Below are 115,343 nucleotides of genomic sequence, written 5' to 3'. Positions count from 1 at the left end.
CGGCATCAAGGCCGGCTCGGTGACCACCGGCACCAGCGCGTTTCAGTTTATTCCCATCGATCAAATCGAACGTGTGGAAATTACTCGCGGCCCGCAATCCAGCCTTTATGGTTCGGAAGCGATTGGCGGGGTGATTCAGATATTTACCCGTAAAGGCGGCAACAGCGAACGGCCGCACATCGCACTGGAAACCGGCGGCGGCTCTTACGACACGTATAATGGCTCGGCGGCCGTCAGCGGCAAATGGGGTAAGGCTTGGTATAGCTTGGGGGCCGCTCAATTGGGTAGCCAGGGTATCAATGCTTTGAGCGGTGTCAGCGTCGCGAGTGGCTATAATCCGGACCGCGACGGCTATAACAACACCAGTTTGAATGCCAAAACCGGTTACCGGTTCGACAATGGTACCGAGCTGGAGGCGTTTTTCCTGCGGGCCGAAGGTGAAACCGAGATAGACAACTCCATCAGTAGCACCACTGAGTTTGTCAATCAGACGCTGGGGGCGACCGCCAGCGCTAATTTCAGTGATATGTGGCGGTCCACATTACGCATAGGACAAAGCGTGGACGATGCCGATCAATTTCGGCATAACGGTCGATTTACCAGTCGTTTCAACACCACGCGCTGGAATGCGAGCTGGTTGAATGAATTGGCCTTGCATAAGGATCACCAATTAACGCTGGGCACCGACTACCGTTTTGATGAAATCGACAGCACCACGCGTTACGCGGAAACGTCCCGCTACGATGTAGGCGCATTTGCCGAGCTGCATAGCCGCGTTTTCGATAAGCATTTTTTGAATGCTTCTTTGCGTTGGGACGAAAACCAGGCTTTCGGCGACAGCGTCACCGGCAATTTTGGCTGGCGGTTTAATTGGGATTACGGTCTCAGCGCTTTTGCCAGTTTCGGCAATGCCTTCAAGGCCCCGACTTTCAATCAGTTATACTTCCCCGGCTTCGGTAACCCTGGTTTGCGGCCGGAAAAATCCACCAGTTTCGAAGCCGGTTTTGCCGGACGTCACGATTGTGCAAATTGGGAACTGCGCGCTTATCACACCAATATCGAGGATTTGATTGTATTCAGTGGTACGCCATCCACTGCCAGAAATATCGGCAAGGCGCAAATAGACGGCATAGAAGCGGAAGTGTCCACGCAAATTTTCGGCTGGAACAATAAGTTGAGCATGAACCTGATGACGCCCAAAGATAGACAGACCAATTTGCGTCTGCCGCGTCGGGTGACGGAAAGCTTATCCTATGATGTCTCGCGTTCGTTTGGCGACGTTGATATTGGCGCCTCCGTGCTGGCTCAGGGCGAACGTTTCGATAATAGTACCAATACCGTGCGGTTGGGCAGCTTCATGACCGCCGATCTGCGCACCGCTTATCGCATCGACAAAAATTGGATGTTAAGCGCCAAACTGAATAATATGTTCGACAAACGCTATCAAACGGTTAACACCTATAACAGCTTCGGTAGAAATTTCTATTTTTCGATCCATTACAATTACTAAACCTTTTCTGGAGAACCCTATGAATCTGAATCAAACCCTGGCTGTCAAACCCGGCGCGGTAGCGCTGATGGCGTTGATGGCTGCCACCCGCTTTCACCATTTCGGTACGCCGTTTGCGTTGCCGGACGCTTCGCTGGCGGTGTTTTTTTTCGCCGGCTTATGGCTAGGCGGTCGCTATTTGTTCGCCTTTTTGCTAGCTGAAGCGGTGCTCATTGATTATTTGGCGATCACTAAACTCGGCGTCAGCGATTTTTGCGTGTCAAAGGCTTACGGGTTTCTGGTGTTTTCTTATGGCGCAATGTGGCTGGGTGGCAAATGGTGCCGACAATTCACTGCGCTGTCAGTTGCCACAGTTGCACAGCGTTTGATGGCTCTGGTAGCGGCTACCTCCATCGCGTTTTTGTTTTCCAACGGCAGCTTTTACTGGCTGTCCGGCCGCTATCCCAACGGCTCATTCACACAATATATTGAGCGCGTTGCGATGTATTACCCGCCTTACCTGACGAATACCTTGATCTATGGCGTGGTCATTTTCGCTCTGGTCAGTGCTGTAAAATCCTTGCTGGCCGCCAAAGCCACTCGCGAAGCTATCTAAGCATTCAATCCAGCGGGGCGATTTTCATCGCCCCGCAATCAATTTTGTTAACCCCAGCCGTTCTTCTAGTTTTGCAATACCTGTTTATCCCGCGCAAATCATGATTCTCACCATCAGCATTTTGCTGGCCGTAGCCATCGATTTTTGGCTGGGCGAGCCGCGTAATGCCTACCATCCATTAGTGATGTTCGGTAAATGGGCGAGCACTGTGGAAATGCGACTGTTAAACAACGAGCAAGCCGCTTTTCGCCAGCGCGTCAGCGGTTTTTTGGCGGTGGCGATAGTCTTAATGCCTTGCCTGCTATGGTTGCTGCTTTTGCCGAGTTGGCCGCTGCTGCAAATTGCTGTCGAGGTACTGGTTTTATATTTTTGTATCGCTGCCCGCAGCTTACAACAACATGCGCTGGCCGTTCATTCCGCCTTGTCGGATAGCGATTTACCGTTAGCGCGGCAACTGGTTGGCAAAATCGTTAGTCGTCAGACTGATGCCATGACCGAGATCGATGTGCGGCGCGCAACCATAGAATCGGTGTTGGAAAACGGTGCCGATGCAGTATTTGCACCCTTGTTCTGGTTCGTGTTGTTAGGCCCCTTCGGCGCCCTACTCTACCGTTTCAGCAATACCCTAGATGCCATGTGGGGTTACAAAAATCAACGATATGTAAATTTCGGCCGGGCTGCCGCGCGCTTCGACGATTTGCTGAATTGGCTGCCGGCGCGCTTGACGGCCTTGAGTTACGCCTTGCTCGGCAATACCGCGCAGGCTATCAATGCGTGGCGGACCCAAGCGCGCTTATTGGACAGCCCTAACGCCGGACCGGTGATGACCGCTGGCGGTGGCGCGTTGCTGCTGCAACTGGGCGGGCCGGCCTGTTATCACGGCCAACTGAAACAAAAGCCCTGGTTCGGCGGCTCCCAACTACCGGAAAACGACGATATTAAGCGCGCATGCAACCTGATGTACCGGGCTCTGCTGTTGTGGCTGATCGTGATTGCTGTGGGAGATGTAATTGCTTGAGCACGGTGGGCGCTTGCGGCTAGCCGCAAGCCAATATGGTATTGCTCTGACAGATTGGCTGGATTTGTCCACCGGTATCAATCCCAACGGTTGGCCCGTGCCGCCTATACCCACCGAATGCTGGCAACGCCTGCCGGAAGATGATGACGAGTTACTTGCGGCGGCACGGGCTTACTACCAAAACGACTCCTTGCTGCCGGTAGCCGGGTCGCAAGCGGCGATTCAATCATTACCTTTGTTACGACCAAAATCGCGGGTTGGCGTACTGCATCCTGCCTATGCCGAGCATGCCGGCAGTTGGCAAAAAGCCGGGCATCAAGTTGTCAGAGTCGAGGCGGATGCAATTGACGACCGTCTGGAAGAGCTGGATGTGTTGATTCTGGTCAATCCCAATAACCCCACCGGCCGACTATGGAGCCGGCCACAGCTATTGAGTTGGCATGAAAGTCTTAGCCGGCGCGGCGGCTGGCTGCTGATCGACGAAGCATTTATAGACAGCCTGCCTGTTGAATACAGTCTAGCGCCATTAGCGGTGCGGCCTGGCTTGATCATATTGCGTTCGGTGGGTAAGTTTTTCGGCTTGGCCGGCATTCGTTGCGGCTTCGTGATTACCCAGCCGGATTTGTTGGCGAAACTTGCGGAGTTGCTGGGGCCATGGACTATCAGTCATCCCGGCCGCTATGTCGCGGCGCTGGCGTTGGCCGATCAAAACTGGCAATCAGCCAATGCTGCATCATTAGCAATGCTAAGCCTGCGCCTGAGACAGCTTTTGACCGACTGCGGCTGGCCACCGGGCGGTGGCTGCGATTTGTTTCAATGGGTGAAATGCGAACAGGCGGCTAAGCTACACGATCTATTGGCTGGGCAGGGTATTCTGACCCGCTTGTTTCAGGAGCCTGCAAGTCTGCGTTTCGGCTTACCGAAGGACGAGTCAGCCTGGCAACGCTTGGCTCAGGCGCTGACTCATCCTGATATCAGGCAATTAAGCTGGTTTGCGCATCCGCAAACCTAGTCCAGCGATAACGCTACCAAACAGCCAGACAGCGCCAGGTAACGGCACGGGGGTAAACACGTGAGTGTCGACAATGTCACTGGCGGTAATGACGCCGGCGCCACGAAAATCTTCGCTGTCGCCTAATTTTCGGTTAACTTCAAAAACCAAAAACTTCAAATTATCGGCAAATGCTAAGCCAAACAGGCTGGGCAGTTTAGTGGGATCAAGGTCTACCCCGCCCAGTAATAACTGATCAAAAAAAGCTGTCACCGAAAATTCCGCACCGGATACCAACAGACCACTTTCTTCATCGTATTGGTTGCTCGCCGATTCCATATGGAGCGTCAGGATGTCATAAGTGCCCGGCATTACTTGGGTGGCGGTAAATCCCTGACTGTTTATCTGAGCTTCGCTGATAGGGGTGTTGTCGACGATATTTAGCACAGCATGGTCGTTATCGATCTCCAGCGCTTGTCCGTTAGCTAATATGGAAAGGGGGGCGCTTAGCGAGTAGCCCAAACGTAAACTGGCGGATTCGCTGCCTGACGCCGGAAAAACGTCGCTGGAGCTCGGCGACAAAGCATCAACAGTTACTTGTCCTGAAAAATTGCCGGTGCTGAAATTGACGAAATCGCCTGAAAAAGTAAATTCAAGAGCCGCAGTCGCGTTAGCCGAATACAAAAACGTCGCTAATAGGGCAGATAGTATTTTCATGGTTTGTCCTTAAAGTAAATTTAGTGATACGACTTCTTAGACTTAGCAGCAAGACTAAGTGGAGGCGTAGGGGATACCAATATTTTTGTGAGCGAGTTCAATCTCTGTGCCGATTATCGCGGCAGCCGGTCGATACCGTCAACCCTTGATTTTCCTGGGCAAGCGTTAGCTTGCAGCAAACCAGTTGCCAAATTGGGCGCTGAGAGTCGGGCTAACTAAAAAAGCTTGTCCAAAATCGACATCACAATCTCCACGGCAATCAGCCAGATAATGATCCACTCCAAGGCCGAGGAATGCTGGTGTTTTTGTTCATCTGCCAGCATTTCCAGAAGCTCATGTATTGTCTCAAGCTTTTTTGACAATACGTCGGTGCGTTGCTGAATTTCGAGATAATTGGCGGCCATCGAGTAAATATGTTGGTATTCCGGATGTTCCCAGAAAAATTCCGGGGTATCCAGCAAGTCGTAATTCAGGATGATGTCACTCTTCGTCAGGAACAGCTGGCCGCGGATCATGGCCATGGTTTTCCGGTTGAGTTTGATCTTGCCTTCACGCGCCAGCGATTGCGGTAAATGGCTAGTGGCGCGGATCGTGTCGATGGCATGACCTTCGAAAGCCGCCAACTTGATCGATTGCGCCATTGCGTGCGACAGCGCCAACAGCACTTTGAAGTCGGCCGATTGGAGCTCCAAGTGATCATGCTGAAAACGGTCTTGCTCGCAGCCCACTTCGTAACTGAAATTGTCTTCCTGCGGTTCGGCGTCAGGTTTGATCGCATAATCCAGCAACAAATCCTGCAAGGCCCGGCGGTCGTCGAGATTGAGGTTCCAACACACCATTACGCCATAGGAGAACACAATCGCGCAGCCGGTTTTGTAATCGACCACCAAGGCGTTTCTAAATAGTTGCGCGCGGGTGGTATCCAGCAGTTTTTCCCGCAATTGCGCGAATTCGAACGATTGCGCCAGGCATACCGTCAGGCAGCGTTTAATGGGTCTGTCGTCTGTCATGTCCGGGTTGTCTCAGGTCGGTTTCGGCATTAGTTTGTAACACCGACAGGCAAAACGGTTAAAATAGCCAATTAATCCATCTACTGAAAGCGTATTGCTGAGTGTCATGCCAACTAACTATAACACCGATGATTTAAGAATTTGTGAAACCAAGGATGTGGTGGCGCCGATTCAGGTTCATGAAGAAATCCCGATGACCGAGCAGGCCGCAACCACCATTCTGCATACCAGGGAAGCGATTCACAACATTCTGACCGGTGCCGACGACAGATTGCTGGTGATTATCGGCCCTTGCTCTATCCACGACCCGGCAGCGGCGGTGGAATACGCCGGGCGCTTGAAACTCATCATGGACGAATTGAAAGATGACCTGGTGATCGTCATGCGGGTTTACTTCGAAAAACCACGGACCACGGTGGGTTGGAAAGGCTTGATTAACGATCCCGACCTCAATTCCAGCTTCAACATCAACAAAGGCCTGCACATGGCCCGGCAGTTATTGTCGGATGTGAACAACCTGGGTGTGCCGGCCGCTACGGAATATCTGGACCTGATTACACCGCAGTATGTCTCTGACTTGATTTCCTGGGGCGCCATCGGTGCCCGCACCACCGAGAGCCAAGTGCATCGGGAACTGGCATCTGGATTATCCTGCCCGGTCGGCTTCAAAAACGCCACCGACGGCGGCATTAAAATTGCCATCGACGCGATCAACGCCGCGATGAGCCCGCATCACTTTTTATCTTTGACCAAAGAAGGCCGCTCGGCGATTTTTTCGACGCGCGGTAACGAAGACGCCCACATCATCCTGCGCGGCGGCAACAACCGGCCGAACTACGACGAAGTTAGCGTCGAGCAAGTAGCCGAGGGCTTGGTGGAAGCCGGCCTACGCCCCAACATCATGATCGATTTCAGCCACGCCAACAGCTCAAAAAAATACGAAAGGCAAATGCTGGTAGCGCAAGATGTGGCCGGGCAAATCCGCGGCGGCGATACCCGCATCATCGGCGCGATGGTGGAAAGCCATCTGGTTGGTGGTCGGCAGGATGTCGAGGAAGGCAAGCCGCTGACTTACGGGCAAAGCATTACCGACGCCTGCTTGTGCTGGGAAGACAGCGCGGAATTGTTACATCACTTGGCCGGTGCCGTAGAACGCCGCCGCGCCGCGAAAACACACAAGGTTTAAAGCATGAAAATACAGGTCAATGGCGACAATCGCGAATATGGCGAGAACGCCACCGTTGCCGACGTAATTGCCGATTTGGGCTTAACCGGCAAACGCATCGCCGTGGAATTGAACAAGGAAATTTTGCCGTTTACCCAACACGCCAGCCAGCGCTTGCAAAACGATGACCGCCTGGAAATCGTCCAGGCCATCGGCGGCGGTCAAGACGACTATTTCACGCTGGCCGGCAAAAACTATCGGTCACGGCTGTTGGTCGGTTCCGGTAAATACAAGGATTTGGAAGAAACCCGCCTGGCTACCGAAGCTAGCGGCGCCGAAATCATCACTGTCGCTATTCGCCGCACCAATATTGGCCAGAATCCGGGCGAACCCAGCTTGCTGGACGTGATCTCCCCGGACAAATACACGATTTTGCCTAACACCGCCGGCTGCTATACCGCCGACGATGCGGTACGCACCTGCCGCTTGGCTCGCGAATTGTTAGGCGGCCACAAACTGGTGAAGCTGGAAGTGTTGGCCGATCAACTGACCTTGTTTCCAGATGTTGCCGAAACCTATGTCGCCGCCGAATTACTGGTCAAGGAAGGCTTCGATGTGATGGTTTACACCAACGATGACCCGATTGCTGCCAAACGACTGGAAGAGATCGGCTGCGTAGCAGTGATGCCGCTGGCCGCGCCAATCGGTTCCGGTTTGGGCATCCGCAACCCTTACAACATCCTGACCATCGTCGAAAACGCCAAGGTGCCCATCCTAGTCGATGCTGGCGTCGGTACTGCATCCGATGCGGCGATGGCGATGGAGTTGGGCTGCGACGGCGTGTTAATGAACACCGCCATCGCCGCCGCGAAAAACCCGGTTCTGATGGCCTCGGCAATGCGAAAAGGCATAGAAGCCGGTCGCGAAGCCTTCCTCGCTGGCCGGATGCCGCGCAAACGTTTTGCTTCGGCCTCTTCGCCGATTGATGGCTTGTTTTTGTAAGCTCGTATTAGATTAGGTAGTGGAGGAAACTATAAAATTTGTTCTAAAGTTGGTCCACTTAGCTTTTACTGTTTTTTTTGCAGAAACTTGGCTATTCCGAAAACGATGCTGAAAATGTTTCTAACAGAATTGGTTGGGGCGTTTTAGCTGGTTTTATGGCGTTGTTGGTTTTTGTGACAATCAAATACGGAACGTAGGTCGGGTAAGCGGAGACTCCGTGGAAATATCAGAGCGCTTAGTAATAAAACTTCTGATTTTAGCGATTACTCTTGGGGTCTATTTTTTATTAAATACTATAATCCCAAATTTGGATTTCGAGAGTTTACAAAAGAGAGTAATACTGATAGTTGCAGTAACTTCAATTGGATTTTTTATCTTTGTAACTTTTAAATACGGAATGTAGGTTGGGTTAACAATCCCATAGGGCTTGTTGAGCCAACATTTCAAGCCAAACATGTTGAGTGAAACCGCCGTAACGGAACTTGCCTCGATACGCTAAATGCCTAGATTATGAACGCCGTTCAACCAAACACTGAGAACAATGTGCTTTGCTATTGCAGCGGCACCACCGAGCAGCAAATCAAAGCCCTGCTAGCCGAGGGTATCGTCGATCCCGAAAGAATCTCCCGCATCACCGGCGCTGCGTCGGGATGCGGTGGTTGCGAGTTCGAATTGCAGCAACTTATATTCGATCATACTTAAGAAGCATAAGGTAATGGCCTGTTGCGATGATCCCACCGAACCGAAAAAACTCGATCGCCGCGACTTGATCCGCTTACAGGAACAATACGGCGAATTGGTAAGGGATTTGTTTACCGAAGATCCGGAAAAGGTCGTTCTGAAGCTGTTAAACGACGCCAATACTTATTTGACGGAGTTGGCGGCCTTGCATGCCCATCATCCCTCTGTGCGCTTAAGGGCTGTTGAGTTATTGGCACAACCTAGTGCATCGGTGTTGCAACAAATTCTTCAAAAAGAGCCGGATTCCCCGTTCGGTATGGCCGCTCAAGCCCGGCTAACGCAATTGAGGTAGATCATTCGCATACAAACTTCGTTGAATAGCTTGATACTTGTGTTATCTCAACTACATTAGTGAAGCGCTCAACGTAGACTGATCAAATGCTTGGTAGCATGCTATCGCGCATTTCGCGCATGACTTGTCATGATAACCTGCAACAAGATCAGTCACCTCTCCCATCTTAAAGTCTTAAGGATTTCATCATGAAATTGTCGACAGTTACAATTGCGGTGCTAATGTCTCTAGTATCCGGAAATTTATATGCAGACCAATATATATGCAAAAATATTAGTGGGACAATACAGCCGTCCACTGTTGACCCGGATTGCAATATTCTAAAATTCAGGGATCGCCAGTTTCCCGATGTAACTTTTTTGGGACCACTACCTCCCGGCGCGCCACCAGTTTGCTTTATCGGCACCTTAACCGCCACATTAGGCAAAAACCTGAAGCTGACCGGAACGGCATTCTCCGGGCTGTTTGCAAATGGACTGGGTCAATTAACCGGAGCGTCGGCAATTAAATTGAGTGCCGGGCCGGTTGATCTGGGGCGGGTTTTTACTAAAGATCTGATTTTTAATCCTGAAGGTGCGACGACAGAATTATTAACGATGGTTGGCGGCAGCAAAACCTTTAAAGACGGTCGGGGACAATTTGAAATTACCGGCAACATTCTTTATGAGAGCGCGCCATTTACCGGCCAGTTGTGTGTAGAGGACGACTGATTCGGTTTGTACAATTTAGATAAATACGTTTCTAATATGTGTTTTTCGGCAGCTTATCGTTGACGAAAAACACACTTTTTTGCTGACGGAATGCGGCACTAATTTGCTGCAATAGTTACAGGAAACGCTTTTCGCTTCCCTGGACATAGCGGATGTTTAAACTTCAGCTGATATACTCGGCAATCCATATTTAGTTTCACCCGTTTAACGGTCGCTATTCCGATGATTGAACCCCAAAAAATCGACCCTACCCGAATCAAAAGCTTCATCCGCCGCCAAGGCCGCGCTACCGCCGGCCAAAAGCTGGCACTGGAAAGCCATTGGGATAAGTATTGCCTATCGCCGCAAGCTGATTTTGATGCCGAGCGAGCCTTTGGTCGGCAGGCGCCGTTGATCGTCGAGATCGGTTTCGGTAACGGCGACAGTCTGGCGGCGATGGCGGCAGCCAATCCGGATTTGAACTATTTAGGCATCGAAGTACATCGGCCCGGCGTCGGACATTTAATGATGTTGCTGGAACAGCGCGGCATTAACAATGTACGGATTTACCATCACGATGCCATCGAGATTCTGGAGCAAAAAATCGCCGACCACAGCCTGGCCGGTGTGCATTTGTTCTTCCCCGATCCCTGGCAAAAGCGCCGCCATCACAAACGCCGCATCGTCCGTCCCAGTTTCGTGGAATTGCTGAACAAAAAATTGCTGGCCGGCGGCTATTTTCACGCCACCACCGATTGGGAGCATTACGCCAAAGATATGCTGGGGATTTTGTCGGCGGGCACCGGTTTGCAAAACAGCAGCTCCAGCAACGATTTCTGCGAGCGGCCTATTTATCGGCCCTTAACCAAGTTCGAAAACCGTGGTTTGGGTTTGGGTCACGGGGTTTGGGATTTGATTTTTCGCAAGGTTTAAACGGGGCGAGACGCGATAACCCGGTCGCTGAGCGGAGCCGAAGCAATTGCCGGCGCTGCTCAGCCGGCGGTCTTCACCACATCAAATCGTCCGGAATCTGAAACTCCGCATAAGGATCGTCGGCGGCCGCCACGTCTTGCGTCGCTTCGTTCAACACCACAATACTAGCTTTATCCCGCGCCTGTACTTTACGGGCAACTTCCGCCGGCACAATCTCGTAATGTCCGTCTATTTTGGCGATGCCGGCCCGGCCGTTGATCATGGCCTCCCGCACTTTTTCAGCCACGTATAGGGTTTTGACTTTGTTGTCGTCGGTGAAGTTGTAAGCCAAGCCGTTTACGTCCTGAGCGATACGGTTCATGTCGACGATTTGCTTGATTTGCGCGCCCAGGGCTTTTTGTTCCTCGGCCAGCTTGCGTTGCCGATTCAGTTCGCGGTCGCGCTCTACTTGTTGCTGGCGCAGTTGTTCCGCGCTGAGTTTGACCTCATCGACGATTTCGACGCCATTATTGCGTTCCAGCTTGCCTTGCTTGCGCTTCTCGGCTTTGACTTGTTTGAGCTTGGCGTCGTTACTTAGACCGGATTTAAGCAGTTGTTCTTGCAGGGATAGGGTTTGCGGTTTTTTCATGGCTAGACAGCAGTTTAGCAAGGTTAAAATTCCAGGTCAGCATAGCACAAAGTATTACTGGCCCAGCATCTTGCCGGTGGCGTACTGCCACCAGCTCAATGGTTTGGTCAGCGGCACCTCGCAGCGGTCGTAACCACGGTATTCGATACCGCGAAAAATGTCTTCGCGCAGCCATTGATAGGCGGCCGGCGCGCTTTGTTGCAAGCGTTCCGGGATCAGGATGTATTGCGCCACCAACTCGGCGAGTTTTTCTTGCGTGGTACCGTCGTAACGGCCTTCGTTCACTTCACCCAGATATTCGAAAGCCTCAAACCATTTCGACGGCCACAACGCCAATTTGGCCTCGGCGATGATTTTCATGATGTCTTCGTCGTTGGAAATCTTGTGGTATTTGTAGAAAAAATACAGATCGTCCTGGCCATTCCAGAAATGGAAATTATCGATGGTGTGAGCGATTTCATGCACCACGATAGGCAAGCGAAAATCCACCAGATATTGCACGCCGATGTCGCGATAGGTCCCGCCTTCCTTGCCTTTGTCGAAAGCCTTCACGGTAAACACGATCAGATTCTGACCGCTGAATACCTGGGCCACGGTTTGCGAGCGAAAGCCTATGCCCGGCACCAGCGTCAACGGGTGAGTGTGATCCTGCCAGATGCTGTTTTTGTAGTCTTCTTGAAACGCATCGCGTATCAGCTCCTGCATCACCGTCGGTTTATCGGCAATTTCCTGTTCCAGATTATCTACCGGTTTGGCTTTGCTGATGCTTTGTCTTAAAAAGGCCGGAATCTTGCGAATGGCTTTTTCGAACAGGCGCAGGTGGTCGGCGTTGAAGCGCCGCACTTCGTAGCGATAGTCATCGCTGTGTTTGACCACAGTTTTGGTGTCGTAGAACAAGGCCAATGCCCGCCACGCGGCTTCACGGTCATCCCAATATTTTTCCAGTACGCAGAGTTCGCCGGCGGTGTTGTTGGCGCAGTCTTCGCGGTAATCGGCCAAATCGTCGAGATGGTCCTGATTCTTATGATCGGTCAGCACGGCCACCGCTTGTTTACGCAGGCCGGGATGGTCGGCTTCGTAAAAACGGATGATGTCTGCCAGCGCTGCGGTGGGAGTAAATTGTTGCTGGCTTGTAGCGCAAACCAACTCGGTGTTTTGCGACAGCGGGAAAAAGCGGTTTTGAAACAGCGGCGCCGGTTCGGCGGCGTTGACAGCGCCAGCATATAACAGCAACCATCTTAAGCAAGCGCGCCGCAAAACGCTCAAACGGCGCAAACCTTATTTATCCAGACCCATGGCGTCCCACACTTTTTGAATGGCGCCTTCATCCTTGTAATTGGCTTGCGGCGCACCGGCCGGGTAATTCAAGGTGTAAATCCGTTCAGCATCGGCGGCCAATTCGTCCATACCCAGCTGCCGATAGCCGTCCTGCATGATTTGCAAGGCAAACGGCACTGCCGGAGTGCGTTGATATTCCTTGATGATGTGATTGGCACGATTTACAGCGGCGACATAGGCTTTACGGCGCATGTAAAAGTCGGCGACATGGACTTCGTACATTGCCATATTGTTACGGAGTGCGATCATCCGCAGTTTGGCGTCGGCGACGTACTGGCTGTTGGGGTAGCGCCGAATCAGCTCTTGAAAATTATCGTAAGAATCCTTGGCGGGGCCGGGATCACGCTGTGACGAGTCAGTGGGCAGGAAGCGATCAATAAAGCCGATGCCGCGGTTGTAATTGATCAGGCCTTTCAAGTAATAGGCATAATCTACATTTGGGTTACGCGGATGGATTTTAATGAAGCGGTCGGCAGCGGCCAAGCCCGCTTCCGGATCGTCGTTTTTATAGTAAGCATACGCAACATTTAATTGCGCCTGAGCCGCGTAATCGCCGAACGGATACCTCGATTCCAGGGCTTCGTAGAGGGTAACGGCTTTTTGGTAGTTTTTATTGTCCAGCGCTTCCTTGGCTTTTTCATGAAACATCTTGTCATCCCAGCCGGCGTACTCTTCCTCTTTGCCGGCGGAAGAATCCTTGCTCATAAAGGCGTCCAGGGTTTCGCAGCCTTGCAGCATCCAAGCCAGACTGGCGATAAAAACGGTTTTTACTAAAACTAATCGCATACGTTTATCAACACGTTGTAATATTGCGGGTTTTTTGCAGCTTTTGGCGGCGTTCTGGCCGCGAGTATAACTTAAAAACGACTATGACGATATTGACGGCAAGGGTTCCAGAGGAACTGGCGGGTATGCGACTGGACCAGTGTCTGGCCGAAGTGTTTCCGGATTATTCGCGCAGCAAACTGCAAACCTGGATCAAAGCCGGGCGAGTATTGGTGGATGGCGAGATCATGAAAGGCCGCGAAAAATTGGATGGCGGCGAAGAAATCGAGCTGGATGCCGAAGCCGAGCGTGTCATCGAATACGCGCCTCAGGAAATCCCGCTAGACATTATTTATGAAGACGATTCTTTACTCATCGTCAACAAACCAGCCGGCTTGGTCGTGCATCCCGCGGTCGGCAACTGGGACGGCACTTTAGTCAATGCCTTGCTCAATCATGTACCCAGTTTGGATACTCTGCCGCGCGCCGGCATTGTGCATCGCATCGACAAAGACACCAGCGGTCTGTTGATGGTGGCCAAAACCTTACAGGCTCATAACAGCCTGGTCGAACAACTGCAGGAGCGCAGTATCCACCGTGAATATCTGGCGCTGGTAAAAGGCTGGATGACTGCCGGCGGCACCGTGGACGAGCCTATCGGCCGCCATCCGGTGGACCGTAAACGTAATGCGGTGGTGCGTCGCGGCGGAAAAGAAGCGATTACCCATTACCGCCTGGAACAGCGCTTTAAGCGCCATACTCTGATTCGCGTGAAGCTGGAAACCGGCCGCACGCATCAGATTAGAGTGCATATGACGCACATCAATTACCCGCTAGTGGGTGATCAAGTTTACGGCGGTCGCTTTCAAATGCCCGCCGATTGCAGTCCGGCACTGGCCGACGCCTTGCGCAATTTCAAGCGTCAGGCCCTGCATGCCGCCAAACTAGGTCTGGAGCATCCGGAAACTGGCGAGTATTGCGAATGGGAGCAACACATCCCCGAAGACATGCAAAATCTATTGAAACTACTGGCCGAAAATGAATTGGATCAAGCCTGATTGGCCGCTGCCGGCGCATGTGCACGCCGCCGTCACCTTGCGCACCGGCGGCGTCAGCACTGGCCCTTACGCCAGTTTGAATCCGGCCAGCCACGTCAACGACGACCCGCAGCACGTTAAAACCAACCGCTACATCATCAAGGATATGCTGCAACTGCCGTCCGAACCGGTCTGGCTACAGCAAGTGCACGGCACACGCGTGGTGAACGCCGACGAAACCGAGGGTCTGGAGGAAGCGGACGCCAGCTTTGCCGATCAATCCGGCACGGTGTGCGCGATACTGACGGCGGATTGTCTACCGGTACTATTCTGTGGCGACGACGGCGAAGTGGTCGCCGCCGCCCACGCCGGTTGGCGCGGCTTGCAGGCCGGCATCATCGCCGAAACCCTGTATGCAATGAGTTGTCAGGATGTGCATGTTTGGCTGGGTCCGGCGATAGGCCCTGATAATTTCGAAGTCGGCGACGAGGTGCGGGACGCTTTTATTAAAGACAACCCGATTACCGCAGTGGCATTTCGTGCCAGGCAGCCAGGCAAATGGCTGGCCGATATTTACCGCTTGGCGCGCATTAAACTTGCTGAACTGGGCGTGGAACAAGTGTACGGTGGCGACTTCTGTACAGTCGCCGATCCTCATCGTTTTTACTCGTACCGCCGCGACGGCGCGACCACTGGCCGCATGGCCAGCCTGATTTGGAGAGACTAATTTGACTGTGTTGTTGTCGATTATCTTGTTTACCGCGCTGGGTGGTGTGCTTAGCGTGCTGGCTGCTGCGGTCTTTTTATTGCTGCCGGAACACAAGCAAAAGCATGTGCTGCCGCACGGCATCAGCTTTGCGATTGGGGCTTTATTGACCGGCGCATTTTGCGGCTTGATCCCGCACGCTTTCGAAGAAGTGCCGGTCGAGGATATGTCTAGCCTCTCAGCGACGATTCTAGCCGGCATCCTGCTATTTTTTGTGTTGGAAAAACTACTGGTGTGGCGGCACTGCCATTCTCACGCCTGCGAAGCCCACGGCGAAGAATCGCACGACCACCAGCATCACGACCACGGCCATAGTCATTCTGTCCAACCCGCCGGCCACCGCCCTGCCGGCATGTTTATCATCCTCGGCGACAGCATCCATAATTTTGTCGATGGTGTGCTGATCGGCGCGGCGTTTCTAACCGACGTGCAGTTGGGTATCGTCACCAGTCTAGCGGTGGCGGCGCACGAAATTCCACAAGAAGTTGGCGACTTCGCCATATTGCTGCACAGTGGTTACAAACGCGGCGAAGCTTTGTTTTACAACGTTCTTGCCAGCTTAAGCACGGTGGTTGGCGGCGTGTTGGCGTATTTCAGTCTGGGTGACCTGCATCACATCTTGCCCTACTTTTTAACTTTGGCGGCCTCCAGTTTTATTTATATTGCGGTTGCCGATTTGATCCCCTCTTTACATCAAAAGACCGACATCAAAACCTCATTGCAACAGATTGGTTTTATTTTGGCAGGGGTGGTGTTGATTTTGGTGATGCAGAGCATAGCGCATCGGTTTGAAGGCAAAATTGACGAGGGTAGAGTGGAGCAAACAGGTATTGTTTGATCCAGACTTTATAAGGTCACGATTCAGCTATCTCTTCGCCGTACGGACAAAACTTAGACTGCCAGTGCCGTGGCTTAGTAATCATAAGCGTCATCTCGCAATCGGCGGCTAATTTGATAAATGTTTTCGGTATCGAATACATTCGTGTAAGCAGCGGCTTGCCCTTCATGCTTGATATTGCAGCGCCGTTCGCCTTTACGCTTTTCGAGTATGTCTGTCGATACCGGCTTTTGCGTTAAGCGTCTGTCGTTTTTGTGCGAACGAATAAAATATTCTCTGACTTCGACGATTTTATTTTTGAAGCGCTTGCCATGCAGTTTTTTGATGGCAAGTTTACCGGCTTTTTCATCGTCAATAAAAATACGGCCGTGAAACGACAGCACATTGGTCTTGATATTTTTAAGACAAAAGATGTCCGTTTTCAGAATATTGCCAAGCTTGAAGGGAAGTAACAGACAAAACTTGAGGGCGGGGGCGACAAATTCCCCCAACTCGCTTTCTTGCGTAATAGACGGGATATTTTTAATAATCAATATCATAAAGACGCTCTGGTAGTACTTAGCTGTATCCCTCGGATGTTTAATAAGGTCTGGGCCAACACTCACTGCCCTCAATGCGGGAAACATGAAAATCAAGTTGCCGGACTGCTCCCATTGCCCGTAAGTTGATTGGCTTTGACCGTCTTGCTTGTCCTATATAGCGTCAACCAGTCGTTTTACTTTAGGTGCTGGAAACATAGTCCACGTTTCGGATAAATACAACTAATGTGACCTTTCCTTTTGGACAAACCACGTGCGCCGTTTTGCGATTCCTTGCCGCCCCCTTGTCTTGGGCTAGAGTCATCTTTGAACTTACCTATTAGAGCTAGAACGAAGCTAATGGTTCCAAGGCCGCGCTCTTATCCCGCCGATGAGCTGTTTGATATTTTTCTGCTTGCGATTTGGGGTTGTGTATAGGTGAGGCGTATTTCGGCAACACACTACAATCCATTCAATTTGTCCCGCAAAGCCGCGCCGCCGCAAAAAATAAAATAAATTTTTTGCAGCTTATAATCCCCAGGTAGTAGAAACGGCTTGAATAACTAATTGATTTTCCATAGAACGTATTCTGTTACTTGTCTCACAGCTATACAGGCTATCCGTTTCAATTTATATACAGATTAGTAGGTATTTAATAAGTCTTGCAAAGCCCGTTTTAATGGGTGTAAGGTTCGATATGACGGCATGAAAAACAAATTTGAGACTACAAAATAGCAACGGCTTGTGTAAAAAAGCAGCGTTATTGTAGTTAATTAGCAACGGATATTTGCCGGGGCTAAATATTATCTTTGTTCTATGTCGCGTTTAAAAATGACAGCGTAACAACTAGATACGCGTCTATAAAAATAATGTCCTCACCATGAGATTAGTTATGTCCAAATTTCCAATCGATCTTGGCGCTTATCAGCGCATCAGCTTAGATCCAAAAAACCCAACCTTGACCGATGCACAACGTGCCAGCCTGAAAGCCAACATTCAGTTGTGCCGTGATGCGATTGTCTATTTCACAGCCAACGGTGCAGCTCGCGGTGTAGGCGGTCATACCGGCGGTCCATACGATACCGTGCCGGAAGTCATGATCATGGATGCACTATTCCATAGTTCCAATGATTTTGTGCCTATCTTCTTTGATGAAGCCGGTCACCGTGTCGCCACCCAGTATTTGATGTCCACCCTGAACGGCGATTTACCGGCAGAACGCTTGATAGAATACCGTGCCGCACATTCGCATTTGCCGGGCCACCCGGAATTGGATTTCACCCCCGGCGTGAAATTCAGCTCTGGTCGTTTGGGCCACATGTGGCCGTATGTCAACGGCGTAGCCATCGCCAACCCGGCCAAAACCGTTTTCTGCTTGGGTTCGGACGGCTCACAACAGGAAGGTAACGACGCCGAAGCCGCGCGTCTGGCTGTGGCGCAAGGCCTGAACGTTAAACTGATCATCGACGACAACAACGTCACCATCGCCGGCCACCCATCCGAGTATTTGAAAGGCTGTAGCACTGCCAAAACCTTGGCCGGTCAAGGCGTCACTGTGCTGGAAGGCGACGGCGAAGATCTGGACGATTTGTACAAACGCATTATCACCGCCATTAACACTCCAGGTCCGGTTGCGGTCATCAACCACCGCCCGATGTGCCCTGGCATTGTCGGTTTGGAAGGCTCGACCCACGGTCACGACGTTGTGTCGGTGAAAGTGGCGCTGGAATATCTTGAATCGCACGGCCAACAAGCCGCTGCCGATGCATTGCGCGAAGTCAAAGCACCGAAAAACGACGCGGTATTTTTGGGTTCCAGCGATAAATGGGATGCCAACCGCAACGTCTTCGGTGATGCTTGCGTTGAAGTGCTAGGACGCTTGAGCGAAGCGGAACGGGTTGCCAAAGTGCGGGTAGTGGACAGTGACTTGGAAGGCTCTTGCGGGCTGTTCAAGATCCATAAAGCCTTCCCGGAAGTGTTTATCTCCTCCGGCATCATGGAGCGTGGTAACTTCTCCGCTGCAGCCGGTTTTGGTATGGAAGCAGGCAAACAAGGTATTTTCGGCACCTTCAGCGCATTCTTGGAAATGCTGATGTCCGAAATCACCATGGCCAGGTTGAACAAATCCAACGTGCTGAGCCACTTCTCGCATTCCGGTATCGACGACATGGCCGACAACACCTGCCATTTCGGTTTGAACAATATGTTCGCCGATAACGGTTTAAGCGACGGCTACGAAACCAAACTGTATTTCCCTGCAGATCCGTTGCAAATGAAAGCGTGCGTGGAAAAAGTCTTCTTCGATCCGGGCTTGCGTTTTATCTTCTCCACCCGTTCCAAAGTGCCGACCATTCTGGATAGCAACGGCAATGAGTTCTTCGGCGGCGATTATAAATTCGTGCCCGGCAAAGACGAGGTCATTCGCGAAGGTACGGCGGGTTATATCGTCAGCTTCGGCGAAGCCTTGTACCGAGCCCTGGATGCCGTCGAGCGTCTGAAACAACAAGGCGTCGATGTAGGCTTGATCAACAAAGCGACCTTGAACGTCATTGATGAAGACATGCTGGCCAAAATCGGCAAGTCACCGAAAGTGATGGTGGTTGAATCCTTCAACCGCAAAACCGGTTTGGGGAGCCGCATGGGCACATGGTTGCTGGAGCGTGGCTACACACCAAAATACGCTTATATTGCGACGCATAAAGAAGGTTGCGGCGGTTTGTGGGAGCAATTCCCGCATCAAGGTATTGACCCGGCGGGCATCATGGCCAGCTTTTTAAAGGGTTAATCCTCCCTCTCTACTTGGGGCGCAAGGAAGCGCCCATATTTTTCTGCTGCGGTTTGGGAGCAACAGCCATTTGCAATCAGCAATTGCCGCCAGGCAAATTCGCAGTAAAACACTCAGCTCTCACCGGGACCGAGCCATGCCGACATTCCTTATTTCTAAACAGCGCGATGTTAGGCATGCGGTGCTTACCTATTCAATTACGGAGCAATCGCACTCAAGTTAAAGATTTCAATCAATCCCGACAAACAAAAACCGGATTCAAATCATTTCGACTGATTAACACAGTCCTACTCCAGGTAAACCATGCAAAAAAGAATTATCGGTGACAGTCGGCTCGACACAGCCTGTTTAATGACAGAGCAGTTGAATTTAGATGCACTTGTTGACGTTGAAGTCTCGTCCGAGGACCAGGAGCACCCTATCGAAGCCGCGCTACTGCCTGGCTTTAGCGGCGGGTGGAGGGCGGGCATGCCGGGATCACAAGTTATCCGGTTACTGTTTAAGCAGGCCCAGCCTGTGCAATGTATTCAACTGGATTTTTTGGAATCGGCTATAGCCAGAACACAAGAATACGTCCTTCGTATTTCTGCAGATAACGGACAGCTGTTTCGCGAAATCGTCCGCCAACAATGGCATTTTAATCCGCAAGGCTGCACAGCGGAGTCGGAACAACACGTTGTCGACTTGCCCGCGGTAAGTATTATCGAACTACATATCACTCCGGATATTAGCAACTCAAGCGCGTTTGCTTCGCTTGAAACAATGCGTGTATTTTGAGTTTTCGCCGTTAATTTTTAGGTTTGAAAAAGCCTTGGGAAAACTTGATATACCCTATAAAACCTATTCGGCCAGCAGTTTATTTTTCTAAAGATTTAACCATGTCAGCGCCCACACACAATATCCATCAATTAACCAAAAATACTATTGCTCTAATTCTTGCCGGCGGACGCGGTTCGCGCTTAATGAATATGACAGATTGGCGCGCCAAGCCCGCCGTGCCTTTTGGCGGCAAGTTTCGGATTATCGATTTTCCGTTATCCAATTGCGTGAATTCCGGTATCCGTAAAATCGGCGTGATGACGCAATACAAAGCCGATTCGCTGATTCGGCATATCCAAAAAGGCTGGGGATTCATGCGCGGCGAATTCGGCGAATATGTCGACATCATGCCGGCGCAACAACGTATAGACGAGACCTCCTGGTATAAAGGCACCGCCGACGCCGTCTTGCAAAATATCGACATTCTGCGGGCCCGCCAACCCCAGCATATTTTAATTCTGGCCGGCGATCATATTTACAAAATGGATTATGCGGCCATGTTAATCGACCACGTCGAAAAAAATGCCGATTTAACCATAGGCTGTCTGGAAGTTTCGTTAAAAGACGCCTCCGCTTTTGGCGTGATGGATGTGGATGCAAATCGCCGTGTCCGGGCATTTGTCGAAAAACCTGCCAATCCCCCTGTGATGCCGGGTAGAACCAACACCGCATTGGCCTCCATGGGTATTTATATCTTTAACGCCGATTTTTTATGGCAGCAATTAATTAAAGACTCCCACACTGAAAATTCCACCAACGATTTTGGTAAAGATATTATTCCCGCCGTCATCGACGATCATATTGTTAATGCTTATCCCTTTTTGGATTTACAAAGCGGCCAACAGAGCTATTGGCGCGATGTCGGGACTATAGACGCTTATTGGGCGTCCAATTTGGAGCTAATCGGCGTCAAACCGGATTTGAATTTATACGATACGTCCTGGCCAATATGGACCTATCAGGAACAAACGCCGCCGGCCAAATTTGTGTTCGACGACAACGGTCGGCGCGGCCTGGCCGTGGATTCGATGATTGCGGGAGGCTCTATTATTTCCGGCGCAACCATTCAGCATTCCATGGTGTTCTCCAATGTCACAGTAAACGAATCAGCGCTTATCAAAGACAGCATTCTGTTGCCGCAAGTATGCATAGGCCAAAATTGCCGGATTACCAAAGCCATCGTTGAAAAAGGTTGTGAGGTGCCGGCCGGCACGGTGATTGGCGAGAATCTTGACGACGACAAAAACAGATTTTATGTCAGCGACGGCGGGGTAGTGCTGGTAACTGCCGAAATGTTGGGGCAAAAACTACATTACGTCAGGTAATAAAGTATGCAAAGCGCCCGTTTATCCGATTGAGTGACAACGGGCGCCTGGGCCTTAGCCGCCAAATAATTGATGATCGATCAAATCGCATAGGCAATGCGAGATCAACAAATGCACTTCCTGAATGCGGGCGGTGGAATAAGACGGTACGCGGATTTCGATATCGGCTTCGTTCAGCGCGCCAGCCAATACACCGCCGTCTTTGCCGCTTAGCGCGATGACCGTCATGTCGCGGTCATGGGCAACCTTAACGGCTTTGATAATATTGCCGGAGTTACCGCTACTGGTGTAGACCAGCAAGATGTCGCCAGCCTGTCCTAGCGCGCGTAACTGCTTAGCGAAGATTTCGTCGTAATGGTAGTCGTTGGCGATAGAGGTGATGGTTGAGGTATCGGTGCTCAACGCAATCGCCGGCAAAGCGGGACGTTCCCGTTCGAATCGATTCAACATTTCCGAAGAAAAATGCTGCGCATCGCCCGCCGAACCGCCGTTGCCGCACGTCAGCACTTTTTTATCGTTTACCAGCGCTTCGACGATTTTTTGCGAGGCGAACTCGATCAGCTCGCACAAGCTGGCCATCGCATCCTGTTTGGTTTGAATGCTGTCGGAAAAGTGGGCGATGATGCGGTCTTGTAAACTCATAGTACTCAGGTTTGAAAAGCGTTTTTGATCCATTCCAGACGGTTGTCGCCGGATACAGCAACTACGTCGAAGCGAATCGAGACGTTGCTCAGGTTGTTGATTATGACATAGTGTTGTGTGGCAGCGACGATGCGCGCCTGTTTTTGCCGAGTGATACTGGCTAGCGCACCGCCGAATTGCTCGGATTTTCGAAAGCGTACTTCCACAATCACCAGCGCCGCGCGGTCTTTCATCACTAAATCCAGCTCGCCCATTTTGCAGCGGAAGTTGCTGCACACCCATTCCAGGCCTTGCTTTTGCAAATAGGCCGAGGCTAATTGTTCGGCACTATCGCCCTTTTGCAAGTGGGCTGGCTTGGCTTTGCCGAATAACATACTATTCGACAAATCCCGAGGCGACCGGCACGCCGCCTTTAAATTGAGCACAGACCAGTTTGCGGGTAACGCGATTCTCGTTGTTTAAAGACAAGCGACCGGTTGCGCCGGCGTAAGACGATCCGGCCAACTGCGGTAATTGGCCGATGATGTTATAGGCATCTATGCCCAAAGCCACCAGTTTAACCTGGCTATCGCTGAGACTTTGCCAAGTATTCTGCACGGCTTGTTGGCTGAGCGCTCCGGTGTAGGCGTCGCCGAACACCCAGGGCAGATCGCAGAAATTAATCTTACCTAATTCGCTGTCGCGAACCGGATTTTGCCGACCACTGTAGATATTCGGCATCGCATAAACCGATAATTCGCTACTTTGCGAGTACTTTAATTGCGGCGCCAACTCACGAGCCAATTCCGGGCTCGCACTAACGAACAAGGCCAATGATTGTTTCTGGCCGTTCACGCTGACGCTGGGGCTGAGTAAGTTTTTTACAATCGCTGCAAAATCGTGTTGTTTCGGATCGTAGCTCTCCACCCCAACCACAGCTCCGCCAACTGCTTGCCATGCCGACATCAGATAATGGCGCACGCGTTGGCCTTGGGTGGTGTCCGGTGTCAACAGCACGGCGTTCTGTTGGCCGTCACGCTTGGCTTTTTGCACCAATTGTTCCGCGTCGTCTATCGGACTGAGGCCGAATTGATACAGATTGGTTTTGCTTAGGTTTTCCACATGGTTCAGTGCCAGCACCGGCACGGTTAATTCGGCGGATTGAGCCAGGCTTTGGATCTGTTCCTTCACCAAAGGCCCTATTACCTGTTTGGCGCCGTCACTAACCGCTTGTCGATAGACATTGGCTATATCGTCTTTTTCGCTGTCGTAATATTTTAGCGGCATTTGCGGCGCGGCGCTGGCGGCCAGACGATGGGCTACCGTTAATCCTTCCCTGATAGCTTTAGCCGCGCTGGCATAAGAGCCCGAGCTGGGCAACAGCACCGCAATCGTAGCTCCCGGGGCTGGCGGTTGCGCGGGCTGTTCCGGTTCTTGGGCCGCTTGCTGATTGACAGGAGGTGGATTCAGATAGGCTTGTAGATAATCGGCGTTGGCCGGATGACCGGGAAACATTTGCCGCCATTGCTGGATTTGTCCGGCTGTGTCGAAACCGGTCACGTTGCGTTGCTTAAGAATTTTAGCCAAGGCCATCCAGCCGCTCAGTTCGTCAACGATAGGTGACGGACCGCTAAGGGTTTCCAGAGGCAACACACTAAGCGCATCAAGGATGGCGATAATGTTTTGCTTTTGCTGATCCGGTTTTTGCAACAGTCGGCCCAATTTTAGGCGCGCCCTGACGCTGGGCAATACGTCGCCCAACAACGCATGCACGAAGGCCGCCGATTGGTAATAAGCAATTTGATCGGCATCGGTCAGTATGGCGGGCCGCACACCCTCCAGCTTTTTCAAGGCTTGTTCCGCATCACCCATACTCAACGCTACCTGGGCTTGGAGCAATTTATATTTGCTGAACAGCTCCGGTGGTAACTGTTCGGCGTTGATCTTATCCAAGGCTTTTTGCGCAGCCTGGGTGTCGCCGGCTTGCAGGCGGGTGTCGGCATCCAGCAGATGCAGGCTGTTTTGATTATCGGCCATCCGGTAACTGCGCGGCGGTTCGGCCGGTTTGGTTCTTCGGGCGCTGGGTTGCGGGCGCACTTCCAACTGGGTCTTGTTTTTGACCGGTTGTTCGCTGCAAGCCGCTAGCAACAACAGGCCGAAAAACCAGCAGCTTAAAACACGACGCGGCATAATGACGGCAAATTTGCGATCAGACATAGCATAGGGCCTGAAGAATAAATGTACGGAAAATTATACGTGGTTGCCACGCCAATAGGTAATCTGGCCGATTTCAGCTTTCGGGCGGTGGACGTCTTAAAGCAGGTGGATTTGATTGCCGCCGAAGATACCCGCCACGTCAAGATGTTGCTGCAACATTACGGTATCAATAAGCCGCTGCAATCGCTGCATCAACATAATGAAGACCATGCTTCGCAAGGCCTGGTAGATAAAATTCGCGATGGCCAGTCGGTGGCCTTGGTGTCCGATGCCGGCACGCCGATGATCAGCGATCCCGGCTTCCCTTTAGTCAAACTGGCCAGACAGCAAGGTGTGGAGGTGTGTCCGATACCCGGTGCCTGCGCGCTGATCGCAGCCCTGTCGGTGGCGGGCTTGCCAACCAGCCGTTTCAGTTTCGAAGGTTTTCTGCCGCGCACCGGCTCGGCCCGGCGCAGCTTTTTCGAAAGTAAACTCGCCGATGTTTCCACATGGGCCTTTTACGAATCCAGCCACCGCATCCAGGCCGCGCTGGAAGACATGCTCACGGTATTTCCGGCCGAGCATCAAATCGTCGTGGCCCGCGAGATCACCAAATTGCATGAAACGATTGTCGGCGACGAACTGGCCAAAGTATTAGAAAAAGTACAGACCGACGAAAACATGCGCAAGGGTGAATTCGTAGTGTTGGTAGCTGGTCGCGAGCATGTTGAGCAAGATGATGAATTAACCGACGAGCAGCGGCGGATTTTGGGCATATTGCTCACAGAATGTTCTACCAAAACCGCCGCCGCACTGGCGGCAGAGATTACCGGCCAGCGCAAAAAAACCTTGTATCAGGCGGCTTTGGCGATGCAGGACAAGCAAGGCGGCTAAGTTTCGCCAACCTTGTGCCGCTCAAACCCGGACATCGATCCCGTTACTGGGTACACTGGCCGACTCCAATAACTTCAAGGCGTTCTGCCCTTGTTGCTCCTGCATTTCCTTGGCTTTAACCAGCATGGCCACTTCAACTTGCTGAGCGGTTTTTTGGGTGGACATTTGCGTCGCCAGTGCGGCGATGGAAGAGACGGAATCAAGCATGACGTGGCCTCGTCGGGTTGGTTTAGGAAAGCAGTCGCCTTAAGGCAACGTGCAGGCATGCTAGGTTATCGAACAGCAAGCCGATAACTTTAGAGTATTTACAAAAATAGCCGCATACCGGCAGTTTCAATAAACTTACCCGCGTCCTGCCGGGTCGTGGGGCGTAAACTATAATGTCCTACGGAGTCGGCTAGACCGGCGCCATTCAGAATCGGGCGGCGTCCAAAACGGTTCCAAATGAATCCACCTTCCGGCGCGGCGCACGAGATTGCTTCAGCCCCGGAAAACATTGGTATATTTTGCTGAAAACTGCGTTTGGCAGGGTATCCTGAAAGCGTTGCGGCAAACCGATCAAAGAATTTTATGACACATAAAGGCAAGATTCTCGCCGTTGACGACACCCCGGCGTCCTTAAAATTATTAACGGATATTCTGAAGGACGAAGGCTACGAAGTTCGCTCGGCGATCAGTGGGCAATTGGCGTTGAATTCCGCGTTGAAGAATCCACCGGAACTGGTGCTGTTGGACATTCGCATGCCGGAGATGGATGGCTTCGAAGTTTGTCGACAACTGAAGGCTAACCCGAATACTTGCGATGTGCCGGTCATCTTCGTCAGCGCGATCATGGATACCGACGAAAAAGTGCGCGGCTTTGACTTGGGCGCAGTGGATTTCGTCACCAAGCCCTATCAGCGCGACGAATTATTGGTTAGGGTGCGCACTCATTTGGAGTTTGACCGCCTGCGCAACCATCTGGAGGAACAGGTGGAAGAGCGAACCCGTAAACTCATGGAAAGCGAGAAAAAGTTGCGCGCCGGCATGCTGGATTTCGTCACGGCGATTGCGGCTACTATCGAAGCGCGCGACCCCTACACCGCTGGCCATCAGCGCCGCGTTGCCCACCTCGCCACCGCCATCGCTCGCGGCTTGCAATTGCCGGAAGAGCGGATAGAGGGGCTGACCTTGGCGAGCGTGGTACACGATATAGGCAAAATTCGGATTCCCGCCGAAATACTTTGCAAGCCCGGACGGCTGGACGATTTGGAATTCAGCCTGATCAAGCGACACGCCGAAACTGGCTACGACATCCTCAAATCCATCAATTTCCCCTGGCCAATCGCGCAAATCGTCTTGCAACATCACGAACGCCCCAACGGCAGTGGTTACCCGTGCGGCCTTAAAAAAGGAGAGATTTTACTGGAAGCGGAGATTCTGGCGGTTGCCGATGTGGTGGAAGCGATGAAGTCTCATCGCCCCTACCGCGCCGGTTTGGGCTTGGATGTCGCTTTACAGGAAATTTCCGACAATCGCGGTGTGTTGTATAACTCCGAGGTAGTCGAGATTTGTTTAAAGCTCTTTCGGGAACGGGATTACAGCCTGCCTGCTTGATCGGCTCCTTACGCGTTTAGCCGCGCGCTTTGGCGAATGGAAGGAATACGATGAGACCGTTTGCCCGAAACTACCTCAGGGCAGCCCGTAAACCACAACAGTCTTGTGAGTTCAGCTATGTCAGGTCAGCTTGATTTTCCAAACAATATCTCCAGGCGGCTGGTTGCCGGGGCGGTACTGCTTAATCTGTTGGTTATCGTCACCGTGGGATTTGCGCTGTATCGCAGCTTCGACAAATATCAAGAGCGCGCCGAAATCACGACGCAGAACCTGACCAAGGTTATCGCGCAAAACTTAGATAGCCTGATCGAAAAGGTCGACTTAGGCGTGTTGGTGGCTGTGGAGGAAATCCAGCGGCAACAGGCTTTGGGGAGCGTTGATGCCGAGGCGCTGTCGGTTTTTATGCAGCGCTTACAATCGCGTTTGCCATGGGTTATCGGGCTTAGGGCTACCGACGAGCAGGGTTGGCTAGTCTATGGCGTGGATGTGCCTAAAGATACGCGGCTCAGCATGGCGGATCGACTCTATTTTTCTAGTTTGCGCGATAATCCGGCGCTTGGGTTATTTATTAACAAACCGGTGATGTCTCATGTCAATAAGGTTTGGGTGGTTAATTTTGCGCGCCGCCTTAACCGTGCCGACGGCAGTTTTGCCGGCGTGGTTTTTGCCAATGTTTCATTGGATAACCTTGGAAAAGCGATTTCCAACGTTGATATTGGCAGTCGCGGGGCGATTAACCTGAGAGATGCGGACATGGGCTTGATCGTTCGTCATCCCGTCCATGCAGAGCCCGGCAGCGTGATTGGTGATAAAACCATTTCGCCGGAATTTCGCCGGATGCTCGCATCCGGACACACCTCGGGTGTCTTTCACACGCCTCTCAGCTTCGACAATACCGCCAGGGTGGTATCTTTTCGCAAACTAGACGCCTACCCGCTATGGGTGAGCGTCGGCCTGGCTAGGGACGATTTTCTGGCGGAGTGGTGGAATGAAGTCCTGGAAATGGCCGGACTGGTTCTTCTGTTTGCCTTGATTTCGGTTAGTAGCGCCCGATTCATCGTCGGTGCGTGGCGAAAGCAATTGCAGGTTGCCGCCAAGTTGGCGGCCGAAGAGGAAAAGTTCCATACCGTCGCGGACTACACCTACGACTGGGAATATTGGGAAGGCGACGATCAGCAGATTTTGTATATGACGCCTTCCAGCTTGCGGGTTACCGGCTATGCGGCCGAGGAGTTTATGGCCGATGCCGGGTTATTGCCGCGCATCATACATGCCGACGACCGGCACTTAATGACCGATCATCGCCACGATGTCGAGCATTTACGCCTCGCTGAAGTAGACTTTCGCATTGTCCGCCGCGATGGCGAAATACGCTGGATCTCGCATTGTTGCCAGGCCGTGTTCGGGGCGGACAATAACTACCGAGGCCGGCGCATCACTAACCGCGACATTACAGAACGCCACCTATTCGCCACCGAAATCAATCGGCTGGCGCAAGCGGCGGATCAGAATCCGACCGGCATCCAGATTACCGACCTTCAGGGCATATTGACCTATACCAACCACGCTTACACGCGCATTACCGGTTATACGTTCGGCGAGGCTTACAAAATGACGCCTCGCGGATTATTGTCCAGTGAAATAACTGCCGACGAGTACCAAGCCTGCCAGGCAAAATTGGCAGCAGGCAAACTATGGAAATCCTCGCTGACCAATCGCCACAAAAACGGCGAGTTGCGCTGGGAACAGATCACCGCGTCACCGATTTACGACGAAGCCTATCAGGTTTGCAATTATCTTTATTTACGCACGGACATCACCGAAGCCAAGCGAACGGAAGCGGCCTTATACAAGCTCAATCGCGAGTTGCGCGCGATCAGCAATTGCAATCAGGCCTTGCTGCGTACTGACGACGAACCAAGCCTGCTCAAAGAAATCTGCCGTATCGTCTGCGATGAGGCCGAATATCGCATGGCGTGGGTCGGCTACTTGGAAAATGGCTATCCCAAAACAATACGCCCGGTGGCCTGGGCCGGTTTTGAAGACGGCTACCTGGCAGCCACCGATCACTGTTGCGGAGATCTGGCGGGTGCACACAGTCCCGCTGCGGCGGCCATTTGCAGCGGCGAAAAAGTCTATGTTCAGGATGTCTGCACCGATACGCTGATGGCTTCGGCACGAGACGCTGCATTGCTACGCGGCTATCGCTCGGTTATTGCCTTGCCTTTGGCCGATCAAAACGCGGATATTTTCGGCGCGCTGACGATTTATTCAGCAGAACAAAACGCGATCACGGCAGCGGAGATTCGTTTGTTAGAGGAGTTGGCCGGAGATTTGGCCTTTGGCATTTCCGTGCTCCGCGATAAGGCTGAGCGCTTACGCACAGAGGAACATTTACGCGACTCGGAGGAGCGGTTGCGGTTGACATTGGAAGCCGCCCAGGTTGGGATTTGGGACTGGGATGTAAAAAACGACCAATGGTATGCTTCGCCGACCTATTACACGATGCTCGGTTATCCTGCTCGGACCGGCATGGCTGATCGGCGCGAATGGTTCGAAAGCGTTCATCCGGAAGATCAAGCGGAAGTCAGCGACAACATGAGCGGCGTGTTGTCCCCGGATTTCACGGAATATCAATATCAAGCGCGCATGCGCCACGCCGACGGCAATTATCGTTGGCAGTATGTGCGCGGTTTCGGTATTCAGCGCGATTCGGACGGTAAGGTCATTCGCATGCTGGGTATTCGCATGGACATCAATGATCGCAAGCAAAACGAGGAAGAATTACGGCGCTATAAAGAACACCTAGAAGATGAAATCCAGCAACGTACCGCCGACTTGATAGTAGCGCGCGATGCGGCAGAAGCGGCAAATAGGGCCAAGAGCGTATTCCTGGCCAATATGAGCCACGAATTGCGTACCCCGCTGAACGCAATTCTCGGTTTCTCGAAATTGATGCGGAAAAATCCCCAACTGTCGGACGAGCAAAGGCAAAACCTGGATATTATCAATCGTAGTGGCGAACATTTGTTGGCGTTGATTAACGACGTATTGGAAATGGCTAAAATCGAAGTAGGCCGTCTGCATCTGGAAAACGCGCCTTTCGATTTGGGCAATATGGTGCGCGATATTACCGATATGATGAGTGTCCGCGCCGCCGAAAAAGGCCTGAGGCTATTGATCGACCAGGCATCGCAGTTTCCGCGTTTCATTGTCGGCGACGAAGCCCGCTTGCGGCAAGTGCTGATTAATCTGGTGGGCAATGCCATTAAATTTACGCAGCAAGGCGGTGTTACGTTGCGCCTAGGCACCCGTAAAAATCGCATTTCGCATCTACAGATCGAGGTCGAAGATTCCGGTGTGGGGATCCCGGCGGCTGATCAACAACGTATTTTCGAACCGTTCGTACAGCTAGGCGAGCAAAGGGATAGCCAAGGCACCGGGTTGGGATTGACCATTACCCGCCAGTTTGTGGAACTGATGGGCGGTACGCTTACTTTGGAAAGCCACCCCGATCAAGGCGCTTTATTTAGAATAGATTTGCCGCTCGCTGAGGTGAATCAGGCGGATATTGCTGACCGCAGCTTCGATAAAGCAGAAGCCGGTGCCGTCATCGGCTTAGTTGAGGGGCAAAAAGATTACCGCATATTAGTCGTTGAAGATCAGCCTGAAAATCAGTTATTGCTAGCCAAGTTGATGGAATCGGTCGGGTTTTCCTGCAAGGTAGCCGGCAACGGTGCGGAAGGCATAGAGTTATTTCAAACCTGGCAACCGCACTTTATCTGGATGGATAGGCAAATGCCGGTAATGGACGGCTTGGAGGCTACGAAAAGAATCCGTGAGTTGCCGGGCGGGCGGGAGGTCGTCATTGTTGCCGTCACAGCCTCGGCATTCCTGGAGCAGCGTAGCGAACTACTGGAAGCCGGTATGAACGACTTTGTGCGCAAGCCTTATCGCTTCAGCGAAATCTATGATTGTCTGGCTAAGCACTTGGGCGTGCGTTATATCTACGAGGGCATTCCAGAACAAAACCGGCCAATCGCGCTATTAACGCCGGATATGTTAACCGGCTTGCCGGCATCGGCACGCGAGGAATTGAAAAATGCACTGGAGAGTCTGGAGCCGGAACGTATAGCAAATGCGATAGCTCTGGCAACGCCGCAGGATCCGGAATTGCGCAAAACCCTGGCCTATTTGGCTGATAACTTTGACTATCCGGCCATTCTGAGGGCTTTGCCCAGCTGATTTTATCGTTCGCCGAATGTTCCGGCATTTGCGCTTTGACTACCGCTAAACCGATACTGCGTCCGGCGTGCTGGCTAGTATTCGACTGTATCGATGGCGGTGCTAAACGCTTTTAATTGTAGGCTATCGAATGGCCAATTCAGTTGATTTTGGCTTTGGGCGTGCCACAACACCGGAATCAACAAACCATACTCCACCTGCCATTGCTCGTTGTCCATAATGTCCCTGCTGGTAAAATCCAGCCCGGCGGCTACCAATAAGGCCTCCGCCTCTTCGCACAAATGGCAGCCTTCGGTACCGAACAGGATAAAATCCGTCATTACTTTAGCGGCTAATGATTCAAATGCGCAGCCAACCAACGTTCTGCCACTTCGATCTTCAGGCCTTTGCGCCGCGCGTAGTCCTCCAACTGATCCTGATCGATCTTACCGACGTTGAAATACTGCGAATCAGGGTGCGAGAAATACCAGCCGCTAACCGCCGCAGTCGGATACATAGCAAAGTTTTCGGTTAGTTCGATGGTGGTGTTTTCGGTGACGTTCAGCAACTCGAACAACTTGGCTTTTTCGGTGTGGTCTGGGCAAGCCGGATAGCCAGGCGCCGGACGGATACCTTGATACGCTTCCTCGATCAGCGCGTGGTTATCGTGTTGTTCATCTTCGGCATAACCCCAGTAATCCCGGCGTACGGCTTGATGCATGTATTCCGCAAAGGCTTCGGCTAGACGGTCGGCTAACGCTTTCAGCATGATGGAGCTGTAGTCATCATGATCTTTTTCGAACTCGGCCAGTTTGGTTTCGATGCCGATACCGGAGGTCACCGCGAAACCTCCCAGATAGTCGGCAATGCCGCTACCGATCGGAGCGATGAAATCGGAAAGACAGTAGTTTGGCCGACCCGGCGCCTTGACGTTTTGCTGGCGCAAATGGTGCAGCGTTTCGCGTGGCTGGCTACGGGTGTCGTCGGTATACAGCACGATGTCGTCGCCGTCGCTGTTGGCCGGGAAGAAGCCTATGACGGCCTTGGCTGTCAACCATTGCTCGCGAATCAGGTGTTTCAGCATCTCCTGAGCGTCTTCGAATAGCTTGGTGGCTTCGACGCCAACCACGTGATCGCTAAGAATGGCCGGATAGCTGCCGGACAATTCCCAAGTCTGGAAGAACGGCGTCCAGTCGATGTACCAAACCAGCGTATCCAGCGGGAAATTATCGACTACCTTGGTGCCGAGGAACTTAGGTTTAACCGGCTGATGGCTGGCGTAATTGAATTTGTTCTGCCGGGCTTTTTCCAGATTATGTTGTGGATTCTTAGCGTGTCGCCCCTTGTGACGCTCGCGCACCACTTCATACTCGGCACGGGTTTTTTCCACGAAATCGGCTTTTAAATCGTCGCTGAGCAGGGAGCTGACCACGCCGACACTGCGCGATGCATCGGTGACATAGACGGTCGGCGACTGATAGTGCGGTTCAATTTTTACGGCGGTATGCGCGCGCGAAGTCGTCGCGCCGCCTATCATCAATGGAATCGTGAAGCCTTGGCGTTGCATTTCTTTGGCGACATGCACCATTTCATCCAGCGACGGCGTGATCAGGCCGCTGAGGCCGATCACATCGACATTTTGCTCGCGGGCAGTTTTCAGAATCGTCTCGGCCGGCACCATCACGCCCAAATCGATGACTTCATAATTATTGCATTGCAATACCACGCCGACGATGTTTTTGCCGATGTCGTGTACGTCACCCTTGACGGTGGCCATCAGCACCTTGCCGTTGGTTTGCCGCTCGCTGCCGTCTATTTCAGCGTCCATAAACGGCATTAAATACGCCACGGCTTTTTTCATGACTCGCGCCGATTTGACCACTTGCGGCAGAAACATCTTGCCTTCGCCGAACAAGTCGCCGACCACATTCATGCCGTCCATCAAAGGCCCTTCGATGACGTGTAACGGTTTTTCTGCTTCCAGCCTTGCCGCTTCGGTATCTTCTTCAATGTAATCGGCAATGCCTTTCACTAACGCATGTTCCAGGCGTTTAGTGACCGGCCATTCCCGCCATTCCAGGGTTTCCACCTTGGCTGCCTGGCCGCTGCCGCGATATTTTTCGGCGATTGCCAGCAGTTGTTCAGTGCCCTCCGGCGTGCGGTTCAGGATGACGTCTTCGACGGCGTTACGCAGTTCTTCCGGGATGTCGGCGTAAATCGCCAATTGGCCGGCGTTGACGATCCCCATGTCCATGCCGGCTTGTACGGCGTGATACAGGAATACCGCATGGATCGCTTCGCGCACCGGATTGTTGCCGCGGAACGAGAACGACACGTTGGAGACGCCGCCGGAAATTAAGGCGTGCGGCAGAGTCTGTTTGATGATACGAGTGGCTTCGATGAAATCGACGCCGTAATTGTTGTGTTCTTCGATGCCGGTGGCGACCGCGAAAATATTCGGATCGAAGATAATATCTTCCGGCGGGAAGCCGATTTGTTCGGTCAGAATTTTATAGGCGCGGGTGCAGATTTCAACTTTGCGCGCCATCGTGTCTGCCTGACCTTGTTCGTCGAACGCCATCACGATCACCGCCGCGCCATAACGGCGCACCAGCTTGGCATGCTTAATAAACGCTTCCTCGCCTTCCTTAATGGAGATCGAGTTGACGACACCCTTACCCTGGATGCATTTCAGACCGGCTTCCAGAATCTCCCATTTGGATGAGTCGAGCATGATCGGTACTTTGGCAATGTCCGGCTCGGCTGCCAGCAGGTTCAAAAAGCGCACCATCGCGGCTTTAGAATCCAGCATGCCTTCGTCCATATTGATGTCGATGATTTGTGCGCCGTTTTCGACCTGCTGCTTGGCAACCTCCAAGGCTTCTTCGTAACGCTCTTCAATGATCATTTTTTTGAACACTGCAGAGCCGGTAACATTAGTACGCTCGCCGACGTTAACGAATAAGGTTTCCGGACCGATGCTCATGGCTTCCAGGCCAGCTAGGTGGCAGCGTTTTTCCAATTCCGGAATCCGGCGCGGCGGATATTTGTCTAGCGCGGCTACGATGGCCCGAATGGTATCGGGCGAGGTGCCGCAACAACCGCCGATGATATTTAAGTAGCCGCTGGCGGCCCAGTCGGCCAATTCGGCGGCCATTTGCTCCGGCGTTTCGTCGTATTCGCCGAATTCGTTCGGCAAGCCGGCATTAGGATGAGCGGAAACGTAGGTGTCGGCGATGTTGGACAGTTCTTCTATGTACTGGCGCAATTCCTGGGCGCCCAGCGCGCAGTTGAAACCTATCGAGATCGGTTGCACGTGCTTCAAGGAATACCAGAATGCGGCAGCGGTTTGTCCGGACAGCGTACGGCCCGAGGCGTCGGTGATTGTGCCGGAGATCATCACCGGCAGTTTGTAGCCGAGTTTGTCGAAAGTCTGTTCCACCGCGAAAATCGCCGCTTTCGCGTTCAAGGTGTCGAATACGGTTTCGATCAGAATGATGTCGGCGCCGCCATCGATCAAGCCCTGCGTCGCTTCGCTGTATGCGGCTACCAAATCATCGAACGTGATGTTGCGGAAGCCCGGATCATTTACATCCGGGGACATGGATGAGGTGCGATTGGTGGGGCCCAGTACACCGGCGACGAAGCGCGGTTTGTCCGGCGTTAGCGCACTGACTTCCTCGGCGGCCTGTTTGGCAACGCGGGCTGAGGCGACGTTAATCTCGTAAGCCAGATCCTCCATCCGATAATCCGCCATCGCGATACGGGTGGAATTGAAAGTATTGGTTTCCAGAATATCCGAACCGGCATCCAGGTAGGCTCGGTGAATGGCCTTGATTACCTCCGGCTGAGTAATCGATAATAAATCGTTGTTACCCTTAAGATCGACAGGCCAGTCGGCAAAGCGTACGCCGCGATAGTCCTTCTCCTCCAATTTGTAGCTCTGTATCATGGTGCCCATCGCACCGTCCAGAAACAAAATCCGCTGAGATAATAACTGGTGTAATCTTTGTGTGCTGTTCATACTGCCTGATGGTCGCAAGGGTGAATGTACGGGTGGGCTAGTCCGTATTGTTATCAAACCAATTTTTGAGGGAAATCATGTCTAAACCCAGTCTATTGCATGTCGTAAAAAGCGTAATTGCCGCCGTGATCGGCGTGCAAAGCAATAAGAACAGAGAGGTTGATTTTCAGCATGGCTCTTTGCCTGCCTATATTGTCGTCGGGCTGATTGTGACTGTGTTGTTTATTTTAACGATAGTCAGCATCGTATCCGCAGTTACCGGCGGCTGAGGAACTTCGGTCAATAACGAAGCCCAAGCGGCCTTGGGCTTCGGAGTCAGCCTGTTTAGTTGCTGGAGGTTTTGAAGCTGTTTTTGATGCTGACGAATAACTCTTTGATACCGCTGAACAGATTGGCAGGAGTCAACGCTTGTTTCAAAATAAACTGACAACGAATCAAAGCCACGGCCAGTACGCCGGCAAACGGCGGCAGTAATTCGAAGAAAACCGGCATGAACCAGCCGCCGGCACCTTCCTGGGTTTTTCTATCGCCGACGCTGGTCAGGTCGCGATCATATTCGCCGCCGACATCTTTACCGTCCAAACCGTCGATGATCATGATGTTGATGTTGTAGAACATCACCTGAATGACCAAGAACACTATGGCACAGCCGGCTACCCACATCAGCACATTACCCGTTTTGGCTTTTATCAGGGTTTGATAAACCCAGATTGCCGTCAAAATCATTATTACGCCACCAATCATCTCTATTCCCCTTGTAACTGTTAACTATTTTTATAATTCTCAAAAATCTGGTTGAGAGGGCATACTACCATAATCCGTCTGGATGGCAATTACGGTCGGATGTTTCCGCGACAGCCATGAATTGCTTGACTTTGAAGGTGGCTAAAGTAACATATGAAGCTCGACCGCCAAAGACATGGCAAATTTTATAACAACTAACTAAAGGTAGGAGGCACCCATGGGAGCGATCTTAGATTTAACAGAAATGCTGAAAGAACCGTCGGGCATGATTGGAGCGCTGGTTATCATCGCTGCAGGATACTTTTTTGTAAAATGGGTTTTTGCTGAGCCTAAAGACGAAGAGTAAGCTACACCCCTCGCTTACAAAGCTTTTCTGGAAAAAGCGGCTACGGATAGATCCCGTAGCCGCTTTTTTTTTGCCTGAAGCATGCCCAGCTTAAATACCTTATAATCCGTGGCCTTTTGGCCTGCCGACCCGCTATGTACAAACTGTTAGTTCAGAAAGTAAATGCTCTTTATTCCAAAAAAGTACCCGCTACCGGCATAGGCCTTTTCCGGCTATTGTTCGGGTTGGTGACGCTGCAGGAAGTTTTCTTTCTGCTGTATTTCAACCACTTGATTTTCGATCCCATCCCGTTCATGGACGTCGAATTTCCGATGATTCCGTTCTTCCTGTGGCTGTGGGCGGTGGTGGCGTTTTGCTTGGTCATCGGCTACCGCTGCCAGGCGGCCAGTATTGCAAATTACATTTTTTGGTTGCTGTTCGTCAATTTCACGCCAATGCAGCGCGATTTCGACGGCGGCTTTGATTTGTTCATGATCGGCGCCAATTTTTTTCTGATCTTCATGCCGATGGATCAGGCTTTCTCTGTGGATAGCCTCAGAAAAAAATTGCTGCGCCCGTTCGTGCATTATTCTCAATACCAGGCTTCAGAAGTGTCTGCATTGACCTATTATCTGCCGGTCGCGATTTGTCTGGGATTTTTATACTTTGATTCGGCGATCCACAAGATGTTTGCCGAACATTGGCGCAACGGCTTGGGCGCCTGGTTACCGTCTTCGATTCCGTATTACATGTCCGCACTGGATTTGTCGTGGCTGTTAAATATCGAGATTCTGCAGAAAATCATCGGCTACACCATTATCGTGTTCCAGTTTACTTTCCTGTTGTTTTTCCATCGCCGCCAGTTTAGATGGCTGTACTTTCTGATCGGAATTTCCTTACATCTGGGCATTACCCTATCCTTCAACATCTACCCGTTCGGAATGGGGATGCTGATTTTCTACGCCTTGGTGATGCCATTTGCCTGGTATAGAAAAATTGGTGGGTTTCTACGCGCCAAACAGCCATTATTGACGGTGTTTTACGACCAACAATGCCCATTGTGCAATCGCACGGTTTTGACGCTGAATCATTTCGACGTTTTGCACGGTGTCGATTTCAAACCCGCACAAGTGTTTGCAATCGATTATCCGGCCCTAGCCGAGTTGGGCGAAGAGCAGCTACTGACTGATTTGTACGCGGTGGATAGTGACGGGCGGGTTTATGCCGGCGTTGATACTTACGCGCAGATTTTAATCTCTATGCGTTATACAGCGATGATAGGCTGGGCCATGAAGCTACCACTGCTTTATCAGTGGATATGCGGGCGTTATCGGGCAATTGCCGATTCGCGTGCACGTTTGGTCTGCGATGTGAGTTGTCTGCCTACATCAGCCGAAAACCTGCCGCCGAGCTTTTATGAACGAATTTTCGAGGCGGAGCATGCACTACCCGCCAGAAGTCGCGTACACAAAATCAGCAAAGTGCTGTTGGTATTGATCTTGTTTCAGTTCAACAGCAGCTTTCACTATGGCTTGTTGTATCGACTGCATGTCAACACCCGTCAGTCGCCGATAACCAGCATGCTGGCGGATATGAGCAATGCTGTTTTGATGATGTCTCACACGTTTTTAGGTATCACTCCGCATGCCTTGTATTTGCACGACCATTTCGAAGGCTACGACCGTTTACTGGCCATTACCTACTTGGATGCCAACGGCGAAGAGCAATGGTTACCGTTTGTTGATCGGCAAGGCCGCCTGTTGGCGCCGAATTGGGGACGGGTGCATTCCATGTGGGCCAACATTGCGGTAACGCCGAATATCGACGAGCTCCGCTTGAAAAAATTCATCATGAAAGTTACGGCGTTCTGGGGAAAAAAAACCGGTTTAGAGCTGGATAGCACACAATTTATCGTCAAAATGAAGAGAATTCGAGCACCGTTTGTGTGGGAAAAAGACCTCAGGAACAGCAACTTGGCCGGAGAATGGCAAGCAATAGGCTCCGCACAGTGGGCAGGAAAGGACATAAAGATCAATCTGCCGAAAGACATCGATATTTTGTAAACATCTAGGGTATTGCATACTCGGTTTTGTCATGCTATAAATTTTGCGTGCTTGAATTTGAGTACACACAAAAATAAAAAACCTTTAAATCGGAGGATGTTATGAAAAAAGTATTTTCTGTCTTGGCTATGGTGATGATGATTGTAAGCTTGAGCGGTTGCATGGACGACCCAGACCAAGGCAATCCAAAACCAAAAGGCTATGGTTCACCTAGCCAACAAGGTTCAGGGGTTAAATAATCCTAGCCCTGGCAGGATATTCCTTCCTGAGTAAGGCCCACGCAAGTGGGCCTTATATTCCAGATTTTTTTCCTCCAAACAGATTTAGTTTGCGCCAAACTGCTTCGGCATGTTTAAATCTCGCCGTGCTTAATTTTTTGTTTAGATTCAGTACACGAAAAAATATAAAAAACTTTTATTTGGAGGATGTTATGAAAAAAGTATTATCTCTTTTAGCTATGACCCTGATGATTGTTGGCCTGAGCGGTTGCATGGACGATCCAGATGCGTCAAAACAAAAAGTTTCTAGCTCTACTTCTGTAGCGCTTTAATCTTTAAGCTTGAAAAAAGGCCCGCGAAAGCGGGCCTTTTTTGTGGGTCAAGTTTTAATATCCTATTTCGATTTACCCCTCAGTTCGTTCCTCGTCGATTTCCTGCATCGCTTTATTGATCCATGCCTCGGCCTCTGCATTTATATCTTTCGATTTTTTATCGATGCTGCTAATGGCCGGCCCAATCTTTACCTTAATGACGCCCGGATATTTCAAAAAGCTGTTACGTGGCCAATATTCGCCAGCATTGTGCGCTAAGGGGATCACCGGAAAACCCGATTTTTGCGCCAGCATAGAGCCGCCGGCGTTAAATTTTTTATGCGCTCCCGGCGCCACTCTGGTTCCTTCAGGAAACACCACTACAAACAAGCCTTCCTGCAAACGCTCGATACCCTGATCGATCAGCATTTTTAATGCTTCTTTTTGATTCTGCCGATCAATCGCAATCGGCTTTAACGTCGCCAAGGCCCAGCCGCCGAATGGAATTTGCAGCAACGATTTTTTCAGAACCGCGGTTTGCGGGGAAATAAATTGCCGCAAGGCCACCGTTTCCCAGGCCGATTGATGTTTGCTGAGGATAATCGCCGCGCTATCACGCGGAATGTTTTCTAGGCCTTCCACTTCATAACTTAAGCCGCAACACAACTTCAGCATATACAGCAGGCAGTTGATCCAAATGTCGGCGATTTTGTAGCGCATCGGAAACGGTAGAAAAAAACCGCCCAAGATGGCCACACCGACGATCAGTGTCGAGAATACTATGTAAACGAATAGTAATGTCGAGCCTAAATAGACTCTGAAATCAGCGTGTCGAGACGATGTGCGTGGCTGCGTCATAAAGATTATCGAAAATAGGAACGTTGAGTTGGGGATTATCAATAGCAGTTTTTTCGCCTTTCCCGGTTCTGACCAAAATTGGTTTGGCCCCGGCTGACTCGGCGGCCTGAATATCGCGCAAGGAGTCGCCAATTGCAAAAGTCCGGCTCAAGTCCGCTTGCATTTCGGCGGCAAAACGCAGAAACAGTCCGTCCAGGGGCTTGCGGCAGTCACAATTGTCGTTTGGACCGTGAGGACAAAAATAAATGCCCTTTATGTGTCCGCCTGCCTGCGATGTCAATCGCAGCATTTTGGCGTGTATCGCCTCCAACATCGCCAAATCGAACAAGCCTCTGGCAATCCCCGACTGATTGCTGATCACCACGGCTTTGTAACCGTGCCGATTCAACAGCGCTATGGCTTCCAGGCTGCCGGCTAACGGCAGCCATTCCTCGGGAGATTTGATGAATGCGTCGGAATCGACATTGATAGTGCCGTCCCGATCCAGAATAACGTAACTCTCGGTCACGATTGCAATTTGGATATATCGGCAATTTTCAGGAATTGATTGGACAATTTGGCCAGCAATGCCAAACGGCTGTTGCGCAACGCTTCGTCATCAGTATTGACCATCACATTGTCGAAAAACGCATCGACGCTATCGCGCAACTGCGCCAAACGGCTCAAGGCCAGCGGATAATTCTGTTCGGCCAGCAAGGGCAAAATGTCGGTTTCCGATTGCTCGGCTGCTGCCAATAAGTTTTTCTCGGCCGCTTCGACCAGGGCCCCAATGCTCTCCGTTGGCGCTTGATCCGATTTTTTCAAAATATTGATGATGCGCTTGTTGGCCGCTGCCAGGCTTTCCGCTTCCGGCAAGACTCTAAAGCTTTGCACGGCGCGAATACGCAGCATGAAATCCAAGGGGCTGGTCGGATTGACAGCCAATACCGCTTCGAATTCGTGGCTGGTGTAGCCCTGATCCAGACAATACCCTTTTAAGCGGTCGAACAGAAAGCCGATCACTTTCTGCCGGGTTTCGACTTTATTAAAGTCGTGACTGAATTGATCCAGCGCCGCATCCAGCAGCTCTACAACATCCAAGGCGATACCGTTTTCGATCAGCACCCGCAAGATGCCCAGCGTGGCTCGACGCAAGGCATAAGGATCTTTATCGCCGGTTGGGATCAAGCCGGCGCTGAAAATGCCGGCCAGGGTGTCTATTTTTTCCGCCAGCGCCAACACCTGGCCGATTTGGCCGCTCGGGATCGCGCCGCCGGATTGCTTGGGATAATAATGTTCTTCCAAGGCCAACGCCACGTCGGCATGTTCGCCGTCGGCGGCCGCGTAATAACGGCCCATCGTACCTTGCAGGTTGGCGAATTCGCCGACCATATTGGTCATCAAATCGGTTTTAGCCAACATTGCGGCGCGCTTGGCCAGTTCAACGTCGGCGCCCAATTTTTCAGCGATCAAGGCCGCCAAGCTGGCGACGCGCTCGGTTTTATCGAACAAAGTGCCCAGATCTTTCTGAAAGACGATACTTTTCAAGCTCTCGACCCGTTCGACCAGCGATTGTTTTCTATCCTGTTTCCAGAAAAACTCAGCGTCAACCAAGCGTGGCAACACCACGCGCTCGTTACCTTGACGAATGGAGTCAGGGTTGGAGCTTTCGATATTGGCGAAGGTAATGAAATGCGGTAACAGCCGGCCCGCCGCATTCTTAACCGGGAAATATTTCTGGTTAGATTGCATCGTGGTAATCAACACTTCCTGCGGCAGCGCCAGAAAGCGCGCGTCGAAATTGCCCACGACCGGTACCGGCCATTCGTTTAGTGCAGCCACTTCTTCCAACAAATCGTCTTCGATATGGGCGATACCGCCAACGTTGCTGGCAGCTTGATTCGCTGCGTCGCGGATAATGGTCATGCGTTCTTCGAAGTCGGCCAGCACCTTGCCATACTGTTTCAGAATATCCAGATACTCATGCGGGCTGCCGATGCTCAAATCCAGCGGTGAATGAAAGCGATGGCCGCGGGTAACTCGGCTGGTGGTGCGACCGAGAATATCGGTAATTAGAATCTCGGAACCAAACAACAAAACTGCCCAATGCACTGGCCGGGCAAATTCAGCGTCGAAACTGCCCCAGCGCATGCGTTTGGCAATCGGCAGATTGGCCAGGCTTTTGCGGATAATGTCAGGGATCAACTCGGCAGTGGCTTGGCCTTTCACCGCTTGTTTGAAGATCAGCCATGAACCCTTGTCGGTTTCCAGCTTCTCCAAATCCTCAAAAGACGCACCACAACTGGCGGCAAAACCCAGTGCCGCTTTGCTCGGTGAACCGTCGGGACCATAAGCCGCTTGAATGGCCGGGCCGCGTTTTTCCACGACCTTGTCGGCCTGAAAGGTTTGTAGATCGTCGATCAATACCGCCAACCGACGCGGCGTGGCATAAGCCCGGCCTTGGTCGTAGCTCAAACCGGCTTCCTGCAAGCCGGCCAAAATATTGTCCAGCAAGGCTTGACTGAGTTTTTTCAACGACTTCGGGGGCAACTCCTCGCAGCCTAGTTCGAACAATAAATGATTAGTCTCGGTCATGTTACGCTCCCTGTCTGGCGAGAATCGGAAAGCCTAGCGCTTCCCGGCGGTTGTAATAGGCTTCTGCGACCGATTTGGCCATGTTGCGTACCCGTAGGATGTAACGTTGACGCTCGGTGACCGAGATGGCGTGGCGGGCGTCGAGGAGGTTAAAGGAATGCGAAGCTTTTAACACCATTTCGTAAGCCGGCAGCGGCAGGTTTTTCTCCAGCAACATCAGACATTCGCGTTCGTAGGTATCAAAGCATTGGAATAGGAATTCGACATTGGCGTGATCGAAGTTGAACTCGGACATTTCCACTTCGTTTTGATGGAACACATCTCCATAGGTGACCACGCCTTGAGGACCACGGGTCCAAACCAAATCGTAGACGCTTTCCACACCTTGCAGATACATCGCGATCCGCTCCAGGCCATAGGTAATCTCTCCACTTACCGGCCGGCATTCCAGGCCGCCGACTTGTTGGAAATAGGTGAACTGTGTCACTTCCATGCCGTTAAGCCACACTTCCCAACCCAGCCCCCAGGCGCCGAGAGTTGGCGATTCCCAATTGTCTTCCACAAAACGAATGTCGTGTTCCAACAAATCCAGACCCAAATGCCGTAAAGACCCCAAATACAATTCCTGGATATTGTCCGGCGACGGCTTCATGATCACCTGAAACTGGTAATAATGCTGCAAGCGGTTGGGGTTTTCGCCGTAACGGCCATCGGTCGGACGGCGCGAAGGTTGCACGTAAGCGCTGTTCCATGGCTCCGGACCGATGGCGCGCAAGAAAGTGGCGGGGTGGAAAGTGCCGGCGCCGACTTCCTGATCCAAAGGCTGCAATAACACACAACCCTGATTCGACCAGTATTCCTGCAAGGTCAGAATCAGGCCCTGAAAAGTAGAGACATCGTTTTTGCTATTCGACACGTCGGGAGCCACTTGATAGATAAAAAATGAGTTTATTGTACCTGAAAAGCGCTCGCCAGACAGGCGTCAAGGGGCTTTAAAGAATCCTGCCCAAGCCCGCTAACATCGCTACAGGCAAGCAGAATCATCTGTGCATCGATGTGCCGAATCCCCACTAGCGTCGTCATACACCGGATCGCCATAACGCAACGCAACGGACTTACTCAGCTGCCAACAATAGTGGTTCTGCGTTGAAAGACATTCAGTCAATATTCCTTCTCCGCCAATAACCAGTTAAGATCAGCTCCCATAAAATAATAACTATAAAAATAAGAGGGTGGATCATGCAAAACCCCTGCCGGCACATTCCCGGTTACCGACCGCTAAAACGCCTGCGTACCGCGTTAGCTATTGCTCAAGGTGCCGGTTTATTGTCGACCTTGCTGCAAGAGCTCGAAATCACTGTCTCGCACGACCAGACCAAGCGCGTCACTTACATGACCGGCTTATACTCACGCATTCATCGCGAGATGTTCAGCGACTGGAAGGAGCAGCCCACAGTCACGCACCGGCCCGGCACGATGCCGGATGCGGACAAGAGAAAGCAATTCCGTGTGGCTATCGAGCGATTGGTGCTGGACGGCGACAGCAATGCCGATACTGCGATTTTCGATAACAACGGCTTTGTCATCCACAGTGAGGACATCGCCGAACGACTGGCCAGCTTTTACCATTCTCTGCGGGTGATTCGGCCTTTTGGCTACGGCAATCGCATGACACTGGATTTTTTCATCTCCACGCTCGGCAACTTGCCGGCCTTCAAAGCTGTATATGAGCAAGGCATCGATTTTCGCCGCCTAACCGCCGATGACGCTTTGGTGCTGCACGATCACGGCAGCCAACACCGGGCGCTGAGCCGCGCCTTTGCCCACGCCCTAGATCCGCGACGGATTAATAGTCTGCACAACCAAGCCAACCGCTACGGTAAATGGCCGGAGAACAAACGCTTTTTGCTGGGAATTCCATTTTTGTCGCACATCACCGCCGACAGCGTCGAATGTTTGGTGACGGTGACCGGTGGTCTGGTGCCGCTGAGCAGTATTACCGCCGAGCAATTGATTGCCGGCCAGCATTTTGCCGACAATCCTTTGAGCGTGTCCGAGCACATCATCGGCTATCTGCCGGGTACTGAAGATTTGCGCGCCCCGAGCAAACTTGAGATCGACGCAATCCCGATTCGTGAAGACGGCGTTGCGCCCTTGTTCTGCTTGGATGTCAACATGCTCACCGGCCTGCGTTCCCCCAGCCAAGCCGAATTGATGGATTTATTGAAGCAATGCGCAGGCGAGCAAGCCAATCTATTTTTATTGGCGGACAACGAAGCCCTAAAACAAAAAATGCTGGTCGCCGCCCGTAACGAAGTGCGCTTGCGGCGCACCGTGGAAATTGCCTACGAGCGTTTAGCCAAGATCACCCGCATTTTGATCGCGGCCAGGGACGCGATTTTTGCCGGTAAAACTCCGGTGGACCAACCGCATTTTCTGATGAGCATGGGCGGCGCCGGCGTCGGCAAAACCGCGGTCGAAGAAATCGCCACCGCGCTGTGCGGTGACAATTTCGTCATCGCCTCCTTGGACGAATTTAGAAAACTCAGCGATTTGTACCGGCTGCTGACGGCGGCTAATCACCACAGCGACGACTACGTGTACGTCGAGCCTTTTGCGAACCGACTGCGCGACTTGGTGGCGCAGCATGCCCGCGAGCTGCGCATCAATATTTTGTACGACGGCACCGGCATTCCCTACTCTCCGCGCTATTCCACCGCCATCAAACACTTCCAGGCCGCCGGCTTTCGCACCCAGATTGCCGCCGTCGATGCGTTTCTGGTCAAGCCGGTGGGCCGTGAACAAGAGCTCTCGCGCTCCGGTGTCATCGGCAGTGTCAAATCGCGGTTCGAAGCGACCGGTCGCGCCTTGCCATGGGTAGTGACCATCGATAAGCATATCCGCTCCCCTCAAGAATTTCTCAATGCCTTGGAGGATGTCGCGGTGGCGAAAATCTCGCTGTTCGCCAATGACGGCGAGCGCGATCGGCATTATTTGGTAGCAGAAAGTTTTTTGTGCAGCGATGCAGAGTTAGAGCAATTGCAACAGCAGCAACTGGCCGGCGATTTGGTCGAGCACCTAGTGAAATTGATAAGCCAGCATCCGGACTCGGTATTGAAAAGCCTGGCCGGCAATTGCGAAACCCGCTTGACCGCGTTGATCGCTCGCAACCCGGATTTAAGCGAAGACAATGTCGGCTATTTAATCTACAAAGGCAGCGAGGGCAATCGGGTGTTGCTGATTTATCATCTGCGGCGTTTGATTGATTTTGTGGAAAAACGCCAGCTCAACCCTAACGCCTCCGGCGAAGACGGCTTGTTGCATAAACCGGCGGCGCTGGCGTTTCATATCGACCCGCAAGCCAAAGACGCCTCGATCACTCGCTTGCAGGGTAGCGTGGAGACGTAAAACCTTGGTTCTTTATAAATGGGCATTTCATAAACCGTGCAGCAGATTTGCTGTTAGCCGATTTGCTTGCTACATTTCCAGCACTCATAAAATCCCCGCCCCATGGAGGCTTTGATGCGGACACCCCATTTCTTCGATACCCGCTGGCTGGGCGGTATCGCCGCTTTGTTGCTGGTTTTATCGACGCAAAGCCTCGCAGCGCCTAGCGACGACCCCGACATTCTAGCCAGGCGCGGCCAACAACGTCCTGTGCCAACCGAAGCCGCCTCAGCACCCACACTGACATTGAGCAAACCAGCCGGCGGTTGGACCAGCGGTTTGCAAATCAGCGTGGCCGGCACCTGTTCCGACCCGACTGCCGATCCGATTGTGGTCAACATCAACGGTGTGCGCTACTACGTCCGCAACGCCAACGGTAGCTTTTCCCGCGCGTTTCCCGCCGCGAAGGGCAAAAACACCGTGATCGCCGAATGCGCCAATAGCGCTGGCGTCGCCAAGGCGTCCACCACAGTTGATGCAGTGATTGCATCAATTGGCTTAAAAGTGGTACTCACCAGCGATAGCGACGGCGTTTATACCGATTTGCACATTTACGAGCCGGATAACAGCCACGTGTATTGGGCCGACACCAATTCCAACAGCGGCGGTATCTTCTTCTTAAACCAAAACGGCGACAACTTCGATCAACCCGGCTACGGGCCTTATTTGTACGTACATCCGGCCCCACCCATCGGCGTATTCCGCATCGATACCAATTATTGGCCGGGCGGCGCGGTGCAGCATACCTTGGCTAATCTGGATATTATTTTGGATGAAGGTTTGCCCACGGAAAGCCGGCGGCGAGTACAAAAACCCTTGGCCCGGCCCGGCGAAACAAAAACCCTGGCGTATGTGGTTATCCAAGGCAATCGCCAGCCGGCGAAAATCTATGTGCCGGGGCAGGATACCGAGCGAGATATGCCGCAAGAGGTAAAGGAATTCATCAAACACGAACCCAAGAGGGAAGGCGAAGCAGAGGACAGCGCGGAAGAATTGGGTTACCTGGAGCCGTCCGCATCGGGAAATAACGCAACTCCCTCTGCTGCTGCAGAAGGGCTTGCCGCACAAGCTAAAATAGAACCCTCTCCCCCCGGTAGAGGGCAGGGTGAGGGTTTGCAAATAAAAGCCTTACCTCATTTGATCTCCCTCACCCCAACCCTCTCCCAAGGGGAGAGGGGGCTGTCACAGCAGCCTAAAGAGGGTGGTGGTGTGGCGCATGTAAACGGGCAAACCTACCTGCTACCGCAAGACGCGGAAGCTTTGCGCCAAGTCGTCACCGACGTAGCCTTACTGCAAGCCCGTAAACTCAGCCCGCTCTGGGAGCCCAAACAACGCGACTGCGCCGGCTTGGTACGTTTTGCCTACCGCACCGCTTTAGAACCGCGCGACGCCGCCCGCACCGCCAAACTCGGCGTACCAGCCAAACTGATGTTGCCGCCCCTATCCGAACAGGCCCGCAAAGTCGTCCCCGCCTACCCGCAAATTTGGCAAACCGGCTTAAACAACGGTCAAGCGCGCTACGGCCATTTTGCCGACGCAGAAACCTTGATCGGCTACAACTTTCGCTTGAAATCCCGCGACCTGGCGGCAGCAAAAAGCGGCGATTTGCTGGTGTATCAAAAACCCTTGATTAACGACGAACCCTACCACCTGATGCTGTTCGCCGCCGGCCATCCGGAAAATCTGGCGGTGTACCATAACGGCGCGCAGGGCGTTGATGCCCAAGTGCGCGTGGTCAGCGTCGCCGAGTTATTGCAATCGCCCGACCCGGTGTGGATTCCCCGCCCGGAAAATCCTTATTTCCTTGGAGTGTACGAATGGAACCGCTTAGCCCCGCAAAACGCCTGACTGTGATTGCCTCGGCGGCGGTGCTGACCGCAACCGCCGGTGTCGTTGCTTATCAGGATTATTCCCGGCAACCCTTGAGCCGCTTGATGCGCGCCGGTTTGCCCTTGCTGGATTTGACCGTCAAACTGCGCGACTCTGCGAATAACGATTTGGACGCCAGCACCTCGCTAGTCGGCAGTAACGATGTAGTGCCGGCTGGCGACGACCATTGTCCGGCCTTGACTGGCGGCGATGTTGGCTCGGGCACCACAATGGACGTGACCGTGAAGCGCCCGGCCGATTGCCCTAAACAGGCGACCTGGTATGTGAAAAAACATCCGGTGGCCTTTACCTTGAATTTCAATGAGGGAGAAGGGTTTTTAAACTGGTGGGATGCGCAGCCGCAAGTGCAAAGCTTGCTCGGCAATCGTTTCGTACAAGGGCTGTTTTTCGGTTTGTTACAAAGCCTGAAAGTCAAAGCCGAGCAACTCAATCTGGAACGCCTGCAAGGCGAGTTTCTGACGCAACTGCTGCGCGACGCTGTCACCGCCAATGCCGAGCTGCATTACGACATGGCCCATGCCAACCAGGGTTGGGTCATCAGCTATTCACGTAGCGACAGCCAGTTTGCCGATCAAGCCATGCCGGCATTGGCCGGGGTGTTGGCGACCAGTGGCTACCGTCTCAACAAACTGCCGGAACCGATCCTGGAAACCCGCATCGGTTTGCAAAAGCTGTTTTTCACCCAATTCCGCGAGCGGATCTATCTGGCGCAAAGTCTGGAAGCCCTACTGAATGTGATCGACAGCATTCCCCCGCAAAGCCGCCGCAGCGCTGCGCCCTTGAGTTTAACGCTGCGATCCGAAGCCTTTATCGATAATTTACTGCCGGTGCTGACCGGCGCGCCGACCTATCCGCTGCAATGGGATTTTGCCTTAACAGACGGCCAACTGGGGACGCTGAATCTGCCGGCGGCGGCTTGGCAAAGCCAATTACACGGACAATTGTTTGAAGGCGTTTTAGCCAGCATTCCGCATGATGCCTTTGCCGGCGTGGCCGCCAGCCTGGCCTTATCGCCGGACTTAACCACTGCCGACTGGCAGGCATTGGCGGCCAACGGCCCGTCGACCAACTCCCCCGGTGCCGAGCCGGCCGGTGTGGGTTTGGTTTGGGATTTCACCGCCGATAGCCCGACCGGCGCGGTCGGCATCATCGTCGCCAATCCCCAGCAGCCACAAGCCAGCGCCGCGTATGCGCAATATTTAAAAGACCCTGACTTGGGCGCGGAATGCGCCGGCGGCAGTTTGTTCCTAGCCGCCAGCTCGGAGAGCTTGCTGACCCGGATGAAAGACGCCTGCAACAAACAGTCTTTGAGCCCACTGGATTGGCAACGCGGCGTTGAAAAACAGCGCTGGCAATCAGCGCAACTGACTGCTTTCGTCAATCCCGGTGCGGCGGTGCGCGAACTGTTTTTGGCTGGTGGCGCGGGTAATGCTCAGGAAGCCAATGAATTTGCCCCGCGCTGGCAGCAAGACTATGAAGCCGCCAAGGCGGCGATGCGGCGGGAGGGGGATAAGTTGTTTTACGGCTTGCCGATTTTGAGTTATGCGGGAAGGGTTGAGGGGGATTCTGGTGCGCGTTTGGAAGGTAAGTTGATAGGTCAGGAAGGTGGGAAATGATTATTTTGACTTTGCTGTTTGGGTTGTTGTTATTGAAAGTGTCGCTAAACGCGACGGTTTATTTAATGTCGGTGCTCGGACCGACAGCCGAGATACTTTCTTTTGCATCGCCAAAAGAAAGTATCCAAAGAAAAGGCGACCCGGATGCCGCTTATTCCCTGCGCTCCTCGCTTTTGGTGGGGGTTGCCGAAAGGGGCTTCCTGCCCCTTCGGCAACGCGATGCATCCGTGCATCGCCCCTGCGGGCTATTCCCACCAAAAGCTCCGGTGCTCGGCGCGGCATACGGGATTCCCACTGTCTCAATCGCAACAGTCACCTATCTAGTGTTATTGGTATTTCTGGTTTGGTCGAATGTTGGTTCTGCCTGTAAATCACTGTACTACCCGCCTACATTTCCATTAGAGAAGTTGAAGGCGTATGACCAAGTCTACGTGATAAATGTTGATACAGTTAACTATAGCAAGCCCCTTAGTGATAGTTGGTATGCGCCAAATTTTGACTTCGAAGGTCGAATCGTTGAGGTTTTGAAGGGAGCGGGAAAGCCTGGAGATGTCGTTCAGGGGGCAACAGACTCAACTGAGCAGGCTAACGCAAGATGCCCCGTATTCCTAGAAGCAGGAATAACCTACCTGCTATTCCTGCTAGGTGATCGCTCACCTTACGTACTACCCCGTTTTGGCTCTCTGTATACCCCATCGTCGGATTCCTATGATTCATCCACAGCTGCGCTGTTTCGTCACTATGTCACTGAAATTCGTCGTGCTCAAAAAAGGCGGCATAAAAAACAGTAATGACACTAACAAACATTGGGGTCGAAAATGCCTAAGCACAATTTAATAGCAATAACCAGTATCAGTGTTGCGATTCGGAAAGTTGGAGTAGGTTTTCTCCCGTATGCCGCGCCGAGCACCGGAGCTTTTGGCGAGAATTGCCCGCTAGGGGAGCGGCAGGGATGCCGCTCGTTTTCGGAGGAGCTGGGAAGCCCCTTCCGAAAACCCTCGGCAAAAGCTTTGGCGCGCAGGAAACAAGCGGCGTTCGGGTCGCCTTTTCTTTGGATACTTTCTTTTGGCGACGCAAAAGAAAGTATCTCGGCTGTCGGTCCGAGAACCGACGTTAAAACACCCGTCGCAGTAGCGACACCAAATCTATTTGCTGTGATTGCTAGCTATCTACTTCTGCTAACTACATTGCTGAGTCCAACATCTGCCTGGGCCGGCAGCCCATTTTATTTAACCGCCGAACGCAGTTTCACCAACACCGAAGCCCCCAACATCCGCCTGGATTACACGCTAACCGACCAGCCCATGCTGATCCGGGTGCTAAAATCCAATAACCTGGAAAGCTTTCTGGATGGTCAATTCAACGTCAGCCGCAGTTACGAGCAGCCGGTCAGCGAGCTGAATCCCGGCCACTATTTCGCTAAGGGTCTGAACAATGCGCAATCGCCGTTAAAGTTGTTGCGCGGCATGCTGGATGTCGAGTTTCGTAAGTCTTTGAAAGAAACCAATTTCAGCGGCTCGGTGCTGACCGTGACCGAAAAACCGCTGGTGTCGGTGCCGCAGCAGGTTTTAGTCGCGCCGCCGAAAGGGTTTACGTTGGTGAAAGAGAGCTATCTGGATTTGCTGCGCAACGGTCAGCAAACTCACGATCTGGGTTGGTGGTTTAACGAAGGCACTTGGAGCGAGCATCGTTATAAAGTTCGTCAAGTCGCGCTCGACCCGCTGCCGGACGGCATTTATTTGTTGCAAGCGGTGCAGGGCAAGAACGAAGCGCAGTGTCTGATTCAGGTCAGCAGTCTCGCGGTGCAGGTCAAGCAATCCAGCGAGCAACTGTTGGTGCGGGCCATGAACCGCGATTTACAGCCGGTGACCGGCGCCAAAGTCAGCTACCGCGATGGGCGTGGCCGATGGCAAACCTTGCCGGCTATCACTGATGCCGCCGGCGAACTGAGCTTTAACAACCCGGATGGGGTGTTGGACGGTAAATTGTTGGTGCGAGTGGATGCGCCGGCCGCCAAGCCTGGCGAAACGGCGCGCACCGCTCTGACTGCGACCGATTTTCTGCCGACGCAAGCCAAGGACGACGCGGTATTTGTGATGACCGACCGGCCGATCTTCAAGCCCGGTGAGACCTTTTATTACAAAGGCATCGTCCGCAATCTGCAGGACGGCCAGTTGCGGATTCCGGCTTTTCAATCCAAACAAACCGATGTGTCGCTCATCCGTGCCGATGGCAACGCCACTGGCTTGCAAGGTCAAACCCAGCTTACCGATTTCGGCTCGTTCTCCGGCAGTTTCGATCTCGATCCCAGCCAGACGCCAGGCCTATATCGCTTGCTGGCCGAGATAGACCACAAGGCCTACGGTGGCGAGTTTAGAGTACGCGATTACATTAAACCCACGTTTTACCTGGAATGGCTGGACCGCAGCCCGGTGGTCCAGGCCGGCCAGCCGTTTAAGTTAAAATTCCGCGCCAAACGCTACAGTGGCGGCGTGCCGCAAAACGTTAAATTCGAAGTATTTCTATATCGGAAAAAGTTCGAAGCCCCGCAATTTGTCACCGAAGCCGGCGCGGGTCTAGCCGCCGGCAACGATTATTTCGGTCAGGTCAAATCCGCCGCGCCATTGACCCAACCGCAACGGTTGTATAGCTCTATCGAAGAACGTCAGGCAGTCGATGCCAGCAATCCTTGGGAAACCGCCGCCAAGCTGGATGAAAGCGGCGACGGCAGTTTCGAGTTTACCGTGCCGGCCGCCGACCAGGAAAAGCCGGATCAGGAATGGATTTATTCTTTAATGGTGCGCGCCCAGGACGCGGTCGGTGGTAATGCGATTTTGACCGACAGCATCTACGCCACCTTATCTGAAGCGCAGCCGGCTGTGCGCTTTAACAAAACGGTGGCGGCGGTCGGCGATCAGGATTTGCAATTGCTGTTGCAATCCAGCTATGCCGATGGCAAGCCAGCCACCAAAGCCGGCGGCGTGGTCGATGTGATGCTGGAGCAACCCGGCAGCGACAAACGCAGCCTGGTGAAACTGGACTTTGCGACCGACGAGCGCGGTCAGCAAAAACTGACTATTCCGGCCTTGAAAGAATTTGGCCGGCTCACCGCCGTGGCTCGCTTGGAAAGTCTGGATGGCCGTAACTTGAACCATCCGGCCAGCTCCCAACCCAGCACCTTAATCGTCGCCGGCAGCGGCGGCGAAGCGGTAGCCGACAATCCGGAATTGGAACTGTACACGCCCACCACCATCCTCAGCCCCGGCGAGCAAGCCAAGGTGTTTGCCTTGTTGCCCAAGGCCTGGGGCAATAGTGAGAGCGGCGCGATTTGGGAAACCGTGGCCGGCGCGCGTTTGTTCGATAGCCGCAGCACACAAGCTCAAGGCCGCAGCCGCTGGTTTGAAGTGACCGCCAAACCTGAATATGGCACCGGCTTTTACCACACCGTGACCGTGCCGGTAGCCGGCGGCAAATACAAGGAACAAACCCTGGGCTTTAGAATCGTGCCTTGGGAAAAGCGCTTGCAGATTGCCATCGAGCCGGAAAAAGCCGAAACCGAGCCGCTGAAACCCACCCATATCAAGCTACAAGTCAAACGCGCCGACGGCAGCCCGGCAGCAAACACTGAAATCGCAGTGTCCATCGTTGACCGCTCCGTCTACGCGGTGCAAGCGGAATTCCGTCCTGGCATCTTCGACTTTTTCTATCCGCTGCAGCGCAGTAATCTGGCGACTTTCTATTCCGACGATCTGCAAGGCTACGGCTACGCGGACTTGCTGCGTAAACCCAATTTCTCGCTCAGCGCCTTGAAGAGCCAAAGCAAGTTGGCGAAAAAAGCCATGCGCGATACCGCCGGCTGGTTTCCGCATGTGGTTACCGACGCCAAAGGTAACACCACTATCGACGTAGACATGCCGGCTAATATCACCGAATGGCTGGTCACGGCCGTCGCCAGCGACAAAGATGGCCGCATCGGCGAAACCACCGGCCAGTTCCGCAGTGTCACCGATGTGGCGGTGGACATGGTCGGCCCGCAATTCTTGCGGCAAGGCGACGAAGTGGACGTGGCGGTGAAACTGACCAATCACTTGGCCCAGCCGGTAAAACTGGCCGGCAGCATCAGCTTACCGGACAGCTTGCCTTTGCAAAGCGGCGAAACAGAACCGCAAGCTGAACTGGGAGCCAAAGCCGAGCAATTGTGGCCGTTACGTTTAAGCGCCAACGACCGGCAAGGTGCGCCGGCATTGAAGGTGGCGTTGACTGCCCCGGCTGGTGTGCGAGTCGGTGGTGCCGAGGAATTTGAGATTCCGTTAAAAGCCGCCGCGCTGCCGCAGGTTTACAGCAGTAGTCAGCAGGACAATCTGCTACGTATCGATTTGCCTGCGCAAGCTCAGCCTCGGCAAGTAACGGTACGGGTCAATTCCGGCCTGCTCGGGGCCGCACTACAAGCGGCGTCCATGCTGGTGCAATACCCTTACGGCTGCACCGAGCAGCTGGCACACAGCACCGTGCCGAATCTGGTATTAATGGATTTAATCGAGCGCGCCGGCCTGAAACCCGAGCAATTGGGTCCGCTGGAAAACACCTTAAAACGCGCCAAGCAGAACGCGGTGCTGGGTATTCGGAAATTGATTCAAAACCAAAAATCGGACGGCGGCTTTGCCTTGTGGCCCAGCGATAGCGAAGCCACGCTGCCGGTGACCTTGATTGCCCTGCAGGCCTTGAAATACGCCAACGACTTGCAAGTAGAAGGTGTGAATAACGCCTATTTCAAAGGCATGGATTGGCTGAACAATCACGCCGAGGGCGCTACGGTGGCGGATGGTTTTGTGTTGAGCGGCTTCGCGACGGTTGGTTATGCCTACAACGCGCCGTGGCAACAGCAGGCCGATTTTGTCGAAAAACTGCTTGCCAATGTCCATGCCGACGCGGGTGATTTGGTCGCTGCGTTGCGTATCGTCAAGGCTTACGAAAGTCAAAACTGGCACAGCTTTAATCAGCAGTTCAAAGACCGGCCACAGCTGAAAAACGATTTGATAAAGCGCCTGCAACTGGCACTGGACGCGCTTGATCCAGCGAACTATCAGCAACAGCGCGGCGAGTTTTATAACAGCTTGGGCTTTGGGTTTGGTATGCCCAGCCTGATTTCGGCAGGTTTGGGCGCGTTAAACGATGCGCAGGCCTTGCCGCCGGCATTGGAAGCCAAACTGAAACGCTGGCTGTTGCAAACCCAGCAAAACGGCTACTGGCAATCGACCTACGATACCGCGCAGGTGATCTTCAACAGCCGCGAATTGCTCAGCAAAGAAGCGGCGGCAGCGGCCAAGCAGAGCGCCCGCAGCATTTCGGTTAGCAGCAAAGACGGCTTTGCGCTGGGCACATTGCAACGCATACCCGGCGGCTATCTGGGCAACTTCAACCGCTTTGGCGACAGTCCCGACCTGAGTGAGCTTCATCTCGCTGAGTTGAATGCCGACGAAATTGCCAGCGCCACAGTCGCTGTTGAAGTGCCGTATCAAGCCGTCGCCGCTCGTGCCGCCGGTCTGGAGGTGCAACGCAACTTCCGCCGCATCACCGCCAAGGGCAGCGAGTTGATCGACATGAGCCAGGCCTTGAAATCCGGCGATGTGGTGGTCAGCGAAGTGCGCGTCAAACGTAGCGCCGATGCCGGTCGGCCAGCGCCTGGTAGCGAGTATGTGGTCATCGAAGACGGTATTCCCAGCTCGGCGGAAGGCCAGGAAAACGATGAAACCTATCTGGCCGACGCCAAAATCCAACCCAAAGACGACAGCTACTGGGCCAACATCAAGGAAACTCAACGCTACCCGGACCGCATTGTCCGCGTCGCCAAGCTCCAAGTCGGTGGCGAATTGACCTTGTATCAAGTCTGGCGCGTCGCCAGAGCCGGCAGCGCCGCGATTCCGCCGGCCAGCGGCTTTGATATGTATAACGAAGCGGTGCAGGGGAATAGTTTGGCGGGGCGGGTGAATGTTAGGTAGGGGGGATGCCGTGAGGCGATCCGCCTTACGGGTTAAAATTAGCTGTGAATAAATTCTTTAAACAAAAGCGCAGGAATAAGGCCCATATGAACACGGAAATTGTGAAAGAAACTTTGAGTCAATTGGCTAGCGTTCTCCAGGAGCTTGGCAATGCAGTAATTAAAGTTTCGACGGATGATAGAACATTTATGGATATGTACGGATTAGCCGCCCCCAGCATTAGATCGTCACGATTTAGCTGAAATTGCTTTTAGTATGGCGACCACCATTAAGCAGATTAGCGAAGATACTGAGTTGTTATCCAGACTCGAGGAGTTTCCATCGGCCTTAAAAACTCAGGTTGAATCCCTTCATCGGAACGCAGTGCCGAATCTATTCAACGGTAATTGGGCTCAGTCTGTTCCTTCTTATATCAATACTTTATTGGGAATCAATGAGCGAATAGTTCCTTATTTAGCAGTGTCGTGGTCGAAACTCGACGATCCTACTTTTATGCCAAAAAATTTGGCTAAGCGCGTTCGAGGCTATACCGCAGCGCTAAATCAGATTGCCCCTGATATTGATAAACTCGCTGAAACTATTCGCGAGATTCAGGATGCACATGAGGCTGCTGTTTCTTTACCCGCTGACATGGATATTTTGCGGGAATCACGTGACCAGTTAGCGCAAATCCAGAAACAATCTTTGGAGAGATCTACAAGTATCAGTGTTTTGCTAAAACAGGCAGAATCCGACCGAGAAACTGCAAAAAATCATGTAATCGAGGCCGAGAGACTGATTACGCAAATTCGCGAACTGCATAGGGTAGGAACCTCTACAACTTTATCTGGAGCATTCCAAGTACGTGCAGATGCACTCTCCCGTACTGTATGGTGGTGGTTAGGAATTTTAATGCTGGCACTTTTTGCAGGCGCTTATATTGGGAATTCTAGAATCGCCGAAATTGCGTTAGCAATGAGAGCCTTAGAAATAAACTGGCAGGCGGTCTGGGTAAATGTTGTTTTAACCGTTCTGAGTGTGTCTGCTCCAGTTTGGCTAGGATGGATTGCTACAAAACAAATTATTCAAAGGTTTAGACTTTCTGAAGACTATGCATATAAAGCTTCAATCTCGAATGCATATGAGGGCTACCGGCGGGAAGCAGTGAACTTAGATCCAAGTTTTCAAGCAAGATTATTTGGGTCTGCATTATCCCGTTTAGACGAACTTCCAGGTCGCTTGGTCGAGTCCACCACTCATGGCAGTCCTTTGCATGAATTTGCATCTTCTGATCTTGCTCGGCAGGCGCTTTCGATGTTTCCCGGATTTATTGACAAAATCAGTGATACGGCAAAAGAAATTATTGCAAAGTCGCCAGCTACACAGAGCCCAGTAAAGAAAAAGGCTGATGCCATTGTTACTGACTCCAACTCAATCCAGGATGATTAAAAATCCGCAATGAGCAACTCAACCCGATAAGCCGCACTCAAAGGGTGCAATAGGCATTACGCCGTATTGCACCGAGTGTTGGCTTTCGAATTGGTGCAATACGCTGGCGCTATTGCACCCTATACTGTCCGACCGGGTAATATAAAAAGCGTAATACTCTGTAATCCTCTACCTTTTCGTCGGATATGGATCATTTATGTCCAACTATCGCCGTTACCGCATACCTGGTGGGACTTATTTTTTTACCGTCAATCTGCTGGAACGTCATTCCAACGACCTGCTGGTTCGGCATATCGATACGCTTCGAGAGGTTGTTAGGCACACCCGTAAACGTTGGCCGTTTCACATCGATGCCTGGGTGGTTTTGCCGGATCATTTGCATTGCGTCTGGACACTACCTCAAGGTGACGAGGATAACGCTAACCGTTGGCGAGTCATCAAACAAGCATTTTCCAAAGCTTTGCCAGCCACGGAAAACCGATCCGCCTCTCGAATTGCCCGAGGAGAAAGAGGCATTTGGCAACGCCGATTTTGGGAGCATATGATCACCGATGAAGCGGATTATGCGGCCCATATCGATTATTGCCACATTAATCCGCTAAAACATGGTTTGGTTAAACATGTTAATGATTGGCCGTATTCGACATTTCATCATTACGTGGCGCTTGGGCTATATCCCTCCGATTGGGCAAGTGCCCCGGCTTTGCTGGATATCGATGAGGAATGGCACTAAGCCCGCCTGTACATAGGGTGCAATAGCGCCAGCGTATTGCACCACTTCGAAAGCTAACACTCGGTGCAATACGGCTGTCGCCTATTGCACCCTATGCATTTTCAACCGATGAATAAAGCCTAGCGGCGAGAAATCGAGCAAAATCCCCGCAAAACCCCTAAGATCAAGCCATCCCGACTAACAGTTCTTCAACCGCCATGAAAAACCACCACCGATTGCTACTGAGTTTAGTGCTCGGCGCTTGCGCCGGTTTGATCTGTCATGGCTACGCCGACAGCGAGGCATTACAGGTTTTCAACCGCTACTTGATGGAGCCCATCGGCCAAATCTTCTTGAGGTTGATTTTTATGATCGTGGTGCCGATGGTGATGAGCGGTTTGATGTTGGGGGTGTATCAACTCAGCAATCATCATGGTTTGGCGCGGGTGGCCCAGCGTACTTTGTTTTTTACCCTATTGGCCAGTTCGGCGTCGGTGGCGGTGGGGATTTCGCTGGTCAATCTGGCGCAACCGGGCGTGGGGCTGGATATTTCGCAGATGTTGGGCGATAACGGCGGCGTGAATAAAATTCAGCAAAACGTCGCCCAAGCCAAGCCGGTGGTGCAATCCTTGTTGGAGATCATCCCCAAAAACCCCTTCGCCAGCGCCACCCAGGCGCTGGAAGGCGAGATGCTGTCCTTGATGTTTTTCTCGTTGGCCTTCGGCGCGGCGCTGGCGGCGACTAATGGCGTCAAGCCGTCGCGCTGGGTGGAACTATTGGAAGAAACCTATGCTGCCTGCTTGCTGGTGGTCGATACCGCGATGAAGCTGGCGCCGATTGCCGTGTTTGCGCTGGTGTTTCAATCGACTTTCAAGTTTGGGCATCACATTTTATTTTCCTTGGGGTTTTACGTACTGGTAGTGGTGACAGGGCTGCTGCTTCAGCAAGTGGTGGTGTACAGCATGCTGCTGCGCTTTTTTACCCGGATCAAGCCGCTGAGTTTTTTCCGGCAGTGCCGGGATGTCTATCTCTACGCCTTCGCCACTGCCTCGTCGAATGCCACCTTGCCGCGCTCGCTGGAACTGGCGGAACAGGATCTAAAGCTGCGGCCGGAAGTGGCGCGCTTTGTGTTGACGATAGGCTCCACCGCCAACCAGAACGGTACCGCGTTGTTCGAGGGCATCACGGTTCTGTTCCTGGCTCAGGTGTACGGCGTGGATTTATCGCTGGCGCAACAGGTGCAGGTGGTGTTGATGTCTATCCTGGCCGGCATCGGCACCGCTGGTGTGCCGGGCGGCTCGTTGCCGCTGATCATGATTTTGACCCAACAGGTCGGCATTCCGGCTGAGGGCATGGGCTTAATTTTGGGCGTGGATCGTTTCCTGGATATGTGCCGCACCACTTTAAATGTTAGCGGCGATTTGGTCATCGCGGCCTTGGTTGATCAACCCGAACAGCAGCGAACCTAACAAAATAACTATGTCATATCGCGCATAGCGTTGGTCATATGCCTTAGTTTTTAGCCCCAATTCGATGGTCCCGGCTACCCGAGCATCCCATATTGTCGGCGTTTCGTCGCCATGGCATGTGGCTTGCTGAAAAATGGGTTCTTGCATGAATTCGATTTGGCATGACTCAACCACACAACACCGCCACCAGTCAGGAATTGGCCGATTTTTTTAACGCCAGCCACCCGCAACTGCAAAAATATCTGTATTGGCAGGTCCGCTCGCGGGAAGTGGCCGAGGAATTGGCGCAAGAAACCTATCTGCGGTTTTTGAAACAAGAGCCGCGACACATTCTGGATCTGAATGCCTTCATGTTTACCATCGCTGCCAATCTGGCGCGAGACCATCTGCGCGGTATCAAACGCGAGCAACATCGCGAGATGGTGCCGTTGGATACGGACATCGCCGACTCGAAACCCCACACGGAAGATATCGTTGCCAGACAATATCTGGGAGAACAATTGCAACAAGCCATCGCCAGCTTGCCGGACAGAACCAGGGAAATTTTTCTGTTATACCGCGCCGACGAACTGAGCTACAAACAGATCGCCGCGCGACTGGATATTTCCGAGCGCACCGTCGAATATCATCTGCGCCAAGCGCTGCTGCTGTGCCGAAGTTTTTTGACCAATACTTGAGCGCTGTATAAATAGCACTCGCGCGCAGCCGCCCCACATTCAAGTATCCCATGCTAACGATATACCCGGTCGAACCGGCTCGGGCTTTGCTTTACAATCGCGCTCAACCGAGCTTTTAGCCGCTGACTACCCGGAGTCCCGCCATTAACCCGATCGCATCCTCCTCCGCTTCCGACCGCATCTTTACCGAAGCCAATGCCTGGTTTTTTCGGCTGCGCGCGGACGATGTCGGCGTCGCCGAGCGAGAACGGTTTGCCGCATGGCTGGCCGCCAGCCCCTTGCATGCCGAGGCCTGGGACACGGTGCAAGCGTTGTTCGCGGATTTGGAAGCCCCCGCCAAGGCCGTTCGCCGGCAAGCCGAAGCAGCCTTAGCCGCCAACTCGGCAACCACCACCAAACGTCCTCGACGCCGGCGAACCGCTGGCATAGCGGCGGCCGTGGCGGCTTGCGTGGGCTTGATCGCCGTACTCCTGCAACCGGCACTCGTGCAAAACCTGCAAAGCGATTATCACACCGCCACCGGCGAACAGCGCCTAGTGACACTGACCGACGGCTCCCGGCTGCTATTGAATACCGACAGTGCGGTCGACATCGAAATGACCGTCGCTCAACGCCGGGTTACCCTGCTGCGCGGCGAAGCGTTTTTCGAAGTGGCGCACGCGCCGCAACGGCCGTTTTGGGTGGTGGCCGGCGACGCCCGCGCCCGAGTCACCGGCACCGCGTTCAGCGTCGGCCGCCGCTCGGAAGATGTTGCCGTCACCGTCGCCGAGGGCCGGGTGGAAACCAGCACCGAAAGCCATCCCGATCAGATCACACCCTTGACGCCCGGCGAATCGGCGCATTATCGAGGCGCCCGGCTCTCCGCCAAGCAAACGGCCGACATACCGCGCGAATTGGCCTGGCGCCAAGGGCAAATGGTCTTCGTGCAAGCGCCGCTGGCCGAGGTGGTGGCGCAAATCAATCGTTATCGCCCCGGCCGTTTGATCGTCACAGACCGGCAGTTGGAGAATCGGCCGATCACGGCGGTGTTTAATATCGGCAAGTTGGACGATGCGGTATCCGCACTGGAGCAAACCTTTGGCATTCGGGCCCGGCGCATTGCCGATTATTGGGTGTTGCTGGGATAAAAGGTTCTGCCGTAGGCGCAGAATCCCGCACATCTACAATAAGTGCCGAGCAAAGGAGGTTTTCCTGTCTATCGCAGATAGTTTCGATCATGCCTATCCGCCTTGAATAATTTTTTCAGTTCTCCCCAGGGATTTTTCACAAGTCATCGTCCTTGATGGTTAATGGGCCGAATTGCCCAGCAACCCTGACGACGATTTATCTTGCGGAGATGTAAATGCCCGATCAACGACCTATCGCTACCCGCTTGCCGCGGCGCAAGTCCAAAACACCTGCGCGGCTGCCCGGCAGCCTGTTACTACTTTCGCTGGCGGCATCCCATGTCGCGCACGGTGTAGAACCTGCCTCGACAGCTCAGGCCGGGCAAACGGCCGACTACCGGATTCGCTCGCAGACTCTGGACAAGGCCTTGGTGGAGTTTTCGCTGAAATCCGGCATTCAAGTGGTGGCCGACGGCAAATTGACCACCGGCGTTATCTCTCCTGGCGTATCCGGGCAATATGCGCCGGAGCAGGCTTTACGGAAATTGCTGGCGGGCACCGGCGTGGCGGTGCAATCCAGTCGCAACGGCACGGTGACTTTGGAAAAAGCCGCCGCACCCGAGCCGCAGTCTGGTGCCAATACCTTGCCGGCGGTGACGGTGGCAGGTACGGCTGCGTATGATCTCACCGATCCTTATAGCCGCGACTACAATCGTCCCATCGCCAGTACCGCGACCAAAACCGATACCCCCATCATGGAAACGCCGATGTCGATCCAAGTGATCCCGCGCGCGGTGCTGGACGATCAACAAGCGATTTCGGTCGGCGATGCGTTGAAAAACGTCAGCGGCGTGCAATCGGGGGGCTATAGTTTTTACGATAACGCCACGATCCGCGGCTTCGATGCCGGGCAAAGCACCTATCGTAACGGGCTCCGCCAACCTTATATTACCCATCTGGAAACCGCCAATCTGGATCGGGTGGAGGTCCTGAAAGGGCCGGCATCGATCTTATTCGGCCGTATCGAGCCCGGCGGCTTGGTCAACCTGGCCCCTAAGCGTCCGCTCGACACGCCTTATTATTCCGTACAACAACAATTCGGCTCTTACGACCTCTACCGCACCACGGTCGATGCGACGGGACCGCTATTGGCGGATAAATCGCTGTTGTACCGGATGAATATCGCATACAAAGACAACGATACCTTTCGCGATTTCGCGCATCAGGAGCATGTGTTTGTGGCGCCTTCGCTAAGCTGGCGCCCCAACGACCGTTTCGAAACCAATCTCGACATCGAATATCAGCACGATACCTGGGTGGAAGACGGCAGCGATAGCGGCATACCGGCTATCGGCAATCGTCCGGCCAATCTTCCGATTAGTCGCTATCTGGGCGATGCGGTGTTCAATCGCCAAAACCCGAATACTCAGGATAAGGTGCTGTTGGGTTTCGATTGGTCGTATCAGTTCAGCCAAGATTGGAAACTGAAAAACCGCTTCCAATACATCGACGCGCAATACCATCAATCGATACTCTGGGCGGATAGCCTGGCGGATGACAATCAAACGCTTTCTCGCGGCTTGTGGCATACCCCCATACACCGGATGACTTACAGTACCAATCTGGATTTGACCGGCAAGTTCGACACCGGATTTGCACACCATGACGTACTGGTCGGCTTCGATTTAAATCGTTTTAACAGTCAGGATGGCGGCGGATTTTCGGGCTATGCCGATACTTATACGGACCTGGACATCAATATCAACAACCCGGCGTACGGCGTCGATCTGTCGGCGCTGGCCGGCGCGAAGAACTTTTACTATAAATCCCAAGACAACTGGTACGGCGTCTATTTTCAGGACCAAATTACGCTGTGGGACAAACTGCATATTCTGGGCGGCGGCCGCCACGACTGGGCGGAAAATGGTAGCGGCGAATCGTCGAATTCGCATGCCGCAATCTCGATGAAAAATACCCGTAGCGAATTTTTCAGCCCTCGCGTCGGCATTCTCTATCAACCTTGGCAGTGGCTGGCGCTTTACGGTAATTACGTCGAATCGATCGGCAGCAATAACGGCGGCCTTTCCGCCTCCGGCCAACCGTTCGGACCGCAAACCGCGACACAATTCGAAGGCGGCATCAAAACCGAATTTTTCGATGGCCGGCTGAGTTCGACGTTGGCGTATTACCATATAACCAAACAAAATTCGCTGGCCACCGACCCGAATAATCCCCTATACAGCGTTGCCGTCGGCGAAGCCCGCAGCCGCGGCGTGGAACTCGACATAACCGGCAGGGTGACCGAGAACTTAAGTTTGATAGGCACTTATGCCTATACCGATACCAAAGTCACCAAGGACAGCGGCACGGTCTACGATGCCGACTTCAATCCCATAGGCACCAATACCGGCAATACCGGCCACCAACTTGCTTCGGTACCGCGTCATTCCGGAAGCCTCTGGGCAAAATACGATATCGACAGTGGATTTTTGCGAGGTTTGAACTTTGGCACCGGCGTTTATGTTCGCGGTCAGCGGCAAGGCGACAACGCCAACAGCTTTCAATTACCCGGTTATGCGCGTTGGGATGCCAGCATTAGTTACAGTTTCAAACACGGTGGCACCAAAATCACCCCGCAACTCAATGTCTACAACTTACTCGACAAAACCTATTACGACCATTCCAGCAATCGGCTAAATATTCGCCCCGGCGAACCGTTGACGTTTTTAGGTTCGGTACGGGTGGAGTTTTGATTCCAAACGCAATAGCGGATCGGGGCTTCCAACCCCGATCCTAAGATTTCTTTGACTAGGCCGGTGGGAATTTCGCTGACTCATACGTCTTATCCGATGATGGCCGGCACTTTGCCGGCTTGACATGGAAATCCTGGAGCCGCTATGAAAATTCGTCCCTTTTGGGTAATGGTGCACCGTTATGCCGGTCTGGCGATGACGGTTTTTTTGATTATCGTCGGCCTGACCGGCAGTCTGTTGGCGTTTTATAGCGAACTGGAGCATTTGATCAGTCCGCAGCTATCGGCGCCAGCATCGTCTTTACCGCGCTTGAGCCCGCCGTTGCTAAAAGCCAAGGCCGAACTGTTGGTGCCGCAGGGTAATGTCGTGTCAACATGGCTGGAACACGATGCCGCGCATCTCGATGTGGCGCCGCGTATCGATCCGGCTAGCGGTAAGCCTTACGAACTCGGCTTCACCCAGCTGATTCTGAATCCCTACACCGGCGAAGAACTGGGTCGCCGCACTTGGGGCGCGATTTCCGAAGGCTGGATCAACCTGATGCCCTTCGTCTACAAGTTGCATTATGCGCTGGCACTGGAAGAAATCGGCGGCTGGATTTTAGGCATTACCGCACTGGTATGGACGCTAGATTGTTTTGTAGGTTTTTATCTGACTTTGCCGGCAGCGAAAAAAACCAAAATGGTCGCGGTTGCCGGCGAATCGCGTTCGTTTTGGCAACGCTGGGCACCGGCCTGGAAAATTAAATGGCAGGGTTCGAACTATCGAATCAACTTCGATCTACATCGGGCTGGTGGTTTGTGGCTGTGGGCCATGTTGTTGGTGTTTGCCTGGTCCAGTGTGTTTATGAATCTGTCCGATACCGTTTACGCGCCGGTCACCCGTGCGGTATTCACCGATTATCACGAACCGTGGATCGATTTTCCCGATCTGGACAAACCGCTTGAGCAACCGCCTGTCGCTTGGACAGATGCTTACCGCATCGCCGTTGATTTGTTGGATCAGGCAGCCCGCCAACAAGGGTTTACTATCGAATCTCAGCAAGGCTTCCGCTACAATCCAGCCAAGGGCTTTTATGTGTATAACGTACGCAGTAGCGCGGACGTCGAGGAGAAGCATGGCAGTACTCGCATAGTAATAGATGCGAATACCGGCTTCCAAAAACTGTTGCTGCTCCCCACCGGCCAATATGCCGGCAACACCGTCACCAGCTGGTTGGCGGCCTTGCACATGGCCGATGTGTTCGGCATGCCTTACAAAATTTTCGTTTGTATACTGGGCTTGGCAATAGTGATGTTATCGGTAACCGGCGTGGTGATCTGGCTGAAAAAGCGTCGGGCCAGACTGCACAAAGCGGTTTTGCAGGAAGAGGTCTAAGGCGCCGATTGCAAGGCTTCTTGCTGTTTTTGTTGCAAAAAACTCAGGACGTCTTCGTTGTCGACACGCTCGTAAATCTCTTCGACGGCAATGCTGATACCTAAAGATTCAAAGGTAATCTGATCGCCCAGATAATAGTAAAACGATTGCCAGTTGTGCGCGCGGCTAAACAGTTGAATTTCGCCTTTGTCTTGTTCTATCAGTACATATTCTTGCAAGCTTGGGATATTCTGACAGCGCAGGCGCTTGAGGGTTTGATCAAATTTTCGGGTGGTTTTGGAGAGCACCTCGATGATGATCGTGGGTGCGGTTTTATAGTACGGATCTACATTATCCTCGCTGCAAACTACCATTACGTCCGGGTAGAAAAAATCGTCGGCCACGCGCAGCTTCATGTCGGACATGAAGGTTCGGCAAGGGGTGCCTTTTAGGTTGCTTTTAAGTTCGCTAAAAATATTGCCGGAGAGCAAATTGTGGTTTTCGCTGGCGCCCGCCATCGCATAAGCTTCTCCATCTACTAGTTGATGTTTAACGTCGGATTCTAGTTCTCCGCGAAGATACTCTTCCGGACGAATCTGGCGCTGGGTTTGCGGTAATGCCATGGCTAAACTCACGAGGAAAGCGGATTGAAAGCAGTGGGGTGTCAACATAGTCGATTGCCGGCATGCCAGTCAAGCATTCAGCACCGCCACCTGGTAATAACGCACTTGCAGCCGTTAGCGTGGCCCTGTATCGTTGCGACACCCTACTGTTGCTTGTTGACTCTACATGTCCGATTCCGCTGCTAACAAATTGATCCTGGTCGACGGCTCGTCGTTTCTGTTTCGCGCCTTTCATGCGGTGCCGCCGTTGACCAATGCCCAAGGCGAACCGACTAACGCCGTTTACGGCGTGTCCAACATGCTGCGCAAGCTGATCAACGATTACAACACGCCCTATATCACCGTGGTATTCGATGCGCCGGGCAAGACCTTTAGGCATGATTTATACGATCAATACAAAGCCCATCGGCCGCCGATGCCGGACGATCTGCGCGTGCAAATAGCGCCTTTGCACGACTTGATCCGCTCGCTGGGTTTACCGCTGATTATCGAACATGGCGTGGAAGCCGACGACGTGCTGGGCAGCCTGGCGCAAAACGCCGCGCGCCAGGGCTTTGAAGTGATTATTTCCACCGGCGATAAGGATATGGCGCAGCTGGTGAATGAGCAAATCACCCTGGAAAATACCATGACCAACACTCGCATGGATATTCAGGGCGTGCAGGACAAGTTCGGTGTGATGCCAGAGCAAATCATCGATTATCTGGCGCTGATGGGCGATGCGGTGGACAACATCCCCGGCGTACCGAAAGTCGGTCCTAAAACCGCCGCCAAGTGGTTGCAGGAATACGGCACCTTGGACAATCTGATCGCCCGTGCCGACGAGATCAAAGGCAAGATCGGCGATAACTTACGCGAGGCCTTGGGCCAGTTACCCTTGTCCCGTGAACTAACTACCATCAAGTGCGACGTAGCTTTGCATTACAGCCTGGAGGATTTGAAGCGCAAGGAGCCGGACATGGCGGCGTTGAAAAACCAATTGGGGCATTTGGGGTTTAGCAGCTGGTTGAAGACGTTGAATGGCGATGGCTCAACCCCCTCTCCAGCGGGAGAGGGAGGGGTGAGGGGAAATCAAAGTAGCCCCCCCTCATTTCAGCCTTTACCCGCGGAGGAGAATGAGCCGAAGGCCGCGCTTACCAGAAACTACCAAACCATCCTCACCCAAACCGATTTCGATACCTGGCTGGATAAGTTACAAAAAGCGGAGCTGTTTGCCTTCGATACCGAAACCACCAGTTTAAATTACAGCGATGCGCAAATCGTCGGCGTGTCGTTTGCGGTTGATGCCGGCGAAGCGGCTTATCTACCGGTGGCGCACGATTATCCCGATGCGCCCGTTCAGTTGGATCGGCAAACTGTTTTGGACGCTTTGAAACCCTTATTGGAAGACCCGAATAAGCCCAAGCTGGGCCAAAATCTGAAATACGATGCTCATGTACTGGTCAATCACGGCATCGCCTTACGCGGCATCCAACACGACACCATGCTGGAATCGTACGTGTTAAACAGCACCGCGACCAAGCACAATATGGATGATTTGGCTAAGCATTACCTAGGCGTGGACACCATTCATTTTGAAGACGTGGCCGGCAAGGGTGCCAAGCAGATCGGCTTTGCCGAAGTGGCTATCGAACAAGCCAGCGAATACGCCGCCGAGGATGCCGACATCACCCTGCGCCTGCATCAAACCCTGTCCGCGCAATTGCAGCAGCACCCTAGTTTGTGGGCATTGTATAACGAGATTGAAGTGCCGCTGATCGGCGTGTTGGCGCGCATCGAAGAAAACGGCGTGCTGATCGACAGCGCCATGTTGGCCCAGCAAAGCCTGGAGTTGGCCAACCGGATGATAGGCATCGAGCAGCAAGCCCACGATCTGGCCGGTTCGGCGTTTAATCTCGGTTCGCCCAAACAGATTCAGGAAATCTTGTACGACCGCTTGAACCTGCCGGTGTTGAAGAAAACCCCAAAAGGCCAGCCGTCCACCGACGAATCGGTATTGCAGGAACTAGCCGTGGATTATGCTTTGCCGCGCTTGATTCTGGATTTTCGCGGCATGAGCAAGCTCAAATCCACTTACACCGACAAATTGCCGCAACAGGTCAACGACCGCACCGGCCGGGTGCATACGTCTTATCATCAGGCCGTGGCCGCGACCGGGCGTTTGTCTTCGTCCGACCCTAATCTGCAAAACATCCCCATTCGCAGTGAAGAAGGCCGCAAGATCCGGCAGGCCTTCATCGCCCCACCCGGCTATAAAATCGTCGCAGCCGACTATTCGCAGATTGAATTGCGGATCATGGCCCATCTCTCCGGCGATGCCGGCTTACTGGCAGCGTTTTCGCAAGGGGTGGACGTGCATAGCGCCACGGCGGCGGAAGTGTTCGAAGTGGAGCTGGATCAGGTTACTCACGATTTACGCCGCTCCGCCAAGGCCATCAATTTTGGCTTGATCTACGGCATGTCGGCGTTTGGTTTGGCGCAGCAGTTGGGCTTGCCGCGCAATCAGGCTCAGGCCTATATCGATCTGTACTTCAGCCGTTACCCCGGCGTGAAGCAATATATGGATAACACCCGCGAACTGGCTAAGCAGCAAGGCTACGTAGAAACCATTTTCGGCCGCCGCCTGTATTTACCGGAGATTAATTCCCGCAACGCCGCTATGCGTCAATATGCCGAGCGCACCGCCATCAATGCGCCGATGCAAGGCACCGCCGCCGACATTATCAAACGGGCAATGCTGGCTTGCGACGCCTGGATCGGTCTGGATAACCCGGACGTTAAAATGATCATGCAGGTACACGACGAACTGGTATTCGAGGTAGCGGAAGCGCGCTTGACGGAACAGATGGAAACCATACGCGGCATCATGTCCTCTGCCGCCGAGCTGCATGTGCCTTTGCTGGTGGAAGTGGGTAGCGGCGAGAGTTGGGACGAAGCACATTGAGCGTTGCGGAGGCTGTTAGGCCATGAAATTCAAGTTCTGGGGAGTGCGCGGCTCAATCGCCACGCCGGGGCCGAGCACTGTTAAATATGGCGGCAACACCACTTGTATCGAGGTGACCAGTAGCGCCGACGATTTAATTATTCTGGATGCCGGCACCGGTATCCACGCGCTGGCGCAGAGCTTGCCCAAACATCCGCTGACCGCGCACATCCTGATTACCCATACCCATTGGGACCATATTCAGGGCTTGCCGTTTTTTCTGCCGATGTTCAAGGCCGGCAATATCATCAACATCTACGGCGGCCTGGAGCCCTTGACTCATCAAGGCATCGAGCGGGCGATGCATGTGCAATTGCAGCACAGCTATTTCCCGATCAGCGAAGCCCAGTTGAAAGCCGAGGTGCGTTATTTCACACTAAAAGCCAATGCGCCTATTACCGTGGGTAGCGTGCGCGTGACGCCGACGGTGCTGAATCATCCGGTTTACAATTTTGGTTATCGCCTCGACGACGTCGACGGCAGCTCCCTGTTTTTTACCGGCGATTACGAACCGCAACTTAATCCCTATCAGGCCGATCATCCCGGCTACCCGGCCATGCAGGAATTGATCGATCAAAAGCACGAGGAAGTGATTGCGGCGATGGCTGGTGTCGATGCGTTGATCATGGACAGTTCCTACACCGACGCCGAGTATGCCAACCGGCATGGCTGGGGCCACGGCACGTATCTTTCGGCGATGAATTTCGCGGCGCAAGCGGGCGCTAAACAGTTATTTTTGACGCATCATGAGCCGACGCGGAGTGATGCGGATTTGGAGGCGGTTTTTGCATCGCTTTTGCAGGGAGGTGAGAGTGAGGTTTCGGTTTGTTTGGCTCGGGAGGGGGAGGGGTTTGACTTGTTGGACTCTGGGGTTTCTAAATAAGTTTGTTCTGATTTTGCGGTAGTGTTTTGTGTCGCTAGCGCGACGGTTTGATTTAATGTCGGTTCGCGGACCGACAACCGCGATACTTTCTTTTGCTCCGCCAAAAGAAAGTATCCAAAGAAAAGGCGGCCCGGATGCCGATTATCTCCTGCGCTCCGAAGCTTTCGCCGGGGGTTGACGAAAGGGGCTTCCTGCCCCTTCGTCAACGTGCGGCATCCCTGCCGCACCCCTTCGGGCTATTCCCGCCGAAAGCTCCGGTGCTCGGCGCGGCATACGGGAGAAAACCGTCCGGTGATTTGAAAGTTGTTTAGCATTTCCTTGTTCCCACGCGCCGCGTGGGAATGAAGTCTCTCCGCGCCAGCGGTAACATACGACGAAGCTACCGAAAGAGGTCAAACCCATGGGCCGCAGCCGTTACCGCATTCTCCAATCCCAACAGCCGCATTTCATAACCTGCACCGTCCTGAACTGGATACCATTGTTCACCCGACCGGCTACTGTACAAATCGTGCTGGACGCCCTGTTTTACCGCCAACAACAGCACAATTGGCGAATTTACGGCTACGTCATTCTGGAAAACCACTTGCACTTGCTGGTACAAGCTGACAATTTACCCAATCAACTAGCTCACTTTAAATCTTACACCGCACGCCAGTTGATCGATTATTTGCAAGCCATTAACTCCGAACGCTTGTTAATGCAATTGAACTGGTTCCGCAAGGCGCATAAAACTGATCGGGATTACCAGTTGTGGGAAGAAGGTAGTCATCCACAGTTGATCGATAACCCCGACGTCTTGCGGCAGAAACTGGACTATATCCACCTGAATCCGGTCAAACGCGGTTATGTCGATTTACCGGAGCATTGGCGTTATTCGAGTGCGCGGAATTATGCGGGGCAGGAAGGATTGTTGCCGGTTTATAGGGATTGGTTTTGATCTGACCGCGGCGCGGCTGGTTTGCATTCCCACGCGGCGCGTGGGAACGAGGTGAACTAATCAGGCTTTCTTTTAGATGCGGCAAAACCAAATACTCCTGAGATTAACAACGCAATAGACGTAGGTTCCGGAATTTGGCTTACAGTAGTTTGATAGCCGAACCACTGGTGATCCGTGCTCCCATCGTTTACAGCGTAGTTATAGCTGGGGAAGTTACTCGTATTTGGAAGGTTATTATTGCCAGTTAACATGAAAAAAGCGAATAGCCCCGAAAAATCCTTAAATATCACTGCGCCAACTGTTGGGACTGGAGTCAAGAAAAGATTGGGGTTCCATGTAAACTCTGGTTCGAAAAGCTCCACGGATGGAGTAAGACCATTATCGTTGTATTCTATGTAGGATTGAATACCAGTTACGGAATTGGTCGCGGTGTCCCATGAGAAATTAAATACGAAGCTGTTACCGTCGCCGTCATTTCCAATTTCTATAAATTTAACAGATGCCGCGTTTGTTACGAATGGAAAGATAATTAGTACGGTAAGCAGTATATTATTGAATGTTTTCATGGCTTATCATCCTTAAAATTAAAATATTTGCGCGTAAAATATCATTGATTTACATGCATGTTTGTTATCGTTTTATGACATGCAGTAGACTTCTAAAGCATCCTAGCTTGATTGCTAACTCGTCGCAAACTTAGGGTGTAATATGCGTTAGCCGTATTACCAGATGTAGGTCTTTGAATTGGTGTAATACGCTGGCGCTGTTGTACCCCACGATTTCCAATACTAAACAAATTCCAAATCACGGGACGGTTTCCTCCCGTATGCCGCGCTGAGCACCGGAGTTTTTGAACGGAACAGCGCGGTAGGTCCGATTAGCACAGCGTAATCGGACGCATGTTGAATTAAATCTTTGGGAGTATGTACTGCTGCTAATAACGCAAACGATGATTGGAAGCCCCCTCATTCCTCCGAATACGCTTTGCTATTCGGAGCTACTCCACCAATCCCACGACGGAGGTTCTCCCGTATGCCGCGCCGAGCACCGGAGCTTTTGAACGGATTAGCCCTTTAGGGGCGATGCAGGGATGCATCGCGTTGCCGAAGGGGCAGGAAGCCCCTTTCGGCGACCCCGTTCAAAGGCGAGGAGCGCAGGGAACAAGCGGCATCCGGGTGGCCTTTTCTTTGGATACTTTCTTTTGGCCACGCAAAAGAAAGTATCTCGGCTGTCGGGCCGAGACCCGACTTCTAAACCAGCCGTCGCGCCAGCGACACAAACCCCAAGCCTACCCAGAAATATCAAGACCACCAGCCACCCTCTGATACCCCCTCTTAATCGCCAACGCCAACTCATGTACCGCCATCGCATAATGCGTGCTCTGGTTGTAGCGCGTAATCGCATAGAAATTAGGATGCCCCAATAAATATTCATCCTTGCTTTGATGCCTGAGCAACAAAAGCCGCAACGGATAATCGCAAGCACAGGTGTCAGCCGGTTCTACACCCGCTTTAACCAAGGTATCCAAAGGATAAGCGTGGTCCGCGCCCGGCTCCAAACTGTCGATGCCGCTAAAGCTGCCGCGCGTGGCCGAGACGATGGGTTTGCCGGCTTGCCAGCCGTGCTGGGCAAAGTAGTTGGCTACGCTGCCGATGACGTCCTCCGGGTTCCACAGGTCGCGGCGGCCGTCGCCGTTAAAGTCTACCGCCCATTGCAGAAAACTGCTGGGCATGAATTGGCCCAGGCCCATCGCGCCGGCGAACGAGCCGACCGGTTTGCCGGGGTCCAGGCCTTCTGTGCGGCTCATTACCAGAAAGTTTTCCAGTTCGCTGCGGAAATACTCGCCGCGTCGCTGATAATCAAAACCCAAGGTGGTCAAGGCATCGATGATTCTGTGGTTACCGACGAAACTGCCGAAGGTGGTTTCCACCGCCATGATACCCAGGATGTATTCGGCCGGTACGCCGTATTGCTGGCTGGCGCGTTGCAGGGTGGCATGATGCTGTTGCCAGAAGCTGATGCCTGCGTTGATATGCCGGTCGTCCAGAAATTGCGCGCGATAACGGGTCCAGCCGCCTTTGCTGGGTTTGCCTTTCATGCCCTGGTCCGATTTGGCCAGGTAATCCAGCGTCCATTGCTTGCGTTTGGCTTGCGAGAATAAGCCTTGCAGATATTCACGGTTGAAGCCGTGTTTCTGCACCATTTGCTCGATGAATTGCGTCAGGGCCGGATAGCCGGCGTAATCGCCACTGACTGTCGTGGCATGATAGCCGCCGACGCTGGCAAACGGCCGCAGGTCAGGCGTGGCTTGGCGCGACTGGTTGGGCGCGGTTTGTTGGGTAGGCGTACGGACGCGAGAATTTACTTTATCGCCGGCCGGCGGCTGCGAGGCGCAGCCCGCCAGCAATGCAATTAACAGTGCCGAACCGGCGTTTTGTAGCGAGACTTTACTAGGACTAAATGTATACAAGCGAGCTATATCCAGGATTATTTAAAAAGACTGCCTCCCTCGTCGTCGTTTTCGGCCAGCGTCATGCCGGCGGTTTCGAAATTGACGTTCTCGGCGCCCAACTTGATCATCAGGCGCACCTCATTACGGGAGTCGGCAGCGTGCAACGCGTCATCGTAACCAATTTTACCCGCTGTATACAGATCGTAAAGCGCTTGATCGAAAGTCTGCATGCCGTGCTCGCGCGAGCTTTTCATCAGCTCTTTTAGTTTGTGCACTTCGCCCTTGCGGACCATGTCCGATACCAAAGGCGTATTCAGCAGAATCTCGATGGCCGGGTAGCGGCCCTTGCCGTCGGCGCGTTGAATCAATTGCTGAGCGACAATGCCGCGCAGATTCAGCGACAAATCCATGAACAACTGGCCGTGCATTTCTTCCGGGAAGAAATGCAGAATGCGGTCTATGGCTTGGTTGGCGTTATTCGCGTGCAAGGTACAGACACACAAATGGCCGGTTTCGGCGAAGGTGATGGCGTGTTGCATCGTGTCCCGGCTTCTGACCTCGCCGATCAGAATCACGTCCGGGGCTTGGCGTAAGGTGTTTTTCAAAGCCACTTCGAAAGACTCGGTATCCAGCCCCACCTCGCGCTGGGTAATGATGCAGCCCTTGTGCGGATGAATAAACTCGATAGGGTCTTCGATGGAAATGATATGGCCGCTGCTGTTTTCGTTGCGGTGCCGAATCAAGGCCGCCAGCGAGGTGGATTTACCGGTGCCGGTGGCACCGACGAACATCACCAGACCGCGCTTGTACATGATCAATTCTTTCAACACCGGCGGCAGATGCAAGTCCTCGGCGCTGGGGATGGTGGTTTCGATGCGGCGCAACACCATGCCTGCGGAGTCGCGTTGGGTAAACGCGCTGACCCGGAACCGGCCCAACTCGTGGACGCTCAAAGCAAACTGGCATTCGCGGGTGTTTTCAAACTCGTCGCGTTGGCGTTGCGACATGATGCTGAGGACCAGCATCATGGTCTGTTCGCTGTTCAAAATGGTTTTGGACACTTCGATGACTTTGCCGTTGACTTTCATCGACGGCGGCCGGCCCGCGGTGATAAACAGGTCGGACGCTTTCTTTTCAACCATCAGGGCCAATAGCGCTTTAAAGTCCATGACGCCTCCTTAAAATTAACGGAACATGTCTTTGTTGACGGCTTTAACCATCGCGCCTTTCGCAGTAATCAAGCCTTTGTCGACCAATTCCTTCAGGTTTTGATCCAGGGTCTGCATGCCGTCTTTGCGGCCGGTTTGGATCGCGGAATACATTTGCGCCACCTTGGCTTCGCGGATCAGGTTGCGAATCGCCGGTGTGCCGACCATGATCTCGTGGGCGGCGATCCGGCCGCCGCCGACTTTTTTCAACAGGGTTTGCGAGATAACCGCTTGCAAGGACTCGGACAGCATCGCCCGGATCATGTCTTTTTCGGCGGCGGGGAACACGTCGATGATCCGGTCTATGGTTTTTGCGGCCGAGGTGGTATGCAGCGTGCCGAACACCAAGTGGCCGGTTTCCGCGGCGGTTAAGGCCAGGCGGATGGTTTCCAAGTCCCGCATCTCGCCGACCAGGATGATGTCCGGGTCTTCCCGCAGTGCCGAGCGCAAGGCTTCGTTAAAACCCAGCGTATCGCGATGCACCTCGCGCTGGTTAATCAAGCATTTTTGGCTTTCATGGACAAACTCGATCGGGTCTTCGACCGTCAGGATGTGTGCGTAATCGTTGGTGTTGATGTGATTTACCATCGCCGCCAGCGTGGTGGATTTACCGGAACCGGTCGGGCCGGTCACTAGAATCAGGCCGCGCGGTTTGGTGCAAAGCTCGGCGAAGAACTTGGGCGCATCCAGTTCTTCCAGTGTTAATACCTTGGACGGAATGGTCCGGAATACTGCGCCGGCGCCTCTATCCTGATTGAAGGCGTTGACCCGGAAGCGGGCCACGCCGGGCAGCGCGAAAGAAAAGTCGGTTTCCAGAAACTCTTCGTAATCGCGGCGCTGCTTGTCGTTCATGATGTCATAAATCAGCGCGTGGACTTCCTTATGATTTAACGACGGGATATTGATGCGGCGGATGTCGCCGTCCACCCGGATCATCGGCGGCAAGCCGGCGGAAAGATGCAAGTCGGAGGCTTTGTTTTTGACGGAAAAGGTCAATAGTTCGGCGATATCCATGATTTATGTCCCGGCAATAAAAGGAATGATCGTCGGCAAGGATAGTACACAATTCAAAACCGGCCGGCTTATTCGTCCATGGCAGCAACCCTTATGCTGGCGAGAGGTCTATCGGCTTAGCGGTGCTGGCTTTTTTCGGCGCAGCGAATGCATTGATTGGCGTAGGGCACCGCAGCCAAGCGTTCCTTTTTAATGGGTTCGCCGCAGCTCAGGCAAATGCCGTAGGTGCCGGCATCGATACGGGAAATGGCTTGTTTGATTTTTTCGACTTCGTCGCGCGTGGCGTTGCCCAGAGCGTCCAATACCTCGTCGTTTTCGGTTTCGACAGCCTGTTCGGAAAAGTCCTGGGCCAGCGGTTTATCGGTGTGTCTGACGTCTTCGGTGATTTTCCCCAGTCTATCGTCCAGGTCTTCCAGCATGTTCAATAATTGGTCGCGTACATCTGCATAGTCTTTCATGGCACTCTCCGCAGCAGGGCTGCATGGTTTAATAACCGGCTTCTGCCGGCCGGATAGTCAATCCCTGGTTTATACAATGAAGCCGATAGCAGGTGCAACCAAGCTGATCTATACTCGAGTCATTGACCTTTCTTGCCTTTTGCACAATGGACCTTGCTCTCGATCGCTTACTCGCCGCCGCCAATCAAGTCATTCTCGGTAAACAGCAACAAATTCGCCTGGCGGTTTGTTGTCTGTTAGCCAGGGGACATTTGCTAATCGAGGATATTCCCGGTGTCGGCAAAACTACGCTGTCTCACACGTTGGCGCGCTTGTTTGGTCTGGAATATCAGCGGATTCAATTCACCAGCGATATTTTGCCGGCCGACATCGTCGGTTCCTCGGTATTCGATGCCCATCAGCAGCTATTCAGTTTTCATCCGGGGCCGATTTTCAAACAAATGATCCTGGCCGACGAAATCAACCGGGCCACACCCAAGGCGCAAAGTGCCTTGTTGGAAGCGATGGAAGAACGGCAGGTGACGGTCGAAGGCCGTACCTATCCCTTACCGCAACCGTTTTTCGTCATAGCCACCCAAAATCCGGCCCATCAAATCGGCACTTTCCCATTGCCGGAATCGCAAGTAGACCGGTTTTTGATGCGCATTGAACTGGGTTATCCCAGCCGGCAGGCCGAACGCGAGTTGCTGAGTGGCCAACCCCGGCATGTATTGATCGACGAATTGCCAGTCGCGTTACTGCCCGCGCAATTAACGGACTTGCAACAGGCGGCGGATCAGGTGCATGTGTCGCCGGCCTTACTGGATTATCTGCAAGCCATTCTGGCCTTCAGCCGCCAATCCACGGACTTTGCCGCTGGTCTCTCGCCGCGCGCGGGCCTGGGATTGTTGGCCGCCGCCAAGGCTTGGGCGCTGATCGATAAGCGCAAGGCCGTTCTGCCAGAAGACTTGCAAGCGGTATTGCCGGCGGTGGCCGGGCATCGTTTGAACGTGGGCGCCAACGACTCGGCGGCCATCGTCGCCCCTATTCTCAAGCATGTGCCGGTACTTTGACCGAAGCGGCCTTATCTTTAAAACAGCGCCTTAAACTGTCGCGCTTTTTTAGCGGCGAGGCTCCAACCGCCGGGCCGATTGTGTTGACGCAGCGGCGGGTGTTTATTTTGCCGACGCAACGCGGCTTGGCGTTTGTATTGTTGATTTTGTTGCTGGTACTGATCGGCTTTGTCTACAACAATAATCTGGCTTATTTACTGGGGTTTTTGCTGGCCAGCATTTTTTTCGTGACCATCCTGCACAGCTTTAAAGCCTTGGCGGGATTAACAATTCAACCCGCCCGCCAGCAGGCAGTGTTTGCCGGCCAAGCCGGGCCGTTTCGTTTTCAGATCAGCAATCCGGGTTCCCAGCCGCGTTTTGCTGTCGATCTGACTTTGCAATCCGAGCTGTCTATCAGCTTAGCCGCCGAGCAAAGCCAAACCGTCACACTGTATCAATCCACCCAGCAACGCGGCTGGCAGTTGCCGGGTACGCTGACCCTTTCCAGTACCTACCCCTCGGGTTTATTTCGAGCTTGGGCACCGCTGCGGTTTGATAGCCCTCTGCTGGTGTATCCCAAGCCGGCCAGCCAGCAACTGCCGTTTCCAGATAGCGACAGCGGTCAGGATAAGCCCGGCCAAAACCGCCGCAGCGGCGATGAGTTTGATGGCGTAAGAGTCTATCAGCGGGGCGATGCTATTCGGCAAATTCATTGGAAAGCTTTCGCCAAAGGCCAGGGTGTGCACAGCAAATACTACAGCGGTGCCAGTTCCAGCGAATTATGGCTGGATTATCAACAGGCACCGGGCCATCATACCGAAGAGCGGCTCAGTCAGCTATGCCGCTGGCTGGTGGACGCCGAACAGGCCGGATTACGCTACGGCTTGCTGCTGCCAGGGTTGCGTCTGCCGCCGGACAACGGCGCAGTGCATTACCGTAACTGTCTACAAGCCCTGGCGCTGTTCTGAACATGCCTTTTCTGCCTTCCACGCGCTTGATGTTGTTTATGCTGGGTTCGATAGGGCTAATCACGTTGCCGCATGCCTGGCATATCCCGCCGCTATTGTTCGGTTTTTTTACGCTACTGCTGCTTTGGCGCTTGCTCTGCATCTGGCGACCTCACTATTTACCGAACCGGTTCGCGGTATTTTTGTTGATGTTGATCGGTATTGGGTTGCTTTACAGTCAGCAACACTCGGTATTTGGCCGGGATGCCGGTACGAGTTTGTTTGTGGTGGCGCTGGGTTTAAAGTTGCTGGAAATTCACGGCAGGCGCGATGTGTATGTGATCGTTTATCTGGCTTTCATCGTTGCCGTGACGCAGTTTTTGTACGAAGAAAGCATTTTGATGGCGCTCTACATTCTGCTGGTATGTGGGGTATTGCTAGCTACTTTGATTACCCAAAACAGCCAGACGCCGCAAACCCTGGCGGCCTTAAAAACCTCGACGGCGATTATTCTGCAAAGTTTGCCGCTAGCCTTGGTTTTGTTTGTGTTGTTTCCGCGCCTGGAAGCACCGCATTGGAGTTGGCTGGACGACGATACCCGCGCCAAGAGTGGTCTGAGCAATACCTTGGAACCCGGCTCGATTGCCGAATTAAGTCTGTCGCCGGAACTGGTTTTCCGGGTCAAATTCGATGGGGATCTGCCGCCGCCATCCCAGCGCTATTGGCGCGGACCGGTGTATGCTAATACCGATGGCACAAGTTGGCGAGCACCGCCGGTGTTAGGCCGGGAGAATAATCCGGATCAACCAGTTTTTACTGGCGCGACTTACGATTACACCTTAATGATGGAACCGCAAAAACAGAATTGGGTTTTTGCGCTCGAGATGCCCACCGAGTTTGGCGGCGGGTTACGCCGCAACGGTTTATACCAATTAATCACTAACAAAAACCCCGGCGACCGCGCCGAGTATCGACTCAGCTCGTCGCCTGTTTATAACACCGGCGGTATCAGCAAATTCGAGCGCCGGGAAAACCTGCAACTACCTGGCAAACCATCGGACAGAGTGGTCGAACTGGTTAAGCAGTTACAAGGACAGCCAGCACAGCCCGAATTGTTCATCGGTAATTTGTTACAACATTTCCGCCAGGAAGATTTTCATTACACCCTTAGTCCGGAGGCGATGCCGGATAAACCCATAGAGACCTTTCTGTTCGAGCGCCGCGCAGGCTTTTGCAGCCATTACGCCACGGCCTTCGTGTATTTGCTGCGGGTGGCGGAGATTCCGGCCCGGGTGGTCGGCGGTTATCAGGGCGGACAGATCAACGACGTCGGCGGCTTTCTGGAGATCAGGCAGGCCGACGCGCATGCCTGGGCGGAAGCGTGGTTGGACGGGCGCGGTTGGGTCAGATTCGATCCGACTGCCGCCATTGCTCCGGAACGCATCGAACGCGGGGTGAATGTGGATCTACAAATTGCCAGCGGCGCGGTGAATTTCAGCCCGATCCAACTCGACGCCAAGACCTTGTCCTGGCTGCAACGCGGCCGGCAACTCTGGCAAAGCGTCGATTACAACTGGCAACGCTGGATCATCAATTACGACACGGTCAATCAGAGAGCGTTTTTACAGAGCTTAGGCGTCGATAATTTCGTCAAGCTTGGCTACTGGCTGTTGATTAGCGTCGCCGGTATCGGCGGGGTATTGGCTTGGCGCTTGCTGCGGCCCAACCTGCGCCGCCAAGACCCTGCCCTAGTGTTGTACCGGCAGTTTTGCGCCAAGTTGGGTAAAGCCGGCTTAAGAGTTGAAATTGGCGACGGCCCGCAAACCGTCGCCGAGCGCGCGAAAGAACTGCGCCCGGATTTGGCCGAAGCAATTGAGCGGATTGCCGCGACTTATATTCGCTTACGCTACCAAAACGACAGCAAAATCGAGGATTTGCGGGTTTTAAAAATGCTGGTCACTAGCTTTCGGGTTTAATTATACCTTTCCCACTTCAAGTTTCGGCACATCTGCTCCCTCTCCCTTTGGGAGAGGGCTGGGGTGAGGGAATCAAAAAAGCGAAATTTGCAGTGCGATGACTATAAATTGATTAGGTGAGACTTCATTCGCACTAAACAGAGGTCGGATAAATTCGTCCCTACCGGATTAATGCAAATCCGGCACCTCTTCACCCGCTTTTTGCGCAGGTTGCTTGGCCGCTGCAGCGGCTTGTTCCTGTTGTTTTTGTTTATTGCCTTCGCCGAACATCACCGCACCGGCCATAAATATCGCGCCGGCGATAGCCATGATAGGCAGGCGGCCGGGTTTATCCATCCACAGCAGTATCCACTTGGGCTTGATCATACCGACGATCAATATAATCACCGCCAAAATCATTACGTTAAAACTGTAGTAGATCAAAGTATTCATGAATCGGAACCCTGTTTCCAGCAAGTTAAAGAGACATACATTATTATTAGCCGCGTGACCGTTGGCAATACACAATTCATTTTCACAACTTAGGAGGCGCTATGGGCGGCTTTGGTTTGTTAGCAATAGTGACGGTAGCGTTTGCCGTAATTCTGGTATACAAGAGCGTGCAATCGGTCCCACAAGGGATGGAGTATACCGTGGAACGTTTTGGAAAATACACGAGAACTCTGAGTCCAGGCTTGGATTTTATTATGCCCATCGTCGAGAGTATCGGCCGCAAACTTAATATGATGGAACAGGTGTTGGACGTGCCGTCGCAGGAAGTGATCACCAAGGACAACGCGATGGTGCGGGTCGATGGCGTGGTGTTTTACCAGATCATGGATGCCGCCAAGGCCGCATATGAGATTACTTATCTGGACATGGCCATCATCAATCTGGTCATGACCAATATCCGTACCGTCATGGGCTCCATGGATCTGGACGAACTGCTATCGCGTCGCGACGAAATCAACGCCCGCCTGTTGACCGTCGTCGATGAAGCCACTTCGCCCTGGGGACTTAAAGTCACCCGTATCGAAATCAAAGACATTGCCCCGCCCAAAGACTTGGTCGACTCCATGGCCAGACAAATGAAAGCTGAGCGGGAAAAACGCGCGCAGATTCTGGAAGCCGAAGGCTTGCGGCAAGCAGAAATTCTCAAAGCCGAAGGCTTGAAACAAGGCGCGATTCTGGACGCCGAAGGCCGTAAGGAAGCCGCGTTCCGTGACGCCGAAGCCCGCGAACGTTTGGCCGAAGCAGAAGCCCGCGCTACCATGATGGTGTCCGAAGCCATATCCAAGGGCGACGTGCAGGCCATCAATTACTTCGTCGCGCAAAAATACATTGAGTCTTTAAAAGAAGTCGCCTCGGCCAACAACAGCAAGCTGATCTTCATGCCGCTGGAGGCTTCCAGCGTGATCGGGGCCTTGGGCGGCATCGGTGAATTGGCTAAAGAAGCTTTAAATAAAAAGGCCTGATTATGTGGGAACAGGACATCGTGTTTTGGTACTGGTGGGTGCTGGCGGTGGGCTTTCTAGCCTTGGAAATTGTCGTCACCGGTTTCTTTTTCCTGTGGCTGGCGGTGTCGGCGTTTATCGTCGGCGCGGCGGTGTTGTTAGTGCCGGTTACACCGTTCAACGTGCAGTTGCTGCTGTTTTCCTTGCTGGCAGTGTTGTCGGTGCTGGCTTGGCGTAAATACGCCCGGAATCGGGCAGTGACCGTTACGGATCATCCTTTATTAAATCAGCGCGGGGCTCAGTATATTGGCCGTACCTTTTTTCTGATCGCACCGATTGAGAATGGTCAGGGCAAGATTAAGGCCGACGATACGGTTTGGAAGGTGCATGGGGAGGATAGTCCGATGGGGGCGAAAGTAAGAGTTGTGGCGGTTAAGGGGACTGTGTTTGAGGTGGAGGTTTGTGGGTGATTTTGTTTTTTCGTAGCCCGGATGCAATCCGGGATTGATGGCCTTCAGCCCTGGATTACGCTTTGCTTCATCCAGGCTACCTGCTATATCGTATTTTGCCAAAATGAAATCAAAATCAATTTGTCGTGCACGGATAATTTCTGCTTTGGATAAACATATGCAACCAGCAACTTATGGGGGGTTGCTGGTGTTATCCAACTTCCAGCTCGATCTGTTATGCAAGGGTTAGATAAAAATCAACGTAATTCCTGGGTCGTCAGTAATCGCACACTACTACCAACAGGATATAGCGATACTCAAATCCATCCTCAGCATCTCTTAAATTCTGAAATCATCGAAACTCCAGAAGAACTTGCAGCTTGGTTAAAAGAGAAACTGGTTGATTTAGACTAAATAATGCTTTGCATGGTAGGGTGGGCACGGTTTTTGTGCCCACGTGGGAAGTATCAGAAAATATTGTGTCGCTGACGCGGCGGCTTGATTAAGTGTCGGTTCTCGGACCGACAACCGAGATACTTTCTTTTGCTCCGCCAAAAGAAAGTATCCAAAGAAAAGGCGGCACGGATGCCGCTTGTTCCCTGCGTTCCTCGCTTTCGCCGGGAGTTGCCGAAAGGGGCTTCCTGCCCCTTCGTCAACGTGCGGCATCCCTGCCGCACCCCTGCGGGCTGATCCCGTCGAAAGCTCCGGTACTCGGCGCGGCATACGGGAGAAACCCCGTCCCACAAGCATATTCTTCGCATTATTTTTAATGCTGTATACCTGACAAGGCTGCGGGTGCGGGGTTGATGCCGTCATTCCGGCATGGATTGCCGGAGTTTCGTAGGGTGGGCACGAATTTTGTGCCCACGCGGATTTGCGCCCACCCTTGATTATTGGTGGGCGAAAAACGTTACCCGCCATTTTGGAATCACATTCGCGTGCCCACCGCTGTGGATGGAGATCGCAGATACTTCGGGTGACAGGCTTATTAACCCGACCTATTTATCACTGGTATTCCGTTCGGGCTGAGCTCGTTGACGCCCAGGCTGGTGCGCCCTTCGATAAACTCAGGGCGAATGGTATTTAAGGGTCGGGTTAAAACTTATTTATTATCAATAGACTACCTTCAAACAACATGTACTGCCCTACTCACTTTCAAGAAGACAAGCCTGCCGAACTGGTCGGCCTTATCGAGCAGTTTCCTTTGGCAACGGTGATTTATCAGGGTGATGATGGCCTGACTGCCGAGCATATCCCACTGCTGTATGAAGCCAGGCCTGGCGGCCTTGGCAAGCTTATGGGGCATGTCGCCAAAAACAATCCACTTTGGCAAGTTGCACCTGAGCAAGAGCTCTTGCTTGTGTTTCAAGGGCCCTCGACGTACATTTCGCCCAACTGGTACGCCAGCAAAAGCCAAGCGGGCAAGGTGGTGCCTACCTGGAACTATGCGGTTGTCCATGCTCACTGTACGCTCAACGCCACCCACGACCCAGCGCAAGTGCTCCGCATCATCACCGAGCTAACCGATAAAAACGAAGCCGCGCAGGCGCATCCTTGGCGAGTCACGGATGCCCCTGCCGAATTTACCAAAAAGCTGCTGGGCAACATTGTCGGCATCAGCCTTGAGATTAAACGCTGGCAGGGCAAATGGAAGGTCAGTCAGAACCAGACACAGCAGAATCGGCAATCGGTTATCGAGGGCTTGCGCTCAGAAGACTCGGATGCACAACGTCAAATGGCGCTGCTGGTGCAGTCGCATGCTACAAGGAGCGATTAGCGAAGCGTAACCGTGCGCAAGATTCACACGTGGATTGCCGAGCTTTCAGCGGCATATCGAACAGAATAATTACGCTGTAAACGCCGGTGTTAATTCCGGCCTAAATGGCTAACATCATAAATATTCCCTGGAGTCTGGATTCCGACAATCCATGCCGGAATGACGGCGTTAACCCAGTGTTCATAGCCTTGCTAGGGATTCAGCATTAACAACAATGCGAGAGTTTTCTTGTGGCACGAAGTTCTTCAGTATACCGGCCTACGTGAGCTTGCGGCGGGATCGGCCCCGCTGGTGGGCCGCACGGGTGCGGCACGCTGCCTGAGGGTCAGGAAGGGCCTTTCGTCACTCTCCGGCGCACACGCCTGACATTTATCGAACCTCAATCATTCGATGTCCTTCCACCCCCGATAAACATGGTGCGCAAATGCCCCTATTTCCCGGCATTGCCTGTATAATCCTCATCAGAGTTGGCCGAACAGTCGCCGTTTTATGCAAATAAAAGGGAGGAAAGTCCGGGCTCCATAGGGCAGGGTGCCAGGTAATGCCTGGGAGGCGTGAGCCTACGGAAAGTGCCGCAGAAATTATACCGCCTGGTTCTTCGGAACTCGGTAAGGGTGAAATGGTGCGGTAAGAGCGCACCGCGCAACTGGTAACAGGTGTGGCAGGGTAAACCCCACCCGGAGCAAGATCAAATAGAGGAGCATTGGCGTGGCCCGCGCTGCTCCTGGGTAGATTGCTTGAGCGTCAGAGTGATCTGACGCCTAGATGAATGGCTGTTCAAGACAGAACCCGGCTTACAGGCCAACTCTTTCTCTTCTTTTTCTTTTGCAATCCGCAAAATACTCCATGACAGCAAAATCCGACGAATTTTTCCGCAAGGCAGATCAGTTGATTGCCGCCGGCCGCTTCATCGACGGCAAGGGCTGGGTGCCCGCTACCAGCGGTAATTTCTCCGCCAAACTCAGCGACGGCAATATTGCCATCACTGTGTCCGGCCGGCATAAAGGCCGCTTGCAAGCCGATGACATCATGTTGATCGACAGCAAAGGCAATTCCCTGGACGGTAAAAAACCGTCGGCGGAAACGCTATTGCATACTTCGCTGTACCAACGTTTTCCGGATGTTCAGGCGGTTTTGCACCCGCATTCGATCAACGCCACGTTGACGGCCCGCTTGTTCAAGCATGAGATCGTCCTGAAGGATTACGAACTGCTCAAAGCGTTCACCGGTATCAACACCCACGAATCCCGGATTTCCATACCCATTTTCGGTAACGATCAGGATATTCCCAGATTAGCCGACAAGGTTGAAAATTATCTGGACCGCCATGACCATGCGGTTTATGGCTATATTATCGCCGGCCACGGTTTTTACACCTGGGGCGCATCGGTCGACGACGCCTTGCGCCACCTGGAAGCATTGGAATTTTTATTTGATGTTGAAATTCGCCTACATGGAGTAACACGATTATGAGCGCATTAACCCTCTACCCTGCCAATCAACCGCAACAAGGCAATACCTTCCGGGACTTTGCCGGCATAGCCGAGCAACTACAAGGCATTGGTGTAAAATTCGAACGCTGGCAGGCCGATTGCGAGTTTTCGGCGGCGGACGATGCCGAGGCGGTATTAAAGGCTTACGCAAGTTCGATAGACAAACTCAAGCAAGAATACGGTTTTCAGTCGGTGGACGTGATCAGCCTGAACGCCGACCATCCGAATAAAGATGCGTTACGGCAGAAGTTTTTAGCCGAGCATACCCATAGCGACTTTGAAGTCCGCTTCTTCGTGGAAGGCAAAGGGCTGTTTTATCTGCATGTCGGCGATCAAGTTTATGCGGTGCTCTGCGAGCAAGGCGATCTGATTAGCGTGCCGGCAAACACCACGCATTGGTTCGACATGGGCGAAAACCCGGCGTTTAAATGCATACGCCTGTTCACTACCGAAGACGGCTGGGTGGCGGAATTTACCGGCAATCCGATTGCCGAAAGCTTTCCGACCTTGGATGAATACCTAACAACGCTATGATCAAAGCTATCGTCACCGATATTGAAGGCACGACTTCATCGCTGTCGTTTGTAAAAGATGTGTTGTTCCCGTACGCCCGCTCCCGCTTGCCGGATTTTATTAAAAGTCATCAAGGGCAAGACGAGATAAAGCTAATATTGGCCGAGGCCAAGAAAATTGCCGGCGGCGAACTGGATGAGGAAGCGCTAGTTGCGCAATTTATTCACTGGATTGATACCGATCAAAAAATTACGCCGTTAAAATCCTTACAGGGCTTGATCTGGCAGGAAGGCTATCGTAGCGGCGATTTCACCGGTCATGTCTACGAAGATGCCGTGCGCAACTTAAGAAACTGGTTTGGTCTGGGCTTTAAGCTGTATGTCTATTCCTCAGGCTCGGTGCATGCCCAAAAATTGCTATTTGGTTACAGCGACTTCGGCGATCTCACGCCAATATTTTCCGGTTACTTCGATACGCACATTGGCGGCAAGAAGGAGGCCGTTTCCTATGAGCGGATTGCCGCCGAGCTTGGCTTGCCGGCCGAACAGATCCTGTTTTTGTCCGATATAAAGGAAGAATTGGACGCTGCCCGTCAGGCCGGCTTGGCCACTTGCTGGCTGGTGCGCGAGCAGACACCAGATGGCGGCGCCGAGCATGTGCAAGTCAGCGATTTTGACGGCATTCATCTGTAAACCCGGCACTATTTGCCTATGAAAATAGCCATCCTGTCGCGCGACGCGACGCTATATTCCAGCGTCCGGCTGCTGGAAGCCGCCGCCGCTCGCGGCCATGAGGCCAGGGTATTGGACCCGACTCACTGTTACATGAACATCACTTCCATGAAGCCGTCCATTCATTACATGGGCGAAAATCTGGTGGGTTACGATGTGGTTATTCCCCGCATCGGCGCGTCGATCACTTTTTACGGCACCGCGGTGTTGCGGCAGTTCGAGGTGATGAATACTTTCGTCCTGAACAATTCCGCATCCATCAGCCGCTCCCGCGACAAACTGGCGTCCAGCCAGTTGCTGGCCCGCAAGGGCATCGATCTGCCGATTACCGCGTTTGCCCACAATCCGGACAATATCGAAGATCTAATCGCCGAAGTCGGCGGCGCACCGCTGGTGATCAAATTGGTGGAAGGCTCGCAAGGCATAGGCGTCGTACTCGCTGAAACCCATAACGCCGCGCATAGCGTGATTCAGGCCTTCATGGGCCTTAATGCCAATATCATGGTGCAGGAGTTCATTCAAGAAGCCGCCGGTAGCGACATCCGCTGCTTCGTGATCGGCGACAAGGTGGTGGCGGCGATGAAACGCCAAGGCCGCGAAGGCGAGTTTCGTTCCAATCTGCATCGTGGCGGCACGGCCACACTGGTCAGACTGACCCCGCAAGAACGCTCGGCAGCAGTACGCGCCGCGAAAATCATGGGTCTCAATGTCTGCGGTGTGGATTTGCTGCGTTCCAAACGCGGACCGCTGGTGATGGAAGTCAATTCCTCACCTGGTTTGGAAGGCATAGAAAAGACCAGCGACAAGGATATTGCCGGCTTGATGATCGAGTATATTGAAAAGAATGTCGGGAAAAATAAATCCGGGTAATCGGCGACCCGGATTTAGTAAACAGAATAGTTGAGGCGTTCGAGAGTAGAGCGGGGCTTGGTTAAGCAAAACCCAGCCGATATTGTCTATTTTTCCAGGGTCACAAATGCCAGTTTGGAAATGCCGGCATGCTGCACGGTAGCCATCACTTCCGCCACTTTGCCGTAATTCACGCCTTGATCGGCATAAATATGAATGATTAGCTCGGGGTTGCCGGCCAATTCGTTTCTTAGCGTGGTATCCAACGCCGCTAAATCGGCTACGGCGTTTTTATTCAGGGTCACGGCACCTTGCGCGTCGATACCCAGTTGCATAGGCTGCTTTTCCAAATCCGGCGTCGTGGAGGCCGTTTTCGGCAAAGCCACGTTGACCGATTGGGTCAACAAAGGTGCGGTGACCAACAAGATAATCACCAACACCAACATCACATCTACCAGCGGCGTAACATTAATCTCGCTAACCGGCCCGTCGTCGTCTGAGTTTGTTTTAAATCCCATGTAATTAATCCTTGCTTTTACTGGTATTGATGTTTGAGTCGCCGAAGGCGATGTGGAGAAAACCCTCGACGAAATTTTCCAGCGAAGCCCGGTGGTGCTTGGCGCGACGCTGGAAGAAATTATAGGCCAACACTGCCGGCACGGCTACGGCGATACCGATAGCAGTGGCAATTAATGCATCGCCAATAGGCCCGGCCACTACGTCCAAACTGGCCGAACCACTGGCACTGATGTCGTGCATGGCATGCATGATGCCAAGTACCGTACCGAACAGGCCGACGAATGGCGCAGTGCTGCCGATGCTGGCCAGCATGGTCAAGCCGCTTTCCATCCGGCGCTGCTCATCCTGCGTCTGTTTACGTAAGGTTTGTTCTAGCAAATCTTGTGGCGAGCCCCGAAATTTCAGACTGGTGCAGGTTTCCGGATGCGTCATTTCCGCCAGCCAGGCAAAGCCGCAGGCTGCGACGCGAGCTTTTGGGCCGCGCGCGGTTTCGGCGGGCAGTTGCTCGGCGGCATTTAAATCGGTAGTGTCCCAAAAAGCGCTGTCGTATCGTTTGTTGTAATAATTATTCTTGGCAAACTGCCATATTTTGAAAAAAATCAACGTCCACGTTATCAACGAAAACACCAGCAATGTGTAAAGGGTAGCGTCGATAACCGCTTCCGGGGCTATATGGTAGGGCATTAATCTCTCCGATTTTTATTCACGCAAAGTAAAAATTATTGGCACAATCACCGAACTGGCCACCGGCGTTTCGCCGCGTTTGGCCGGAATAAATTTCCATTTTTTCACGGCTTCCACCGCCGATTCGTCAAGCATTTCGTGGCCGCTACTGTGCTCAACCGCCACCGAATCGCTTAAACCTTCCGCCGAAACTTGCACCCGTAACATTACCTTGCCCTGCCATCCGCGGCTTTTCGCAATCATCGGATATTCCGGCTTGGGGTTGTGGGCGTAGTTAGCTCGAAAATTAGCTTCGGTAAACTGCTCGGCGTTGGTCGCGGTCGTGCTGGTCGTCGTAGTCGTTACCGGCGCACTACTCGCTGTATTGCTTACCGGTGTCGGCGGCGGCTCGGAAACAGGCTCCACGGGCGCATATTCCGGAGCCTTCTGCACGATGGGCGGCGCTTTTTTGGGAACCGGCTTTGGCTGCGGCTTTTTCGGCGGCGGCTCTTTTTTGGGCGGCGGCGGTGCCGGAGGCGGCGGCGCGGCGGCGGGCTTGGGTGCGGACATCGCAATCATCGATACCTCCATCATCAAAGGTTGCGCCGGCGTGACTTTTTCCTCGGGTTTCAATAATTGCTGCAAACCCCAAATATGCAGCAACGCTACTAATAGCGTTAACAGCCTCAGCATGCTGGCGGGCCGCTCTTCTCCGAATAGTGTCCGCCAAAATGAGCCGGAACCGCTTGCCACTGCCGGCAGATAACCGCCGAATGACGCTAACTCTTTATTTTGCAAAGCATCCTCGTGGTTTTTAAATAAATACATATAAACTGTTGAATACAAAATTAAGCGCGATTCGAATTTAGCCGGGCATTGTAAATTAATACGTCCTAGCGCGACAGCCATCCTTACAGGAGATGATGCTATCTAACCATTCCCTACTAAGACGTTTCAGCCGCTAAAATCCCCACCGGCTAACGACGATTTCGGGCTAAATTACAATCTGTGGCATAATTTCCGTTCCCGTCTTGTATCTCCGATTCATTCCATATGTCCGTAAAACAATCCGATCATACCCAGGGACAAGTCAACACACTGGCTTTAAGTGCGATAGGCGTGGTGTTTGGGGACATCGGCACCAGCCCATTGTATGCGGTAAAAGAGGTTTTTCACGGTGGCTTGCCGACCGACGCCACCCATGTGCTCGGGGTGTTGTCCTTGATCTTTTGGGCCATCACCTTGGTGGTCACCACCAAATACGCGATTTTTATCATGCGCGCCGACAACAAGGGCGAAGGCGGCATCATGGCCTTGATGGCCTTGGCGCTGCACGGTTCCAAGGACAATCCAAAACGTAAGGCATTTATCGTCACCATTGGCCTGCTTGGTGCTTCGCTGTTTTACGGCGACAGCATGATTACGCCGGCTATTTCGGTACTCAGCGCCGTGGAAGGCTTGCAAATCGTGGCGCCGCGCCTGGAACACTACGTTTTGCCGATTACCATCGTTGTGCTCAGCGTGCTGTTCTTTATCCAGACCAAAGGCACGGGTAAGGTCGGCAGAATGTTCGCGCCCATCATGTGTTTCTGGTTTGCCACGCTCGGCGTTCTGGGCGCCGTGAATATTGTCCAACATCCCGATGTGTTGATGGCCGTCAATCCCTATTATGCGGTCAGTTTGTTGTTCGAACTGGGCTGGAAGGGTTTTTTGATCATGGGGGCTGTGGTACTGGCGATAACCGGCGCAGAGGCGCTGTATGCAGATATGGGCCATTTCGGCTTGAAACCGATTCGGCGGGCTTGGTTTGGTTTCGTATTTCCGGCCTTGCTGCTGAATTACTTCGGTCAAGGCGCATTGCTGATCGGCAACCCGCACGCCATCGAAAACCCGTTTTACTTGATGGCGCCAAATTGGGCGCTATATCCGATGCTTATTCTCTCGACCTTGGCCACGGTAATTGCCTCGCAAGCCGTGATTTCCGGGGCTTTTTCGGTAACTCGACAAGCTATCCAGCTTGGTTACTGCCCAAGAATGAATGTCCGCCATACGTCCGGCGACGAAATGGGCCAAGTCTATTTGCCTGCCGTCAATTGGTTGCTGATGGTCTCGGTGTTTATTTTAGTTTTGAGCTTCAGATCTTCGTCCGCATTGGCATCGGCTTACGGTATTGCTGTGACCGGCACGATGATCGTCGATACCATCCTGGCGTTTATCGTGATCCAGGCGCTGTGGCAATGGAACAAAGCTACCAGCATTACCTTCCTGTCGACGTTTTTGATTATCGATTTGATGTTCCTGTCTTCCAACAGCCTGAAAATTCCGCACGGCGGCTGGCTGCCGCTCGTTGTAGGCACCGTGCTGTTTCTGATCATGACCACCTGGATCAAAGGCAAGGAATTGTTAGCCAGATACCTGGACGAAAAGCGGGTATTGTTCGAGGAGTTAGACGAACGCTTGAAAGACCGACCCCTGGTTACCGTACCCGGCACCGCAATCTATATGGCCCGCAGCGTCCATGGCGTGCCGCAGGTTTTACTGCATAACCTGGAGCACAACCATGTGATGCATGAAAAACTCATCGTGTTGACCATCGTGACTCGCGAAGAACCTTATGTGGATGAAGCGCATAGGGTGAAAATCCGCATGTTCGGCGATAGCGGCGGCTTTTACCGGGTGAAATTGTATTTCGGCTTTCAGGAGGAGCAGGATGTGCGCCGCGCCCTGCAACTTTGCCGCCATGAAGGCTTGGATATCGATCAAAAAACCGTATCGTTTTTTATCGGTAGCGAGCGGCTTTCGTTCCGTCGGAAAAGCCCGATGCCAAAATGGCGCCGCTCCTTGTTCAGCTTTTTGACGCATAACTCCACCAGCGCGATCGAATATTTCAAAATCCCCGTCGAACGGGTAATCGAGCTGGGGATTCGTATCGAATTGTAGACATTTACTGGCCGCCTCGGCGCGGTTAGTCGCCACGCCTGCCGAAACGGCCGCCCCAACCGCCGTGCTGTTGACGGTCACCGTCGTTATCCCTATGACCGAAACCCCGTTCTTGCCGATCCTGCATAGATTGTTCGTGATGTGGCATTTGTTCGGCATGCCGTTCACGACCAAAGTCCCGACGCCCGAAATCCCGTCCTTGCCAACCGCCAACACGATGATCGAAATGCGGCGCAGGTTGATGCCAGTCATGGTGATCGTCGTGATGATGCTCCGAGCGATAATTGGGCTGCACGTAGTAACGGCCATACGTGATGCTGGTGCTCGGGCTGGCATAGCCGCGACCATAATTTTGCGAATAGCTGGGCGATGAATAGCCGCCGCCGTAACCTACATAGCCACGCTGATAATAGCCCGTCGCGCAGCCCGACAGGGTTAATACGGCGATGGTGAGAATGGCGACTTGTATGGTTTTCATGACTGCCTCTTGGCTGGTTGGCCCTCTAATCTAAAGTTGGGCTTAGCATATCCGAGTCAGACTTAATCGATGCTTAACCTGAGGCGCCAACCAGAAAATGTTCCGGCTCGGCTATCACCGGATTGCTCAGCGCGCCAATGCCTTCGATCTCGATGCGAACCGTCTGCCCTGGTTTCAGATAACCGCGCGGCTTCATTTTTACCCCCACACCGGCCGGCGTACCGGTGCTGATCACGTCGCCAGGCTCCAGCGTCATTACTTGCGTCAGATACGCGATTAACTCGTAACAATTAAAAATCATCTCGCTGGTGTTGCCGTTTTGCCGCAACTCCTCGTCCACCCAGGTTTTTAAACTTAGCTTGTGCGGATCGGCGATTTCATCGGCCGTGACCAGCCATGGCCCCAGCGGGCCATGGGTATCAAAAGACTTGCCCAGCGTCCAGGTCGGGGTGCGCTGCTGCCAGTCGCGCACCGTCACATCGTTGCAAATGGTGTAGCCGGCTATCACTTCATGTGCCTGTTCTACGGGTACGTGTTTGCAGCGCTTCCCAATCACGAAAGCCAGCTCGCCTTCGTAATCCACTTTGTCCGATACGGGCGGCACATGTATCGCGTTCCCGTCGGCGATGACACAAGTACTTTGCTTGGTGAAAAAGGTCGGATATTCCGGCTTTTCCATACCTGTTTCACCGATGTGATCGGCGTAATTCAAACCCACGCCCAGCAACTTGCCGGGACGCGGAATCGGCGCCAGCAGTTGCACATCGCTGAAGGGTATGCGCTTGCCGCCGGCATCGATCAGCTTTTGCAGCGCTTGTTTTGCCGGCTCTCCGGCCGCCAGAAAATCGAGCATATTGTTGGGCAAATCCGCGCCAGCGGGCACGATTTGCTCGGCAACCAGCGCGCCAACTTGTACCTGACCATTGTATTTATAGCTCAGTAGTTTCATACCGAATCAACTCTTCATCCAACCAAAATCCGCATTGTATCGCAGTGCCGGCATCACCCAGCAAAACCCGCTAACTAGACGTCTTATTTCTAAGCAGTGTCCAGTTATTGGACGTTCATTCTTAAAAAGCGCTGCCTCAAAGCCACGGATACCTTTCTCTAAGACATTGTTAGTAAAGACTAAATCAAAATTCTAAATACTGGCACACGTGTTGCTCTTTGACCTCCGAGGCTGGCGTCAGTCCAGGCCAATCAGCGCTTTAAGGCAACGGAAAGTCACCGCTTAGCTGAATGACGACAGCCTCGCCATTCTTATAACACCACAACGAGGATTCAATATGGCTATAAGTACCGCCACAAAAGCCGCTACCGATGCGTTGGCCGCCAATCCGGCGCCTGTCAGCGTGGGTGCACAGGAAGTTCACCGCTGGATGCAGAGCTTTACCTGGGATTTTGATAAAAATCGCACCAAATATTCGACCAAATACAAAATGGCCAACGATACCAAGGAGCAATTCAAGCTGATCGCTAAAGAATATGCGCGCATGGAATCGGTCAAGGACGAACGTCAATTCGGCAGTTTGCAAGACGTGTTGACACGGGTGGATGCCGCCAATCGCGTGCATCCGAAATGGAATGAATCGATGAAGGTCATCTCCAACTTCCTGGAAGTGGGGGAATACAACGCAATTGCAGCGACCGGCATGTTGTGGGATTCCGCGACCGCGCCCGAGCAAAAAAACGGTTACTTGGGCCAAGTGCTGGACGAAATTCGTCACACCAACCAATGCGCTTACATCAACTATTACTTTGCCAAGCAAGGACAAGACGCCGCCGGTCATAACGATGCCCGCCGCACGCGTGCGATTGGCCCGCTGTGGAAAGGTATGAAACGGGTATTCTCCGACGGCTTTATTTCCGGCGATGCGGTGGAATGCTCCATCAACCTGCAGTTGGTCGGCGAAGCCTGCTTTACCAACCCATTGATCGTGGCCGTGACCGAATGGGCCTCCGCAAACGGCGACGAGATGACTCCGACTGTGTTCTTGTCCATTGAGACCGACGAGTTGCGCCATATGGCCAACGGTTATCAAACCGTGGTATCCATCGCCAACGACGAAGCGGCTTCGAAATATCTGAATACCGATTTGAACAACGCTTTCTGGACCCAACAAAAATACTTCACACCGGTATTGGGCATGATGTTCGAGTACGGCAGCCATTTCAAAGTCGAGCCTTGGGTGAAAACCTGGAACCGTTGGGTGTATGAAGATTGGGGTGGCATCTGGATCGGCCGGCTGGGCAAATACGGTGTGGAATCGCCACGCAGCTTACGCGATGCCAAAAAAGACGCTTACTGGGCGCATCACGACTTGTTCCTGATTGCCTACGCCCTGTGGCCTACCGGTTTCTTCCGCTTGAGTCTGCCAACCCAGGAAGAAGCGGAATGGTATGAAGCCAACTACCCAGGTTGGTACGACATGTACGGCAAAGTCTACGACGAATGGCGTGCACGCGGTTGCGAAGACCCAAGCAGCGGCTTCCTGCCCATCCAATGGTTCATCGAAAACAACCATCCGATCTATATCGACCGGGTTTCTCAAGTACCGTTCTGCCCTAGTTACTGCAAAGGCGAAAGCACTTTACGGGTTCTGGAATTCAACGGCAAAAAACATTCATTCAGCGACCAATGGGGCGAAAGAATGTGGCTGTCGGAACCCGAGCGTTATGAGTGCCAAAACATCTTCGAACAATACGAAGGCCGCGAACTGTCGGAAGTGATTGCCGAAGGTTTTGGCGTGCGCAGCGACGGTAAAACCCTGATCAGCCAGCCGCACACCAATAAAGACGGCAAGCTATGGACGCTGGACGACATCAAACGGATTAACTGCGTGTTTTCCGATCCATTGAAAGCCCTCTAATCGTTTCAACTCTTTAAGGAACTAGCTTATGACTATAGAAGTGAATGGTGGCAGACGTGGCCTGACCGACCCGGAAATTGCCGCAGTAATCATGGCCGCCGTGCCGGATAAACCGTTGGAAACACAACGGAAAATGAATTATTTCATGAAGCCGCGCGGCAAGCGAATCAATGAATACGAAGTATTGTGCTGCTACAGCCAGCCGACACCGGACTGGATTCCCGGCGGTTTGGATTGGGGTGACTGGACCCAAAAATTCCATGGCGGCCGTCCATCCTGGAGTAACGAATCCACCGAAATGCGCAGCTCGGATTGGCTGGCGCACCGCGACCCAGCCTTCCGCTGGCATGCGCTGTATGTCAAGGACAAAGCCGAAGAGTGGCGTTATACCGACCGCTTCCTGAAAGCCTATTCCGCCGATGGCCACGTGCGTTCGATCGATCCGGTCTGGCGTGATGAAGTGTTGGGCGACTATCTGGGCGCATTCGGCTTTTACGAGTATGGCTTGTTCAATTCGCATTCCTCCGTGGTGCGCGATTGCCTGGGCGACACCTTACGGATGAGTAGCGCCATGATTGGCTTGGACAAGGTCGACAACGCGCAAATGATTCAAGCGGAAAGAACCTTTTTGTCCAAATTGGTGCCGGGTTTCCCCGAGTCCACCGATATTCCTAAACAGGAATGGACTAAAGGCACTATTTTCAAAGGCGCTAGAGAACTGGTCCAGGATATTTGGCAAGCGACTTATGACTGGAACGAAATTCTGTTCTCGGGTCATATGATTTGCGATCCGATCTTCGGGCAATTTGTACGCAGAGAGTTCTTTATGCGCTTGTCGTCTTATTACGGCGATAACTTGACCCCGTTCTTTATCAATCAAATGCAGTTGTATTTCTCGCAAACCAAAGGCATTACCACCGACATGTTCCATACCTGTCTGGGGGCCGACGTGGAATTCGGCGATTACAACAATCGTTTGATGCGGGCTTGGGCCAATAAGTGGCTACCCAGAACCGTCAATGCACTGAAAGATTTCATGGCGATTTACGCCACCATTCCGGAAATCAAAGGTGTCAGCGACAAAGCTGCCATTGAAGCGGCGCTGGTTAGGGTATTTGCCGATTGGAAACGCGATTTCGCCGATCCGATCAACTACAAAGTGGATACCGCCGCCCTCGTCAAAACCGTATTAAGCGGACTTAAATAAGGAAAACTCATGTCTAAAAGTTCAAATGCTTACAACGCAGGCATTATGCAAAAAACCGGCAAAGCCTTTGCCGACGAGTACTTTGCCGAAGATAATCAGGTCGTGCATGAAAGCCACGAAGTGGTGTTGGTCTTGAAGAAATCCGATGAACTCAACACCGTGGTGGAAGAAATTCTGCAAGGTTCGCACAAGGCGGACAACCCGACACTGGTAGTAGAAGATCGCGCCGGATTTTGGTGGCTGAAAGCCACCGGCAAAATCGAGATCGATTGCATCGAAGTTTCCGAATTGCTAGGCAAACATTACAGCGTTTACGACTTGCTGGTGGACGTTTCCTCCACCATCGGCCGCGCCTACACACTGGGCGAAACCTTTACAATCACCTCCGAATTGATGGGTCTTGATGTCAAACTGAAAGACTTGGCCGCGGCATAGGAGATAACCATGGCAAATATTCATGACAATCCGACCCGTAATGCCTGGATGGCGAAGATCGCCACATTGGATACCCTGGCAAAAGCGCACGCTTTCATTACCGATTTCCGCGCCAAGCACATGAGTCCGTTCAAAACCGACTGGTCGTTGGAATTGGATGGGCTCTGGATCGAGCTGAAAATCGAAGAGAAGCTGGCGCTATTGAAACACAAGGAATTCAATGACACTCAACTGCTCAACAACTGCACCTGCGGTGCGAATGCCCAGCAAGTCGCCAATGAAGTAATCAGCAAAATGGACGCCTGTGAGGACATGTACGAAGCGGAGCGCATTCATATCAACTTCAGACTGGCCTGCAAGCCGCCGGTCATGCCGGTCAATGTGTTTTTAGACACTGATAGGCAACTGGGTACGAAGTTGATGGAACTGCGCAACACCGACTACTACGCCTTGCCGTTAGAGGAATTGCGTAAGAAACGAGGCGTGAAAGTGGTTACCTTACAGTAAGCGCCCGGCAGGACCGCCACGCAATAAGCGTGGCGAATCCTTTACAGCCAATAAACCGATAGCGGACAAAACCTACTGCTAGCTTACGTGGCAGTGAGCAAGGCTGCGTTTGTGTGCGCTTCGATCTCAACGAACCATTTCATAGAATCAGTATCATGGATTTTTTCTCAAATTTTAAGTCGGCGGTTACGCCCGCTTTTCCGAGTGAAGCCGACAAGCTCACCAAGCTATACGACATCGAGCCCTACGCTGCATTCTGCGAAGATCTTGAGTTTATGTGGCGTTGGACCATCTATCGCGACCAAAAGCTGGTGCAGGAAGGGTGCTCGCTAACCCTGGACGCATCGAGACGCGCAGTTGACCACGTATTGGCGTTTTTCAGCGTGTCGGCCAAAAGCCAATGCCTTGGAGAATGACATGAGCGCCCATCAAATTAAAATCATTACTCAAGACGGGGAGTCCGTTTGCTTTGATTGTTACGAAGACGAGGATGTCATCACTGCGGCGGTACGGCAGGATATTTATTTGATGTCGTCGTGTCGCGAAGGCGGTTGCGCCACCTGCAAAGGATTTTGCGCGGAAGGCGATTATGTTTTGGGCAAATGCAGTTCGCAGGCCTTGCCGTATGAAGAAGAAGAGGCCGGCGAAGTATTGTTATGCCGCTGCTACCCCGTAAGCGATTTAGACGTCGAAGTGCCTTATACCTACGACAGGATTTCGTTCTCACCGGAAGGTTTGACGTTTGTAGCGGAAGTGATTGAGTTGTCGCAAATCTCCATTAACGTGATGAAACTTCTGCTGCGGCGCACGGGGGACGATCAAACCATTAAGTTCGACTCCGGGCAGTTTTTCGATTTGGAAATTCCCGGCACGACCACCACTCGTTCCTATTCCCCCGCCAATACGTCCAATAAAACCGGCGATCTGGAATTTTTGATTCGCATCGTGGATGGCGGCAAATTTTCAGAATATTTAAAAAACGACGCCAAGCTGGGTCAGAAATTAAATGTCAAAGGTCCATCGGGCATTTTCGGTTTAAAAGAAAACGGCTTTACCCCACGCTATTTTGTGGCTGGCGGTACCGGACTGGCGCCGATCTTATCGATGGTGCGCCGAATGCAAGAATGGGAAGAACCGCAGAAGTGCATCATTTATTTTGGCGTGAATACCGAAGCCGAAATTTTTCATCTGGATGAGTTGAATCAGTTGGCGGCGCAAATGCCGACGTTGGAGCTGAGAAACTGCGTCTGGAAATGCTCGGACGACTGGCATTGCGAAAAAGGCAGCGTGGTGGACATCCTGCGCCGCGATCTGAAGGATACCGGTGCCAAGCCCGATTTATACCTGTGCGGGCCGCCGGGCATGGTCGACGCCACTTTTGCGGTGTGCGCCGAAATGGGCATCCCCAAGGAACGCATCTATCTGGAAAAGTTCCTGCCTAGCGGCTCGCCATAACGCCACTGGCAAACAGGGTGCTGCGCAGCCGTTTCGACGCTCGGTAATCCTGTTTGCTGATCCAAATCAGCCTTTTTTCCCTGCCGAAAAAACGCGCAACCACGCTGAGGCGACTATGAAAGCCGACGATGTAGAGTTTCTTGTTGGTATGGCTGTGCAACTGGACGAAACGATCAGAAAACTGCTGATAGAAGAGCAGGAGATTTTTGAAAAATTAGGCGATGCCAGAGTTCAGGAATTAAGGGAGTTCTGGAATCAGGAATTCACTGGTGAAGAAGAGGTGGACTTTAAACGCAGCTTGGATTACTGGGACAAAATCCTGATTCGTACCTGGGCCAATGCACAACGTGCCCGTCAAACCCGTGCCCAGGTGGGGCAAACCTTGATGAAATTAAATTCGCACCTCTAACCGATTGAGACATCCTAGAAATGAGTAAACACGTTATTTACAACCCGGAAGCTCGCCAGCGTCTGCTGCAAGGCATCAATGCGGTGGCGCGAGCAGCAAGCGTTACGCTGGGTAGCGCCGGCCCCGCGGTGATGATTCAACATCGAACCGACGGCATCATGCCCATCTTTACCCGAGATGGCGTTACGGTTGCCAATGCCATCGCCATGGAAGATCGGATTGCCGATTTGGGCGCGCGCATGTTGCGGGATGTTGCCGGCGCGGTGTCCAGAGAAGTAGGCGACGGCACTACCACAGCAATTGTTTTGGCACAAAGCCTGGCGGTCGAAGCGTTGAAAAGCGTCGCGGCCGGCTTTCATCCCATGCAGTTGCAAAAAGGCATGGAGTTGGCGCTGATCTTGGTGGAGCAGCATTTGCAAAAAACCGCTGTCACCGACAGCACGGATGACTGGGTCGAAAAAATCACCCTGGTCGCTACTAAAGGCGAAGCCGGTGTCGGCAAGTTGTTGAAACAGGCTTTGGCCGAGCTTGGCGAAGCGGGCACATTGACCTTTCAGCTGGGCAATGGCCGGGAAGACCAGCTGGAGATAGTGGAAGGTATCTATTACGAGCAGGGATTTTTATCGCCCTATTTCATCACCGATAAAACCCGCGCCGAAGCGGTTTTGGAGAGGCCCTACATTCTGTTGTACGACCGGGAAATCAGCGACTTTATGGATCTGGTACCCACTCTGGAAGAAGTGGCCGCGGAAGGCCGGCCGTTATTGGTGATCGCCGAGGCCGTGGCTGAAAAGGCTTTAACCGGGTTATTGCTGAATCATGTGCGCGGTATCTTCAAAGTGGTGGCGGTCAAGCCGCCCGGCTTTGGCGACAAGCGTATCAATCGTCTAAGCGATTTGGCCTTGTTGACGGGCGGCACCGCCATTTTGGAAGCGCATGCCATGCGCCTGGAAGACGCGACGCTGGCGCAACTGGGTCAGGCGCAGCGCGCGGTCATATCAGAAGGCAATACGACGATCATCGGCGCGACTGGTTCGCGCGAACTGGTCAATACACGCATAGCGGCGCTCCGGCGCGAGTTGGCGCGCGTTCGTGCCCGCAAACCCGGCGAAGGTTCAGCCACGGGAAATTCGCACGAAGCCGAAGAACTGGAAGAACGCATCTCGATGTTATCGGGCAAGACCGGCACATTCAGTGTCGGCGGTATCACCGACGTGGAAATCAAAGAGCGTCTGGTGCGGATCGAAAATGCTTATTTGTCCGCCAAGGCAGCGCTGCAAGAAGGTGTTTTACCTGGCGGCGGTGTGGGTTTGTGGCGTTGCATGGCGGTGTTGGACGAAGTGATTGCCGAAAACGCCGAGCAGCAGCAAGGCATCGCCATCGTCAAGCAGGCGCTGGGCGCGCCCCTGCGCCAATTGTTGAGTAATTGCTGCCTTAATAGCGAAGACATCCTGACGCGCTTAGCCAGCCAGGATGACCCGGCATTTGCCGTGGATATGCAGCTTTTGAACTACGGACATTTTCTGGAGATTGGGATTATCGATCCCGTGAAAGTGGTACGCATGACCTTGCGCAATGCAGTGAGCGTGGTGGCTACCTTGATCAGCAGCGAGACGGTAATCATGAATGTGCCGGATTTATCCATCATGGCCGGCTATTCGCCGGAATGGGCCGCCGCCACTCGCGAAGATCCCCGTATGTAATTGTTATTCCTACCTCAACCTCCTCTATCCGAAAGTTAGAGCTATCCATTATTCTGCAATGGAGTAAGGCAATGTGACGTTATGTCGCATTGCCTCTTTTTTTGATTTTGTTATTTTGGACGACATCGCCGTAAAAAGCAGCTAAACCTCTGTTTTTTATATTTTTGTTTTGTGCCGATACTAATTTGGCGCACCAAAATACAAGAGGAAAAATGGATATTGCCTTGCACTTGCCCCACAACGTTAAAATCATCAAAGAAGCCTGCGCGTTCAAAACCTCACTAGCGTTTGAAGTTGACCGACCGATACAGGCCTGGCGCTGGATGGCACAAAGCCGTTGCGTACCCGATCATGCGGACTGGGTACGCCCGGAGGTTTCGGAATCCTGGCGCCGCTGTCTGGAAGAATACCAATTGCCTTTGGGCAATTACGCACGCTGGGATCATTGGCGTTTGATCACCGATTCGGAGCCGCTTATCCACCGCGCCGCTCACGATATTTCAGAAATGCTCCGGCATTTGGGGCATCAATTCGACGTGTTTTTGAAGGAAGCCGGCGTCATGTTGGTATTGACCGATGCCGACGGGCGCCTGTTACAAGTGTTGGGCGAAAATCCGTTTGCCAGCCCTTTCATGCTGAGTTTGTACGAAAAGCACAGCCGCTGGAGCGAAGCGGTGTTGGGTAATAACGGCATCGGCACCGCCGCGCAACTGAAAAAACCGATCGCCTTTCAGGGCATGGAGCATTTTGTCAGTCTGTTACACCCCTTCACCACGGTCGGTTACCCCTTGCTGGATGAGGACGACAACGTACAAGCCGTGATCGGCTTGATCAGCGATAGACAGGAAAGCATGAACTCGTTGTTCGCGTTCCTACATTTGTTGTGCGTATTGCTGAATACCAATCTGCCCTTAACCCAAAGTCCGGTTGCGCAAGCGCGGGTGTTGGAAAAAATCCCGTTCAAACCGGCCAAAAGGCCGCCCAGCCAATACGAATCAGCGATGTCCGAACAATTGACGGCCTTGGTGGATAAAGCTGTGAAACTGCAACGCCATAAGATTCCCATGCTGATTACCGGCGAATCCGGCGTGGGCAAGGATCATTTCGTCAATCTGCTGAAACACGCCGGACCGCGAAAGAATCAGCCTTTGATTGCGATCAACTGCGCGTCGATTCCGCATGACTTAATCGAAAGCGAACTGTTCGGTTACGAAGCCGGCAGTTTTACCGGCGCGCGGAGTGCCGGCAAACCGGGGAAGTTTCTGTTAGCCGACAAAGGTATTCTGTTTCTGGACGAAATCGGCGACATGAGTCTGGATTTGCAATCGACTTTGCTCAGAGTGCTGGAAACCTCGGAATTCACGCCAGTCGGCGGCAGCAAACCGATCAAGGTGGATGTGCAAATCGTCGCGGCTACCAACGTACCCTTGTTGGAAGCAGTCGAAGCCGGCCGTTTCCGCCGCGATTTGTATTATCGTTTGAATGGCGCACAAATTCATCTGCCGCCCTTGCGCGAGCGCGACGACAAGTTGGGCATCATTCATCACATCTTGCAGCGCGAACTGGCCAATCTGCCCAACCCGCAGGCAATCAGTATTTGCCCCAGCGTCATTGCCTTGATCGAGCAACACCCGTGGCCGGGCAATATTCGGCAGCTGATCAACGTCATCAGGGCGACGCTATACACCGCCGGCGACACGCTGATTACCCGGCAGGATTTGCCGTTGGATTTTGTCGAAGAACTCGGTAAGGTGCTGCCGGGTATCGACAATAAAACCTCGGACAACACGCTAACCTACCCGATACCGGCGGCTCCGGGCCGCGCGATGACGCTGGAAGACTGGGAACTGCACGGTATCAAAGCCAGCCTGCGGGAGTGTGCGGGCAATATTTCCTTGGCGGCGAAAAACCTGGGGATAACTCGTACTACGCTGTACCGGAAAATCGAGCGCTTCGGTCTGGATAAAATCGATTGGCGGGAGCATTCCAAGGTCGGCTAAACCTTGCGCTAATTCGCCGCGCATAGTTTTAAGCCGCGCGGGTCGCTGCTGGGCGCGTTGTGCGTTACAATCGCGAGTCGCACAACCGGTTGCTTCAAGAGAATAATAATGACACCCGCCGAATTTACCGCATACGCCCAACAAGGCTATAACCGCATCCCGATCTGCCGCGAAGTGCTGGCCGATCTGGATACGCCGCTCAGCGCATATTTAAAGCTGGCCGACGGCCCTTATTCCTATTTGTTCGAGTCCGTGCACGGCGGCGAACAGTGGGGACGGTATTCGATCATCGGCTTACCTTGCAAAACCCGCATTAAAATCAGCGGCCATAGCATCACGGTCGAAAAAGACGGCCTGGATACTCAAACGTTTGAGCACGCCCAACCGCTGGAATGGATAGAAGAATTTCGGCAGAACTACAACGTGCCGGACGTGCCCGGTTTGCCGCGTTTCAATGGCGGTCTGGTCGGTTATTTCGGTTACGAAACCATAGGCTACATCGAACCACGACTGCAACCCAGCGGCAAACCCGACCCTATCGGCGCGCCGGATATTCTGCTGATGGTGTCGCAAGACTTGCTGATATTCGACAACCTGTCCGGCAAAATGCTGTTGCTGACCCATGCCGATCCGTCGCAGGCCAATGCCTACGAGAACGCCAAAGCCAGACTCGACGAACTGGTGGTAAAACTGCGCGAACTGCAAGCCAATCCGCAAGCGCATCCGGCCGTTAAACACGTGCACGAACACGATTTTGTCTCCGGCTTTACCCAGCAAGGCTATGAAGACGCGGTGCGAAAAGCCAAGCAATACATCACCGACGGCGATTGCATGCAGGTGGTATTGTCGCAGCGCATGTCGATTCCGTTTAGCGCCTCGCCGCTGGATTTGTACCGGGCTTTGCGCTGCCTGAATCCGTCGCCGTATATGTTTTATCTGAACCTGGCCGATTTTCATATCGTCGGTTCCTCACCGGAAATTCTGGTGCGCCTGGAAGACAATGAAATCACTGTCAGACCGATTGCCGGTACCCGCCGTCGGGGCGAGACTCACGAACAGGACTTGGAACTGGAAAAAGACCTTTTGGCCGATCCGAAAGAAATTGCCGAGCATTTGATGCTGATCGACCTGGGCCGCAACGACACCGGCCGGGTAGCGAAAATCGGTAGCGTCAAACTCACCGACAAGATGATCGTCGAGCGTTATTCGCACGTCATGCACATCGTTTCCAACGTCACCGGCGAATTGCAGGAGGGCAAAAACGCCTTCGACGTACTGGCTGCCACCTTCCCAGCCGGCACCGTCAGCGGTGCGCCGAAAATTCGGGCGATGGAAATTATCGACGAACTGGAGCCGGTCAAGCGCGGCATTTATTCCGGCGCAGTCGGTTACATCTCCTGGTCCGGCAATCTGGATACCGCCATCGCCATCCGCACGGCGGTGATTAAAGATCAAACCTTACACATTCAAGCCGGCGCCGGCATCGTTTACGATTCCGTGCCGCGCAGCGAATGGGATGAAACAATGAACAAAGGCCGCGCGGTGTTCCGCGCCGTCAGCATGGCCGAAGCCGGCCTCGGAGGCAAAGCATGAGCGGCGTCAGATTGGTGATGGTCGACAACTACGATTCGTTCACCTACAACCTGGTGCAATATTTCGGCGAATTGGGTGCCGAGGTGGTGGTGGTGCGCAACGACGAAGTGACGGTGGATGACATCGAAGGGCTGCGCCCGGACAAGATCGTGATTTCCCCCGGCCCCTGCACACCCAAAGAAGCCGGTATTTCCGTGGAAACCATCCACCGCTACGCCGGCAAATATCCGATTCTGGGCGTCTGCCTGGGACACCAAAGCATTGGTTACGCGTTCGGCGGCAACATCATCCACGCTAAGCAGATCATGCACGGCAAGACCTCGCCGGTTTATCACAAGGATGCCGGCGTATTCAAAGGCCTGAGCAACCCGTTCACCGCCACCCGCTACCACTCGCTAGTGATAGAACAAACCAGCTTGCCGGATTGTCTGGAAGTGACAGCCTGGACCCAGGACGAAGCCGGAAATATCGACGAAATCATGGGCGTAAGGCATAAAACCCTGGATATAGAAGGCGTGCAATTCCACCCAGAGTCGATTCTGACCGAACATGGGCATGATATGTTGCGGAATTTTTTGGCGCGATGACTCCGACGGTCTTTAAAGAAGCGGGCTACCGCTTCTTTTTCTTCTCAAGGGAAGAACCTAGAATGCACGTGCACATCGTTTCCGAAGACGGCGAGGCCAAATTTTGGCTTAAACCGGAAATTGAGCTGGCAAAAAACTATCGATATTCCAGAAAGCAGCTAAAAGAAATCGAATCTTTAGTGGAGAAACATTACGATGAACTCATTAGCGCTTGGCAACAACATTTCCCCGGCTGAAGTGACACACATATCCAGTCACGGCGTATGGTTGCTGACTCGGACCGAAGAGTTATTCATGTCTTATGATGACTTTCCGTGGTTTAAAAATCAGCCTATCAATGCCATTCTCCGTGTTGAAGAGCCTTCACCCAATCATTTTTACTGGCCAGAAATGGATATCGACTTGACTGTGGAGATGATCAAACATCCGGAGAGATTTCCATTGCAAGCCAGTAGTCAGTCCTAAATTAACTGCATGACATCTCGATTTGCAATCCGTATCGACCGTTCATTCAAACTATCAAGGCACTACTTCGTAAAACATGGATGAGCTCTTTTCCTTGATTTGGGGAGCAATACATTGGCGATTTGTATTGTGCGTTCTAATCTCCATCGGCTTGGCGTTTTTTCTTTCATATTCTATCGAACCTTTTACATCGGGATATTGCGTGAGCTTAGTCGGTGTCGGAGCGCTCCTGGGCATATATTGGCAAGGAAAGGCTGGTTAGAACATGAAACTTTAGCCTCGCCACGCATTGACTTCCTTTAACCACTCTGTCGCCATCATCGGCGCTGGTCCTGCAGGTCTGATGGCCGCCGAAGTATTGAGCCAAGCCGGGCTCAACGTCACCGTTTACGATGCGATGCCCTCGGCCGGGCGCAAGTTTTTGATGGCTGGCAAGGGCGGCATGAATATTACCCATTCTGAATCGTTCGAGAGGTTTTTGTCCCGCTACGGTGCGAGGCGCGCCGAACTGGAACCGTTGCTTAACGAGTTTGCGCCGGACGCTTTGCGAGCCTGGGTACAAGGCTTGGGTATCGAAACCTTTGTCGGCACATCCGGCCGGGTGTTTCCCAACGAAATGAAAGCCGCGCCGTTGTTACGAGCGTGGCTGCACCGCCTGCGTTCCAACGGCGTACAGTTCCGCATGCGCCATCGCTGGCTGGGATGGACGAAAAATGAACTACGCTTCGATACGCCGGACGGCGAGCGGATTGTCCAGGCCGATGCGGTTATTTTAGCTTTGGGCGGCGGCAGTTGGCCGCAACTGGGTTCGACGGGTGTTTGGCAATCAATGCTAGCGCAGCGCGGCATCGCCGTTGAACCGCTAAAGCCGGTCAACTGCGGTTTTGAAATTGCCTGGAGTGACTATTTTCGCGAACGTTTTGCCGGCCAGCCGCTCAAGCCGGTTAGCATCTTATTCACAAATCAGAACGGCGAGACATTCAACCAGCAAGGCGAACTGACGATAGCCGAGTACGGTTTGGAAGGCGGCTTGATTTATGCGCTGTCCGCGCCGCTGCGTGATGAAATCGGCGCTAGCGGTTCGGCGGCTATACAGCTGGATTTGCTGCCGGATCGCAGTTTGGCAAACATCATCGACCGTCTAGCCAAGCCGCGCGGCAAGGACAGCTTGAGCAATTATCTGCGCAAACGTTTGGGTGTTAGCGGCGCCAAAGCCGCTTTACTGAGAGAAGCCTTGTCTGCCGCCGAAATGGATAACCTGAGCAAACTTGCCGAAACCTTGAAAGCACTGCCTATCACGCTAACGGCTACCCGGCCTATTGCAGAAGCGATCAGTAGTGCCGGCGGCGTCTGTTTCAATGAACTGGACCAACGCCTGATGCTTCGAAAGTTTCCCGGTGTATTTGTAGCGGGCGAGATGGTGGATTGGGAAGCGCCGACGGGTGGTTATCTGCTCACCGCCTGCTTGGCCACCGGTCGCACGGCAGGCTTAGGAGCCTTAGCTTGGCTACAGCAACAATGAGATGCAGGAGTTTTCGCGGTGGCTGTTGACCGAGTCCGTCCGCTTGAATCGCTCGGCTTTTTGAAAAATAAACGCCTGCTAAATAACCGGATCAAGGATGCCAACCGGCAAATACGAAAGTCAAATGACGGTAGGACAAAATGCCCGCCGAGGTGATCATTAGGCCAGTACAATTCGAAAAAAAGGGGTAGACGGAAGCTACCCCCAAACATCTTGCTTAGCTCGCGACTTTTGCAAATGATTTCATCATGCGGATAGTATTAGCCGACCGCAGTGAGGCGGCTGTGACCAATGCGCTGCCGAATAGCCAGAAAGCGCCCGGTAAAGGTACGCTTCCGCCGCCCCCGCTGCCGTAGTCATAACCGGAAACAGATGCGCTGGTATTCGCGGAAAAATTTCCGGTCCAGCCGTCTTTAAAGACCAAAGCGACAGACAAGACATCGGTTTCCGCAACGGGCGCGGAGCCGTTTGAAATATAACGGTTGATATTTTGGTTAACCGACCCGGAATTCCCGCCATTGTAATAACTCAAATTGAAGCTAATGTTGGAACTTGCCGAAGCGTTGCTCGACGTACCCACGTCTTCCGTCAAACTGTAATTCGCCTCAAAAAGTAAAAGCCCGCTACCTTGCACGGTGAAATTGCCGGACCGTTGGCTGTTGCTACTAGCGGATAAGCTATATGGAAAGGACCCGTCGATTAAAGCATTGGATTTTATTTCGCTAATCGATGTGGAGCTGGAAGCAGACTTGCTATAGCTTGATGTGGATACTCCTTCAGTGGCCATAGTCCCGGCGCTCCAATTTGCCACGCTGTCGTAAGCATTATAGTAGTAACCATAATTGACTTGGCTGTTGTCGCCCTGGTTACTCCAGGTCAAGGTCGGCAGGCCATTCCCGATATCGATAGCTGTAATTTTAAAGGTACTCCAGTCGATGGCCGCGCTCGCGGAAATCGTGGCCGCCCCAGCGGATTGCACGACGCAAAGAGGTAGCACCAGTAAACTAAACAGGTAAGTCTTAATGCAAGGTCGCCGAATCGGCTTAAAAAGGTGTTTCATGGTCGTTTCTCCATTGATTAACGGGAACAGGTTTTTAGCGCATCACCAAACGGCCAAAGGCCATTGTCATGCTTGATAAGACTAGCTAGCAGCATCAAGCCGCTTACTTGAAAAGCTAGTCTTAAGCGTCATTTAGCAGCTAAATTAGCCACCGTCAATTGCCATGGAGACAATACGGAATAATCAATGCGCAAAGTCAAAAAAACGTGAAATTTAAAAACCACCTTGGATTAAAACGGCCTTTTTTACCTACCAATAGCGATTCCCAGACACCTGATTTCAGTCCCACCGTCTGCTTTTTTGGCATGAGATACTCACCCGCCAAATGCAACGTTCGCGAGACCGTATCGACCGAAGCGGTCTCGGGATTTAGCGTCTTCCAGGTTTTCTATAATTGCCGGCGTTTGTTATCATCCCAGACTCGACGAATATACCGGCTACCCACTCCATGCAAATCCAAGCCACGCTGCAAAAACTTCTGGATAAACAAGACCTCAGCACCGAGGAAATGTGCGCTGTAATGCGTACCATGATGCAAGGCGAGCTGACCGATGCGCAAATCGCCGGCTTCTTGATTGCGTTGCGCTGCAAGGGCGAAACCATCGAAGAAATTGCCGCGGCGGTTAGTGTGTTACGCGAACTGGTCCGGCCGGTGCCGGTGCATGGCGAACACGTGATAGACACCTGCGGCACCGGCGGCGACGGCGCAAATACCTTTAATATTTCCACCACCGCCGCCTTCGTGGTCGCGGCGGCGGGCGGCAAAGTGGCCAAACACGGCAATCGGTCGGTATCCAGCAGTTGCGGCAGCGCCGATGTGCTGGAAGCCGCCGGCATCAACCTGGATATGCCCGCCGAACAAGTGGCGCAATGCGTAAATGAAATCGGCGTCGGCTTTTTGTTTGCCGCCAAACATCATAGCGCGGTGCGGCATACGGTGGGCCCGCGCAAGGAAATGGGCGTGCGCACCTTGTTCAATCTGATCGGCCCGCTCTCCAACCCGGCGAATGCGCCGCATCAATTGATCGGTGTGTTCGATAAACAATGGCTGGTGCCGGTCGCGGAAGTCCTGAAAAAACTGGGCAGCAAGCATGTGCTGGTAGTCCACGCGCGCGATGGTCTGGATGAAATCAGCATCGCCGCCCCGACCGACGTTGCGGAGTTGATAGACGGTATCGTGCACTGTTACACCGTCACCCCGGAACAGTTCGGCTTGCCACGCGCCAGCCTGGAAACCTTGTCGATTACCTGCGCTGCGGATAGCCTGGCGATCATCCGCGCGGTATTGAATAACCAGACCGGCCCGGCCCGCGACATCGTGGCCTTGAACGCCGGCGCGGCGATTTACGCCGCCGACTTGGCCGATTCCCTGGATGCCGGGATTCGGCGGGCGCATCAGGTGTTGGCGGATAGGAGTGCGTTGGGGAAGTTTGAGGCGTTGATTGGGTATTCTTAAATGCTGCCTCTCCAAGTCATTATCCGGTTGCCTTTAACTTAATAAAGGTATATTTTCTATACCATGATAACTTTTGAGTTTGACGAGGCAAAAAGTCAGGCAAACCTTCTGAAACATAGTATCAATTTTGTGGATGCCCAGTTGCTATGGAATGATCCGAGACTATTGGAAATTCCTGCAAAAACAGAAGACGAGCCGCGCTTTCTGGTAATAGGAAAAATTGGCGGCAAACACTGGTCGGCCGTCATTACTTACCGGTCTAGCAATATCCGATTAATTTCCGTTCGTCGTTCTCGCACCGAGGAGGTGAATCTATATGAAAGCTAAAGACTTTGAACAGCAGTTTGATGACGATGTGGATATTACCGCCGCGTTGGATACATCCAAGGCCAAGCGAATATTGCAAGAGCAGAAACGAGTCAATGTCGACTTTCCGACTTGGATGATTGAATCGCTTGACCGGGAAGCTGGAAAGCTTGGTGTGACCAGGCAATCCATTATCAAAGTCTGGCTTGCCGAGAGGCTTGAGAAGGTTGCTCAGGGTTATTCGTCGAATGAAGTGCGATAAATTTTAATAGCATAGGACGTGTTTTAGATTTTGTGTCGCTATCGCGAAGGCTGATTTTAATGTCGGGTCTCGGCCCGACAGCCGAGATACTTTCGCTACGAAAACCATCCTTGGTTTTCGCCCTGCGGGCCAGCCTATCGGCTGTTCAAATTCGTTCCTGACGAATTTGTGTTTGGCCAAAAGAAAGTATCCAAAGAAAAAGCCACCCCGATGCCGCTTGTATCCTGCGCTCCGGAGGGTTTGAGCGGGGTTGCCTGAAGGGGCTTCCCAGCCCCTGCATGCAACGCGACGCATCCATGCGTCGCCCCTATCGGGCTGATCCGCCCAAACTCTCCGGTGCTCGGCGCGCATAGGGGAATAACCTCACTCCTTGAAAACTAACAGGTTGGTGAAAAACCATATTCTGGACACTAATTCAGCAGGAAGAGGTCTTTATTTCGTATCAATGCGAACCTGGTGGTACTAAATATAGGCTCGATTTGTTGTAAAAAAGAGTTTTTCACCAACCTGCTAAAGGCAGCAGATAATTTTCAAAGCTTGGGTAAGTGTTCTGCTGTAGGATGCTGCCGACGTTAGGAGGCAGCATCATTCGCGAACGATGCGCTTCACTTTGTTCAGCACATCCTACGGTCCTAAATTAATAAACTTATATGTTTAATTCACTGGCTGCAATTGTTAATAACCCAAAAGTTAATGCTGCTATTACAATAATTGGTCTTGTTATTGGGGGTATCGGTCTACTTTTAACATTTTATTACACTAAGAAAACCGATATAGTATATCAATTAATTTCAGATAGCTATGTAATAGAAATAAAGGAAAAAATTAGTAAACTTGATGTTTTGTATGATGGCAGAAGCTTGAAAGAGAGCAATCAAACGTTAAGGATGATTGTTTTTAGCGTAACCAACTCAGGGGAGAATACAATTCGCATTGGGGATTACGATCAAAAACTTCCGTTAGGCTTTTCTTTCGACAATGGAGAAATACTTGAGGAACCGAAAATTTCTGGAAGCAAAGAGTATTTTTCTGAAAAATTAGAGCCGCACTTTTTATCAAAGTCTTCGGTATCATTTTCACCAATAATTTTGGAGCCTAGTGACTACTTCACTGTTACAGTCCTGGTGTTGGCTTCAGACAACAACCCCATGAAAATTATCCCAACAGGTGTTATTGCTGGTCTTGAATCGGGAAGCCCTAGGTTGCTTGATAATATTAAAAAAGAAGAAACTTTTTTTAATAAAGCAGTTAATGGAGGCTTCCTTGTTCAGGTCGCTAGGATGCCAATTTATACAATTGCATTTTTTGTTGCCTTAATTACTTTAAGCGGGTTAGTAAGCTTTCCACAAAGCATTGCTTTTTATCGAGAAGATAAAAGGTTTAGATGCAAAAGAATTGGCATTGTAAATAAATATATTTCTGTCAATAAAATAAAGTATAGCGCGGCTTTGGAATACATGTTTTTAGAGTATACCGATAGAAGATTGTTTTATTTTTCCGATACAGGAGATAAGCCTGGCAGTTTGTTTGATTTACGAGATTTGACCAATAAAATGACTGATTTATACTCAGGAATCGAACAAGTGCCCAACCCTGTAAAAGAAAAATTGGTTTCCCTTCTAGAGAGCCGAGGAGTTTGGCAAGCAGTGCTAAGGTTATGTAATGTACCTACACAGTTTGATGATCAAATCGCATTTGTTAAGGAATTACAATTCGAATTAAATAAGTTTGTTGAATATTTGATTCAGAATGATTATCCAATTTTATATTCAATGCGGGATGAGAGCGGGGTTCGGTTTTTAGAGCCTTATAGTGGAAAGCCGGACTTTAATTGGGAGTCATAGCAACTAGCCTGGTTGAAGAGTACCGGAATCCGGGATGGTTTTCTCCCCCTATGCCGCGCCGAGCACCGGAGGGTTTGGACGGATTAGCCCGTTAGGGGCGACGGCATGGATGCGTCGCGTTGCATGCAGGGGCTGGGAAGCCCCTTCAGGCAACCCCGTTCAAACCCTTCGGAGCGCAGGATCAAAGCGGCATCGGGGTGTCTTTTCTTTTGGATACTTTTCTTTGGACAAGCAAAGAAAAGTATCTCGGCTGTCGGGCCGAGACCCGACTTCAAATATAATTAGTCGCGATAGCGACACCACACACAAAACCAAACAATGACGAACAACACTCCCGACATTCTAAAAACCATCCTAACCAAAAAAGCCGAAGAAGTAGCTCGCCGCAAAAGCAATACGCCGCTGTCGCTACTGCAAGAACTAGCCGGCACCGTGCAAGGCCCACGCGGCTTTTATTCGGCCCTACGCAGCAAGGCAGACCAGAAAAAACCGGCGATTATTGCCGAAATCAAGAAAGCCTCGCCCAGCCAGGGCGTGATTCGCGAGAACTTCAAGCCGGTAGAAATCGCCGTTGATTATGCGTTCAGCGGGGCGACTTGCTTGTCGGTGCTGACCGACAAAGAGTTTTTCCAGGGCTCGGAAGCCAATCTGCAAATGGTGCGGCAAAATTGCCCGCTGCCGGCGATTCGCAAGGACTTCATGATCGATCCGTATCAAATCCACGAATCGCGCGCCTTAGGCGCCGATTGCATTCTGCTGATCGTCGCCGCACTGGACGACGCGATGTTGAAAGAACTGGCCGACACCGCCACCGGCTTGGGCATGGACGTATTGACCGAAGTGCATGACGCGGAAGAACTGGAACGGGCGCTAAAGCTGAACACCAATATGATCGGCATCAATAACCGCAACCTGCGTACGTTTGATGTATCGTTGCAAACCACGCTGGATCTGAAAAACACCATTCCGGCGGACAAGCTGATCGTCACCGAAAGCGGCATTCACACCCCGGCAGATGTGAAGTTGATGCAGGACAACGGCATTTATACCTTCTTGGTTGGTGAAGCGTTTATGCGCGCCGAATCGCCGGGGCAAAAAATGCGCGAGTTGTTTTTTTAGGTTATCTCTTGGTTTAGATTGATCCTGACAGCCGATTGGAAACAGCATTCGATCGGTCCTTGAGATAGTGAATCACTATCTCAAGGACGACGCAGAGCGTCCATGGCGGCGTTCCCACGCGAAACGTGGGAACGATGGCCGGGGTCAACATTACCCGCCCAATTTAATCTCACCAAAATACCGCGCCAAATCTATTCGTATCGGCATGAAATAGACATTCAGGCCATTCGCCGCCGCCGAGGTGATTACGCTGTTGGCAAATTGGACGTTCCAGTCGTAATCCGGCTGGAAACTCTTCGGAAACTTCACCTTATTTTTGACTTCCCAATAATTCATCGAGGCCTTGCTGGTGATGGGGCTGATGCCAATGTAGGTTTCCAGATGTTGCATATGTTCGGCGTAGATGTCGATCATGCGACTGTCATAGAACGGCTGGGAGAAAAACCCGCCGGCTCCGGCATCGACCTTGCGCTGAATGTAATCGCATTCATCCTGGACGCCGCTACGGTGCGGGTCGAAGCCGGCATAAATATGCAGGCTTGGGAAACGCTGACGCACAGCCCGAATCAAATCGACCACATCGGTATTGTAAAACGACCGCTTCAGCCCCTCCGGCGGATCGCCGGACACCAACAGAACACTGTCGAGCGCATAGTCTTCGATGATGCGGTAGAGTTCGCCGCTTTCGATTTTGAAATCTATCGCGCGAAAATGCGGAATAAAGCGGTATTTGCTTCGATCGACGCGGGTCGCTAATTCCCAGCTGCGGGTATCGAAGCGCTGGATATCAGGAACATTGATGATGTTGATACCTTTGTCCAGAGTTTGTACAAAGCCGTATTGCTGGTCGAAGGCCTCTAGGCTGCGAGGGACGATTTCAAACGAAATATTCATCGTGTGGCTGGGTAGTTAAAGAATTGACTGGAAACGAGCGCCATGCGCAAAGTATGGATTGTAACGCAGTAAAAACAAATCCCGGCGGACATGACCGACTTCTTTGGTCGAGCTTAAGCGGCTTACCCGTCGATTGCCGCGCGGGGTATTGCCTCTATTATTTTTCGGTTGCGGTGGGGATTTAGCCGCCTTGAACGTCTTACTCAATAGCCTCCCTATATTCATCAGATTTATTTAGCCATTCCCGCCCATCCCGAACTAATGCTCGCCAAACCCCGCCGCCCGATGTTATGGATTGTTTCAGCCCTATCGGCGCTATGGGCCGTAGGCTGCGAATCGCCTGCGCCTCGGGATGCACATGCTTTGGCGTTTCAGGCACCGCAAAACTGGAGCAGCAACGGCCACTTTGCCGAACCGGCCGCGACTGGCTGGTTGGCAGCGTTTAACGATCAGAATTTAACGATCTTGGTGCAGCAAGGGCTGAGAGATAACTTCGATTTAAAAAGTGCCACTGCTCGTGTCGATGCGGCCCGCGAGCAAGCCATTATCGCCGGCTCCGGCCGTTGGCCACAACTGTCGTTAACACCCGGCTATCAACGCGCAAAGACCAATATGGGCGGCGAAAGCAGCGAATACGGCGCGTTTACGGCGCTGTTCAACCTGAGCTGGGAGCTAGATGTCTGGGGCCGGATCAAGGCCGGACAACAAGCGGCTGAAACCGAAGCCGAGGCGACTGGCGACGATTATCGCGCCGCGCAATTATCGCTGGCGGCACGGATTGCCCAAGCCTATTTCGAATTCAGTGAAGCCCAATTGCAAGCGACGGTGGCGGCACAGTCGGTCAAAGACCGCGGCACCATTGTCGATCTGGTGCGCGGCCGTTTCAACAGGGGGTTGACCCGCGGCCTGGATTTGCGCTTGGTGCTGACCGATCTGGCGAATGCCGAAGCGCAGCTGGCGCAAGCCCGTAATGATGTGCAATTGTTGGGCAAGCGCCTGCAAACCTTGCTGGGCCGGTATCCGGGGAACGATCCAATCAGGCAAGAATTCGACGCTACATTTCGATTACCGCAGCCGCCGGAAACCTTGAGCGCCGGTTTGCCGGCCGAGCTGTTGGAACGCCGCCCGGACGTCATCGCCGCGTTCAAACGCTTGCGGGCCGCTGATTCCCGATTGGAAAGCGCCGAAAAAGCCTTGCTGCCGCGCGTGACGCTGACCGGTGCCGGCGGCGCCAGCAGCGCGGCCTTGACCGAGATCATCGACCCGCGCGCGGCGGCCTGGAATTTGGCCGCCGGCCTGGCGCAGCCGCTGTTTACCGGCGGCCGGCTGCAAGGCGAGATTCGTTATAACGAGGCTAAAGTCCAGGAAGCCTTTAACCAATACCAAAGCGTGGCCTTGAACGCCTTTCGCGAGGTAGAGCAAGCACTGGCCGCCGAGGCCTGGCTGCGCACCCAGGAACAAGCCTTACGCGAAGCCGTCGAGCAAACCGAAGCCAGCCGTAAGCTGGCGGTGTATTCCTACCGGCAGGGATTGATCGAAATCCTCACCTTGCTCGACAGCTACCGCAGCACCCTCAACGCCCAAAGCGCGCATTTGGCCGTGCAACGGCAATTATTGAACAATCGTATCAATCTCTATCTGGCATTAGGCGGTGGCGTTTGAATCCGCAAGTACTCAATTTAAAAATTCTGTTACCGATCCTGGTCTTGCTGGCGGCGGCCGGCGCGGCTTGGGCGATTATCGCCGCCAAGCCGCAAACCGTTCAGCAGAGCGCCGAACCGACTGCTCCCAAGGTCAACGTGGTCCGCGCCGAACCGCAAAGCCTGCGGCTGAACGTGATGTCGCAAGGCGTGGTGGCGCCGCGCGAGACTATCGATTTGGTGACCGAAGTCGGCGGCAAGCTGGTGCAAGTCCATCCGGCCCTGGTTGCCGGCGGTTTCTTCGCCGCCAACGAATTGCTGCTGACCATAGACCCGCGCGATTACGATTACGCCATCGTCACCGCCGAAGCCCAGCTGGCCGAGGCCCAGCGGGTCTTGATCAACGAACAGGCCCAAGTCGAGCAAGCGCATAGCGAATGGCAAGCGTTGGGCGAAGGCGAGCCGACTGCGTTGGCGCTGCGCAAGCCGCAATTGGCCGAGGCGCAAGCCAAGCTCAAAGCCGCCGAGGCCGATCTGGCCAAGGCCAAACTCAATCGCAGCCGCTGCGAATTGCGGGCGCCGTTTGCCGGCCGGGTACTGAGCAAGCAAGCCGGATTGGGGCAATATATTCAGGCCGGCGCAGCCGTGGCGCGAATTTACGCCAGCGATGTCGCCGAAATACGCCTGCCGATCGGCACCGAGCAACTGGCCTTCTTGGAACTGCCTTTGGGACAAAACGGCAAGGTCGGTCGCTGGCCGGCGGTGACCTTGCGCGCGGATCTGGCCGGCAAACCGCAAACCTGGCAAGGCCGCATCGTCCGCAGCGAAGCGGCGCTGGACGACAACAGCGGTCAGCTCTATCTGGTTGCGCAAGTCGCCGAGCCGTTCCGGGAAACCTCGGATAGCCCGCCCTTGCTGAGCGGCTTGTTCGTACAAGCCGAGATTGAAGGGGTGCGCCGCGACGGTCTGTTTGCGCTGCCGCGCACCGCATTGAACGGTTTGCAACAAGCCAAGCTGGTCGACGCTGAGCAACGTTTGGAAATTCGCCAGCTGCAAGTGCTGCGCCACG

Annotated in this window: 102 protein-coding genes and 1 other RNA gene (2 of these 103 cut by a window edge); 72 read left to right on the top strand and 31 right to left on the bottom strand. The window is 52.8% G+C overall.

The features are described from left to right. The 4 genes from ACR64Q_RS22055 to cobD all read left to right on the top strand — a co-directional run. On the top strand, nt 1–1,510 hold the 3' portion of the coding sequence (locus ACR64Q_RS22055) for a TonB-dependent receptor domain-containing protein (protein WP_313733155.1). Its footprint begins 314 nt before the window's first position; only the last 1,510 of its 1,824 coding nucleotides appear in the window; the start codon falls outside the window, past its left edge; the stop codon is at nt 1,508–1,510. 19 nt (nt 1,511–1,529) lie between these two features. Continuing rightward, a complete protein-coding gene (locus ACR64Q_RS22050; RefSeq protein WP_313733154.1) occupies nt 1,530–2,105 on the top strand; it encodes a hypothetical protein in 576 nt (191 codons plus the stop codon). 100 nt (nt 2,106–2,205) lie between these two features. Further along, a complete protein-coding gene (gene cbiB / locus ACR64Q_RS22045) occupies nt 2,206–3,123 on the top strand; it encodes an adenosylcobinamide-phosphate synthase CbiB (RefSeq protein ID WP_313733153.1) in 918 nt (305 codons plus the stop codon). After that, the gene (gene cobD / locus ACR64Q_RS22040; protein WP_026602932.1) at nt 3,116–4,135 is read left to right on the top strand and encodes a threonine-phosphate decarboxylase CobD; all 1,020 of its coding nucleotides are present in this window, start codon (nt 3,116–3,118) and stop codon (nt 4,133–4,135) included. The genes cbiB and cobD overlap by 8 nt, the downstream gene beginning before the upstream one ends. On the opposite strand, the gene ACR64Q_RS22035 is transcribed toward cobD, so the two are convergent. Together ACR64Q_RS22035 and ACR64Q_RS22030 are read right to left on the bottom strand one after the other, a co-directional pair. Then, a complete protein-coding gene (locus ACR64Q_RS22035) occupies nt 4,106–4,831 on the bottom strand; it encodes a hypothetical protein (RefSeq protein ID WP_020483837.1) in 726 nt (241 codons plus the stop codon). The genes cobD and ACR64Q_RS22035 overlap by 30 nt on opposite strands. A 215-nt stretch (nt 4,832–5,046) precedes the next feature. Continuing rightward, complete coding sequence (locus ACR64Q_RS22030) at nt 5,047–5,841, bottom strand: RMD1 family protein (protein WP_313733152.1); 795 nt, start codon at nt 5,839–5,841, stop codon at nt 5,047–5,049. A gap of 106 nt (nt 5,842–5,947) precedes the next feature. On the opposite strand from ACR64Q_RS22030, the gene aroG reads away from it, so the two are divergent. The 6 genes from aroG (at nt 5,948) to trmB (ending at nt 10,663) form a co-directional block, all read left to right on the top strand. Next, complete coding sequence (gene aroG, locus ACR64Q_RS22025; protein WP_026602929.1) at nt 5,948–7,027, top strand: 3-deoxy-7-phosphoheptulonate synthase AroG; 1,080 nt, start codon at nt 5,948–5,950, stop codon at nt 7,025–7,027. A gap of 3 nt (nt 7,028–7,030) precedes the next feature. Next, nucleotides 7,031–8,008, top strand: coding sequence for a sulfur carrier protein ThiS (gene thiS / locus ACR64Q_RS22020; RefSeq protein ID WP_313733150.1), 978 nt, complete (start codon nt 7,031–7,033; stop codon nt 8,006–8,008). A 510-nt stretch (nt 8,009–8,518) separates the two neighbouring features. Next, nucleotides 8,519–8,710, top strand: coding sequence for a (2Fe-2S)-binding protein (locus ACR64Q_RS22015; protein WP_020483833.1), 192 nt, complete (start codon nt 8,519–8,521; stop codon nt 8,708–8,710). Between the two features lie 13 nt (nt 8,711–8,723). After that, a complete protein-coding gene (locus tag ACR64Q_RS22010) occupies nt 8,724–9,041 on the top strand; it encodes a hypothetical protein (RefSeq protein ID WP_026602927.1) in 318 nt (105 codons plus the stop codon). Nucleotides 9,042–9,229: 188 nt separating this feature from the next. After that, nucleotides 9,230–9,751: a hypothetical protein gene (locus ACR64Q_RS22005; RefSeq protein ID WP_020483831.1), complete on the top strand. Its 522-nt coding sequence runs from the start codon at nt 9,230–9,232 to the stop codon at nt 9,749–9,751. Nucleotides 9,752–9,973: 222 nt separating this feature from the next. Then, entirely contained in the window at nt 9,974–10,663 is a 690-nt protein-coding gene (trmB, locus tag ACR64Q_RS22000; protein ID WP_313733149.1) for a tRNA (guanosine(46)-N7)-methyltransferase TrmB, read from the top strand. A gap of 73 nt (nt 10,664–10,736) precedes the next feature. On the opposite strand, the gene ACR64Q_RS21995 is transcribed toward trmB, so the two are convergent. The 3 genes from ACR64Q_RS21995 to ACR64Q_RS21985 are packed head-to-tail and all read right to left on the bottom strand — an operon-like array spanning nt 10,737 to nt 13,415. Continuing rightward, entirely contained in the window at nt 10,737–11,291 is a 555-nt protein-coding gene (locus ACR64Q_RS21995) for a DUF2058 domain-containing protein (protein WP_026602924.1), read from the bottom strand. Nucleotides 11,292–11,345: 54 nt separating this feature from the next. Beyond that, nucleotides 11,346–12,524, bottom strand: coding sequence for a hypothetical protein (locus ACR64Q_RS21990; RefSeq protein WP_231499627.1), 1,179 nt, complete (start codon nt 12,522–12,524; stop codon nt 11,346–11,348). Between the two features lie 45 nt (nt 12,525–12,569). Further along, on the bottom strand, nt 12,570–13,415 hold the full coding sequence (locus ACR64Q_RS21985; RefSeq protein WP_020483827.1) for an outer membrane protein assembly factor BamD: 846 nt from the start codon (nt 13,413–13,415) through the stop codon (nt 12,570–12,572). 83 nt (nt 13,416–13,498) lie between these two features. Between ACR64Q_RS21985 and rluD the strand changes: the two genes are divergently transcribed. From rluD to ACR64Q_RS21970, 3 genes are read left to right on the top strand one after another with little or no spacing between them, the layout of a single operon-like run. Continuing rightward, complete coding sequence (gene rluD / locus ACR64Q_RS21980; RefSeq protein WP_026602922.1) at nt 13,499–14,452, top strand: 23S rRNA pseudouridine(1911/1915/1917) synthase RluD; 954 nt, start codon at nt 13,499–13,501, stop codon at nt 14,450–14,452. Then, on the top strand, nt 14,433–15,158 hold the full coding sequence (gene pgeF, locus ACR64Q_RS21975) for a peptidoglycan editing factor PgeF (RefSeq protein ID WP_026602921.1): 726 nt from the start codon (nt 14,433–14,435) through the stop codon (nt 15,156–15,158). Before rluD ends, pgeF begins: the two co-directional genes overlap by 20 nt. A gap of 1 nt (nt 15,159) precedes the next feature. Beyond that, nucleotides 15,160–16,035 carry a ZIP family metal transporter gene (locus tag ACR64Q_RS21970; RefSeq protein ID WP_026602920.1) on the top strand — a complete coding sequence of 292 codons (876 nt, stop codon included), beginning with the start codon at nt 15,160–15,162 and terminating at the stop codon, nt 16,033–16,035. 74 nt (nt 16,036–16,109) lie between these two features. Here ACR64Q_RS21970 and ACR64Q_RS21965 read toward each other — a convergent pair whose 3' ends face one another. Beyond that, complete coding sequence (locus tag ACR64Q_RS21965) at nt 16,110–16,661, bottom strand: hypothetical protein (protein ID WP_155931135.1); 552 nt, start codon at nt 16,659–16,661, stop codon at nt 16,110–16,112. Between the two features lie 784 nt (nt 16,662–17,445). Here ACR64Q_RS21965 and ACR64Q_RS21960 point away from each other — a divergent pair. The 3 genes from ACR64Q_RS21960 (at nt 17,446) to glgC (ending at nt 21,482) form a co-directional block, all read left to right on the top strand. Next, on the top strand, nt 17,446–19,338 hold the full coding sequence (locus ACR64Q_RS21960; RefSeq protein ID WP_313733148.1) for a transketolase C-terminal domain-containing protein: 1,893 nt from the start codon (nt 17,446–17,448) through the stop codon (nt 19,336–19,338). Between the two features lie 303 nt (nt 19,339–19,641). Continuing rightward, complete coding sequence (locus tag ACR64Q_RS21955) at nt 19,642–20,115, top strand: hypothetical protein (protein ID WP_026602917.1); 474 nt, start codon at nt 19,642–19,644, stop codon at nt 20,113–20,115. Between the two features lie 101 nt (nt 20,116–20,216). After that, the gene (gene glgC, locus ACR64Q_RS21950; RefSeq protein ID WP_020483820.1) at nt 20,217–21,482 is read left to right on the top strand and encodes a glucose-1-phosphate adenylyltransferase; all 1,266 of its coding nucleotides are present in this window, start codon (nt 20,217–20,219) and stop codon (nt 21,480–21,482) included. 54 nt (nt 21,483–21,536) lie between these two features. Here glgC and ACR64Q_RS21945 read toward each other — a convergent pair whose 3' ends face one another. Genes ACR64Q_RS21945 through ACR64Q_RS21935 form a run of 3 tightly spaced genes read right to left on the bottom strand, consistent with a single transcriptional unit; the run spans nt 21,537 to nt 24,320 of the window. Beyond that, nucleotides 21,537–22,124, bottom strand: a complete 588-nt coding sequence (locus ACR64Q_RS21945) for a phosphoheptose isomerase (protein WP_020483819.1) — start codon at nt 22,122–22,124, stop codon at nt 21,537–21,539. A 5-nt stretch (nt 22,125–22,129) separates the two neighbouring features. Continuing rightward, on the bottom strand, nt 22,130–22,498 hold the full coding sequence (locus ACR64Q_RS21940; protein ID WP_313733147.1) for a YraN family protein: 369 nt from the start codon (nt 22,496–22,498) through the stop codon (nt 22,130–22,132). Nucleotide 22,499: 1 nt separating this feature from the next. Continuing rightward, entirely contained in the window at nt 22,500–24,320 is a 1,821-nt protein-coding gene (locus ACR64Q_RS21935) for a penicillin-binding protein activator (protein WP_313733146.1), read from the bottom strand. Between the two features lie 21 nt (nt 24,321–24,341). On the opposite strand from ACR64Q_RS21935, the gene rsmI reads away from it, so the two are divergent. Beyond that, nucleotides 24,342–25,193, top strand: a complete 852-nt coding sequence (rsmI, locus tag ACR64Q_RS21930; protein WP_313733145.1) for a 16S rRNA (cytidine(1402)-2'-O)-methyltransferase — start codon at nt 24,342–24,344, stop codon at nt 25,191–25,193. A gap of 21 nt (nt 25,194–25,214) precedes the next feature. Here the strand turns inward: rsmI and ACR64Q_RS21925 are convergent, their stop codons facing one another. Further along, nucleotides 25,215–25,400: a YjfB family protein gene (locus ACR64Q_RS21925; RefSeq protein WP_020483815.1), complete on the bottom strand. Its 186-nt coding sequence runs from the start codon at nt 25,398–25,400 to the stop codon at nt 25,215–25,217. 363 nt (nt 25,401–25,763) lie between these two features. Here ACR64Q_RS21925 and ACR64Q_RS21920 point away from each other — a divergent pair, with 363 nt between their 5' ends. Together ACR64Q_RS21920 and ACR64Q_RS21915 are read left to right on the top strand one after the other, a co-directional pair. Beyond that, nucleotides 25,764–26,789, top strand: coding sequence for an HD domain-containing phosphohydrolase (locus tag ACR64Q_RS21920; RefSeq protein WP_020483813.1), 1,026 nt, complete (start codon nt 25,764–25,766; stop codon nt 26,787–26,789). 117 nt (nt 26,790–26,906) lie between these two features. After that, a complete protein-coding gene (locus ACR64Q_RS21915; protein ID WP_313733144.1) occupies nt 26,907–31,034 on the top strand; it encodes a PAS domain-containing protein in 4,128 nt (1,375 codons plus the stop codon). A 74-nt stretch (nt 31,035–31,108) separates the two neighbouring features. On the opposite strand, the gene ACR64Q_RS21910 is transcribed toward ACR64Q_RS21915, so the two are convergent. Beyond that, nucleotides 31,109–31,354: a glutaredoxin family protein gene (locus tag ACR64Q_RS21910; RefSeq protein WP_313733143.1), complete on the bottom strand. Its 246-nt coding sequence runs from the start codon at nt 31,352–31,354 to the stop codon at nt 31,109–31,111. Between the two features lie 11 nt (nt 31,355–31,365). Beyond that, the gene (gene metH / locus ACR64Q_RS21905; protein WP_313733142.1) at nt 31,366–35,037 is read right to left on the bottom strand and encodes a methionine synthase; all 3,672 of its coding nucleotides are present in this window, start codon (nt 35,035–35,037) and stop codon (nt 31,366–31,368) included. 77 nt (nt 35,038–35,114) lie between these two features. On the opposite strand from metH, the gene ACR64Q_RS21900 reads away from it, so the two are divergent. Then, entirely contained in the window at nt 35,115–35,306 is a 192-nt protein-coding gene (locus ACR64Q_RS21900) for a DUF2970 domain-containing protein (protein WP_020483809.1), read from the top strand. Nucleotides 35,307–35,361: 55 nt separating this feature from the next. Here the strand turns inward: ACR64Q_RS21900 and ACR64Q_RS21895 are convergent, their stop codons facing one another. Next, on the bottom strand, nt 35,362–35,763 hold the full coding sequence (locus ACR64Q_RS21895) for a hypothetical protein (protein ID WP_020483808.1): 402 nt from the start codon (nt 35,761–35,763) through the stop codon (nt 35,362–35,364). Between the two features lie 235 nt (nt 35,764–35,998). Here ACR64Q_RS21895 and ACR64Q_RS21890 point away from each other — a divergent pair, with 235 nt between their 5' ends. The 3 genes from ACR64Q_RS21890 to ACR64Q_RS21880 all read left to right on the top strand — a co-directional run bounded on the left by ACR64Q_RS21890 (nt 35,999) and on the right by ACR64Q_RS21880 (nt 38,408). Then, complete coding sequence (locus tag ACR64Q_RS21890) at nt 35,999–36,127, top strand: hypothetical protein (RefSeq protein ID WP_020483807.1); 129 nt, start codon at nt 35,999–36,001, stop codon at nt 36,125–36,127. Nucleotides 36,128–36,261: 134 nt separating this feature from the next. After that, nucleotides 36,262–38,169, top strand: coding sequence for a DCC1-like thiol-disulfide oxidoreductase family protein (locus ACR64Q_RS21885; RefSeq protein WP_313733141.1), 1,908 nt, complete (start codon nt 36,262–36,264; stop codon nt 38,167–38,169). A 101-nt stretch (nt 38,170–38,270) separates the two neighbouring features. Then, complete coding sequence (locus ACR64Q_RS21880) at nt 38,271–38,408, top strand: hypothetical protein (protein ID WP_020483805.1); 138 nt, start codon at nt 38,271–38,273, stop codon at nt 38,406–38,408. A gap of 383 nt (nt 38,409–38,791) precedes the next feature. On the opposite strand, the gene ACR64Q_RS21875 is transcribed toward ACR64Q_RS21880, so the two are convergent. From ACR64Q_RS21875 to glyQ, 4 genes are read right to left on the bottom strand one after another with little or no spacing between them, the layout of a single operon-like run. Continuing rightward, entirely contained in the window at nt 38,792–39,556 is a 765-nt protein-coding gene (locus tag ACR64Q_RS21875; RefSeq protein ID WP_313733140.1) for a lysophospholipid acyltransferase family protein, read from the bottom strand. Next, a complete protein-coding gene (gene gmhB, locus ACR64Q_RS21870) occupies nt 39,522–40,064 on the bottom strand; it encodes a D-glycero-beta-D-manno-heptose 1,7-bisphosphate 7-phosphatase (RefSeq protein ID WP_313733139.1) in 543 nt (180 codons plus the stop codon). The genes ACR64Q_RS21875 and gmhB overlap by 35 nt, the downstream gene beginning before the upstream one ends. After that, nucleotides 40,061–42,130, bottom strand: a complete 2,070-nt coding sequence (glyS, locus tag ACR64Q_RS21865) for a glycine--tRNA ligase subunit beta (protein WP_313733138.1) — start codon at nt 42,128–42,130, stop codon at nt 40,061–40,063. The genes gmhB and glyS overlap by 4 nt, the downstream gene beginning before the upstream one ends. Nucleotide 42,131: 1 nt before the next feature. Next, the gene (glyQ, locus tag ACR64Q_RS21860; protein WP_020483801.1) at nt 42,132–43,046 is read right to left on the bottom strand and encodes a glycine--tRNA ligase subunit alpha; all 915 of its coding nucleotides are present in this window, start codon (nt 43,044–43,046) and stop codon (nt 42,132–42,134) included. Between the two features lie 323 nt (nt 43,047–43,369). On the opposite strand from glyQ, the gene ACR64Q_RS21855 reads away from it, so the two are divergent. The 12 genes from ACR64Q_RS21855 (at nt 43,370) to ACR64Q_RS21800 (ending at nt 64,604) form a co-directional block, all read left to right on the top strand. After that, on the top strand, nt 43,370–45,538 hold the full coding sequence (locus ACR64Q_RS21855; RefSeq protein ID WP_313733137.1) for a zeta toxin family protein: 2,169 nt from the start codon (nt 43,370–43,372) through the stop codon (nt 45,536–45,538). A 114-nt stretch (nt 45,539–45,652) separates the two neighbouring features. Continuing rightward, nucleotides 45,653–47,425 carry a DUF1175 family protein gene (locus ACR64Q_RS21850; RefSeq protein ID WP_313733136.1) on the top strand — a complete coding sequence of 591 codons (1,773 nt, stop codon included), beginning with the start codon at nt 45,653–45,655 and terminating at the stop codon, nt 47,423–47,425. Further along, nucleotides 47,395–49,083: a hypothetical protein gene (locus ACR64Q_RS21845; RefSeq protein ID WP_313733135.1), complete on the top strand. Its 1,689-nt coding sequence runs from the start codon at nt 47,395–47,397 to the stop codon at nt 49,081–49,083. Before ACR64Q_RS21850 ends, ACR64Q_RS21845 begins: the two co-directional genes overlap by 31 nt. Further along, a complete protein-coding gene (locus ACR64Q_RS21840; protein ID WP_313733134.1) occupies nt 49,080–49,874 on the top strand; it encodes a hypothetical protein in 795 nt (264 codons plus the stop codon). Before ACR64Q_RS21845 ends, ACR64Q_RS21840 begins: the two co-directional genes overlap by 4 nt. Before the next feature lie 396 nt (nt 49,875–50,270). After that, complete coding sequence (locus ACR64Q_RS21835) at nt 50,271–55,082, top strand: MG2 domain-containing protein (RefSeq protein WP_313733133.1); 4,812 nt, start codon at nt 50,271–50,273, stop codon at nt 55,080–55,082. A 255-nt stretch (nt 55,083–55,337) separates the two neighbouring features. Continuing rightward, nucleotides 55,338–56,510 (top strand): hypothetical protein, encoded by a 1,173-nt coding sequence (locus ACR64Q_RS21830; RefSeq protein WP_313733132.1) that lies wholly within the window; start codon nt 55,338–55,340, stop codon nt 56,508–56,510. A 196-nt stretch (nt 56,511–56,706) separates the two neighbouring features. After that, nucleotides 56,707–57,243 carry an REP-associated tyrosine transposase gene (locus ACR64Q_RS21825; RefSeq protein WP_313733131.1) on the top strand — a complete coding sequence of 179 codons (537 nt, stop codon included), beginning with the start codon at nt 56,707–56,709 and terminating at the stop codon, nt 57,241–57,243. Nucleotides 57,244–57,440: 197 nt separating this feature from the next. Then, the gene (locus ACR64Q_RS21820) at nt 57,441–58,691 is read left to right on the top strand and encodes a dicarboxylate/amino acid:cation symporter (protein ID WP_313733130.1); all 1,251 of its coding nucleotides are present in this window, start codon (nt 57,441–57,443) and stop codon (nt 58,689–58,691) included. 161 nt (nt 58,692–58,852) lie between these two features. Continuing rightward, nucleotides 58,853–59,368 carry an RNA polymerase sigma factor gene (locus ACR64Q_RS21815; RefSeq protein ID WP_313733129.1) on the top strand — a complete coding sequence of 172 codons (516 nt, stop codon included), beginning with the start codon at nt 58,853–58,855 and terminating at the stop codon, nt 59,366–59,368. Nucleotides 59,369–59,490: 122 nt separating this feature from the next. Continuing rightward, on the top strand, nt 59,491–60,495 hold the full coding sequence (locus ACR64Q_RS21810; RefSeq protein WP_313735051.1) for a FecR family protein: 1,005 nt from the start codon (nt 59,491–59,493) through the stop codon (nt 60,493–60,495). Nucleotides 60,496–60,710: 215 nt separating this feature from the next. Next, complete coding sequence (locus ACR64Q_RS21805) at nt 60,711–63,227, top strand: TonB-dependent siderophore receptor (RefSeq protein WP_313733128.1); 2,517 nt, start codon at nt 60,711–60,713, stop codon at nt 63,225–63,227. A 144-nt stretch (nt 63,228–63,371) separates the two neighbouring features. After that, nucleotides 63,372–64,604: a PepSY-associated TM helix domain-containing protein gene (locus ACR64Q_RS21800; protein ID WP_313733127.1), complete on the top strand. Its 1,233-nt coding sequence runs from the start codon at nt 63,372–63,374 to the stop codon at nt 64,602–64,604. Here the strand turns inward: ACR64Q_RS21800 and ACR64Q_RS21795 are convergent. Next, nucleotides 64,601–65,206, bottom strand: a complete 606-nt coding sequence (locus ACR64Q_RS21795; protein WP_313733126.1) for a Uma2 family endonuclease — start codon at nt 65,204–65,206, stop codon at nt 64,601–64,603. The genes ACR64Q_RS21800 and ACR64Q_RS21795 overlap by 4 nt on opposite strands. Before the next feature lie 166 nt (nt 65,207–65,372). Here ACR64Q_RS21795 and polA point away from each other — a divergent pair, with 166 nt between their 5' ends. The 3 genes from polA (at nt 65,373) to ACR64Q_RS21780 (ending at nt 70,009) form a co-directional block, all read left to right on the top strand. Next, complete coding sequence (gene polA, locus ACR64Q_RS21790; protein WP_313733125.1) at nt 65,373–68,150, top strand: DNA polymerase I; 2,778 nt, start codon at nt 65,373–65,375, stop codon at nt 68,148–68,150. Nucleotides 68,151–68,172: 22 nt separating this feature from the next. After that, nucleotides 68,173–69,072 carry an MBL fold metallo-hydrolase gene (locus tag ACR64Q_RS21785; RefSeq protein WP_313733124.1) on the top strand — a complete coding sequence of 300 codons (900 nt, stop codon included), beginning with the start codon at nt 68,173–68,175 and terminating at the stop codon, nt 69,070–69,072. 400 nt (nt 69,073–69,472) lie between these two features. Beyond that, nucleotides 69,473–70,009 (top strand): REP-associated tyrosine transposase, encoded by a 537-nt coding sequence (locus ACR64Q_RS21780; protein WP_026602884.1) that lies wholly within the window; start codon nt 69,473–69,475, stop codon nt 70,007–70,009. Nucleotides 70,010–70,065: 56 nt separating this feature from the next. Here ACR64Q_RS21780 and ACR64Q_RS21775 read toward each other — a convergent pair whose 3' ends face one another. The 5 genes from ACR64Q_RS21775 to ACR64Q_RS21755 form a co-directional block, all read right to left on the bottom strand. After that, nucleotides 70,066–70,575, bottom strand: a complete 510-nt coding sequence (locus ACR64Q_RS21775; protein ID WP_026602883.1) for a PEP-CTERM sorting domain-containing protein — start codon at nt 70,573–70,575, stop codon at nt 70,066–70,068. Nucleotides 70,576–71,297: 722 nt separating this feature from the next. Further along, entirely contained in the window at nt 71,298–72,479 is a 1,182-nt protein-coding gene (mltB, locus tag ACR64Q_RS21770) for a lytic murein transglycosylase B (RefSeq protein WP_313733123.1), read from the bottom strand. Between the two features lie 17 nt (nt 72,480–72,496). Continuing rightward, nucleotides 72,497–73,630, bottom strand: a complete 1,134-nt coding sequence (locus ACR64Q_RS21765) for a PilT/PilU family type 4a pilus ATPase (RefSeq protein WP_020483880.1) — start codon at nt 73,628–73,630, stop codon at nt 72,497–72,499. A 15-nt stretch (nt 73,631–73,645) separates the two neighbouring features. Next, entirely contained in the window at nt 73,646–74,683 is a 1,038-nt protein-coding gene (locus tag ACR64Q_RS21760; RefSeq protein WP_026602881.1) for a type IV pilus twitching motility protein PilT, read from the bottom strand. A 116-nt stretch (nt 74,684–74,799) separates the two neighbouring features. After that, entirely contained in the window at nt 74,800–75,141 is a 342-nt protein-coding gene (locus ACR64Q_RS21755) for a TraR/DksA family transcriptional regulator (protein WP_020483882.1), read from the bottom strand. 146 nt (nt 75,142–75,287) lie between these two features. Between ACR64Q_RS21755 and ACR64Q_RS21750 the strand changes: the two genes are divergently transcribed. The 3 genes from ACR64Q_RS21750 to ACR64Q_RS21740 are packed head-to-tail and all read left to right on the top strand — an operon-like array spanning nt 75,288 to nt 79,095. After that, nucleotides 75,288–76,193, top strand: a complete 906-nt coding sequence (locus ACR64Q_RS21750) for an AAA family ATPase (protein ID WP_026602880.1) — start codon at nt 75,288–75,290, stop codon at nt 76,191–76,193. Beyond that, the gene (locus ACR64Q_RS21745; protein WP_313733122.1) at nt 76,190–77,140 is read left to right on the top strand and encodes a DUF58 domain-containing protein; all 951 of its coding nucleotides are present in this window, start codon (nt 76,190–76,192) and stop codon (nt 77,138–77,140) included. The genes ACR64Q_RS21750 and ACR64Q_RS21745 overlap by 4 nt, the downstream gene beginning before the upstream one ends. 2 nt (nt 77,141–77,142) lie before the next feature. After that, nucleotides 77,143–79,095 (top strand): transglutaminase TgpA family protein, encoded by a 1,953-nt coding sequence (locus tag ACR64Q_RS21740; RefSeq protein ID WP_313733121.1) that lies wholly within the window; start codon nt 77,143–77,145, stop codon nt 79,093–79,095. A gap of 168 nt (nt 79,096–79,263) precedes the next feature. Here ACR64Q_RS21740 and ACR64Q_RS21735 read toward each other — a convergent pair whose 3' ends face one another. Then, entirely contained in the window at nt 79,264–79,527 is a 264-nt protein-coding gene (locus ACR64Q_RS21735; protein WP_020483886.1) for a hypothetical protein, read from the bottom strand. A 101-nt stretch (nt 79,528–79,628) separates the two neighbouring features. On the opposite strand from ACR64Q_RS21735, the gene ACR64Q_RS21730 reads away from it, so the two are divergent. The 9 genes from ACR64Q_RS21730 to rimK all read left to right on the top strand — a co-directional run bounded on the left by ACR64Q_RS21730 (nt 79,629) and on the right by rimK (nt 86,361). Beyond that, nucleotides 79,629–80,549, top strand: coding sequence for an SPFH domain-containing protein (locus ACR64Q_RS21730; protein WP_026602877.1), 921 nt, complete (start codon nt 79,629–79,631; stop codon nt 80,547–80,549). A gap of 2 nt (nt 80,550–80,551) precedes the next feature. Beyond that, on the top strand, nt 80,552–80,998 hold the full coding sequence (locus ACR64Q_RS21725; RefSeq protein WP_026602876.1) for an NfeD family protein: 447 nt from the start codon (nt 80,552–80,554) through the stop codon (nt 80,996–80,998). A 216-nt stretch (nt 80,999–81,214) separates the two neighbouring features. Further along, on the top strand, nt 81,215–81,391 hold the full coding sequence (locus ACR64Q_RS21720) for a hypothetical protein (RefSeq protein ID WP_197026971.1): 177 nt from the start codon (nt 81,215–81,217) through the stop codon (nt 81,389–81,391). A gap of 721 nt (nt 81,392–82,112) precedes the next feature. After that, nucleotides 82,113–82,754, top strand: coding sequence for an FMN-binding negative transcriptional regulator (locus ACR64Q_RS21715; RefSeq protein ID WP_026602875.1), 642 nt, complete (start codon nt 82,113–82,115; stop codon nt 82,752–82,754). 463 nt (nt 82,755–83,217) lie between these two features. After that, nucleotides 83,218–83,567, top strand: an RNA gene (gene rnpB, locus ACR64Q_RS21710) — RNase P RNA component class A. A 33-nt stretch (nt 83,568–83,600) separates the two neighbouring features. After that, nucleotides 83,601–84,227, top strand: a complete 627-nt coding sequence (locus ACR64Q_RS21705) for a methylthioribulose 1-phosphate dehydratase (RefSeq protein ID WP_313733120.1) — start codon at nt 83,601–83,603, stop codon at nt 84,225–84,227. Then, a complete protein-coding gene (locus tag ACR64Q_RS21700; protein WP_313733119.1) occupies nt 84,224–84,781 on the top strand; it encodes a 1,2-dihydroxy-3-keto-5-methylthiopentene dioxygenase in 558 nt (185 codons plus the stop codon). Before ACR64Q_RS21705 ends, ACR64Q_RS21700 begins: the two co-directional genes overlap by 4 nt. After that, on the top strand, nt 84,778–85,452 hold the full coding sequence (gene mtnC / locus ACR64Q_RS21695) for an acireductone synthase (RefSeq protein WP_313733118.1): 675 nt from the start codon (nt 84,778–84,780) through the stop codon (nt 85,450–85,452). The genes ACR64Q_RS21700 and mtnC overlap by 4 nt, the downstream gene beginning before the upstream one ends. 18 nt (nt 85,453–85,470) lie before the next feature. Next, a complete protein-coding gene (rimK, locus tag ACR64Q_RS21690) occupies nt 85,471–86,361 on the top strand; it encodes a 30S ribosomal protein S6--L-glutamate ligase (RefSeq protein WP_313733117.1) in 891 nt (296 codons plus the stop codon). A gap of 86 nt (nt 86,362–86,447) precedes the next feature. Here rimK and ACR64Q_RS21685 read toward each other — a convergent pair whose 3' ends face one another. From ACR64Q_RS21685 to ACR64Q_RS21675, 3 genes are read right to left on the bottom strand one after another with little or no spacing between them, the layout of a single operon-like run. After that, the gene (locus tag ACR64Q_RS21685) at nt 86,448–86,858 is read right to left on the bottom strand and encodes an ExbD/TolR family protein (protein ID WP_033157489.1); all 411 of its coding nucleotides are present in this window, start codon (nt 86,856–86,858) and stop codon (nt 86,448–86,450) included. Nucleotides 86,859–86,862: 4 nt separating this feature from the next. Further along, a complete protein-coding gene (locus tag ACR64Q_RS21680) occupies nt 86,863–87,543 on the bottom strand; it encodes a MotA/TolQ/ExbB proton channel family protein (RefSeq protein ID WP_020483896.1) in 681 nt (226 codons plus the stop codon). Between the two features lie 15 nt (nt 87,544–87,558). After that, a complete protein-coding gene (locus ACR64Q_RS21675; RefSeq protein ID WP_152428868.1) occupies nt 87,559–88,350 on the bottom strand; it encodes an energy transducer TonB in 792 nt (263 codons plus the stop codon). A gap of 225 nt (nt 88,351–88,575) precedes the next feature. Between ACR64Q_RS21675 and ACR64Q_RS21670 the strand changes: the two genes are divergently transcribed. Further along, nucleotides 88,576–90,462, top strand: coding sequence for a potassium transporter Kup (locus ACR64Q_RS21670; RefSeq protein ID WP_313733116.1), 1,887 nt, complete (start codon nt 88,576–88,578; stop codon nt 90,460–90,462). A 25-nt stretch (nt 90,463–90,487) separates the two neighbouring features. Here ACR64Q_RS21670 and ACR64Q_RS21665 read toward each other — a convergent pair whose 3' ends face one another. Together ACR64Q_RS21665 and ACR64Q_RS21660 are read right to left on the bottom strand one after the other, a co-directional pair. Continuing rightward, complete coding sequence (locus ACR64Q_RS21665) at nt 90,488–90,940, bottom strand: hypothetical protein (protein WP_026602867.1); 453 nt, start codon at nt 90,938–90,940, stop codon at nt 90,488–90,490. A 73-nt stretch (nt 90,941–91,013) separates the two neighbouring features. Further along, entirely contained in the window at nt 91,014–91,889 is an 876-nt protein-coding gene (locus tag ACR64Q_RS21660; protein WP_026602866.1) for a fumarylacetoacetate hydrolase family protein, read from the bottom strand. A 337-nt stretch (nt 91,890–92,226) separates the two neighbouring features. On the opposite strand from ACR64Q_RS21660, the gene mmoX reads away from it, so the two are divergent. From mmoX to ACR64Q_RS21590, 14 genes are all read left to right on the top strand, one after another. Next, nucleotides 92,227–93,810: an aromatic/alkene monooxygenase hydroxylase subunit alpha gene (gene mmoX, locus ACR64Q_RS21655; protein WP_026602865.1), complete on the top strand. Its 1,584-nt coding sequence runs from the start codon at nt 92,227–92,229 to the stop codon at nt 93,808–93,810. Nucleotides 93,811–93,838: 28 nt separating this feature from the next. After that, complete coding sequence (mmoY, locus tag ACR64Q_RS21650) at nt 93,839–95,017, top strand: aromatic/alkene monooxygenase hydroxylase subunit beta (RefSeq protein WP_064006728.1); 1,179 nt, start codon at nt 93,839–93,841, stop codon at nt 95,015–95,017. Nucleotides 95,018–95,026: 9 nt separating this feature from the next. Next, nucleotides 95,027–95,452, top strand: coding sequence for a methane monooxygenase regulator MmoB (gene mmoB, locus ACR64Q_RS21645; RefSeq protein ID WP_020483903.1), 426 nt, complete (start codon nt 95,027–95,029; stop codon nt 95,450–95,452). Nucleotides 95,453–95,461: 9 nt separating this feature from the next. Further along, nucleotides 95,462–95,959: an aromatic/alkene monooxygenase hydroxylase subunit gamma gene (gene mmoZ, locus ACR64Q_RS21640; protein ID WP_313733115.1), complete on the top strand. Its 498-nt coding sequence runs from the start codon at nt 95,462–95,464 to the stop codon at nt 95,957–95,959. A gap of 155 nt (nt 95,960–96,114) precedes the next feature. Continuing rightward, nucleotides 96,115–96,375 (top strand): soluble methane monooxygenase-binding protein MmoD, encoded by a 261-nt coding sequence (gene mmoD / locus ACR64Q_RS21635; RefSeq protein WP_026602863.1) that lies wholly within the window; start codon nt 96,115–96,117, stop codon nt 96,373–96,375. Nucleotide 96,376: 1 nt separating this feature from the next. After that, a complete protein-coding gene (gene mmoC, locus ACR64Q_RS21630) occupies nt 96,377–97,414 on the top strand; it encodes an aromatic/alkene monooxygenase hydroxylase FAD-binding subunit MmoC (protein ID WP_313733114.1) in 1,038 nt (345 codons plus the stop codon). A gap of 115 nt (nt 97,415–97,529) precedes the next feature. Beyond that, nucleotides 97,530–97,823, top strand: coding sequence for a hypothetical protein (locus ACR64Q_RS21625; protein ID WP_026602861.1), 294 nt, complete (start codon nt 97,530–97,532; stop codon nt 97,821–97,823). A gap of 20 nt (nt 97,824–97,843) precedes the next feature. Continuing rightward, nucleotides 97,844–99,526 (top strand): chaperonin GroEL, encoded by a 1,683-nt coding sequence (gene groEL, locus ACR64Q_RS21620; RefSeq protein WP_313733113.1) that lies wholly within the window; start codon nt 97,844–97,846, stop codon nt 99,524–99,526. 212 nt (nt 99,527–99,738) lie between these two features. After that, nucleotides 99,739–101,526, top strand: coding sequence for a sigma-54-dependent Fis family transcriptional regulator (locus tag ACR64Q_RS21615; RefSeq protein WP_026602859.1), 1,788 nt, complete (start codon nt 99,739–99,741; stop codon nt 101,524–101,526). A gap of 108 nt (nt 101,527–101,634) precedes the next feature. Further along, complete coding sequence (gene trpE / locus ACR64Q_RS21610; RefSeq protein WP_313733112.1) at nt 101,635–103,119, top strand: anthranilate synthase component I; 1,485 nt, start codon at nt 101,635–101,637, stop codon at nt 103,117–103,119. Further along, a complete protein-coding gene (locus ACR64Q_RS21605; RefSeq protein WP_026602857.1) occupies nt 103,116–103,706 on the top strand; it encodes an anthranilate synthase component II in 591 nt (196 codons plus the stop codon). Before trpE ends, ACR64Q_RS21605 begins: the two co-directional genes overlap by 4 nt. Before the next feature lie 62 nt (nt 103,707–103,768). Then, nucleotides 103,769–103,942, top strand: a complete 174-nt coding sequence (locus tag ACR64Q_RS21600; protein ID WP_197026970.1) for a DUF4160 domain-containing protein — start codon at nt 103,769–103,771, stop codon at nt 103,940–103,942. Then, the gene (locus ACR64Q_RS21595) at nt 103,902–104,171 is read left to right on the top strand and encodes a DUF2442 domain-containing protein (protein ID WP_081733824.1); all 270 of its coding nucleotides are present in this window, start codon (nt 103,902–103,904) and stop codon (nt 104,169–104,171) included. The genes ACR64Q_RS21600 and ACR64Q_RS21595 overlap by 41 nt, the downstream gene beginning before the upstream one ends. Nucleotides 104,172–104,460: 289 nt before the next feature. After that, on the top strand, nt 104,461–105,693 hold the full coding sequence (locus tag ACR64Q_RS21590) for a TIGR03862 family flavoprotein (RefSeq protein WP_313733110.1): 1,233 nt from the start codon (nt 104,461–104,463) through the stop codon (nt 105,691–105,693). A gap of 217 nt (nt 105,694–105,910) precedes the next feature. Here the strand turns inward: ACR64Q_RS21590 and ACR64Q_RS21585 are convergent, their stop codons facing one another. Beyond that, complete coding sequence (locus ACR64Q_RS21585) at nt 105,911–106,753, bottom strand: hypothetical protein (RefSeq protein WP_026602855.1); 843 nt, start codon at nt 106,751–106,753, stop codon at nt 105,911–105,913. 448 nt (nt 106,754–107,201) lie between these two features. Here ACR64Q_RS21585 and trpD point away from each other — a divergent pair, with 448 nt between their 5' ends. The 5 genes from trpD to trpC all read left to right on the top strand — a co-directional run bounded on the left by trpD (nt 107,202) and on the right by trpC (nt 111,740). Next, nucleotides 107,202–108,209, top strand: a complete 1,008-nt coding sequence (gene trpD, locus ACR64Q_RS21580) for an anthranilate phosphoribosyltransferase (RefSeq protein WP_313733109.1) — start codon at nt 107,202–107,204, stop codon at nt 108,207–108,209. A gap of 63 nt (nt 108,210–108,272) precedes the next feature. Further along, complete coding sequence (locus ACR64Q_RS21575; protein ID WP_313733108.1) at nt 108,273–108,536, top strand: BrnT family toxin; 264 nt, start codon at nt 108,273–108,275, stop codon at nt 108,534–108,536. Beyond that, nucleotides 108,526–108,777 (top strand): type II toxin-antitoxin system BrnA family antitoxin, encoded by a 252-nt coding sequence (gene brnA, locus ACR64Q_RS21570; RefSeq protein ID WP_313733107.1) that lies wholly within the window; start codon nt 108,526–108,528, stop codon nt 108,775–108,777. Before ACR64Q_RS21575 ends, brnA begins: the two co-directional genes overlap by 11 nt. A 650-nt stretch (nt 108,778–109,427) precedes the next feature. Then, nucleotides 109,428–110,621, top strand: coding sequence for a hypothetical protein (locus ACR64Q_RS21565; protein ID WP_313733106.1), 1,194 nt, complete (start codon nt 109,428–109,430; stop codon nt 110,619–110,621). A 318-nt stretch (nt 110,622–110,939) separates the two neighbouring features. After that, nucleotides 110,940–111,740: an indole-3-glycerol phosphate synthase TrpC gene (gene trpC / locus ACR64Q_RS21560; RefSeq protein ID WP_313733105.1), complete on the top strand. Its 801-nt coding sequence runs from the start codon at nt 110,940–110,942 to the stop codon at nt 111,738–111,740. Between the two features lie 150 nt (nt 111,741–111,890). Here trpC and ACR64Q_RS21555 read toward each other — a convergent pair whose 3' ends face one another. Next, a complete protein-coding gene (locus ACR64Q_RS21555; protein ID WP_313733104.1) occupies nt 111,891–112,634 on the bottom strand; it encodes a methylenetetrahydrofolate reductase in 744 nt (247 codons plus the stop codon). Between the two features lie 261 nt (nt 112,635–112,895). On the opposite strand from ACR64Q_RS21555, the gene ACR64Q_RS21550 reads away from it, so the two are divergent. Next, nucleotides 112,896–114,296, top strand: a complete 1,401-nt coding sequence (locus tag ACR64Q_RS21550) for an efflux transporter outer membrane subunit (RefSeq protein ID WP_026602848.1) — start codon at nt 112,896–112,898, stop codon at nt 114,294–114,296. Further along, nucleotides 114,293–115,343, top strand: the 5' portion of a protein-coding gene (locus ACR64Q_RS21545) for an efflux RND transporter periplasmic adaptor subunit (protein ID WP_313733103.1). Its footprint extends 128 nt past the window's final position; 1,051 of the gene's 1,179 nt are visible here — the first part of the coding sequence; it begins with the start codon at nt 114,293–114,295; the stop codon falls past the right edge of the window. Before ACR64Q_RS21550 ends, ACR64Q_RS21545 begins: the two co-directional genes overlap by 4 nt.

The sequence above is a fragment of the Methylomonas sp. 2F7 genome (genome assembly GCF_057126975.1).
The sequence above is the reverse complement of the archived record's forward strand: the minus strand, read 5'-3'. Positions and strand labels throughout refer to the sequence as shown.

Excerpts from the sequence above, each read along its gene's own strand:
- ACR64Q_RS21845 (WP_313733135.1), top strand. The coding sequence starts at position 47,395 with ATGGAACCGCTTAGCCCCGCAAAACGCCTGACTGTGATTGCCTCGGCG.
- ACR64Q_RS21830 (WP_313733132.1), top strand. The coding sequence starts at position 55,338 with ATGGCGACCACCATTAAGCAGATTAGCGAAGATACTGAGTTGTTATCC.
- ACR64Q_RS21925 (WP_020483815.1), bottom strand. The coding sequence starts at position 25,400 with ATGCTTGATTCCGTCTCTTCCATCGCCGCACTGGCGACGCAAATGTCC.
- ACR64Q_RS21820 (WP_313733130.1), top strand. The coding sequence starts at position 57,441 with ATGAAAAACCACCACCGATTGCTACTGAGTTTAGTGCTCGGCGCTTGC.
- ACR64Q_RS21960 (WP_313733148.1), top strand. The coding sequence starts at position 17,446 with ATGTCCAAATTTCCAATCGATCTTGGCGCTTATCAGCGCATCAGCTTA.
- pgeF (WP_026602921.1), top strand. The coding sequence starts at position 14,433 with ATGAATTGGATCAAGCCTGATTGGCCGCTGCCGGCGCATGTGCACGCC.
- ACR64Q_RS21595 (WP_081733824.1), top strand. The coding sequence starts at position 103,902 with ATGAACTCATTAGCGCTTGGCAACAACATTTCCCCGGCTGAAGTGACA.
- ACR64Q_RS21880 (WP_020483805.1), top strand. The coding sequence starts at position 38,271 with ATGAAAAAAGTATTTTCTGTCTTGGCTATGGTGATGATGATTGTAAGC.
- ACR64Q_RS21795 (WP_313733126.1), bottom strand. The coding sequence starts at position 65,206 with ATGGCATTACCGCAAACCCAGCGCCAGATTCGTCCGGAAGAGTATCTT.
- glyS (WP_313733138.1), bottom strand. The coding sequence starts at position 42,130 with ATGACCGAGACTAATCATTTATTGTTCGAACTAGGCTGCGAGGAGTTG.
- ACR64Q_RS21955 (WP_026602917.1), top strand. The coding sequence starts at position 19,642 with ATGCAAAAAAGAATTATCGGTGACAGTCGGCTCGACACAGCCTGTTTA.
- ACR64Q_RS21705 (WP_313733120.1), top strand. The coding sequence starts at position 83,601 with ATGACAGCAAAATCCGACGAATTTTTCCGCAAGGCAGATCAGTTGATT.
- ACR64Q_RS21995 (WP_026602924.1), bottom strand. The coding sequence starts at position 11,291 with ATGAAAAAACCGCAAACCCTATCCCTGCAAGAACAACTGCTTAAATCC.
- metH (WP_313733142.1), bottom strand. The coding sequence starts at position 35,037 with ATGAACAGCACACAAAGATTACACCAGTTATTATCTCAGCGGATTTTG.
- ACR64Q_RS21665 (WP_026602867.1), bottom strand. The coding sequence starts at position 90,940 with ATGAAAACCATACAAGTCGCCATTCTCACCATCGCCGTATTAACCCTG.
- ACR64Q_RS22010 (WP_026602927.1), top strand. The coding sequence starts at position 8,724 with ATGGCCTGTTGCGATGATCCCACCGAACCGAAAAAACTCGATCGCCGC.
- thiS (WP_313733150.1), top strand. The coding sequence starts at position 7,031 with ATGAAAATACAGGTCAATGGCGACAATCGCGAATATGGCGAGAACGCC.
- ACR64Q_RS21875 (WP_313733140.1), bottom strand. The coding sequence starts at position 39,556 with ATGACGCAGCCACGCACATCGTCTCGACACGCTGATTTCAGAGTCTAT.
- ACR64Q_RS21800 (WP_313733127.1), top strand. The coding sequence starts at position 63,372 with ATGAAAATTCGTCCCTTTTGGGTAATGGTGCACCGTTATGCCGGTCTG.
- ACR64Q_RS21945 (WP_020483819.1), bottom strand. The coding sequence starts at position 22,124 with ATGAGTTTACAAGACCGCATCATCGCCCACTTTTCCGACAGCATTCAA.
- mmoD (WP_026602863.1), top strand. The coding sequence starts at position 96,115 with ATGGATTTTTTCTCAAATTTTAAGTCGGCGGTTACGCCCGCTTTTCCG.
- ACR64Q_RS21920 (WP_020483813.1), top strand. The coding sequence starts at position 25,764 with ATGACACATAAAGGCAAGATTCTCGCCGTTGACGACACCCCGGCGTCC.
- glgC (WP_020483820.1), top strand. The coding sequence starts at position 20,217 with ATGTCAGCGCCCACACACAATATCCATCAATTAACCAAAAATACTATT.
- ACR64Q_RS22035 (WP_020483837.1), bottom strand. The coding sequence starts at position 4,831 with ATGAAAATACTATCTGCCCTATTAGCGACGTTTTTGTATTCGGCTAAC.
- aroG (WP_026602929.1), top strand. The coding sequence starts at position 5,948 with ATGCCAACTAACTATAACACCGATGATTTAAGAATTTGTGAAACCAAG.
- ACR64Q_RS21815 (WP_313733129.1), top strand. The coding sequence starts at position 58,853 with ATGACTCAACCACACAACACCGCCACCAGTCAGGAATTGGCCGATTTT.
- rluD (WP_026602922.1), top strand. The coding sequence starts at position 13,499 with ATGACGATATTGACGGCAAGGGTTCCAGAGGAACTGGCGGGTATGCGA.
- ACR64Q_RS21885 (WP_313733141.1), top strand. The coding sequence starts at position 36,262 with ATGTACAAACTGTTAGTTCAGAAAGTAAATGCTCTTTATTCCAAAAAA.
- ACR64Q_RS21730 (WP_026602877.1), top strand. The coding sequence starts at position 79,629 with ATGGGCGGCTTTGGTTTGTTAGCAATAGTGACGGTAGCGTTTGCCGTA.
- ACR64Q_RS21910 (WP_313733143.1), bottom strand. The coding sequence starts at position 31,354 with ATGACGGATTTTATCCTGTTCGGTACCGAAGGCTGCCATTTGTGCGAA.
- mmoB (WP_020483903.1), top strand. The coding sequence starts at position 95,027 with ATGTCTAAAAGTTCAAATGCTTACAACGCAGGCATTATGCAAAAAACC.
- ACR64Q_RS21765 (WP_020483880.1), bottom strand. The coding sequence starts at position 73,630 with ATGGACTTTAAAGCGCTATTGGCCCTGATGGTTGAAAAGAAAGCGTCC.
- ACR64Q_RS21715 (WP_026602875.1), top strand. The coding sequence starts at position 82,113 with ATGTACTGCCCTACTCACTTTCAAGAAGACAAGCCTGCCGAACTGGTC.
- mmoX (WP_026602865.1), top strand. The coding sequence starts at position 92,227 with ATGGCTATAAGTACCGCCACAAAAGCCGCTACCGATGCGTTGGCCGCC.
- groEL (WP_313733113.1), top strand. The coding sequence starts at position 97,844 with ATGAGTAAACACGTTATTTACAACCCGGAAGCTCGCCAGCGTCTGCTG.
- ACR64Q_RS21825 (WP_313733131.1), top strand. The coding sequence starts at position 56,707 with ATGTCCAACTATCGCCGTTACCGCATACCTGGTGGGACTTATTTTTTT.
- ACR64Q_RS21775 (WP_026602883.1), bottom strand. The coding sequence starts at position 70,575 with ATGAAAACATTCAATAATATACTGCTTACCGTACTAATTATCTTTCCA.
- ACR64Q_RS21605 (WP_026602857.1), top strand. The coding sequence starts at position 103,116 with ATGAGCGGCGTCAGATTGGTGATGGTCGACAACTACGATTCGTTCACC.
- ACR64Q_RS22050 (WP_313733154.1), top strand. The coding sequence starts at position 1,530 with ATGAATCTGAATCAAACCCTGGCTGTCAAACCCGGCGCGGTAGCGCTG.
- ACR64Q_RS21685 (WP_033157489.1), bottom strand. The coding sequence starts at position 86,858 with ATGGGATTTAAAACAAACTCAGACGACGACGGGCCGGTTAGCGAGATT.
- mtnC (WP_313733118.1), top strand. The coding sequence starts at position 84,778 with ATGATCAAAGCTATCGTCACCGATATTGAAGGCACGACTTCATCGCTG.
- ACR64Q_RS21755 (WP_020483882.1), bottom strand. The coding sequence starts at position 75,141 with ATGAAAGACTATGCAGATGTACGCGACCAATTATTGAACATGCTGGAA.
- ACR64Q_RS21940 (WP_313733147.1), bottom strand. The coding sequence starts at position 22,498 with ATGTTATTCGGCAAAGCCAAGCCAGCCCACTTGCAAAAGGGCGATAGT.
- ACR64Q_RS21700 (WP_313733119.1), top strand. The coding sequence starts at position 84,224 with ATGAGCGCATTAACCCTCTACCCTGCCAATCAACCGCAACAAGGCAAT.
- ACR64Q_RS21780 (WP_026602884.1), top strand. The coding sequence starts at position 69,473 with ATGGGCCGCAGCCGTTACCGCATTCTCCAATCCCAACAGCCGCATTTC.
- brnA (WP_313733107.1), top strand. The coding sequence starts at position 108,526 with ATGAAAGCTAAAGACTTTGAACAGCAGTTTGATGACGATGTGGATATT.
- ACR64Q_RS21600 (WP_197026970.1), top strand. The coding sequence starts at position 103,769 with ATGCACGTGCACATCGTTTCCGAAGACGGCGAGGCCAAATTTTGGCTT.
- ACR64Q_RS21760 (WP_026602881.1), bottom strand. The coding sequence starts at position 74,683 with ATGGATATCGCCGAACTATTGACCTTTTCCGTCAAAAACAAAGCCTCC.
- rimK (WP_313733117.1), top strand. The coding sequence starts at position 85,471 with ATGAAAATAGCCATCCTGTCGCGCGACGCGACGCTATATTCCAGCGTC.
- ACR64Q_RS21915 (WP_313733144.1), top strand. The coding sequence starts at position 26,907 with ATGTCAGGTCAGCTTGATTTTCCAAACAATATCTCCAGGCGGCTGGTT.
- ACR64Q_RS21625 (WP_026602861.1), top strand. The coding sequence starts at position 97,530 with ATGAAAGCCGACGATGTAGAGTTTCTTGTTGGTATGGCTGTGCAACTG.
- ACR64Q_RS21585 (WP_026602855.1), bottom strand. The coding sequence starts at position 106,753 with ATGAAACACCTTTTTAAGCCGATTCGGCGACCTTGCATTAAGACTTAC.
- ACR64Q_RS21750 (WP_026602880.1), top strand. The coding sequence starts at position 75,288 with ATGGACCTTGCTCTCGATCGCTTACTCGCCGCCGCCAATCAAGTCATT.
- polA (WP_313733125.1), top strand. The coding sequence starts at position 65,373 with ATGTCCGATTCCGCTGCTAACAAATTGATCCTGGTCGACGGCTCGTCG.
- ACR64Q_RS21805 (WP_313733128.1), top strand. The coding sequence starts at position 60,711 with ATGCCCGATCAACGACCTATCGCTACCCGCTTGCCGCGGCGCAAGTCC.
- ACR64Q_RS21740 (WP_313733121.1), top strand. The coding sequence starts at position 77,143 with ATGCCTTTTCTGCCTTCCACGCGCTTGATGTTGTTTATGCTGGGTTCG.
- ACR64Q_RS21895 (WP_020483808.1), bottom strand. The coding sequence starts at position 35,763 with ATGATTTTGACGGCAATCTGGGTTTATCAAACCCTGATAAAAGCCAAA.
- mmoZ (WP_313733115.1), top strand. The coding sequence starts at position 95,462 with ATGGCAAATATTCATGACAATCCGACCCGTAATGCCTGGATGGCGAAG.
- ACR64Q_RS21735 (WP_020483886.1), bottom strand. The coding sequence starts at position 79,527 with ATGAATACTTTGATCTACTACAGTTTTAACGTAATGATTTTGGCGGTG.
- trpD (WP_313733109.1), top strand. The coding sequence starts at position 107,202 with ATGCAAATCCAAGCCACGCTGCAAAAACTTCTGGATAAACAAGACCTC.
- ACR64Q_RS21720 (WP_197026971.1), top strand. The coding sequence starts at position 81,215 with ATGCAAGGGTTAGATAAAAATCAACGTAATTCCTGGGTCGTCAGTAAT.
- trpC (WP_313733105.1), top strand. The coding sequence starts at position 110,940 with ATGACGAACAACACTCCCGACATTCTAAAAACCATCCTAACCAAAAAA.
- ACR64Q_RS21615 (WP_026602859.1), top strand. The coding sequence starts at position 99,739 with ATGGATATTGCCTTGCACTTGCCCCACAACGTTAAAATCATCAAAGAA.
- ACR64Q_RS22015 (WP_020483833.1), top strand. The coding sequence starts at position 8,519 with ATGAACGCCGTTCAACCAAACACTGAGAACAATGTGCTTTGCTATTGC.
- mmoY (WP_064006728.1), top strand. The coding sequence starts at position 93,839 with ATGACTATAGAAGTGAATGGTGGCAGACGTGGCCTGACCGACCCGGAA.
- ACR64Q_RS21890 (WP_020483807.1), top strand. The coding sequence starts at position 35,999 with ATGGGAGCGATCTTAGATTTAACAGAAATGCTGAAAGAACCGTCGGGC.
- ACR64Q_RS21565 (WP_313733106.1), top strand. The coding sequence starts at position 109,428 with ATGTTTAATTCACTGGCTGCAATTGTTAATAACCCAAAAGTTAATGCT.
- ACR64Q_RS21675 (WP_152428868.1), bottom strand. The coding sequence starts at position 88,350 with ATGTATTTATTTAAAAACCACGAGGATGCTTTGCAAAATAAAGAGTTA.
- trmB (WP_313733149.1), top strand. The coding sequence starts at position 9,974 with ATGATTGAACCCCAAAAAATCGACCCTACCCGAATCAAAAGCTTCATC.
- ACR64Q_RS21840 (WP_313733134.1), top strand. The coding sequence starts at position 49,080 with ATGATTATTTTGACTTTGCTGTTTGGGTTGTTGTTATTGAAAGTGTCG.
- ACR64Q_RS22030 (WP_313733152.1), bottom strand. The coding sequence starts at position 5,841 with ATGACAGACGACAGACCCATTAAACGCTGCCTGACGGTATGCCTGGCG.
- cbiB (WP_313733153.1), top strand. The coding sequence starts at position 2,206 with ATGATTCTCACCATCAGCATTTTGCTGGCCGTAGCCATCGATTTTTGG.
- ACR64Q_RS21550 (WP_026602848.1), top strand. The coding sequence starts at position 112,896 with ATGCTCGCCAAACCCCGCCGCCCGATGTTATGGATTGTTTCAGCCCTA.
- ACR64Q_RS21785 (WP_313733124.1), top strand. The coding sequence starts at position 68,173 with ATGAAATTCAAGTTCTGGGGAGTGCGCGGCTCAATCGCCACGCCGGGG.
- trpE (WP_313733112.1), top strand. The coding sequence starts at position 101,635 with ATGACACCCGCCGAATTTACCGCATACGCCCAACAAGGCTATAACCGC.
- ACR64Q_RS21935 (WP_313733146.1), bottom strand. The coding sequence starts at position 24,320 with ATGTCTGATCGCAAATTTGCCGTCATTATGCCGCGTCGTGTTTTAAGC.
- ACR64Q_RS21965 (WP_155931135.1), bottom strand. The coding sequence starts at position 16,661 with ATGTTTCCCGCATTGAGGGCAGTGAGTGTTGGCCCAGACCTTATTAAA.
- ACR64Q_RS21850 (WP_313733136.1), top strand. The coding sequence starts at position 45,653 with ATGCGGACACCCCATTTCTTCGATACCCGCTGGCTGGGCGGTATCGCC.
- ACR64Q_RS21985 (WP_020483827.1), bottom strand. The coding sequence starts at position 13,415 with ATGCGATTAGTTTTAGTAAAAACCGTTTTTATCGCCAGTCTGGCTTGG.
- ACR64Q_RS21680 (WP_020483896.1), bottom strand. The coding sequence starts at position 87,543 with ATGCCCTACCATATAGCCCCGGAAGCGGTTATCGACGCTACCCTTTAC.
- mmoC (WP_313733114.1), top strand. The coding sequence starts at position 96,377 with ATGAGCGCCCATCAAATTAAAATCATTACTCAAGACGGGGAGTCCGTT.
- ACR64Q_RS21725 (WP_026602876.1), top strand. The coding sequence starts at position 80,552 with ATGTGGGAACAGGACATCGTGTTTTGGTACTGGTGGGTGCTGGCGGTG.
- rsmI (WP_313733145.1), top strand. The coding sequence starts at position 24,342 with ATGTACGGAAAATTATACGTGGTTGCCACGCCAATAGGTAATCTGGCC.
- ACR64Q_RS21855 (WP_313733137.1), top strand. The coding sequence starts at position 43,370 with ATGCAAAACCCCTGCCGGCACATTCCCGGTTACCGACCGCTAAAACGC.
- ACR64Q_RS21555 (WP_313733104.1), bottom strand. The coding sequence starts at position 112,634 with ATGAATATTTCGTTTGAAATCGTCCCTCGCAGCCTAGAGGCCTTCGAC.
- ACR64Q_RS21575 (WP_313733108.1), top strand. The coding sequence starts at position 108,273 with ATGATAACTTTTGAGTTTGACGAGGCAAAAAGTCAGGCAAACCTTCTG.
- ACR64Q_RS21900 (WP_020483809.1), top strand. The coding sequence starts at position 35,115 with ATGTCTAAACCCAGTCTATTGCATGTCGTAAAAAGCGTAATTGCCGCC.
- ACR64Q_RS21670 (WP_313733116.1), top strand. The coding sequence starts at position 88,576 with ATGTCCGTAAAACAATCCGATCATACCCAGGGACAAGTCAACACACTG.
- ACR64Q_RS22005 (WP_020483831.1), top strand. The coding sequence starts at position 9,230 with ATGAAATTGTCGACAGTTACAATTGCGGTGCTAATGTCTCTAGTATCC.
- ACR64Q_RS21660 (WP_026602866.1), bottom strand. The coding sequence starts at position 91,889 with ATGAAACTACTGAGCTATAAATACAATGGTCAGGTACAAGTTGGCGCG.